Here is a 90807-nt window from a genome sequence, read left to right on the forward strand (position 1 = left end):
GATCTCCCTTCGAGCTTCCCTGATGGGCGCCAGCATAGCGTTCACAGTGGGTCCAATGCAACGAGTGGGACAACTGGCGTTGCGTTAGATTCAGGACTGTTGCAACGAAATTTCTACTCCGACCTGCGCTGATGCTGATTCCGTGCAACGAAGTGATTGCGTGATCCTTGAACGCAACGTAGCTTTTGCGATGTCGGAAACAACAAGTGCAGGAGAGCACGATGCAGAAGTTCCAGACCCCCGCCCCGATCACCGCCGTCCTCGACATCCCCGCGGGACGCATCCAGGTCATCGCCGCCGAGCGGCCCGACGCCATCGTCGAGATCCTGCCTGCCAACCCCTCCAAGAAGCGCGATGTCCAGGCCGCCGAGCAGACCACCGTCGCCTACGCCGACGGCGTCCTGCGGATCCTCACCCCGCCGGCCAAGAACCAGCTCCTCGGCCCCTCCGGATCGCTGGAGGTCACCGTCAAGCTGCCCGCCGGCTCCCGCATCGAGGCGAAGACGGCCTGCACCGAGTTCCGCGCCGTCGGACGGCTCGGTGACATCGGCTTCGAAGGCGCGTACCGCCAGATCAAGATCGACCAGGCCGCGGGACTGCGCCTCACCGCGGTCGACGGCGACGTCGAGGTCGGCCGGCTGGGCGGTCCCGCCGAGATCACCACCGCAAGGGGCAGCATCCGGATCGCGGAGGCCGCGAGCGGGACGGTCGTGCTCAGCACCCAGTCCGGCGACATCTCGGTCGGAGCCGCCGCCGGCGTCTCCGCCTCCCTGGACGCGGGCACCGGCTACGGCCGCATCACCAACGCCCTCAAGAACGACGGCACCCCCGGCCTGGACATCCGCGCCACCACGTCCTACGGCGACATCGACGCCCGCAGCCTCTGAACACCCTGAAGGAGCACCGATCATGACCAACCTGGCCATCGCGGCGAACGGGCTGCGCAAGTCCTACGGCGACAAGACCGTGCTCGACGGCGTCGACCTCGCCGTCCCCGAAGGGACGATCTTCTCCCTGCTCGGCCCGAACGGCGCCGGCAAGACCACCGCCGTGAAGATCCTCTCCACCCTCATCTCGGCCGGCCCCGGCTCCGGCGACATCCACATCGGCGGCCACAACGTGGCCACCAACCCCCAGGCGGTCCGCGCCGCGATCGGCGTCACCGGCCAGTTCTCCGCCGTCGACGGTCTGATCACCGGCGAGGAGAACATGCTCCTCATGGCGGACCTGCACCACCTCTCCCGCAGCGAGGGCCGCCGCACCGCCGCCGCCCTGCTGGAGCGCTTCGACCTCGTCGAGGCCGCGAAGAAGCCCGCCTCCACCTACTCCGGTGGCATGAAGCGCCGGCTGGACATCGCCATGACGCTGGTCGGCGGCCCGCGGATCATCTTCCTCGACGAGCCGACCACCGGCCTCGACCCGCGCAGCCGCCACAACATGTGGCAGATCATCCGCGAGCTCGTCTCCGACGGCGTCACCGTCTTCCTCACCACCCAGTACCTGGAGGAGGCCGACGAACTCGCCGACCGCATCGCGGTGCTGAACGACGGCAGGATCGCCGCCGAGGGCACCGCCGAGGAACTGAAGCGGCTCGTCCCCGGCGGACACGTCCGGCTCCGCTTCACCGACCCGGCCGCCTACCAGCGCGCCGCCCTCGCCCTGGACGGGGCCACCCGCAACGACGAGACGCTGTCGCTCCAGGCCGCCAGCGACGGCAGCCAGCGCGAGCTGCGCTCCATCCTCGACCGGCTGGACTCCGCCGGCGTCGAGGCGGACGAACTGACCGTGCACACCCCCGACCTCGACGACGTGTTCTTCGCCCTCACCGGCGGCGCCCGCATCCCCAGCCAGACCAAGGAGACCGTCCGATGAGCTCCCTCTCCCTCGCCCTGCGCGACTCGTCCACCATGCTGCGCCGCAACCTCCTGCACGCCCGGCGCTACCCGTCCCTCACCCTGAACCTGCTGCTCACCCCGGTGATGCTGCTGCTGCTCTTCGTCTACATCTTCGGCGACACGATGAGCGCGGGCATCGGCGGCGGCGCCCCGGACCGCGCCGCCTACATCGCCTACGTCGTCCCGGGCCTGCTGCTGATGACCGTCGGCAGCACCGTGATCGGGACGGCGGTGTCCGTCTCCAACGACATGAGCGAGGGCATCATCGCCCGCTTCCGCACGATGGCGATCCACCGCCCCTCGGTGCTGGTCGGGCACGTCGTCGGCAGCGTGCTGCAGTCGGTCATGAGCGTGGTCCTCGTGGGCGCCGTCGGCGTGGCCATCGGCTTCCGGTCCACGGACGCGACCGTCCTGGAGTGGCTGGCGGCGTTCGGGCTGCTCGTGCTCTTCGCCACGGCGCTCACCTGGATCGCGGTCGGCATGGGCCTGGTCAGCCCGAACGCCGAGGCCGCCAGCAACAACGCGATGCCGCTGATCCTGCTGCCGCTCCTGTCCAGCGCCTTCACCCCGGTCCACTCCATGCCCGGCTGGTTCCAGCCGATCGCCGAGTACCAGCCCTTCACGCCCGCCATCGAGACCCTCCGGGGCCTGCTGCTCGGCAGCGAGATCGGCAACAACGGCTGGCTCGCCGTCGCCTGGTGCGTGGGCCTCGCGGTCCTCGGCTACTTCTGGTCGACCTCGACCTTCAACCGCGACCCGAAGTAGCCGGCGTGACGGCACGGGCCGCATCCCGCAGATCGTCCAGCCTCCCGCAGCTCGTCCCGCCCGGGGCGGCGTACTCCGACACCACGTCGGTGCACGCCGCCCCGTCGGCGTTCCCGGCCGTCCGCCGCTCCGGCAGGACGGCCGGAAGTGCCGTGCGGGAGCCGGTGGGACGAGGGGGACCGGCCGTACAGGTGATCCAGTACGGCCGGTTTCCTGCGGCAGGTGTTCGAGTCAATGGGCCTATTTCATATGACTGTTCCTGTTCTCCGGTGTGGCCTTCCGGCAGGGGGTAATGCTGAGCCGACCGGGTGGCGGGTGGTGCAGGACCGAGGCCCGCCTCGTTGTGCCGGTCGGCCTCCTCGACACGTCCAGAAAGGCTCGCCCGGTGACTCAGCCGTTCGAACTGCCCTCCTTCTACGTGCCGCACCCGGCGCGCCTCAACCCCCATCTGGAAGAGGCCCGCACCCACTCCACCGCGTGGGCGCGGGAGATGGGGATGCTGGAGGGTTCGGGGATCTGGGACCAGGCCGACCTGGAGGCGCACGACTACGGCCTGCTCTGCGCCTACACGCACCCGGACGCCTCCGCCGAGGTGCTGTCGCTGGTCACCGACTGGTACGTGTGGGTGTTCTTCTTCGACGACCACTTCCTGGAGGTCTTCAAGCGCACCAACGACCGCGAGGGCGGCAAGGCCTACCTGGACCGGCTGCCGCTGTTCATGCCGGCCGACCCGTCCACGCCGATGCCCGAGCCCACCAACCCGGTCGAGGCGGGCCTGGCCGACCTCTGGCGGCGCACCGTGCCGGCGATGGGCGAGGACTGGCGGATCCGGTTCGCCGAGAGCACCCGGAACCTGCTCAACGAGTCGCTCTGGGAGCTCGCCAACATCAACGCGGGCCGGATCTCCAACCCGGTCGAGTACATCGAGATGCGCCGCAAGGTCGGCGGCGCGCCCTGGTCCGCCGGGCTGATCGAGTACGCGGCCAACGCCGAGGTGCCGCAGGAGGTTTCGGGATCACGGCCGCTGCGGGTGCTGATGGACGCCTTCTCGGACGGGGTCCACCTGCGCAACGACATCTTCTCCTACCAGCGCGAGGTCGAGGACGAGGGCGAGCTGAGCAACGGCATCCTCGTCCTGGAGACCTTCCTGGGCTGCTCGACGCAGGAGGCCGCGGAGGCCGTCAACGACCTGCTCACCTCGCGGCTCCAGCAGTTCGAGAACACCGTGTTCACCGAACTCCCGTCGCTGTTCGCCGAAACCGGGCTGGACCCGGTGGGCTGCGCCAAGGTGCTGGCGTACGTCAAGGGCCTCCAGGACTGGCAGTCCGGCGGCCACGAGTGGCACATGCGGTCCAGCCGGTACATGAACGACGGCGGCGCGGCGGCCGGGTCGGCCGGGGGCAACTGGTGGGACCAGTACGCGATCGGCGGGATCGGCACGTCCGCGCTGGACGTGCTGAGGACCGGCCCGGGTCGTGCGCTGCCCGGCGGGATGGGCGAGTTGGGCTCGCTGAGCGGCGCGCCGGGGATCAACGCGCCGGGGATCAACACGCTGGAGGGCACGCCCGGGTCGCCGGGCGGCGTCGACCCGGCGGTGCGGCGCGCCCGTTCGCACGCCCACGTGCCGTTCCAGCACGTGGGCCCGTCCCGACTGCCCGAGTTCAAGCTGCCGTTCAGTGTCGATCTGTGCAAGCACCTGGACACCTCGCGGCGCCACACCGTCGAGTGGGCCGGCCGGATGGGCATGCTGGAGGCACAGCCCGGCGTGCCCGGATCGGACGTCTGGAGTGCCGGGACGGCCTTCGACTACGACCTCCCGCTCTGCGCGGCCGGCATCCACCCGGACGCCACCGCCGAGCAACTCGACCTCACCTCCGACTGGTTGACCTGGGGCACGTACGGCGACGACTACTACCCGGCGGTGTTCGGGCGGACCCGCGACCTGGCGGGCGCCAGGCTGCTGACCGCGCGGTTCTCGGAGTTCATGCCCCTCGACGACGGCCCGGTGCCCGAGCCGGCCAACGCCCTGGAGCGCGGCCTCGCCGACCTCTGGGAGCGGACCGCCGGACCGATGGCCGCCGATGCCCGGCAGAAGTTCCGGGTGGCCGTCGAGTCCATGGTGCAGAGCTGGGTCTGGGAGCTCGACAACCAGGCGCAGAACCGGATCCCCGACCCCGTCGACTACATCGAGATGCGGCGCAGGACCTTCGGTTCCGACCTCACGATGAGCCTCTGCCGGCTGGCCCACGGGGAGTCCGTGCCGTCCGGGGTCTACGAGAGCGGGCCGATGCGCTCACTGGAGAACGCGGCCGCGGACTACGCGTGCATGATGAACGACCTGTTCTCGTACCAGAAGGAGGTGGAGTACGAGGGCGAGGTGCACAACGCGGTGCTGGTGGTGCAGAACTTCTTCAACTGCGACTACCCGGCCGCCGTCCGCATCGTCGACGACCTGATGCACTCGCGGGTGGAGCAGTTCCAGCACGTGGCGCGGAACGAGTTCCCGGTGCTCTACGACGACTTCGACCTGGGTCCGGAGGGCCGGGCGATGCTCGACGGGTACGTCAAGGAGTTGGAGAACTGGCTCGCGGGCATCCTGATCTGGCACCGGGGCTGCAAGCGGTACACGGAGGACGACCTGAAGCGGCACTTCGGGCGGGAGGAGCTCCCGGAGGCGCCGGCCGCGGTGGACGACGCGCTGCTCGGGCCGAAGGGGCTGGGGACGTCGGCGGCGCGGCTCGTGGTGGCGGCGGCGCCGGCGGGTGCGGCCGCCGGTGCGGCGGAGGGGGCGCCGCGCCCGGGGCTGGTGCCGTCCGGGCCGGCCGGCTTCGGGACGGCGGGGGCGCGGGCACCGTTCGCCGCGGCGCTGCCCGCTCCGGTGGGCGTGGCAGGCGTGGCCGGTTAGCGGCACGCCGCCGTTGCCGGGACGGCCCGCCGGGTGGGTGCACCGGCGGGCCGCCGCCGTTCGGGCGGTGGACGGGTACGGGTGGCCGGGGTGGCTCGGGGCGCGGCCGGGCGGGGGACTGGCTACTGTGGCGAATCGGGGCAAAACATCACAGATGTCCCACTTGTCACTTGTCACCTGTCACTGGAAGAGGGCAGACCCATGGCCGTGCTACCCGAGGGCACACCCTGTTGGGCCGACGCGATGTTCGCCGATTTGGACGGGGCGAAGGCGTTCTACGGCGACGTGCTCGGCTGGACCTTCGGCGAGAGCTCGTCGGAGTTCGGCAACTACACGACGGCGTACTCCGACGGCAAGGCGGTCGCCGCCATCGTGCCGCCGATGCCGGGAGCGGACGCGCCACCGTCCGCCTGGTGCCTGTACTTCGCCTCGCCGGACGCCGCCGCCACCGCCGAGGGCATCCGCGCCAACGGCGGCGAGGTACTGATGGGCCCGATGCAGGTCGGCGACTTCGGCACCATGGCGATCGCCAAGGACCCGGGCGGCGTCGCGTTCGGCGTCTGGCAGGCCGGCAGCCACGAGGGCTTCGAGAAGCAGGGCGCACCCGGCGCGTACACCTGGGCCGAGGTGCTCACCCGCGAGCCCGGAAAGGCGGACGGGTTCTTCCCCGCGGTCTTCCCGTTCACCACCAAGAAGATGGAGAGCGGGGAGATGGACTACAAGATCTTCCACGTCGAGGGCCAACCCGTTCTCGGCCGGATGAAGATGGGCCCGGAGGACCTCCCGCCCGAGGCGCCGTCCTACGTCAGCGTGTACTTCGCCGTGAACGACTGCGACGTGGCCATCGCCAGGATCACCGAGCGCGGCGGAAAGCTGTACGCCGGGCCGATGGACACCCCGTTCGGCCGGTTCGCGGCGGTCGGCGACCCGCAGGGCGCGGCCTTCGGCATCATCGACCTCGGCAGGACGTCGGGGGAGATGCCCGTGATGGCGGACGCGTGATGGGCGGACGCGTGACGGACGGGGTGCCCCGGTGAGCAGCGAGCGCGCCGACCTGCTGCAGACGCTGGACAAGCACCGCGGCTTCCTGCGCCACACCGTCCGCGACCTCACCGACGAACAGGCCGCCCGGCGCACCACCGTGAGTGAGCTGTGCCTGGGCGGCCTGATCAAGCACGTCATGGGCGTCGAAACGCGGTGGATGCGGTTCGCGGTCGGCGGCGCGGACGCGATGAACAGCGAGCCGGTCGACTGGGAGGGCCAGTTCCGGATGGCGGACGGCGAGACGCTGGAGTCGCTGCTGGCCGCGTACGAGCGGGTGGCGCACGAGACCGACGAGCTGGTCTCGACCCTGCCCGACCTGGACCGCACCCACCCGCTGCCGCAGGCGCCGTGGTTCGAACCGGGCGCCGGCTGGTCGGTGCGGCGGGTGCTGCTGCACGTCATCGCGGAGACCGCGCAGCACGCCGGGCACGCGGACATCATCCGGGAGTCGCTGGACGGGGCGAAGACGATGGGATGACGAAGACGGTGGGGATGAGGGGCGCGCTCAGGCGAGCCGGAGGCCGAGCAGCTCGCTCAGGGCCCGGTCGCCGTCGGCCGTCACCCGCAGGGCCCGGCCGGAGCCGATCCGCTCCACCCAGGCCCGGTCCAGCGCCGTCCGGCAGAGGGCGGCGCCCAGCACCCCGCCCAGATGGGTGCGGCGCTCCGTCCAGTCCAGGCAGCCGCGGACCAGCGGCCGGCCGCCGCCGCGCCCCGCCCGGGCCGGGAGTTCGATACCGGCGGCGGCCAGCCACTCCCGCCCGCTCCCGGTGACGGCGAGCCCGGCGTCGTCCGCCACCAGGCCGCGGGCCAGCACGGCATCGGTGACCGCCACGCCGAGGCGGCCGGCCAGGTGGTCGTAGCAGGTGCGGGCGCGGGCCTCGGCGCTCAGCCGGGTGGACTCGCGCAGATTGCGGGGGGCCTTGGCGGGCGCCTTCGCGGGTGCCGACTCCGCGAAGGAGGCGAGGTCCTCGATCAGCGCCGCCGCCTCCGGGCCGGCCAGCCGGACGTACCGGTGCCGCCCCTGCCGCTCCTCGGCCAGCAGGCCCCCGGCGATCAGCCGGGACAGGTGCTCGCTGGCCGTGGACGGCGCGACGCCGGCGTGGCGGGCCAGCTCGCCGCCGGTCCAGGCCCGGCCGTCCAGCAGGGCGGTGCAGAACGCGGCGCGGGTCGGGTCGGCGAGCAGTGCGGCGAGCTGGGCGAGTGGCATGGGTCCATGGTGCCCCGGGCACGGTTCGGCCGGGGCCGAAACGTTCCGCGCCTAGCGTGACGGGCATGAGCACCCCGAGCATCTTGAGCATCTCCGGGACGTCCGAACGGTCCCAGGAGCGTTCCCTGGAGCGGTCCTTCGAGCGGTACGACGATGTCGTGGACGCCCTCGCCCACCCCGACCTGGTGCCGCTGCCCGCCGCCTCCGGGCCGGCCGGGGGCGTGGCGTGGCTGCGGGCGGCCGTCGCCCGGTTCAGCGCGGGGGAGGAGCACGCGGCCCGGCGCGCCATGGTCGAGGCGGACCTCGCCCGGCTCGACCCGGCCGCCCTGCGGGTGGCCGCCGCGGCCGGGTTCGAGCCGGACGCGCGGCTGCGGGCCGTCCGCGCCCTCGCGCAGGGCCTCGGGCTGGCGGAGCCGGACGCCGTCGCGCAGGCGGTCTCCGTGGTGGCGCGGGCGTACTTCGCGGAGGCGCCGGACGACGCCGAGGCGGACGCGGCGGTGGCCTGGCTGCTGCCGCGGATGGCCGCGGGCGGCGGGGCGGAGGACGGGGCGAGCGTCGGGGTGGGCGTCGGGGGCCCGGTTCCGGAGGAGCTCGCCGCCAACCGGATCGGCCTGCTCGTCCAGGCCTGCGACGCCACCGCCACCCTGGTCGGGAACGCCCGGCGGGCCGGCTGCCGCAGCGCGGCGGGAGACGCGCCGGGCGGCGAGGGCCTGCTCGACCGGGGCCTGCTCGACCGGACGCTGCGCCACGACCCGTCGGTGCCGGTGATGCGGCGGCTGGCCGTGCGCGACGCGGTGGTGGGCGGGGTCCGACTGCCGGCCGGCACACGGGTCGTCCTGGACGTCGCCGCCGCCCAGCAGGGCGCCCCCGGCCGGCCGCCGCTCACCTTCGGGGGGCCGCCGCGGGTCTGCCCCGGCCGCACCCACGCGCTCGCCCTCGCCGCCGGCATCCTGCACGGCGCGTCCGACCCGGCGGGCCCGACGGCCGCCGACACCCCCGTGACCGACGGACGCGACCCGGGGGCGGTGGTGTCCGCGACGGTGGAGCACGTGCTGGCCCTCGCCGCGACGTGGACGGAGTGGGACGGGCGCCCGGTGGCCGCCGACGGCCGGACGTACACCCCGCACAAGGCGGTCCGCCGGGTTGCCGACCATCTCCTCGACCACCTCGCCGAGTTGGAGGCCCGGCTGGCCGGCGAGGCCACCGAACCCGACCACTGGCACGCCTCCGCCGCCACCACCCCGGCCGACCTCGCGCCGTTCACCCCGGCCGACCTGGACGAGGCCCGCAGCCGCCTCACCCGGCTCGCCCGGATCTGGGCCCGGCGCCTCGCCGCCCTCACCCCGGAGCAGCTCGACCACTCACCCGGTACGGGCTGGACGTTCCGGCAACTCGCCTTCCACGTCGCCGAGTCGGCGTACTACGCGGACGCGGTGGGCGACCTGCGCGCCGGTGCGGAAGGGGCCGCGTCGTGACTCCGTTCGCCGCACTCCACCACCGGCCCGGCGAGCCGCTGCTGCTCCCCAACGCCTGGGACCACGCCTCCGCCGCCGCCCTCGCCGGGCAGGGCTTCGCCGCGATCGGCACCACCAGTCTCGGCGTGGCCGCGGCCGCCGGTCTGCCCGACGGCGTGGCCGCCACCCGCCGGGAGACCCTCCGGCTCGCCCGCCGGCTCGGGCGGGGGCGGTTCCTGCTCTCGGTCGACGTCGAGTCCGGGTTCTCCGACGATCCGTCCGAAGTGGCCGATCTGGCGGTCGAGTTGGCTGGCCTCGGTGCGGTCGGCATCAATCTGGAGGACGGCCGGGGGGACGGCACGCTCGCGCCCGTCGCCGTGCACGCCGCGAAGATCGCGGCGGTGAAGGCGGCCGCCCCCGACCTCTTCGTCAACGCCCGGACGGACACCCACTGGCTGGGGACCGCCGACCCCGGGCCGGAGACCGACCGGCGCCTCGCCGCCTACCAACAGGCGGGCGCGGACGGCGTGTTCGTCCCCGGGCTGGCCGATCCGGCGGCCATCGAGGCCCTGGCCGGGCGGCTCGCCGTCCCGCTCAACATCCTGCACAGCCCGGCGGGCCCGCCGCTGGGGCGGCTCGCGGACCTCGGTGTCGCCCGGGTCAGCCTCGGCTCGCTGCTCTACCGGGCGGCGCTGGCGGCCGCCGTGCAGACGGCGGTCGCCGTCCGGGAGGGCGGGGCCGGGCCGATGGCGGGTGCGGTGCCCGCGTACGGGGAGGTCGCGGGGCTGCACCGGGACGGGGGTCAGGGGTAGTCCTCGGCGGGATGGCGTCGAAACGGGCGCAGGGGGCCGCGCCTGACGGGGCGGCAGCCGACGGAAGAGCCGATAGCTAAACCATCGACATATCCCAATGGCTGACCTATGCTCCCGATCATGGGAAACCGTCAACTACAGGAGCCGACCAGGCTCGTGCTCACCGCGCTGGCCGACGCCCCGCGGCACGGCTACGCGATCGTCCAGGAGGTCCTGGCCATCTCCGGCGGCCGGACCAAGCTCCTCACCGGCACCCTCTACACGGCGCTGGACCGCCTCCTCCAGCAGGGCCTGATCCGGATCGACCAGGAGGAGGTCGTGGGCGGACGGCTGCGCCGCACCTTCGCCCTCACCGAGGACGGCCGCGGCGTACTGGCCGAGGAGACGGAGCGCCTGCGCGCCGGGGTCGTCGAGGCGGAGCGCCGCCTCGCCCTCGGCCGCCGGCCCGGCCTCCAGGCGGGTTTCGTGCGGCTCGCGCCGGCCGGGGGTGCGGCATGAGCGCCTCGTCCCCGCAGTTCGGCCTGCCCACCCGCCTCCCGCTGCTCGGCCTCTACCCCGCCAAGTACCGGGCTGCGAACGGGGCGGAGATCGCCGCCGTCCTCTCCGAGAGCCTTGAGGGCGCCGACCGCCGCACCGTGCTGCGCGAGTGGGCCACCGTCGCCGCGCACGCCGTCCGGCTGCGCACCCGGCTCAGCTCCAGCGACCCGGCGGGCCGCTTCCTTGCCGGCGCCGCGCCGTACCTGCTGGCCGGCGGGGCGGGCCTGGCCGTGGTCCACCTGCTGCTCGGGCTCTTCCTGCCCGACCAGTTCGGCGACGAGGGCCACCCCGCCCTGCGGGTCGCCGTGGGCGCGGTGCAGACCGTCCCGTGGATCCTCGCCCTGCTCTGCGCGGCCGGCGGCCGCTGGGGGGCGGCCCGGCTCCTGGTCCTGGCGGGCACCCTGATGCGGACGGCGGCCGCCGCGGCCTTCTTCGCCCACGAGAGCCTGGCGCTGTTCCAGTACCTCCCCCTGGCCGGCTTCTGGCTCCTCCTCAGCGTCCTGCTCCTCGCCCCGCCGGACGGCGTCGACCACTCCCGGCGTGCCCGCACCGAGATGGTGGCCACCGCGCTCGCCCTCGCCCTGCCGATGGGTGCGCTCGCCATGATCTGGCCCTGGCCGGACGAGGGCCTGGCCGCCGACCACGTCTTCTCCGACGCCAACCGCACCCTGCTGGACGTCTCCACCGCCTGGCCGGCCGTCGTGATGAGCATCGCGCTGCTGCTCAACCTCGCCCGCCGGGGCGTCGACCGCGTCCGCGCCGCCGGGGTCGCGCTGGCCGTCCTGCCCTGGACGGCCATGCTGGCCCCGCCGTACTACTGGCGGCCGCCGTTCGACGGGCACGACCTGCTGCGCAACCTGCTCGTCGTGCTCGCGCTGCTGGCCTTCACCGCCACCGTGGCGGCCACCCGCCACCGGGTCCGCCCCTCGGTGGAGCCGGTCGAACCGGCCTGAGTCCGGCAGCGCGCCCCCCGGCCCGGAGCGCAGGCCCGGGCCGGCCGGTGCGCCCGGGTCGTCTTGCCCCGGGCCGCCCGCGCCGCCCGCGCCGCCGCGACCCCGGCGTCAGGCGGCCGAGCGCGGGTCGACCGGGGTGAACACGCCGAGCCGGTCCTCGACGGCCTGGGCCGCGTCGAGGCAGAGGTCCTCGCGGAACGGGCGCCCGACGAGTTGGACGCCGACCGGCAGCCCGTCGGTCACCCCGGTCGGGACGGCCACGCCGGGGACGCCGACGAAGCTGGTCACCGAGCAGAGGCGCATCGCCGAGGCGACCCGGTCCCGGCCGGCCCGGTCGCGCGACTCCAGGCCGGGCCCGACGGGCGGCTCGGTGAACACCGGTGCGAGCAGCAGCGGGTACTCGTCCAGGAATTCGGCCCAGGAGCGGCGGATGTTCAGCCAGGTCCCCATCAGCCTCACGAGCTCGTCGGAGGTGGCCGGCCGCACCCGCTCCATCATCATCCCGATGAAGCGGTCCCCGCCCTCGCCGAGCAGCCCGCGGACGGCCGGCCAGCTCGGGGCGAACTCGGTGACGGTGATCCGGTCGTACGCCTCCAGCGCCTCGTCCAGCCGCGGCACGTCCGGCACCTCGCGCACGTCGTAGCCCGCGTCGCGCAGCGCCTCGGCGGCGGTCCCGACGGCGGCGCGGACCGCCGGGTGGACGCCGTGGCCGCCGGGGTCGGCGACCACCGCGACCTTCACCGGCCCGGGGAGCCGTGCGCCGCGGACGGGCACCGGGACGGCCCACGGGTCACGCGGGTCGCTGCCCGCCAGCACCTCGTAGGCGAGCCGCAGATCGTCCACGCTCCGGGCCAACGGGCCGTCGGTGACCAGGAACTGGGTGGCCGGCCCGGGGTCGTCCGGGCCGAGGACACGGCGATCGGCCGGGAACCGCCCGGTGGAGGGCTTCAGCGCCGTCACGCCGCAGAACTGGGCCGGGATGCGGACCGATCCGCCGGAGTCGTTGCCCAGCCCGAGCGCGGCCATGCCGGTGGCGACGGCCACCGCGTCGCCCCCGCTCGTCCCGCCCGGGGTGCGGCCGGCGTCCCACGGGTTGGCGGTGTCGCCGAACAGCTCGCTGCGGGTGTGCATCCCGGACAGGATCAGGGTGGGCATGTTGCTGTGCCCGATCGGGACCGCCCCGGCCGCGCGGAGCCGGGCCACGGGGAGCGCGTCGGCCGGCGCCACCAGGTCGCGGAAGCGCTTGACGCCGAAGGTGGTCGGCACGCCCTCGACGGGGGTGCTCTCCTTCACCGTGAACGGTACGCCCGCGAGCGGCCCCAGCTGTCCGCCCGCCGCGCGGTGCCGGTCCGTCGCCGCCGCGGCCTCGCGGGCGCGGTCGGCGAGGAGCTGGGTGACCGCGTTCACCTGCGGGTTGACCACGGCGATGCGGGCCAGGTGGCTGTCGACCACTTCGACGGCGGAGACCTCGCCGCTGCGCACCGCCGCCGCCTGCTCGGCGGCCGTCATCGTCCAGATGGTGTCCTGCATCGCCCCTGCCGTCCTCTCGTCGTCCTCTTGCCGTACGTCGGGCACGTGTTGCCGCACTCGGGCACGTGTTGCCTACGCGGGCACGTACCGATGCGCTCGTATCGGAACGCGCTCACTGTAGCCTGTGAACCGATACGAGCGCATCGAATAAGGAGGCGGCCGATGCCCCGGCAGGTGGACCACGAGGAGCGGCGCCGCGTCATCGCCGAGGCGGTCTGCGCCCTCGCCGACGAGCGCGGGCTGGAGGGCGTCACCGTGCGCGACGTCGCCGACCGTGCGCAGATCTCGATGGGGGCCGTCCAGCGCTGCTTCCGCACCAAGGAGGAGATGCTCGTCTTCGCGCTCGCCCACGTCGGCGAGCGCATCGGTGAACGCGTCCGGGCCCGTCTGGTCCGCACCCCGGCCCAGTCCGCCGCGACCGCCCTCGGCCACGCGGCCGCCGAGGTCTCCCTGCTCGGCGAGGAGCACCGCGCCGAGGCCCGGGTCTGGCTCGCCTTCGTCGCCCAGGCCGTCGTCAGCGCGCCGCTCGCCGAGACCCTGCGGGCCGGCTACGCACCGCTGGAGGACGCGTTCGCCCGCCTGATCGAGGAAGGCGCGGTCCGGGGCGCCGGCGAACCCGCCGGGGAGGACGCGCCCCTGGACGCACGGCGAGAGGCCCGTACGGTCCTCGCCCTCGCCGACGGCCTCACCGTGCACGTCCTCGCCGGCCACCTCACGCCGCAGGAGGCCGGCGACGTCCTCCACGCCCATCTGGCCCGTCTCTGGGCGGGGCGGCAGCCCCCGCCGGCGTGACCGTCCGAGGCGCTCGACGGGGAAGACGATCGGACATCTTTCGAAGACTGAAGGATATTCAGCGGCTCGTCCGGCCTTCCTAGAGTTGAGGACATCAGAAGCCGCCCGGCAGCCGGGCGGACGAGCCGGAAGGAAGAACCCCCATGCGTGCAGTCATCCAGAAGTCCTTCGGCGGCCCCGAGGTCCTTGAGCTCGTCGAGGCCGAGCGTCCCGCCCCCCTCGGTGGCGAGGTCCTCGTCCGCGTGCACGCCAGCGGGGTCAACCCGGTTGACGTGGCAGTCCGTTCGGGCGCCTACCCGTTGCTCGGCGAGCCGCCCTACGGGGTCGGCTGGGACATCTCCGGCGTGGTCGAGGAGGCCGGCCCGGGGGCCAGGTTCAAGGTCGGCGACGAGGTGTTCGGCATGCCGTTCTTCCCGCGGGCCGCCACTGGCTACGCCGACTACGTCGCCGTGCCGTCCCGGCAGGTGGCCCGCAAGCCCGCGACGCTCGACCACGTGCAGGCCGCCGCCCTTCCGCTGTCCGCCCTCACCGCCTGGCAGGGCCTGGTCGATGCGGCGCAACTGTCCGAGGGGCAGCGGGTGCTGGTGCACCGCGCGGCCGGCGGCGTCGGCCACTACGCGGTCCAGATCGCGAAGGCCCGCGGTGCCCACGTGATCGCCCTCGCCAGCGAGTCCAAGCACGAGTTCGTGCGCGGCCTCGGCGCCGACGAGGTCATCGACTACCGGATCACCGACTACACCGAGGTGGTGCGCGACGTCGACGTCGTCTTCGACTCGTCCTCCGAGGGCACCCGTGCACTGTCGGTGCTGCGGCCCGGCGGCACCCTGGTCAGCATCATGGAGCACTGGAACCAGGAGCTGGCGGCCAAGATCGAGGCGGCCGGGCGGCGGTTCGCGGGCGTCTCGGTCGAGCCCGACTACGCGTCGCTGGAGGCGATCGCCGCCCTCGTCGACGCCGGCCGGATCCGCCCGCACGTCGCCGAGACCTTCCCGCTCGCCGACGCGGGCAAGGCCCACGAGCTGGTCGGCTCCGGCCGGGTCCAGGGCAAGGTCGTCCTCACCGTTGCCTGAGCGGGACGGTGACGGACGGGTGAGGGGGAGGGGGGAGGTGCCGGAGGGGCCCGACGGGGGTGGGCCCCTCCGGCACCGGACCAGGCGGGCGGAAGGGCGAAGTCCGGCCCTCAGGTCCGTCTTCAAACTCCCACCCTCCGGGCGGACGACGGGAGTTTGAAGACGGACCTTAGGGTGGGGACGGAACACGGCGAACGGGGGCGGACCATGGACATCCTGACCGAGGCACTGGGCTCGATGCGGACCGGGAACCCCACGTCCGTCCGCACCGAGGGCCGCGCCCCCTGGGGCCTGCGCCTGCCCCCGGTCGCCGGCGCCGGCTTCCACGTGGTGCTGCACGGCACCTGCTGGCTGATCCCGCTGGAGTGCGCCGGCAACGACGAGCCGATCGCCCTCAGCCCCGGCGACGTCGTCTTCCTGCGCGACGGCCGCGGCCACATCCTCGCCGACCACCCCAGCACCCCGGCCGCACCGGAACGGCCCGACCAGTACCGGCCGAGCACGCCGATCGGCACGGTCACCCTCGGCGGCGACGGCCCCCGGACCAGCCTCCTCTGCGGCAACTACCACCTGGACCAGGGCCGCCCGCACCCGATGCTCCGCCAACTGCCCGAGGTCGTCCACCTGTCCACCGGCCAGGGCCGTCACCCCGAGCTCACCGCGGCCGTCCAACTCCTCGGCGCCGAACTGGAGAACCCCCGGCTCGGCTCGACGGGCATCGTCCCCGCCCTGATCGACTCACTGCTCCTGTACATCCTGCGGGCCTGGTTCGAGGACCAGCCCGTCGTGGCCGCGGCCGGCTGGGCCGCCGCCCTCAGCGACTGCGCCGTCGCCCCGGCCCTCGCCGCCATCCACGAAACCCCCTCGACCCCGTGGACCGTCGAGTCACTGGCGAGCCGGGTCGGTCTCTCCCGGGCCGCCTTCGCCCGCCGCTTCACCGCCCTCGTCGGCGAACCGCCCATGGCCTACCTCACCCGCTGGCGCCTGACCACCGCCGCCCGGCTGCTCCGCGAGTCCGAGGCACCGCTCACCACCATCGCCACCCGGGCCGGCTACGGCTCCGAGTACGCCTTCGCCAAGGCCTTCAAGCGCGAGTTCGGCCAGGCCCCCGGCGGCTACCGACGCGACACCCGCGCCGCCCCGGCTGCCTGAGCCGCCTGAGCCGTCCGGGCAGCCTTCCCCCGCCGCGTCGGGCAGCCTTCCCCCGCCGCGTCGGGCAGCCTTCCCCCGCCGCGTCGGGGCGGCCGAGCCGGATCCTCCAATTGCTCTGTCCAGGAGGGGCGTTCGCCCCTACCTTGATCCCCGGCACAGGTCCGAACCTTCGAGCAACGGGGAGCGAACGAAGATGCGCAAGGCCTACAACGCGGCACACGTCTACATGATCCTGGGCGTGGTCTCCGGGCTGTACTACCGGGAACTCACCAAGGCGAACGACTTCCACGGGGAGACCCAACTCGGCGTCGTCCACACCCACCTGCTGGCCCTCGGCATGCTGGTCTTCCTCATCGTGCTGGCCCTCGACAAGCAGTTCGGACTCTCCGGGGAACGGCTGTTCACCCACTTCTTCCGCTTCTACAACGCGGGCCTCGCGATCACCGTCGCGGCGATGCTGTTCCGCGGCACCCAGACCGTCCTCGGTCACGACGTCCCCGAAGCCGTTTCCCTGATAGCCGGCCTCGGCCACATCGTGCTGACCGTCGGCCTCGTCCAGCTGTTCATCCTCCTCGGCAAGCGGCTGAAGGCCTCGGAGGCCGCGGACTCCGAGAAGGCCTGACGTCCGGCCGGTTGCCGGTTGCCGGTTGCCGGGTCAGCCGGCCAGGAAGCGGTGGAGGGAGTCCGTCATGGCGGCCACGAAGGCGTCGCGGGTGGGCTCGGGGACGAGGTCCAGCGACAGGTAGGGGTTGAGGTCCTCCAGCTCGACCAGGAGCAGCCCGCCCTCCCGCGTCCGGCAGGCGTCCACGCGCTGGATGCCGTGGTCGAGCGTGTTCCAGTCGATGAAGCGGCGGGCGAAGGCCAGGTCGTCCCCGCTCGGCTCGTAGGGTTCGAGGACCCAGCGCCGGGCGGGGTCGGGGGCGTGGAGGGCGTACTGGAAGGAGTCGTCGACGTAGTAGAACGACACCTCGTACCGGAAGTCGATCCGCGGCTGGACGAGGACGCCGTCGTGGACGAGGCCGCCGTCGTGCCCGAGGCCGCCGTCGTTGACGAGGCCGTCCAGCCCGCCCCGGGGCACGAAGGCGAGGCCGATGGAGTCCGCGCCCGCCCTGGGCTTGACCACGTACTCGGCGGCCTCGGGCAGCAGGTGCACGTCCTGCGGCCGGTCGACGGTGGGTATGACCGGGTACCCGGCGGCGGTCAGGTCCAGCAGGTACTGCTTGCCGGCCATGTCGCCGCGGCCCGAGAGCGGGTTGTAGACCCGGGTGCCGCGGGCCACGGCCCGGTCGCGGAAGGCGTCGTACTCCCGCTGGTAGTGCAGCACCGGGCCGCTGTTGCGGACCACGACCGCGTCGAAGCCGTCCATCAGCGCGGCGGCGTCCAGCGGGTGGCACAGCGCGAGGTCGAAGTCCTCGCGCAGCCGGGAGGTCAGGAAGACGTCCTCGTCGCAGTAGCGCCGCCCCCGGGCCTGGTAGCCGAGATCGGTCACGAACAGGAGGCTGGGGCGGACGGGCATGGCGCATCTCCTCGGGGCTCGCCGCCAGCCTACGCAACGGACGCCGCCCTGCCGCAGGTGGCCGCCGTACCGCGGTCACCCGCCGGCGCCGGCGGCCCGGGGTTCCTCGGGCGGGGCCAGGGGCATGCTCCTCAGCCGGCTCACCGGGGAGACGACCAGCCCGATCACGACGAGGGCGGAGCCGGCCGCCGCCACCCTCAGTGCGCCTTCGGCGCCGATCCGGCCGGCGAGCAGGCCGGCGGAGAGGCCGCCGAGGGCGCCGCCGCCGAACAGCAGCGTCCGGAAGGCCGCCGTCATCCGCCCCATCATCGACTGCGGGGTCAGCGCCTGGCGCAGGCTGACGATGACCACGCCCGCCACGCCCAGGCCCAGGTAGGTGGTGAAGAAGGACAGCACGAACATCGAGACCATCACCGGCCGGGGCCCGGCGGCCAGGGCGATGAGGGTGGGCCCGAGCAGCAGCGCCGACTGGGCCACCAGGTAGACGCGGCCGGTCGGGAAGCGCGCGATGACCCTGCGGGAGACCAGCGCGCCGATCAACCCGCCCACCGAGGCGGTCGCGAAGACCGCCCCGAGCGTGGTCGAGGTGAGGTGGAGGTCGTTGGTGCCGTGGAGGAGGAACATCGTCCACACGGTGACCATGGAGAAGTTGCAGCAGAAGCCGATGAGCGCCAGGGCCCGCAGCACCCCGCTGCCCATGACCCACCCCAGCCCGTCCCGGAGTTCGCGCAGCAGGTGCCGCTCGGCCGCGGGCTCGGGGCGCGGCTCGGGGGTGCGGATCAGCAGCAGCGAGACGACGGACACCGCGTACGAGCAGGCGTCCACGACCAGGGCCACCGGGGCGGAGAGCGCCGACACCAGGACGCCCGCGAGCCCGGGACCGGCCACGTCGGCGGCGGAGGAGCTGGTGCCCATCCTGGCGCTCGCCTCGACGTAGTGCCCGGGGTCGCGGACCAGCACCGGCACGTACGACATCCAGCTCACGTCGAACACCACGGACGCGACGCCGACGGCGCAGGCGATCACCAGCAGGACGGGCAGGTCGAGGGCGTCCCACCAGTAGAGCAGCGGGACCAGCGAGAGCAGCACCAGCCGGACGAGGTTGGCGCCCAGCATGACGGGCCGGCGCCGTACCCGGTCCGTCCAGACCCCGATCAGCAGGGCCAGCCCGAGGTACGGCACGAGCTGGAGGAAGCGGAGCAGGCCGACCTGCTCGTCGGTGGCGTGGAAGGCGCGGATCGCGGTCAGCGGCAGGGCGAGGTTGGTGATCTGGGTGCCGAGCAGCGACACCGTCTCGCCGAGCCAGAACGTCAGGAAGTCGCGGTTGCGCCAGAGGCTTTCAGGCTCCGCCGCCGCCGCGGCGGCGGGCGCCGACTGCGCGGTGCCGGCGGTTCCGGCGGCGCCGGACCCGGCCGGAGCGTCGGTCATCGGGCGCTCCCCGCCAGCTCGGCGACGGTCGCGGCGACGGCGTCGACCTCGTCCTCGGTGTTGTAGTAGTGCGGCGACAGCCGCAGGCACCACTCCACATCCTTGTCGGCGAAGTCGAAGTGCGCGAACTCCCGGAAGCTGAGTGCCGAGTTGATGCCGCGCGCGTCCATCGCGGCCTTGAACGGCTGCGGCCGCCACCCCTCGATCGCGAAGGTGACCAGGGCGGCCGGTGCCGGGCCGCCGTCGAGCAGCCGCACCCCGGGGACGCCGGCCAGCTGTTCGCGCAGCCGCGCCGCCAGCGCCGGGGTGCGCCGGGCGACGGGTCCGATGCCGACCCGCAGGGCGTAGCGGACGGCGGCGGCGCTGCCGAGGACGGTGGCGTACGGGAACTCCCACTCCTCGAAGCGGGCCGCCGTGTCCACCGGCCGGTAGCTGTCGGGCCCGGTCCAGCGGGCGCCGTACATGTCGATGAAGAGCGGCTCGTACCCGGCCGCGAGCGCCCGGTCCGAGACGTAGAGGAAGCCCGAACCGCGCGGCCCGCGAAGGAACTTGCGGCACGTGGCGGTGAGCAGGTCGCAGCCGATCCGCTCGACGTCGACGTCGAGCTGGCCGACCGACTGGCAGGCGTCGACGAGGTACAGCAGGTCGAGTTCACGGCAGTGGCGGCCGATCTCCGCCACCGGCTGGACCAGGCCGGAGTTGGTCGGCACGTGGGTGGCGGCGACCAGGCGCGGGCGGCGGGCGCGCATCAGCGCGGCCATCGCCCCGACGTCGACGCCGCTGCCGTCCGGGTGGTCGGGGGCGTGCACGATCTCGACGCCGTGACGCCGGCGGAGGGCGAGGAAGGCGATCTGGTTGGAGATGAAGTCGTTGCGGGTGGTGAGCACGACGTCGCCCGGCCGGAAGTCGATCGCGGACAGCGCCTTGGCGTAGGCGTGGGTGGCGCTGCCGGCGAAGGCGATGTTGCCGGGGCGGGTGTTGACGAGTTCGGCGGTCGCGGCGTGGAAGTCGGCCACCTCGGCGGTCCGGGCGGCGGAGGCCTCGTAGCCGCCGATGGCGGCCTCCAGGCGCAGGTGGTCGAGCATCGCGCCCAGCACCGGACGGGCCATCAGGCCACAGCCGGCATTGTTGAAGTGGATCACCGAGTCGCAGCCCGGGGTGTCGGCGCGGAGGGCGGCGGGGTCGAGAAGCGGTTCCGACGCTGGCTCAGAAGCGCTATCCTGTATCTTCATGTCTGACAGTAGCAGTATTGGCGCGCTGGTGACGATCCTCCGCACGGAGATCGCAGCGCTCGCTCCCGGCGACCGGCTGCCCAGCAGCCGCGACCTGATCACCCGTCACGGCGTCGGTCCGGTCACCGTGTCCCGTGCGATCGCCCTGCTGGCCGCCGAGGGCGCGGTGGTCACCCGGCCCGGCAGCGGCACCTACGTCGCCGCCCGCCGGGCCAGGCACGGCGGCGGCGCTCCGGACACCTCCTGGCAGGCGGTCGCGCTGGCCGGACGGGAGCACGACCCGGGCGCCGACCACGGCGCCGCGTCGGCCGAGACCGACGGACCGTCAGGACCCCTGCCCGCCGGAACCATCGCGCTCTCCGGCGGCTACCTGCACGAGAACCTCCAGCCCACCCGGGCGCTCGGTGCGGCCCTGGCCCGCGCCGCCCGCAGGCCCGACGCCTGGCACCGCGCGCCCGCCGCAGGCCTGGCGCCGCTGCGCGCGATCTTCGCCCGGCAGGCGGGCGGCGGCGTGGGCCCCGAGGACGTGCTCGTCACGGGCGGCGGCCAGGCGGCGCTGTCGATGCTGTTCCGCGCCATCGCCGCACCCGGCAGCCCGGTGCTCGTCGAGTCGCCCACCTACCCCGGGGCGCTCGCCGCCGCCCGCGCGGCAGGCCTGCGGCCGGTGCCCGTGCCGATCGACGACGACGGCATCCGCCCCGATCTGCTGGCCGACGCCTTCGCGATGACCGGGGCACGACTGCTCTACTGCCAGCCGACCTTCCACAACCCGACCGGCACCGTGCTCGCACCGGAGCGCCGCCGCCAGGTCGTCGACGTGACCCGCGCCGCCGGGGCGTTCCTGATCGAGGACGACTTCGCCCGCCACCTCGGCCACGGCCGCCCGGTGCCGCGCCCGCTGGTGGCCGACGACCGCGACGGCACGGTGGTCCACCTGACCTCGCTCACCAAACCGGCCTCGCCCAGCCTGCGGATCGGCGCGCTGATCGCCCGCGGCCCGGTCATGCGCCGGCTCCAGGCAATGCGGCGGGTGGACGACTTCTTCATCGCCCGCCCGCTCCAGGAGGCGGCCGTCGAACTGCTCAGCACGCCCGCCTGGGACCGTCACCTGCGGACACTGGCCACCGCCCTGCGCGACCGCCGCACCACCCTGGAGGACGCGCTGGCCCGCGAACTCGCCGACTGGCCGCTCGCCGACAGCCCGGCCGGCGGACTCCACCTGTGGCTGCGGCTGCCGCCGGCCCTCACCGACCGCGCCGTCACCGACACCGTGGTCGCCGATGCGGCCGGGGCGTACGGGGTGTCGGTCAACGCCGGCCACCGCTACTTCCCGGCCGAGCCGCCGAGCGCCCACCTGCGCCTCGGCTTCGCGGCGGCCGCCGACCCCGCGGAGCTCACCGAGGCCGCCCGCCGCCTGGCCGGCGCGGTCCGCTCGCTGGGGGGCTGACCGCCGGGGGCCGTGACCGCTGGGGGCTGTGACCGCTGGGGGCCGTGACCGTTGGGGGCCGTGACCGTTGGGGCCGGATCAGGCTGGGCGTGGGCGGGGCGGCGTGGGCGGGGTGGCCGGCCTGCGGGCCGGGTGGTCAGCTCGGGCCGGCCTTCGCCTGCACGGCGGCGACGTAGCGGACGGTGAACACCATCGGGAGGGCGAAGCCGGCGACCTGCGTGAGCGTCGCGGCCGTCGAGTGGCCCTGGCCGGCGTGGGCGAACACCGCGAGCACGGCGGCCGTGGCGGCGAAGGCCCCCGTCCAGACGGCGGTGATGACGACGTTGGTCCGGATGAACGGCTTGAGCCCCCAGACCTCCTGGGGCGTGGTGCGCTTGGCGATGCCCAGGGTGAACGGCTTGCCGATGAGCAGGGAGACCCCGGCGATCAGCGCCAGGGTGGCCGAGGACAGGGCCGCCGAGTAGTCGTGCACGCCCGACTGCGGGTCGGCGAAGGCGACCGCCGCCAGGGCCGCGAAGTAGGCCGCCGAGCCCAGCTCGATGATCAGGGCGTCGAAGCCGGCCCCGGCCCGGCGCTGCTGGGCGATCAGTGCCACCGCCACCACCAGCGCGGCCAGCGAGGCCCACTGCCACTGCCCGGACGGAAGCACCGCGAAGATGATCCACGGAAGGAAGGTGCGCACGTACGACATCCGGAAGTCCCCCTCAACATTCCATGTCTGACAGGTCTGAACTGTACATTGCACGAGTGACATGTCAATAGTGGAAGGTAAGATGGTCCGCATGAGCCTCCGATACGCCCTCCTCGGACTGCTGTCCGATCGCCCGGCCAGTGGGTACGACCTGCTCAAGAGCTTCGACACCTCGCTGGCCGACGTCTGGCCCGCCACCCAGAGCCAGATCTACACGGAGCTGTCCAGGCTCGCCGACGCCGGACTGATCAGCGTCACGGCGGAGGGCCCGCGCGGGCGGAAGGAGTACACCCTCACCGCCGAAGGGCTGGCCGACCTGCGGCACTGGCTGACCGAGACCACCCCGCAGCGCAACACCCGCAGCGACATCCTGCTGAGGGTCTTCTTCCTCGGCGTGCTCACCCCCGAGCAGGCGCGGGCCTACCTCACCGGACTGGTTGAGCTGTCCGACCGGGGGAACGAGGACCTGCGCGCACTGGCCGACTCCATCGACTGGGGCGGCGACCAGCTCTCCGTCTACGGCCGGATCGCCCTGGAGTACGGCCTCCGGTTCAACGCGATGCGCCGCGAGTGGGCCGAGTGGGCGGCCGGCCAGATCCGGTAGCCGCCGGGCGGTTGACGGCCGGAGTGGCCACGGACCGGCGCTCACCGCCCGGCCGGGACGAGGACGCCCCGGGGACCGGGCCGCCCCGCCGTCGCTGCGCGCGGGTCCGCGGGTCACGCGCCGCGGCGCGGGTGTCCGCCCTCTCCGCCGCCGGAGGACGAGAACTCCGCCCAGGCGCCGGCGAGCCGCCCGACCAGTTCGGCGGCGGTCCGCGGGGGGAACGAGCACGGGAGGCGGAGGTAGTGGTCGTGCGCGCCGGTCACGTCCAGCGCGGCGCCCGGGACGACCTCCGCGCCGTGGCGCAGCGCCACCTGGGTGAAGACCCGGGCGTCCGCACCGCCCGGCAGCTCGATCCACAGGACTGAGCCGCCGTCCGGCTGCCGCCAGCGCCATCCGGGCAGCTCCCGGGAGAGCAGGTCCCCCATGGTGGTGAGGTGTTGCCGCTGGAGTTCGGCGCGGGCGGGGGCGAGTCCGGGCAGCCGGGGGAGCAGCCTCGCGGCGAGGGCCTGGTCGAGCAGCGGGCTGCCGAGGTCGGCGAGGGCCTTCAGCCGGGCGGCGCGCTCGACGACGGGCCGCGGTGCACGGAGCCAGCCGATCCGCAGCCCACCCCAGACGGCCTTGGCCAGCGAACCGACGGTGAGCACCGCGGCCCCGGTGCCCCCGGCGCCCCCGGCGGCCGGGGCGGCGGCGATCGGCGCGGGCGTCCGTCCGGGGGCGAGGGCGGCTTCGTGGGCGCTGTCCTCCAGCACGGTGACACCGTGAGCGGCGGCCAGCTCGGCCACCCGGTGCCGACGCCCCTGCGACATGAGGACGCCGGTGGGGTTCTGGTACGTCGGCATCACGTACAGCAGGGCGGGCCGGTGCTCGGCCAGCGCGGCGGCCAGTCCGTCGATCCGGATGCCGTCGTCGTCGATCCCCACGCCGGCCAGGCGGGCGCCGGCGGCCCGGAACACGTCCAGGCAGCCCGCCCAGCCGGGGGACTCGACCAGGACGGTGGACCCCCTCCCGACGAACAGCTGGGCGGCCAGGCCGATCGCCTGCGTCGCCCCGCTCGTCACGAGCACCTGGTCGGGCGTGGTCGGCAGCCCGAACGCGGTGTGGTGAGCGGCGACGGCCGCGCGCAACACGGGCAGTCCGGCCGGGTGGTACCCCGCGTCGCCGAGCAGGCCGGGCAGGTCCTCGCGTACCAACTCGGCCAGCGCGGCGCCCAGATCGGGCCCGCCCGGCTCGGCGGCGCGACCCAGCGAGATGACGTCGTCCGGCCGGTCGAGGAGCCGCTGGACGATCGATCCGGCCCGGTTGCCGCGCAGTCGCCCGTCGGCGGGCGCCAGGGTGGGGCCGCCCGCCCGGACGACCCGCGTGCCGCTGCCGCGGCGGCTCTCCACCAGCCCCGAGACGCGCAGCGCGTCGTACGCGGCGACCACCGTGGCCCGGCTGACGGCGAGCGCGTCGGCGAGCCGTCGTTCGGCCGGGAGCCGCTCGCCGGGGCGGAGGTCCCCGGTGCCGATGGCGCGGGCGACCGCGGCGGCGAGGCTGCGGTACCGGGGTCCGGGGCCCGAGGTCCAGTCGCCGAGGAGTTCGATCAGCCCGGCCGGGTCCGACGGGTCCTCAATCCGGTCCACTTCCGCCCCCATTGGCTCGGGTGATCGATTTCGACAGCACCGAGGCTAGGCGAGGGCGCACCGCGAGACCGCAGCGCCCGTCCACCACGCCCGTCCACCACTGGAAGGCCTCCCTATGACGTTCCCCGACCCGTTCGACGCCCGGCTCCGGGCGATCTGCGACCTCCAGGTCCCGACCGCGCGCGAGGGCGCCGGGCGGCACGAGTACGACGGCGTCCTCCAGGACCTCTCGCCGGACGGCGTCCGCCGCGGCCTCGCCGCACTGGGTGGACCGGCGGACGCCCGGCCGTACCCGGACCCCCATGACGAGGCGCACGCGTCCGCCGTGGAGGACGCCCTCCGGGTGCGCTTCGGCGAGCTGGAACTGCACCGGGTCAACCCGCTCTGGCACATCGAGAACCTGGACCTCTCCGGCTACGACCGCGAGTACGCCCCGGACGCCGAGCGGGCCGCGGCGCGCCTGACCCACCTGCGTGGCTGGCCGTCCGCCGTGGACGCGGCCGTCGAGGCGCTGGACCGGGTGCCCGCGCCGCTGGCCGGGGCCACGCTGCCGCTCGCCCGCGGACTCGCGGCCTTCCTCGACCCGCGGGGCGGCCCGGTGCACGCCGCCGCCGGGCAGGCGCTGGACCGGCTGCTCGGCCACCTGGAGCAGGCCGCCGCATCGGGACCGGCGTCCGGCGCCCTCGGCGAGGGCGCACTCGCCCGCCTGCTCGGCTCGGCGGAGGCCTGCGAGGTGGACCTCGGCGGGCTGGCGGCCAGGGCCGCCGCGGAACGGGACCGGCTGGTGGTGCTGCGCGACGAGTCGCTGCGGCGCATCGACTCCCGCGCCGAGCCCTCCGAAACCCTGCGCAGGCTCCAGGCCGACCATCCGGCCGCCGACGAAGTCCTCGACTCCTTCGAGGAGTTGGTGAAGGAGGTGGTCGCCTGGGCCGCCGATCACCGGCTCACCCCGTACGACGACGTGGAGGTCCGGGTGCGGCCGATGCCGGCCTCCCAGCGCCGCGCGCTGGCCGGCCTCTCCGGTGCCGCGCCCTACGAGCCCGACGCACCGGGCCACTTCAACGTCTCGCTGCCCGACACCGGGTGGAGCGCGACGGAGGCGGAGCAGTGGCTGGCCACCGGGTTCAACCGGACCGCCATGCCGAACATGGCCATCCACGAGGTCGCGCCCGGACACGCGAGCCACTTCCGGGCCCTGCGGCGGGCCGGCAGCGACGTGCGCCGCACGCTCCACTCCGAGGCCTTCATCGAGGGCTGGGCCCACTACTGCGAGGAGTTGGCGCTGGAGGAGGGGTTCCGCGGCGGCGACGCGCGGGTGGCCGTGGCCGTGGCCGTCGACGCACTGCGGCGGGTGACCCGCTTCGCCTGCGCCATCGGGCTGCACAGCGGGGAGATGACCGTGGCGGACGCGGCCGCGCGCTTCACCGAGGACGTCTCGCTCGCCGGCCCCGCCGCGCAGCAGGAGGCCCGGCGCGGACTCTTCGACCCGACCTACGGGCGCTACACCTGGGGCAAGTTCGCCGTCGTAGACGCGCGCCGGCGGGCTCGCGAGCAGTGGGGCGGCGGCTTCTCGCTGCCCCGCTTCCACGCCGCCCTGCTCGGCCTCGGGGCCCCGCCGCTCGGGCTCCTGGACACCGCGCTGGAGCGCGGATGACCTCGCTGCCCGCCTTCGTGGCCGCGTCGCTCGTCCTGATCCTGCTTCCCGGCCCGAACCTCCTCTACATCGTCATGCGCAGCGTCCACGAGGGCCGGCGCGCGGGCGTCGTCTCCGCGCTGGGAGTGGAGACCGGCACGCTCGTCCACGTGCTGGCGGCCTCGCTCGGCCTGGCCTCGCTGGTGTCCCAGTCCCCGGCGGCCTTCGCCGTGCTGCGCTACGCGGGTGCCGGCTACCTCGCCTGGCTGGGCGTCCGGACCCTGACGAGCCGGACGGACGCCGCGGCCGCCGGCGCTGCGCCCGCCGCAGCGGGACCGGCCCGGATCTACCGCGACGGCGTACTGGTCAACCTCCTCAACCCCAAGGTGATCCTCTTCTTCGTGGCCTTCCTGCCCCAGTTCCTGCCGTCCGGCCTGGGCACGGGCGCGGCCCGGGCACGGATGCTCGGCCTCGGCACGGTCTTCCTGTTCATCGCCCTCGCCCTGGACCTCTGCTACGCCTTCGCCGGCGCGGCCCTGAGCGCTCGCCTCCGCAGCGCTGGCGTCCGCCTCAAGTACCCGGCGGCGGCCGTCTACCTTCTCCTCGCCACCGCGGCGGCCACCGGGGCCCTCTGACCCCCACGACCCGTCCCGAAGGCCCGGCCCGCGCGGGGGGCGGGCCGGCCCTTCGGGGCGGCGTCCTTCCCAGGGGTGCCCGCCACTCGTCCTGACCTGCGGTGTCCTGATGGTGTCCTGACGGCCCTCCGGGAGGATGGGCCGGCGTGGACAGCGACGAGCGAGACCGGGACCGAGATCGAGGCGGGTGGCCACAGGAGGTGCGGCACCTGCCCGGAGGGCCGACTGTGGCGCGCGTCACGGGAACCCGACCCGTGATGCCGGACAGCCGACAGGAGTGACCACAGAGATGCGATCCCGGGTGCGGGCCGGGAATCCCGACGCCTTCGCGGAGCTCTTCGACAGCTACGCCCGCACCGTCTACAACCACGCCTTCCGGCTGACCGGCGACTGGTCCGTCGCGGAGGACGTCATGTCGGCGACCTTCATGGAGGCGTGGCGGCTGCGCGGCACGGTGGAGCCCGAGGGTGGCTCGCTCCGGCCGTGGCTGCTGGGCGTCGCCACCAACCTCGCCCGCAACCACTGCCGCGGCAACCGGCGCTACCGGGCCGCGGCCGCAGCCGCCGCGGCGGCACCGGCAGCCGTTCCCGACCACGCCGACGAGGTGGCCGGCCGGCTCGACGACCGGCAGCGCATCGCGGTCACGCTGGCGCAGCTGAGCGCGCTGCGGCGCCCCGAGCGCGAAGTCCTCGTCCTGTGCCTGTGGGAGGGCCTGGAGTACGTCCAGGCCGCCCAGGTCCTCGGCGTTCCGGTCGGCACCGTCCGCTCCCGGTTGTCCCGCGCCCGCACGAAGCTGCGCAAGCTCGCCGACGCGGAACTGAAGAGGAACAGACGGGAACCCGCCGGTCGGCCCCGACAGACACATGGCGACCGTGCGAACGCGGTCCGGCCCGCACAGGGAGGAATCCGATGAACGCCAACCTTTCCCAGCCCCACCCGGCCGAGTGGGAGGAGACCGAGCACCTCCTGCCGTCCGTGGAGCGGGAACTGCCGGCGGGCCGCCACCAGTTCCACAAGGAGCGCCTCATGACCCGGATCCACGAAGACCTCCGGACCGCCGTCCCCGCGCGGCCGACCCGCACCACGAGGCCGCGCAGCCCGTTCCTGCGCCGCGCCGTCCTCCTGCCCGCGACCGCCTGTGTCCTGGCCGCCACGATCGGGACCGGCGTCCACTTCCTCGGCCCCGGGGACGCCACGGACCACGGCACCGGCCTCGCCACCGGCCCGCTGCTGACCACCCGGATCGGCGCCGCCGACCCCAAGGGCGCCCCGCAGCTCCTCGACCGCATCTCCCTGGCCAGCACGGCCGTCCCGGGCCCGTCGCCGGTGCGCGAGAACCAGTTCGTCTACATCGGCTCGAAGTCGGCCGGCACCCACGTGAGGACCGACCACGGCAAGAGCACCCTGGTCAGCGACGAACTGCACCAGCGCGAGACCTGGAGCTCCCCGGACGGCACCAAGGGCTGGCTGATCGAGCGCGGTGTCACCGGCCCCGAGGGCATCACCCTGGCGGGGCCCACCGAGACGGGCCAGGCCCCGACGGCGAACCTCAACGCGCCCACGTACGACTACCTCGCAACCCTGCCCACCGACCCGGACGCACTGCTGCGGAAGATCTACGAGGAGACCCGGGGCAAGGGCCGCACCCCCGACCAGGAGGCGTTCACCACCATCGGCGACCTCCTGGGCGGGAGCTACCCGCCGGCCGCTCTCACGGTCGCGCTCTACAAGGCCGCGGCGAAGATCCCCGGCGTGGTCACGGTCGACGACGCGGTCGACGCCGCCGGCCGGCACGGGGTCGCGGTCGCCCGCCTGGACGACACCTCCGGCCGGCGCACCGAATGGATCTTCGACAGCACGACCCTCGCGTTCCTCGGCGAGCGCACCGTCCAGGTCGAGGGGGAGTCCGGCGAGCACGGCCTGATCAAGCCCGGCACGGTGGTGTTCACCCAGGCCGTGATGACGCGTGCGGTCGTCGACCGGATCAAGGAAACGCCCACCCGGAGCTGAAGACGGCGAAGGCCCGGGCCGACGGAACGGTCCGGGCTCTGCACGGCGGTGGGCGGAGGCGGAGGCAACCGCAACCACCGCGGGGGCTGCGCCCGGTCCGGTCCGCACCCGGCGTGGTCGCGACGGCCGGGTCAGCTGCCCGGAGCTTCTGCCCGGGTCTTCTGCCCGGAGCTTCGGGCGGACACCGCGGAACCCGGACACCGCGGAACCCGGACACCGCGGAAGGGCGGGGGCTGCCCGTTCAGACGCGCCCGTAGCGGATCGCCTGGTCGGCGAACTCCTGGGCCATCTCCTCGGAAACGGTCGGACGGGTGCGGTGGATGGCGTCCAGATAGTCCCGGGTGCTGGGTTGGGTCCGCTCCCCCGTGTCCAGCGTGCGTTCGAACGTGCTCTGGGCGACCGCCATGGCGACCTGCCTGATGTCGGCCGGAGTGAAGCCCTCGCTGGCTTCGGCGAGGACCGCGGTGTCGGCGGCGGTACCCGATTTCGCCGTGTAGCCGGCCCACAGCGCGTCGCGGGCCACGGAGTCGGGTGGCCCGACCGGCAGGACGTAGTCGAACCGGCCGTGGCGCAGGAACGCCGGGTCCAGGGCGGCCACCGAGTTGGTGGCACAGACGAGGAGCCGGCCGTCGCGGTCGCGGAACCGCACGATCGACTTGAGGAGTTCGTTGACCACGCCGACCGACGCGGGGGCGGCGAGGCTGCGCGTACCGGCGACCTCCTCGACCTCGTCGATGAAGAGCAGAACGTGGTCGAGCCGCGCCACCTCCTCGAAGCGGCGGCCGAGTCCGGTGGCCAGCCCGTCCCCGGATGCGAGCCGGGAGGGGAAGATCTCGACGAACGGCCAGCCGAGCCGACCGGCCACGGCCTTGGCGAAACTGCTCTTGCCCGTGCCCGGCGGGCCGAACAGCACGACAGCGCGGGGCGGTTCCACTCCGTGGGCGTCCGCCAGCTCGGGGTTCGCCAGGGGCAGCACCAGGCGTCGTTCGATGAGCCGCTTCTCGTCGGCCATGCCCGTGAGCCGCTCCCAGAGACGGGCTTCGGGCATGACCGCGCCCAGCATCGCCAGGACCGTGGCGCCCTCGGCGCTGACGGTCTCGGACTTCTCGAAGTACGTGAGCCCCCGGTGGGGGCGGAATCCGGAGTTGACCAGTGCGGTGGCACCGGTCTCCCCATCGGGCAGCAGCGCTGCGACGATCCTGGCGCCGGCGTCCCGCAGACGATGCTCCAACGCGGACAGCAGGGCGGTGCCGATGCCGAGGTTCCGCCAGGCGGGGTGCAGGGCGATGCGCAGCACCCATGCCCGTTCCCCGTCCACCCGGCCCACCGCCGCGCCCACGAGATGCCCGTCGGCCACCACGACGACGCTCGGATCCCGCGCCTGCAACGCCGCGACCACGTCGGCGAGGCGGAAGACGGCGGCGCGATCCGTGGTGGCGCTCTCGGCATCGAGCCGGACCATCGCTTCGAGGTCGTCCGGCGTGAAGTCCCGCACATGCCAAACAGCCATACGCCGCTCTCGAACGTCGCGCACCCCTGGACTTCCATCATCGGTCGGTCCCGGTGCGGTCGCCCGCCCGGACGAGCGGCCATGGCCGGTTCGCGCCGGAGGTCCGGCAGGCGGTGCCGGGCCGCTCAGCCGAGCAGGAGTTCTGCCGCCGGGGTGTGGTTTCCGGTCGCGGAGGCGCCGGCCATCGCAGAGGCGGCCGTCGCCGGGGCGGTCCCGGGCGGTACCACCAGGAGCAGGAAGTGGTCCTGGAATCCCCGGGTGACGCTGATCGTCGCGTCGCTGCCGGTGAACCAGTTGATCCTGATCACCAGGCCGTTCGCCGCGACGGACCGGGGCACGACGTCCCAGGCCGAAGTGTCGAGGCCGACCCGGACGATGCGCCCGAAGTGGGCGCCGAGTGCGGTGATCAGGTCCGGCAGTTCGGCGAGGACGCGGTTCGAGCGGGGCCACCAGGCGCCGTCGAAGACGCCCTCCCGCGACATCGTCGGCTCCAGTTCCAGCCGCGGCAGCAACGGGCTGCCGGGCACCGACCACGGCCCGGAGGAGGAAGACACCGGGAAAGGAATCGGCATCATGCGAAGCCGCCCGTCCGGTCCGCGAGGGACCCGTCACGACCCAGGGCGACGTCGGCGCTGATGCCGGTGTGCGGAATGTCCTCGGTTGTCTCCCACGCTACTCCGCAGCGGTCTTCCGGCGGCGGCCCGCCACGGGAGTAGGCTCGAAGGGATCCAGGGCACCCCGCATCCCGGTACCTGTTCCGGCTTCGTTCTGGGTGGACAGTCCGGCAGTCCCCAGCGGGCGGCCGGAGACGGGAACGGTGACCACCGTGACCACTCACTCCCCGCAGTCGGCACGGCCCGGCCACGGCCTCACGGTCGCCGACGCCATGGACCCCTGCGGCTACGCGATAGCCGACGACAGCACCGTCGACCAGGCCAACGACATCTTCCGCGGCTCCGACGTCGAGTACCTGCTCGTCCGTGACCACGACGGCCGGTGCGAGGGGCTGGTCACCCGCATCGGGCTCCACCCGTCCCTGGACCGCCCCTTGTGCACCGAGCGCACCACGATCAGTGCCACCTCGCACCAGCGCGGTCCGTTCGCCTGGCCGACCATGGGTCTGGCCCTGGCCGCGATCGCGATGCGGATCAAGCACCTGGCGGTCTGGCCCGTCGTCGACGAGGACGGCTACCTTCTCGGCGTCATCACCGCGGACCGCGCCACCGGCCTGCTCGCCGTAGCGCCGACTCCGTGAAGCAGCCGGTGCACCCCGCTGCCCGGCCGGAGACCGGAGAGCGGTCGGAAAGCGGCCGGACCGACTGGGGCCAGAACCGGGGCCGCATACGACGAAGGCCCGGACCGCTGTGCGGTCCGGGCCTTCTGCCGGCGGAGGATACGAGATTCGAACTCGTGAGGGATTGCTCCCAACACGCTTTCCAAATGTTCGTCCGGCTGTCCGGGAGTATCCGTAGGTGTCCTGACCTGCGGCGGAGTGACCCGTCAGTGTGGCTGTGGACGGTGCCGGACGGGGGTGAATGCAACCAAGACTGCAACCAGGGTCAGAACGTCTTCCCTGGTAGGGGCACCGTGAAGGGACCGCACGAATAGAGTTGGTGGCGCCCGAGCCGGGGTGCAGGGCCAGTTCGGGTACGGGCGAGCCCGCTGTGCTGAGTCGTCGCCGGAGCCGGTCAGGCGTGCCGACCGCGAACCCGTCCCCGGCCTGCGCGAGGTCTGGCACGCCACGACGGCCTGATCCGGGCGGCGGCACGATCCGCCCGCGATGCGCCAAAAGATCTTTCCGTGAGGGCGACGGTTTTTTCGCCCGCCGCTGGTCTGGATAGGTACCGCATCCGACCAGCACTGTGGAGTCTCTGATGTCAGATCCCGTTCAGACCGCCGTCGTCACCGGTGCCAGCCGCGGATTCGGGCGTGCGATCGCCGCCGCGCTCGTCGCCCGGGGAACCCACGTCATCGGTATCGCCCGCGACGGGCAGGAGCTGCGCGGCGTCCACGACGACCTCGGCGAGTGCTTCACGCCCGTCGCCGCCGACGCCACCGACGAAGCGCTCGCCGCGGAGGTGATCCGCAGGCACCACCCGGGTCTGCTCGTCCTCAATGCCGGGGCCACGCCGCACATGGCGCCCGTGCAGGAGCAGACCTGGGAGACCTTCAGTCGCAACTGGGAGGTCGACACCCGACACGTGTTCACCTGGACCGGGGCGGCGCTGCGGGAGCCGTTGGCGCCGGGCAGCCTGGTCCTGTCGATGTCCAGCGGGGCCGCTCTGGCCGGCTCACCGCTCAGCGGCGGGTACGCCGGCGCCAAGGCTGCCATCCGGTACCTGCGCCAGTACGGTGCCGAGGAGTCGGGCCGGGCCGGGTTGGGGATCCGGTTCGTCACGGTGCTGCCGAACATGACCCCGGTCGGCGGGGTGGGCGACGTCGCGGTCACGGGCTACGCCGCGCGGGTGGGCGTCGACCGGGAGACCTTCGTAGCGGGGCGGCAGCCGATCCTCACCCTGGAGCAGGTCGGCCAGGCCGTGGTGGAGCTCGCCGGGAACCCGGACAGCGGTCCGGAGTACAAGCTCGGTGGCGAAGGTCTGAGCCCGATCGGCTGAGCCGCCGCCCCGCCCCGCCGCGCACCCCCGCCTACAGTTGGCCCGCCGCACTCCTAGGAGGATCCGCGATGCCGTCGAACAGCCAGTTCTCCGCTCTGACCGAGCCGTTCCGGCCGGAACTGCTCGCGTACTGCTACCGGATCCTCGGCTCGATCCATGACGCTGAGGACCTGGTACAGGAGACCTACCTTCGGGCGTGGCGTGGGTTCGACGGCTTCGAGGGCCGTTCCTCGGTGCGGCGGTGGCTGTATCGGATCGCCACCATGGCCTGCTTGACGGCACTGGAGACACGCAAGCGCAGGCCCCTGCCGTCAGGGCTGGGCGCGCCCTCGGACGACCACCGGGTAACGGTGGCTCCCCGCGAGCCGACGGTGGAGTGGCTTCAGCCGGCGCCGGACGCTCGCTTCGGCGCCGACGACCCGGCGACGGTCGTGGCCGCGCGGACGGGCGTTCGCCTCGCCTTCATCGCCGCACTGCAGTACCTGTCCGCCCGCCAGCGCGCCGTGCTGACCCTGCGCGACGTGCTCGGGTTCCGTACGGCCGAGGTGGCGGAGGTGTTGGACACGACCGTCGCGGCCGTGGACAGCGCGCTCCGCCGCGCCCGCGCCCGCCTGGCCGACGCCGGACCGGTCGCAGATGACCTGGTCGAGCCGGACGAGCAGATCTGGCGCGGGCTCCTTGACGGCTACGTCGACGCCTTCACTCGCGCCGACCCCGATGCCCTGGTGCACCTGCTCCGCGCCGATGTCGAGATGGAGATGCCGCCGACCCCGACCTGGTTCACCGGCCGCCAAGCCGTCCTCGGCTTCCTGTCCGTCCGCGTCCTGCGTCCGGACCGGTGGCGGATGACGCCCACCCGCGCCAACGGCCAGCCCGCCTTCATCGTCCACCATCACACGGGCGACGGCCGGTACGAGCCGTACGGCATCCAGGTCCTGACCCTGCGCGGGTGCCGCATCGCCCGGATCACCGCCTTCAACGACCCGGCCCTGGTGGCGACCTTCACTGCCCGCCCCCTCGAAGTCCGCTGACATGCGCTCTCCTGGGCCCGCCGGGGCCGGGGCCGGGTTCGCTTAATCGGCGCACCGGACGGGTACTCGCGGAGCAACGGGTCGCCGCACTCGGCTCAACTCAACCCGGGTCATCGTCGATACGACGAAGGCCCGGACCGCTGGTGCGGTCCGGGCCTTCTGCCGGCGGAGGATACGAGATTCGAACTCGTGAGGGATTGCTCCCAACACGCTTTCCAATTCTCCCGAACGCTGTCCGCCGGGGTTCACACCCGTCCTGACCTGCGCCGGAGCGATCCATGGGCGTAGCTCTGAACCCGGTTGGACGGGGCTGAATGAGACCAAAACTGAGACCAGGTGGTGCTCAGCTGCGACCCGCTGGAGTATCTTCCACCGTGCCGGTCCACGCGACTGAGGGGGCACGTACGCGAGTGCCGTGCCGGCTGAACGGGCTACGCCCAGCAATCCGGCGGTGCGTCGGATCCACCTCAACGGTGCCGAAGCCAGGCTGCCACAACGGTGCTGGTGCGGTGGACCAGTCGGGCGCCTCAGGGCGTGCGGTATGGATTGCAGCCCTACCGATGCCATGATTCTCGCCCCCGCAGACACAGTCGCAAGGGCTATCGGGTGAGGCGTCTGCGCAGGTAGCCGAGCCACAGATTGGCGGGCCATCGCCGTTTGGGTGGTGTGGGCAGAGCCTGGGGGAGCATGGTGTCTGGAGATACCAATCGAGGCACGCGATCGCGCCGGTCAGTTCGCGGTCTAGGACAGCGAGCATGACAGGTACGACGTCCTCCAGCGTGGTGATGACGCTCCAGTAGGACACCGGAGGCACGCTGCAAGAGACCATTTTCTGGTATCCGGAAGCGAAGGTTCGTCCCACCGCGTGATCGCTGACCGCGCATATGTCCGCACTCAGACCGAGTGGACGGTAGTCGCCGATGACCCATGAGTCGTCGGACAAGTGGGCCCACCTACCGCCAGTGATCTCACACCAGACCTTGCCGCCGCGGATCTCGCCCCATTCATGGACCATGCCGATGAGAACGGCCGCTGTATCTCGGCCATCGGCGAGCTTCCGCTGTTCGGCGGGTGCCTTCGAGAGCACAGCGCGGAGCATGTCCTCGCCACGTCGACTCGCGGGCTTCCTGGAACGTGACTCGCCGCGTAACGGCTTCAAACAGCACCTCTCAGGACGTAGCAGGGATCGCAGCGATCCTGCTCGCTACGTCACGGTTGCAAACTAGATGACTGAGTCCAAGGGTTCGCCTGCGGACATGGAGCGAGGGCGTCCATGGTCAGTTTGTGACGACCGACATAGACACCCTCGCAACTGCACTCTACGTCAAGGTAGATGACGCCCTGAAGGCTTCTCCGGAACTCGCTCCGTGGCGTCCGCGGTCGGGATCGCGCCTACGCTCAGTGGCGCCGAGCTGGTCACCCTGGCGGTCATGTCGGCGCTGCTCGGCTACACCTCCGAGCGGCGCTGGCTCCGCCGCGCGCACCGCGACTTCCGCCACCTGTTCCCCTACCTGCCTCAGCAGTCCGGCTACAACAAGCGCCTGAGGGCGGCATGCTCCCTGGCCAAGCACATGATCAGGATGCTGGCTCAGGACACCTCACTGTGGAGCGACGACGTGTGGGTGGTGGACTCCACCCCGGTCGGCTGCGGCTGCTCCCGCGAGACCGCCAAGCGCTCGGACCTGGCTGGCTGGGCCCAGTACGGCTACTGCGCGTCGCATTCGCGGTACTTCTGGGGCCTGCGGCTGCACTTGGTCTGCACCCTGGGCGGGCTGCCCGTCCTGTTCGCGCTCACCGGTGCAAAGGCCGACGAACGCGAAACGCTGCAGGACATGCTCGACGCCGCGCCTGACGTCGCCGCCACCCATCCGAGGCAGACGATCATCGGCGACAAGAACTATTACGGCCGCGACTTCGAGCACGACGTCACCGAGCGTCACCCGACGTTGTTGCGTCCGGCCCGCAAGGGCGAACCCGAACGGGCCGGAGCGCACCTGTTCAAGCCGCTGCGGCAGGTCATCGAGTCGATCAACCAGACCTTCAAAGGGCAGCTCAACCTGGAACAACACGGCGGGCACACTCCGGCCGGAGTGATGATCCGGGTCCTGTCCCGGATCCTGGCGCTGACCGCCGCGATCTGGCTGAACGACCAGACCGGCCAACCCGTCAAGCGATCCCTGGTCGCCTTCGATCACTGATCGCGACGACACCCCTTGGACTCATTCATCTAGTGCCGCGTCCTTACAGGTCGTCGCTGCACCAGGGAAGATGGCCGCTTGCGGCGCCTACCCGCCTGCCTCGCTGCGTCGTTGGCCGTACCTTATTCGCCTGGCTGGGGGTGAGCGCATGGCTGACAACGCTTGTCCACGGCAAGGTGGATCCTCGTGGTCGGTGGCCGCTGGCCGGATCTGGCGAGTACATCAAGGAGCAGCAATGTGACCCATGTCACCTTGAATGCCTGGAGATTCATTGCCGGTTCTGTCCTGTGCCGGGCCGAGAGGTAGCAAACGTCAGCGCACAATAGCTACAGGAGCATGCATGGCCCTCATGTTCTACTCTGACCTCGACATCGGTCGGACGGATGCCAGGACGCTTGACGCGCTCAACACCGTGCTGATGGAGGTTGTGCGCGAGTCTCTGGCTAGCGCTCAAGGCCGGTCGTCCCGCCCCGTCGAGTCTTTTAGGCCTTCTCTGGGTAGCCAGTGCGGTGCGGCCGAAGAGCTGGCCCTGCAGATGATCCAGCGCGTCCGGCATGCGCAAGTGCAGCTGCTGGACAGGAACGCCTACCTTCGCTACCTCTGCTCTAGTTGCCTCCTCCGCGGGCACTCGGCCTGTCGAGCTGGGAACCGTTCAGCTGTAAAGCGCGCGCGCCACCTGCTGCTGGAGCCCAAGGTGGCCCACAGCGGCCTGTGGGCCGCTCAGCCGCTGCCGACGGCCTCCAGGGTGGTCGAGCGGCTCCAGGCGATGGCGGCTGTCGTCGAGGACGCACCGGCCAGCGACGAGGAGGCGCGACGAAGGCGAGGTGCTTTCGTTGACGATCTCCGCTCTGCGGCTAACTCCTGGAGGAAGCGGGGTCTCGCAGATAGTGCTGTGGACGTCGATGCGGAAGAGCCCATGCAGTTCTATTGGGCAGTCACAATTGCTCTCTGCAAGGCGATTGGGGAAGAGGAAGAGCGGACTGACATTCGACATTCACCTGTGAACTTCATTGCCGAAGTACTGCTCACACTCGCCGAGCAGATTCAAAGCCCGCTTGCTCCTCCGGCTCGCGAGGCTCTCATGGCAGCACTTGTTGCCCGCAACGCCGCCATTGAGGGTGACTCGGTAGCAGTGGACGATTTCAGTCGGTCCTGGCTTGGCTTGAGTAAGCCGGAACAATGGCGTGAGTCTGTCGAGATGGCACTACTTGGTAACTGGGTCGACGCTCTGGGAGCGCACTTGGGTGATGACTCAGAGGTCATGGACCTACTTCTGCGCCACTCACACTCAGAGCATCGACATCTACAGCCGCTCTGGGAGCGTAAAGTTCGTGGCAGGAGGCTGCGCTTGCTGGATGACCCAGTGGCGGAGGGGGTTGCACTGCGGGACATCATCACTGATCACTGCCGTCCCGAGGATGAGTTGTTCTTCAGTGAGTTGGAGGACGCCCGGGTCCTTGCTGTCCTGCGGTCACTGAAGCCATCCGAAGCTGCTGTAGCTGCCGTCTACGGTTCGAGTCGCGTGACCTGGACTCAAGCGGCGGAGCAGGCTGGTGAGGGCGATCCGGCCGCGTTCGGCGAGCGTGTTCGGAAAAAGCTCAAGAGGTTGGGGAGTCGCCACCTGGTCCGTTCAGCACCCGCTGTGGGTACGGACACAGGGGTGGCGAGGTGAATATCCTAAGGAGTGCGCTGCCTGAATTCCTCGGAGGTCTAATGGTGGCAACCGTTTTGGGAGTCGGGCGCTTTTTCGTGCGGGTGGTGAGGCGGCGGAACGTGATCGTCGATGTGCGTGACTCTCCTTCCGATGCCCCTGTCGTGCCACAGGAATTCGAAGCCTCAACGACCGGGCTGACCTGCTCCTGTGGCGGGAATTGGCTGGATCGCGGATGCCCCGAAGAACAGGCGGAACGTCGCAGTCCATAGAATCCTTCGAATGAAGGTGAAAATATGCCCCATCTAGTGGCTGGCGTCAGACTGGCGCTAGTAACCTCGGTCTGGCGGCAGTGTGCAACTCAACTCTCGCCGAGAGAATATTAAGGGGTTCCAACCGGAATCCTCATGCCCAGTCGCCGACCAACATCGGCTCGGGTCGGAGGGAGACCCCGGTCGCGATCTCGACCTGGGCCGAGAGTTTGGTGAGGGCCTGGGCGAAGCCCGTTGAGGTGGCGCCGTCGTGGGCGGTGAGGGTGAGGGTGCGGCGTTCCGAGCAGCGGATGCCGGAGGCGATCTTGTAGCCGGGGCGGTAGCCGATGTGCTCCAGGAGCCAGCCGGCGCTGGCCCGGAGTTGCCCGTCGTTGTCGGTGTGGACGGGGCAGCCGGTGGCGGACAGGCGGGTGGCCTGGGTGGCGGTGACGGGCGGGTTGAGGAAGACCGATCCGGCCTGGCGGGCGGCGGGGCCGTGGGGGTCGAGGAGGAGTCCGCGGCGGTGGCGGTTGGCGAGGACGGCTGCCGTCACCTCGGCGACGGGAGGGCGGGCGCCGAGGGAGGCGCCGAGTTCGTCGGCGAGCGGCTGGTAGGTGATGGGGGAGGCCGGTGAGCGGGTGAGGCGGAACGTCGCCGTGAGGATGGTCCAGCGGCTGGGGTCGTTCTTGAAGCGGCTGTCGCGGTGGCGGAGGCGGCATGCCTGGGCGGGCAGGGTCCGCAGGCGGCCCATGTCCCAGTCCCAGGCGGTGAGGTGGTCGAGCGTGTCGGAGACCTGTTGGCCATAGGCGCCGGTGTTCTGGACGGGGGCGGCGCCGGTGGTGCCGGGTATCCCGGCCAGGCACTCGATCCCGGCCAGGTGTTCGGTGGCGGCCCAGGCGATGAGGTCGCTGAGCGGGTGTCCGGCCTGGACGGTGACGTCGACCGTGGTGTCGTCCGAGCGGGTGGCGGTGATGCCCCGGGTGTTCATCACCACGACGGTGCCGGGGTGGCCGGAGTCGGAGGCGATGACGTTGCTGCCGTGGCCCAGCACCACGGGGGCTTGTTCGTGGCGCTGCCCGATCGTTCTGACGGCGTCGGCCCAGTTGGCGGGGGTGGAGATCGTCAGGAAGTGTTCGGCAGGGCCGCCGAGCCGCAGGGTGGTGAGGGACGCGAACGTGGTGCTGGGCATGGTAGGCCCTCCTAGGGTTCGTCGGTGATCGCCTTGAGGGCGAGGGTCCGCAGCGGGGCGAGGCGGGTGCGGTTGTCCTGGTGGTGGTAGACGGCGTTGGTGCAGATGGCCAGGTAGCGGCCGGTGGCCGGGGCGAGGTAGAGGCTGGTCCCGGTGAAGCCGTGGTGGTAGGCAACCCTGCCCTCGTCGGCGAGGATCCAGGCCAGGCCCCGGTCGAGGCCCGGCTCGATCTCGGCCTGCGGCTGCATGCTGTAGGCGAGCCAGCGGCCCAGGGGCCCATCGGTGGCGTGCGAGGTCAGCAGGTGTGTGGCAAAGGTGGCGAGGTCGGCCGGGGTGGTGAACACCCCGGCGTGGCCGGCGACGCCGCCGAGCAGGGCGGCGTTGTCGTCGTGCGGCATCCCCCACAGTCGGGGCCCGCCGGTCAACCGCTGCTCGGTCGGGGCGACCTGGGCGGAGCGGGGCACCGGTCCGTAGGTCGTGCTTGTCATGCCAAGGTGCTGCCAGAGTTCGGCCGCCAGCTCGTCCAGGCGCTGGCAGCGGTAGTGGGCCAGGGCCAGGCCGAGGAGGATGAAGCCGCGGTTGATGTAGCGGTGACCGGCCCCGGGGTCGGCGATCAGCGGCTCTCCGCAGATCAGGTCGGCCAGCGGCTCGGGGCGGTTGCGGTACTGGTCGAGGCGGGTGTCGGCTCGCAGGCCGGAGGTGTGAGCCAATACCTGGCGGACCGTCACCTGGCCCCCGGGCGCCTCGGTCGGGATGCCGGTCAGCAGTTCGCGGATAGGGGTGTCCAGGGTGAAGCCATCCATGAGGGAGGTGCCGACCAGCGGCCAGGTGGCCAGGACCTTGGTCAGCGAGGCCACGTCGTACACCGTGTCCGGCCCCGGCCGGGCGTCGCCGCACTCGGGGGCGACGATGCCGGAGGCCAGGTAGCCGGGCTCGGTGTCGAAGGTGCCGTGGGCGATGACTCCGCCGGGCACGGTGCCGTCAGCGGTCATCAGGTCCAGGCACTCGCGCAGGTCGGCGATCGCGTTCGGCTTCCACGGCACGGTGTTGGTCACGGCTACTCCTGGTCGATCGTCAGGTCGGCACCGAGCGCGGCCAACTTCGGCAGCAGGCTGCCGTATCCGCGCCGCAGGTGATACATCCCTCGGATCGTAGAGGTGCCCTCGGCGGCGAGGGCGGCGATCACGAGAGCGGTCACCGCCCGGATGTCCTCCCCGGCCACGCCGGCGCCGGTGAGGGCGGACCGGCCTCGGACGGTGATGACCGAGCCGGTCGCGTTGACGGCCGCGCCGAACGCGGCCAAGGCCGGCAGGTGGGTGTCGCGCTGGGTGTAGATCCGCTCGTCGATGCGGGAGATGCCCTCGGCCTGGGTGAGGAAGGCGGTCAGCTGCGGCTGCACGTCGGTCGGGAACCCCGGGTGCGGACCGGTGGCCATCTGCACCGGCCGAGGCCCGGCCGGGGTGCTGGCGGCCGTGCCGCCGTCCAGCGGGTCGAGCTGGATTCCGGCGTCGGCGAACACCGACACCAGCCCGTCCGGGAACGCGGCCGGCGGGAAGCCGTCCAGGTGGACGGTGCCGCCGGTGACGGCGGCGGCCAGCGCGAGGGTGGCGGCCTCCAGCCGGTCCGGCGGCACGGTGAACACCCCGCCCCGGATGCGGTCGGTGCCGGTGACGTTCAGGGCTGTCCTGCCCCGCCACTCGATGCCGACGCCGGCCTGCGAGAGCAGGGCGGCGGTGTGGGTGACCTCGGGCTCCACGCTGGGGTTGAGGATCGCGGAGGTGCCCGGGGTGCGGGCGGCCAGCAGCATCGCGGTGACCGTCGCACCCAGGCTCGGCCCCCACGAGCGGGTCTCGGCGTCGGTGATGAACGGCAGCCGCTTGCCCGTGAAACGGGCCCGCACCCGGCCCCGGCTCACCTCCACCTCGGCCCCAGCGGCTTCCATCGCGGCCAGGTGCCGGTCGATGTAGCGGGCGCAGAAGGCGTCCCCGCCGGGGGTGGGGAAGGTGACCTTGCCGGCGCGGGCCAGCAGAGCTCCGCCCATCACCGCGGTGGTGCGGATGCGCCGTCCGAGGTCGTCCGGGATAACGGGGAAGTAGGAGTCGGCCGGTCGGGTGGCGAACTCGTCGCCGGTCACGGTGGCGCGGGTGCCGGTGCGGTGCAGGATGTCGGCGACTACCAGGGTGTCCAGGATCTCGGGTGCACCGGCCAGGGTGAGCGGGTCGTCGGCGAGGAGCGCGGCGGCGTACAGGTGCAGAGCGATGTTCTTGCTGCCCTGGACGGTGGCGGTCCCGGCGAGGCGGCGGCCTCCGGTGATCCGCACGGCCCGCTGGTCGGTCGTCGTGGTGGTGTCGGTGGTGGGCATGGTCACCTTCCCTGGCTTCCGGCCGGGAAGAAGCCCCCGACCTGGGTCTTCGGGTAGAGCAGGGTGTGCGCGCCGATCAGGGTGGCGGGCTGGAGCACGGTGCCGGCGGGAACGATCACGCCGTCGCCGACCACCGCGCCGAACTTCGTCTGGCCGGTGGGGATGCGGCGGCCGTCGAGGTGGGCGCAGACCTCTTCGGTGGCCGGTTCGGTGACCGGCCCGGAGGTGACCCGCAGGCCGGTGGTGGATACGAACGCGCCGATGTTGACGCCGAGGCCGAGCACGGAGTCCCCGACGAAACTGGTGTGCTTCATGAAGACGCCACCGGTCAGCAAGGAGCGGGTGACCTCGGCGCCGAAGCCGATGCGGCAGCCGGGGCCGACGACGGTGTTGTCGCGCACCCGGGCGCCGGCCTCGATCACCGCGCCGGGGCAGACCAGCACCGGGCCGGTGACGAACGCGCCTTCGGCGATGACGGCCCCGGCCGCCACGATCACGTGGCCCCGAACGGTGGCGCCGGGCTCGATGGCCCCGGTGGCCTCCGGCAGTGGGACGTCCAGGTTGCCGGCCAGCAGGTCGGTGATGGCCTTCTTGAGGCCGAACACGGTGGGGCAGCAGTTCAGCAGCTCCAGCACGACCGGGTCGGTGACGTGCTCGATGTCGAAGTAGTACGCGGGGGTGGTGCGGTAGTCGATGCGCTCCAACTCGGTGTGCAGCGCGGGCGCGTCGGTCAGCCGGTGCATGGCTGGGTCTCCTCTCGGGCGAGCGAGTGGAAGAAGGAGAGCGGGGTCGTCGCGACGGCCCCTGGGGGCCTCAGGAGGCAGGTGCATCGGGTGCGGTCGCCGCGCTCTGGGGGCTGGCCTCGTCCGGGTGGTTGTGAACAGCCAGGCCGAGGAGGGTGAGCACGGGCAGGTGCAGGGCGGCCCAGGAGGCGGTGAGGAAGGTGCCGAGCCGGTCGCGGTCCGCCGGGGCGGCGTGACGCCGGCTGGCGGGCGGCGGGGAGGTGCTGGGCGTTGGCATGGGAGGGCCTTCGGCAGCGGGGGAGGGGTGGACGCTCCCCAGTGAACTGCCGGGCGAAAGGCCGGATCCGTAGCCGGACTACGGCCCGTAGTCCGGCTACGGGTCAGATGATTTGCACGCCCGCGCGGGTGGCGAAGTCCCGGACTCCGGGCAGCTTGCGGTCGTGCCGCAGCAGGGTGCTGGCGAGGTCGCGGACGGCACCCCGGCGGACTTCCTGCGGGGCTGCTTCCTCGGCGGCCAACAGAGCCCGGTAGCACTGTTCGGGCTTGCCCCACTGGTCGAACGCGCGGGCCACGTCGGTGAAGAAGCGGGCCTGCCGCTCGGCGGTCGGCAGCGCGGTGGGGTCGATCGTGGAGGCCAGCTCGATTGCCCGGCCGGCGTCGCCGAGCTCGTAGTGCACCGACAACTCGTGCAGGGCGACGCCTTGGATGCCGTCCATCAGGCCGGAGGCTCGACCGGCAACTGCGGCGCTGTCCGCGGCCTCGCGGATCAGCGAGTGCGCGTATGCCCGGTCTCCGGTCTTCGCGGCGGTGTAGGCCGCGGTGGCGTAAAGGTCGCCGCGGGCGGCCAGCCGGGTGGACTCGGGCACCGTGGTGTCCGCGAGGAGGTCTTCGGCGGCGACCACCACGATGTCGGTTGCTCGGGCCAGGCTGCCCTGCCGACGCCAGGCGCTGGACACCATCCGCTGTGCCTCGGCGACCACCAGCGGGTCGCCGCCGTCTCGGGCGGCGGTGAGCGCGCGGTCGGCGGTGATGGCCACCAGGTTGTTGTCGCCGATCTTGATACACAGCCGGACCGCGAGATTGTAGAGCTGGGCGACGTTCCGAGCCCGCTCCTCGGTGCTACCGACCATCTGAGCGGCGGTGATCCGGCTCGGCAGGGCCTCAGCGAGTGCGTCGTACTTCGCTGCCTTGAACTCGCGACGAGAGGTCAGGAGAGAAGCAGCGACGGACTCGTGTGTCGGCTTGCTGCGGGGCGCCGGAATCCGCCCCGCCCCGTAGAGCAGCAGGTTCTCCAGGCCGGCCAGCGGTGAGGTCGTCTCGGCGTGCGCGGCCTGCTGGCCTGCGACCGGGGTGAACAGGGCGGCAGCCGCCAGGGTCAGGAACGGGCGGCGTCGCACATCGTCCTCCTCGGCAGCGGAACTGCTCGTCAGCGTAACGGAGGTGGACTTGCGAGGGCGGGACCTTGGCTGGTCGGAGGCCGGTTGCGGTAAGGCCATCAGCTCGTTGAGCTCGCAGCGCAGTACCTCCGCGAGGCGTCGGAGCAGGGTCAGGTCCTTTACCTGCTGCAAGTCCCGTTCGACCAGCGACATCCAGACCTCGCTGCGGTCGAGTTCAGCAGCGAGGCGGAGCTGGGTCCATTCCATCTCGGCGCGACGGAGCGCGATGAACTTGCCGAACGTGATGCCACTGCCCCTCACGCTGGCCCCCATGCTGTGTTGAAGCCGCTACGGATCGCTACCGTACCGGTGGTCGGGGGCCACGGTGTGGGGCTTTCAGTACCGTGCCAGCGTTCACCGCACTGTCCGGCGGGCTTGGGTCGGGCTGCGTTGCTGGTCCCTGAAGATCTTGCCCTGAAGGTTATTCGCGTTGTCCTCGCACCCCTGGGCGAGGGCAACTCCATCCGCTGCGAGGTGCAGGCGAGGTAAGGACTCCTTGCCTCACAACTTGCTCCGCCTTGGCGGTGCCGGGGGTAAGCATCGCCTATCCCACAACTTGCTCCGGCTTCCGCTGGTCTGACGTCAGTTCGGAATGTGGGTGAGCCTTGCAGGCCGGGCCAGTGGACGTTACGGCGTGCGGTGGAAGCTCGGCCATCTCCTCGGTGGCAGGGCGTTCACGGCGGGGCGTACACGCGAGCCCCCTATTAGAGGGGGGCTCGCGCGTGAACGCTGGGTCGCGTGGACGGCGTGTGCGCCTCCGTGATCGCTCTACCTGCGGTTTCTTTGCCGAGCGTGGACGGTGTGAACGGCTTTCGCAGGGCCCTCTGCGGAAGGCGCGCGTGGACGGTCCCGTGTGCGGTCCACGCCCGGAAGGTGCCCCGTGGTGGCGATGATCCGCCCGTTCACCGGCGGGGCGGTTGCGATGGTCGGCGCTGCCCGCTGGCCGAGGCGGTCACCCCGGTCAGTCCGGTCGGTCGCCAGCCACCGGGCTGACCGGAACTCTGGTCAGTACCACGGACTGACCGGAGACTCGGTCACTGTGCTGTCCCCGGTCACTCCTGTCACCGCGGTGGCAGTCAGGAGACGGCGGTGATGTGTCGGGCGGAGGGGCGGTAACGCGCCTGCTGGCCGCCCCCGGGGCCACCGGCGGTGCCTTCGGCCTTGACCGCCAACCCGCTCTTGACCAGGCGGTCAAGGTGGCGGCAGGCCTTCTCGATGTCGGCGCGGTCGGGGTTGGCGTCGCCGGTCAGGGCGGTCGCCAGGTCACGGGCGGTCAGGCCGTCTGTGGTGGCGCGCAGGAGGGTGACCGGGTCCAGGGTCGGCTCGACGTAGGTGGTTCCGCGCTGGTGGTCGTGGACAACCGGCAGCGGGCCGATCTCGCCGGTCACGGTCTTGAGGTGGTGAATGGTGACCGCCGGGTCGCCGGCCTCTCCGGCGATGAACAAGACACTGCCCGCTCCGGCGGTCAGCCAGGTCGAGCCGTACACCCGGTCCAGGGTGGAGCGCTGGCCGCGTGGCGCGTCGGCGGTGGCCTTGCGCTGGTGGTGGAGCTCCATGATCTGGACGCCTGCGCGTAGGGCCCGCATGCGGGCGTTGTTGAAGGCGACGGCCAGGGAGTCGTCCACGAGGGTGCTGACCGCGTCCTTGAGGCTGTCGATGACGATGGTGTCGGCGCGGTGGGCGGCGGCCAGTTCGGCGAGGAGGTCGGGTTCCTTGTCGAGGGTGGCGGGGAGTGGTCCCTGCCACACGGCGAGGCGGTCGCGCAGGTGAGCCTCGTCGGCAGGCAGGATGCGGCGGGCCATGGCGCGGGCGATCTGCTGGGGGCGGTCCATCGCGAGGTAGAGGACGCGTTCTCCCTCGGCCACGGGGAGATCGAGGACGGCGGCCTGGAGGCCGAGGCGGGCGAGGACGACCTGGTGGGCGAGGGTGGTCTTGCCGACGCCCGGCGCGCCGACGATCATCAGGCTTTCGCCGGAGGCCCAGGCAGTCTGTTCGCGGGTGCCCCACAACGGTTCCTTGTCCGCGCCGGTCTTGGTGACGAAGTCCCAGCCGTTGACGATGTAGCGGGACAGGCGGCTGCTGCCGGAGGCCAGGGCGCGTTCGCGCTCGACACGGATCTCGGTCTCGACAGCCGTACGGATCTCGTCCGGGTCGGCGCCCGGAGTCAGCGCATGCTGGACCGTGCGGATGCCGGTGGCATGCAGGGTCCGCAGCTGGGCGTCCCGGCGCACGATCTGAGCGTAGTAGTCGGCGTTGTCGGCAGAGGGCGGCGCGGCGGCGACCAGCGTGTGGAGGTAGGACGAGCCCCCGACGCGGGAGAGATCGCCCGCACCCTGCAGGTGGTCGGTGAGGGCGATGGGGTCGGTGGGCGCGTCCTCGGCGCGCAGGGCCAGGATCGCGCGCCAGATGGTCTCGTGGGCAGGCCGGTAGAAGTCGCCTGCGTCCAAAGTGCCGCGGACCTTCTCCACCGCCTGGTGGTTCAGCATGCAGGCGCCGAGGACCGCCTGTTCGGCGTCGACGTTGTGCGGCGGCTCTCCGGAGGTGGGGCCGACGTGAGCGTTCGACGCGTCGCCTCGTCGCCCGTCGGTGGATGACGGCTTTGACGGCGGGGCCGTAGGCTTGTCCACAGCGGTGTCCTCACTCGGAGGTGCTGGGCGGCTACCCGGTTCCTCCGTTGTCGACTGTTCCAGGGATGGGCGGTTTCGAGGTTCTGCTTCGGCCCTCGGCGTTCGTAGCGCCGGGGGCCTTTGTGTTGTCGCGATGCCGGGTGACTGGCCCGGCTCGCCGATGCGGTTCGGATTAGTTGCGTTTCGCTTTGCATCACGTTAACGTCGTGCTCCGCGCATTGCAAATGGGCTTAACGACGATGCATGGAGGGTTGACCGTGGCTGGTGCGGATCCGAGACGGCGACTGGAAGGGGAGGAGAACGTCGCCCAACGCATCAAGATGGAGCGCGAGGCGCGCGGGTGGAGTACTGCCACGCTCGCGGAGCGCCTGACCGAGGCCGGCTACCCGCTCAACCAGTCGGCGGTGTGGCGCATCGAGAGCGGCGAACCACGTCGCAGGGTGAACCTGGACGAGGCCATCGGCTTCGCCAAGGTCTTCGACATCTCCCTGGACAACCTGGTCGGGCCGCCCGAGATCGCTGCCAACGACCACGTGAAGCGGTTGCTGGCGGAGTTTGCCGAGAGCTGGCAGAAGTCCGTCGCCGCTCGCAAAGAGATGGATCGCGCCCGTGACGCGCTCGATGCCTACGGCGCAGCCCACCCGAACGTCGCCGAACTCATCAGCGCGATGATCACCCGGGTCGCGGCTGACGAGGCTGGTGACGACTACCGCTCGCCGAGCTTTCCGCCTGGCTTGTCCGACGCCTAGGGTCTCGCCGACCCGGGAGTCGCGACGTAGCCCGTCGCCCCCAACGGCGGGCCTGGCCACTTGAAGGCGCCTGCGGCGCTGCCGAGTCCGCACGTCACTCCTGCCGCTGATCCAATGAGGACCGGATCATGCTGGACGTTCGGTGGTTTGGTGCGGCCGTAATCAACCGCTAACGTCCCCTCCCGTCGGTCCGACCATGGGCTTTGCCCGCCCGTGGAGCCTCGACCCGTCATGCCTTCCGCGACCCCTCGGTGCTACGAACGCCGGGGTCATAACGCGGGCCCATACAACCGATTCGCCCATCCCTGGAACACCGACAACGGCGGCGCATAGCCGAAAGCCCCGCCGGGATAGGACACCCATGCCCGAAACACCGTTGGAGCTTGCCCGGGTGGCCCGCGCTCTCGGCACCACCGAGCGCATCCTCCTCCGCCTGATCGCAGATCAGGACGGTGGTGTAGCCGACCCGACGCTCGTCGCCCTCACCGTCGAGGAGGCCGCCCGCCGTCTCGGCGTCGGCCTGACGACCATGTACGCCCTGGTCGCCTCCGGCGAAGTCTCGTCCGTGACGATCGGCCGCCTCCACGACGCCCGCCACACAGCCTCGACCGTCCTCCTGCTGCTCGGTGTCCCCGAGCGGATCGTGATGGCGATCATGGGCTGGTCCTCGGCCTCGATGACCAAGCGTTACCAGCACGTCACCGACCCGATGCTGCATGACGTCGGCCAGAAGATCGGCGGCCTGCTCTGGGGTGACTGTCAGGCACGACCCAGGGGGTGAATCAGGATGAGAGCAGCGCGACGCGGCCTGGCAACCGCCACCGGTTGCCAGGCCGCCGCGTGCTCGTCAATTGAGGAGGTAACGGGGTCTACCTCTTCTCCTTGCATGCCAACAAGACCGGCCCCAGGCTCTACCGAGCCGGGGCCGGGACTGGAAGTTTCAGCAGACTGCTAGTGCGTCAATTCGTCGAACACATCGTCCGGCAGCGACTTGATGTACGCGATGCGTGCACGGATGGCTGCCTCGAGATTAGCCAACGACAAGCTTACCGACGGCTCGATGAAGTATTCGCTGCCCGCCTCGGCGGTGAGTAGAGCGACAGCGTCGTAGTTGCCCTCCTTGACCATGCGTTCGAAGAAGATCTTGTAGCGCCCTATGTACGATGCCCCCTCGAAGATCGGGTCGGCAGGGAACGGCATGTTCTTGGGCACCTTGACCGCGCTCAACGATCCCGGCGCGCGTTCCACGAGCATGATGAAACCGAACCAGGGCTTCAACTCGCCAAACAGGCCGCGCTCCGCGGCCATCTGGGAGTCGGCCGCGAGCCCGAGGGCTTCCTCTGTCCGGTTGTTGAAGTTGTTGCCGAACGAGGGGCCTCGCTGGGACTTGAACTCCATCGCCGCGATCAGGGAGCCGCGGTAGAGCACCAGAAGGTCCCAGTTCTTCGCCGGGCGAAAGTACGCCGGGAGATTGTTGTGACCCGTCGTGCGTACCTCAAGCGTGATATCCGGATCGCCGCGCCATAGTTTCGCCACGACTTCCTGTATCGCGTCCATCTGCTTGCCGCCGGTCACGGCTGCACGGTTGCCGGTGTCCTTGACCCCGGTCGCCTGCCCCTGCTTCGCAGCCTGTAGGTCCAGGCCCTCCCAGTAGCCGAGAACAGCGGCGCGCCAGGTCTCGACAGGTGTCAGGTTGCTCATGACCCCCCTCTTCTTCTAATCGGATACTCAGATGCTGCCGGCAGGTAGCCCGTACGCTTCTTCGGCGGCACGCGTCGCAGCCGCCCTGTCGCTGGCGCGAAACGCGTCACGGAGCCTGGAGGCGATGTCGTCGGGGATCGCTTCGGGGCGCGGAACGGCGATCTTCCGCAGGTACTGCGCCTGGAATCGCAGCGTGCCGCCACGCATCTTCACGCCGTAGGCACTCACGAAGGCTTCTGCGATCCGGGACAGCAGCAACCCGCCAAGCACTTCCATGTCCCACGACGACGAGACGATGTAGTACAGGTTGTGGTGCGGGTAGTAGCCACCCGGCTCCAGCACCGGCGTGATCTGGGCTTTCATGTCCTGAAGAAGTAGCTTCGGCCGTTCAGCGAGGCCCGGGTAGACCTTGTCGATCGTGCGGTGCCAGGTGTTCGGGTTCTTCCTTGCGACGAAGCGCTTCTTGACGTTCGGGTGCGACGCAAGCGCGTCCGCGAACTTCGGGTAGTCCGCCAGGTCCACGAGCCTGCCTTCGTCGTCCCATGGGTTCAGCAGCATCTTCGAGGGCGTCGTAAGACGACCTGCACGAATGTCGTCGGCCATGACGATGGGTGTCAGCCGATCTGGTTCGACGTCGATGCCGGCGTCTGGGCCGACGATGTAGGCCCTGTCAGCTCCGGTCGCGACCCCAATGCTGATCTTCGTCGTGCCGTCGGCTTCCAGCGTCGGGAAATTCTCCTGCAGGTGCTCCAGCAGCTTGATGGTGTGAGGGGATCCCGCAGGCCAGAAGTCGTCGGTCTCGAACCAGTTGGGCAGGCGGGCACCCTCCCATCCCAGGCCTGAAGCCTCCTCCGCCGTGCCCCGCACGAACGCCAGGGCCTCACTCGCGGAGGCCACACCGAATGCGGCAGTAGTGTCGATGAACGTGGAGCTGCCCTGCCCCGAGTTGGCCAGTACCGTGATCGCCGGATAGGCCGAGACCTCGGCTTCAAATGCGTCCACGTCATGCATCTGCCACACGGACTCGACCGCGTAGCGTGATGTCACGAGACCCCGCAGGTGCTTCCCGTAGGCGTTCCGCATCCACCGGTCCGCGCAGATGAATCCAACCTTCCCGCCGCTTGCGAGCATGGACAGCGAACGCTCATAGAAGCCGACGTAGATGTCCGCCCGTCCACGCATTGTCCGCCATGTCTTGCGGTAGGCAGCCTCGGTCTCATCATCGAGATCCTCGGTGCGGATGTACGGCGGGTTGCCGATCACGAAATCGACATCCGTCGGTACCTCGTCGAGAAGGAAGTCGCCGTGACGCAGCCAGCCTGCACACAGGGCTCGGGCCTCTGTGGGAGTTGCCCCAGCGGCTTGGAGCATGTCTGCCGCCTTTCTCCGGCAGGTCGCGACATGCTCGTGCTGGAGATCGAGACCGTACAGACAGTCAGCCAGTGCCGACAGCTCCGTGCCATGGACCCTTGCAGACTCGAGCAGTCGCTCCAGTACGGGGACGAAAAACGCTCCGGACCCGATTGACGGCTCAACGAGCTTCATCTGAGTGAGGTCCCTGTTCGCCGTATAGCCGACCAGATCAAGAATCGTCTCGACGATCCATCGACGGGTGAAGACCTCGCCGTACTCGACCTTGTCGGGGGCAGTTGCAGCCATGGGTGCCTCTCGTCATGGCTCACTGCACGAGCCTCACCTCAAGGCTATCGGTGGGCGCGACCACCAGAGGACTTCCCGCAACTACCCGGATTCGTGGCTCTACGGCGGCTCGTTGAAGCTCTGCTTCGTGATCGGCGGAGTCCAGCCTTCTGTGTGCCTCCGGCAGCAGGCACGTGACGCAGCAGGGCAGCCGCCGACTGATCAACTTCGGACTCACCTGCGCCACCGGCACGGTCGCGCAGGTTCATGACCGTCTGCTCGCGTCAACTGAGACCAGAACTGAGACCACGCGACGACGAAGGGCCCGACCGCTGCGCGGTCGGGCCCTTCGTTTGCCCTGGCGGGCAAAGGCGGAGGATACGAGATTCGAACTCGTGAGGGATTGCTCCCAACACGCTTTCCAAGCGTGCGCCCTAGGCCTCTAGGCGAATCCTCCGTGGGAGAGCTTAGTACATGTTCAGGGGTGCTCGCGACCACGTATCTCGTAGGTGGGGGAGGGGCGTGACCTGCGGATCGGGGTGGTGGAGGTGGAGGGCGGGGATCGGGTACTGTTGGGGGCAGCCCCTCGTGTGGCGTTATCTCTCTGAACCCCCCCAGGGCCGGAAGGCAGCAAGGGTAGGAGGGCTCTGGCGGGTGCGCGGGGGGTCTTTGCGTTCCCGGGGGCGGGACGGCCCGGTCGAAGGGGGACCGAGGGGCGACGCGTTTGTCCGTCCGTCCCGATATCGTCGGTGGTGTGTCCCTAGCCCTGTACCGCCGCTATCGCCCCGAGACTTTCGCCGAGGTCATCGGGCAGGAGCACGTGACCGCTCCGCTTCAGCAGGCCCTGCGCAACAACAGGGTCAACCACGCGTACCTGTTCAGCGGCCCGCGCGGCTGCGGTAAGACGACGAGCGCGCGCATCCTGGCCCGTTGCCTGAACTGTGAGCAGGGGCCGACGCCGACGCCGTGCGGGGAGTGCCAGTCCTGCCGGGACCTGGCGACGGGCGGGCCCGGGTCGATCGACGTGATCGAGATCGACGCGGCGTCGCACGGTGGTGTGGACGACGCGCGTGAGCTGCGCGAACGGGCGTTCTTCGCGCCGGTGCACAGCCGGTACAAGATCTTCATCCTGGACGAGGCGCACATGGTGACCTCGGCCGGCTTCAACGCGCTGCTCAAGGTGGTGGAGGAGCCGCCGGAGCACCTCAAGTTCATCTTCGCGACCACGGAGCCGGAGAAGGTGATCGGGACGATCCGCTCCCGCACGCACCACTACCCGTTCCGGCTGGTGCCGCCGGGCACGCTGCGCGACTACCTGACCGAGGTCTGCGGGCGCGAGCAGATCCAGGTGGAGGAGTCCGTATTCCCACTGGTGGTGCGGGCCGGTGCCGGGTCGGTGCGTGACTCGATGTCGGTGATGGACCAGTTGCTCGCCGGCGCCGGCGAGGGCGGCGTGACGTACCAGATGGCGACCGCGCTGCTCGGGTACACGGACTCGGCGCTGCTGGACGAGGTGGTGGACGCCTTCGCCGCGCACGACGGGGCGACGGTGTTCCAGGTGATCGACCGGGTGGTCGAGGGCGGGCACGATCCGCGCCGGTTCGTGACGGACCTGCTGGAGCGCCTGCGGGACTTGGTGATCCTGGCCACCGTGCCGGACGCCGGTGAGAAGGGGCTGATCGACGCCCCGGCGGACCGGGTCTCGATCATGCAGGCCCAGGCGGACGCCTTCGGGGCGGCCGAGCTGAGCCGCGCGGCGGACATCGTCAACACCGGGCTGACCGAGATGCGGGGGAACGCGGCGCCGCGTCTCCAGCTGGAGCTGATCTGCGCCCGGGTGATGCTGCCGGGCGCGTACAGCGACGAGCTGTCGTTGCAGGCGCGGCTGGACAAGCTGGAGCGGCGGGCGTCGGCCGGGGGCTTCGCGGCTCCGGTGGCCGGGCAGATGGCGCCGCCCTTGGCTGCGGTGGCCCCCGTGGCGGCCGTGCCCGCCGCGGCGCCCGGGCAGGGCGTCCCGGTGCCGGTGGAGGCCGTGCAGGCGCCGCCGGTGCAGGTCGCGCCGGTGCAGCCGGCCCCCGTCCAGGCGGCGCCCGCCCCGGCGCCGGCCGGGCCCGCGCCCGGGGCGTGGCCGATCCCGCGCAGCTTCCCGTCGGCCGGCGGCGCGCCCGCGCCCGTCCAGCCCTCGCCCGTGCAGCAGGCTCCGGCCCAGCCCGCCCCCGTCCAGGCCGCGCCGCAGCCGGCACAGGTCCCCGCGCCCGCGGCGGCCCAGGCCGGCGGGCAGCCGTCGGGTGCCGCGCAGCAGGGTGCCGCGCAGGTCCGCCAGATGTGGCCGCAGATCCTGGAGGCGGTGAAGAACCGCCGCCGCTTCACCTGGATCCTGCTCAGCCAGAACGGCCAGGTGGCCGGGTTCGACGGCAGCGTGCTCCAGGTGTCGTTCATCAACGCGGGCGCCCGGGACAGCTTCGTCGGCAGCAACAGCGACGACGTGCTGCGCCAGGCGCTGTCGGACGCGCTCGGCGTGGACTGGCGGATCGAGTGCATCGTCGACCCCTCGGGCGGCTCGTCCGGCGGGGTCGCTGCCGGAGCGGGCGGAGGTGCGGCACCCGCCGGCGGCGGCTTCGGCAACAGCGGCGGCAACAGCGGCGGCTGGGGTGCACCTCCGGCGCGTCCGGCGGCGTTCGCGCCCCCGGCGCAGCCTGCTGCGCCCGCGCCGGTCCCGCCGCCCGCGCCCGCGGCCGCACCCCCGTCGGTACAGGCCGCCCCGGCCGCCCCGGCCGCGTCGATGGCACCGGCCGCCCAGGTGGCGCCGGCCCAGCCCGTGCAGGCCCGGCCGGCCGCGCCCGCCGGTCCGGGGGTCGCCCTGGAGGACGACATTCCGGAGGAGGACGACCCGGACCTCAAGGAGGAGACGTTCTCCGGTCAGGAGCTGATCATCCGGGAGCTGGGCGCGACGGTCCTGGAGGAGATCCGCCACGGCGGCGGCTGACCGACGAGCACCACGTAGGCTCGGGGTGACGACGCGCGACGACGCCACGCCGCGACGACGCGTGACAACGCGCGAGCCGCGGCCGCCACGGCTGCCGCGGACGGCGCGAGCCGAGCAAGACGTATCCGTAAGACGCATCCGCAAGACGAACCCGAACGCAAGGGAGTGAGCCGTGTTCCCCGGTGGTGGCCAGCCCAACATGCAGCAGCTGCTCAAGCAGGCGCAGAAGATGCAGCAGGACCTCGCCAAGGCCCAGCAGGAGCTGGCCGAGGCGAAGGTGAACGGTTCGGCGGGCGGCGGCCTGGTCGAGGCCACGGTGACCGGTGCCGGTGAGCTGGTGGCGCTGACCATCGCCCCGGCCGCCGTCGACCCGGAGGACACCGAGACCCTGGCCGACCTGATCCTGGCGGCGGTCCGGGACGCGAACCAGACCGCGCAGAAGATGCAGGCCGAGCGGATGGGCCCGCTGACCCAGGGCCTGGGCGGCGGCATCCCGGGTCTGCCGTTCTGACCTGCGGACCTTCCCCGATCGGTGGGGAGGATCCGAGGCCGTGACGGTCTGAAGTTCAGGCGACGGACCTGTGTGATTTATGCGGGAGTAGGGCGTCGGGCGGTGCGCCCGGCGCCCTGTTCGTTGGATGATGGCACCGGAGTACCCCGAGCGGGTGCCCCACCGACCGGCCGGCACCGGCCACCTAGGGAAGGCGCGACGTGTACGAGGGCGTGGTTCAGGACCTCATCGACGAACTGGGCAGGCTGCCCGGCGTCGGGCCCAAGAGCGCGCAGCGGATCGCCTTCCACGTCCTGCAGGCCGACCCCACCGACGTCCGCCGGCTGGCGCACGCGTTGCTGGAGGTCAAGGACAAGGTCAGGTTCTGCGCGGTCTGCGGGAACGTTGCGGAGGCCGAGCAGTGCCGGGTCTGCCTCGACCCGCGTCGCGACCTCGCGGTGATCTGCGTGGTCGAGGAGTCCAAGGACGTCGTCGCGATCGAGCGCACCCGCGAGTTCCGAGGCCGCTACCACGTGCTGGGCGGCGCGATCAGCCCGATCGAGGGTGTCGGCCCGGACGACCTGCGGATCCGCGAGCTGCTCGCGCGCCTCGCGGACGGCACGGTCACCGAGCTGATCCTGGCCACCGACCCCAACCTGGAGGGGGAGGCGACCGCCACCTACCTGGCCCGGCTCTGCAAGCCGATGGGCCTGAAGGTGACCCGGCTGGCGAGCGGCCTGCCCGTCGGCGGGGATCTGGAGTACGCGGACGAGGTCACCCTCGGTCGCGCCTTCGAAGGGAGACGACTGCTCGATGTCTGACCGGACGATCAACCAGCAGCCCCACACGCCCCACCAGGCCGGCCCCCACCCGGCCGGCCCGGCTCCGGACCAGCACGCCCTGCACGCCCCGCACACCCACGCACACGGCTCGGAGCCCGACGACTTCGCGGTGCAGATCGCGGACTCGGTGGAGAGCTTCGTGCTCGCCGTCACCGAGGTCGCCAAGGGCGACGAGCCCGGCAGCGCGGTCTCGCTGCTCCTCCTGGAGGTGTCGCAGCTGCTGCTGGCCGGCGGCCGGCTGGGCGCGATCGAGGACGTCGTCCCCGAGGACCGCTTCGAGCCCGACGCCGGGCCGGAGCCGGACGGCGAGCAGCTGCGCGAGCGGCTGGCCGAGCTGCTCGCGCCGATCGACGTCTACCACGAGGTCTTCGACCCGTACGGGCCGCCGGAGAAGCCGAACGCCTTCCGGATCTCGGACGACCTGGCCGGCGTGGTCAGCGAGCTCCAGCACGGGCTCACCCACTACCGCGAGGGGCGGGTCAGCGAGGCGCTCTGGTGGTGGCAGTTCTCCTACCTCTCCAACTGGGGCACGACCTGCTCGGCGGTGCTGCGGGCGCTGCAGTCGCTGATCGCCCACGTCCGGCTGGACAGCCCGCTCGGGGCGGTCCCGGACGGTGCGGACACCGACGACGACGGCCTCACCGACGAGCAGCTGGAGCAGCAGGCCGGCGACCTGATGGCAGCCGAGCTGGGGCTCGGACGGTAGACCGCCGGGGCGGAGGGCGGACTGTGACGCAAGCCTCAGGCTCCGCCGCCGCGAAGGAAATCCCCGGGGCCGCCGTCCGTTCGTCCGCCGATTCTTCGGGACCTTCCCGGATGCCCCGCAGACCTGCCGGTGGCCACCCCGGCTACGGCGCTCACCTGCTGAAACAGGCGTCTCATCATATGGAAAGCGGCGGTCGCGGCACCCCTGCTCGGTAGACTGACGCCGACCGCACTACCTCCGCCACCCGGGGGTACGGGGGCCCCGGGCCCCCGAAACGACACAAGTCGAGGAGCGCACGTGGGCCTTGTCGTGCAGAAGTACGGCGGCTCATCCGTTGCGGATGCCGAGGGCATCAAGCGCGTGGCCCGTCGAATCGTCGACACCAAGAAGGCCGGCCATGAGGTCGTCGTCGTGGTGTCCGCGATGGGCGACACGACGGACGAGCTCATCGAACTCGCGGAGCAGGTGTCACCCATCCCTGCCGGCCGTGAGTTCGACATGCTGCTGACCGCTGGAGAGCGCATCTCCATGGCCCTGCTGGCCATGGCGATCAAATCCCTGGGTCACGAGGCCCAGTCCTTCACGGGCAGCCAGGCCGGTGTCATCACCGACTCCGTCCACAACAAGGCGCGCATCATCGACGTGACGCCGGGCCGCATCCGCACCGCCCTGGACGAGGGCAACATCGCGATCGTGGCCGGCTTCCAGGGCGTCTCGCAGACGAGCAAGGACATCACCACGCTCGGCCGCGGCGGCTCGGACACCACCGCCGTCGCCCTCGCCGCGGCCCTCAAGGCCGAGGTGTGCGAGATCTACACCGACGTGGACGGCGTGTTCACCGCCGACCCGCGCGTGGTGAAGAAGGCCCGCAAGATCGACTGGATCGCCTACGAGGACATGCTGGAGCTGGCCTCGTCCGGTTCCAAGGTCCTGCTCGACCGCTGTGTGGAGTACGCGCGGCGCTACAACATCCCGATTCACGTACGCTCGTCCTTCTCGGGCCTTCCCGGGACGATCGTCAGCAACGACAACCCGAACCAGCCCGAAGGGGGCGAGATGGAGCAGGCCATCATCTCCGGAGTCGCCCACGACACTTCCGAGGCCAAGGTCACGGTCGTCGGCGTGCCGGACAAGCCGGGCGAGGCGGCGCGCATCTTCCGCGCCATCGCCGACGCCGAGGTCAACATCGACATGGTGGTGCAGAACGTCTCCGCCGCGTCGACCGGACTGACCGACATCTCCTTCACCCTGCCGAAGACCGAGGGCCAGAAGGCCATCGACGCGCTCGGCCGGGTCAAGGAGGGCATCGGCTACGAGTCGCTGCGCTACGACGACGCGATCGGCAAGATCTCCCTGGTCGGCGCGGGCATGCGCTCCAACCCGGGCGTCACCGCGACCTTCTTCGAGGCGCTCTCCGAGGCCGGCGTCAACATCGAGCTGATCTCCACCTCGGAGATCCGGATCTCGGTCGTCACCCGCGCCGACGACGTCAACGAGGCCGTGCGCGCCGTCCACACCGCCTTCGGGCTGGACAGCGAGTCGGACGAGGCGGTCGTCTACGGAGGCACCGGGCGATGACCCGGAGGCCGAACCTCGCCGTCGTCGGCGCCACCGGCGCGGTCGGCGAGGTGCTCCTCGGCCTGCTCCCCCTCCGTCAGGACATCTGGGGCGAGGTGCGCCTCGTCGCCTCCCCGCGCTCGGCCGGCCGCAAGCCGGTCGTGCACGGGGAGCTCGTCGAGGTGCTCCCGCTCACCGAGGAGGTCTTCGACGGGATCGACGTCGCGCTGTTCGACGTGCCCGACGAGGTCTCCGCCCGCTGGGCGCCGGTCGCCGCGGCCAAGGGCGTCGTGGTGGTCGACAACTCCGCGGCGTTCCGGATGGACGACGCCGTCCCGCTGGTCGTCCCCGAGGTCAACGCGGCGGCGGCCCGGATGCGCCCGCGCGGCATCATCGCCGGGCCCAACTGCACCACGCTCACGATGATCGCGGCGCTCGGCGCGCTGCACGCCGAGTACGGGCTCAGCGAACTGGTCGTCGCCTCCTACCAGGCCGCCTCCGGCGAGGGCCGGGCCGGCGTGGACGCGCTGCGCGAGCAGGTCGCGCTGGTCGCCGGCACCGAGGTCGGCGAGCAGACCGGCGACCTGCGCGCGGTGATCGCCGACCACGGGCCGTTCGCCGCCCCGCTGGCGCTCAACGCGGTGCCGTGGAGCGGCGCGCTGATGGACGGCGGCTGGGCGTCCGACGAGCTGAAGCTCCGTGACGAGTCGCGCAAGATCCTCGGCCTGGCCGGCCTCAAGGTCTCCGCGACCTGCGTCCGCATCCCGGTGGTGCGCACCCACGCGCTGGCCGTGCACGCCGTCTTCGAACGCGAGGTCACCCAGGAGCACGCCCAGGAGATCCTGCGCGACGCCCCCGGCGTGGTGCTCTACGACGACCCGGCGTCGGGTGAGTTCCCCACCCCGAACGACGTCGTCGGGACGGACCCGGTCTGGGTCGGGCGGGTCCGCCGGGCGCTGGACGACCCGGCCGCGCTGGACCTCTTCCTCTGCGGTGACAACCTGCGCAAGGGGGCGGCGCTCAACGCTCTGCAGATCGCCGAACTGGTCGCGGGCGAGCTCTCCGGCTGACGCCCCGTCCGCGTCCCGGCTCCCGCGCCGCACGGGCCGGGGGTGACGTCCCGTCCGCTTCCCGGCTCCCGCGCCGCATCGGGCCGGGGGTGACGTCCCGTCCGTTGTCCGGGCCTCACGTCTCACGGGCCGGGCCTCACGTCTCACGGAACGGGCTTCACGTCTCACGGAACGGGCTTCACTCGCCGTCCACATTCCGGGCGCCGTGCTCCACGTTCCGGGCACACGGATCCGGATCCCTCCGTCGGGCCGATCGCGGAATCGGCCGTATCCCCTGGAGGCCGCTCCGGCCCATGCGCGAGAATGTCCCCCGGGCTGGGCAACCATGACAGGGGATCGAGTGTCCAACGGGCGTGGCGAACGTGATGGTGAGGGCAGGGGCGGGCATCTCGGCAACGGCCGCGGTGACGTTCCCGCTGCGCGCCCATTGGCCTGCGGATAGGCCGGAAGACAGTCAGATGAAGGCGGTCCCACCCGGCCCGGCGGACTCCGGTGCCGGTACCAGCGCGGGCACCAGCGAGGACCTGCTCACCGAGACCTACCAGGCCCACTACCGCTCCCTGCTGCGGCTGGCGGCGTTGCTCCTGGACGACCTCTCGACCTGCGAGGACGTGGTCCAGGAGGCGTTCATCCGGGTGCACGCGGCCCGGCGCCGGGTCCGCGAGCCCGAGAAGACGCTCGCCTACCTGCGGCAGACCGTGGTCAACCTGTCCCGCTCCACGCTGCGTCGCCGGATCCTCGGCCTGCGGCTGCTGCCGAAGCCCATGCCTGACATGGCCAGTGCAGAAGAAGGAGCCTACGATGCGCTGGAGCGCGATCAGTTGAAGGCCGCGTTGCGGGGTCTGCAACGCCGTCAGCGGGAGGTTCTGGTGCTGCGTTACTTCGTGGACATGACGGAGGCGCAGGTCGCGGAGACCCTGGGCATCTCGCTCGGTTCGGTGAAGGCGTACGGCTCGCGTGGGCTCGCCGCGCTGCGGGTCCAGATGGAGGCCGGGCATGGCTGACGACAGGGGCGGCCCCGGCAGTACGAACGGGCCGAGGCCGGGCGGGCCGCCCCGGGACGGGCTCAAGCCGGGCGGGCCGCACCCGGGAGGCCCGAACAGGGACGGACTGACCCGGGACGGACTGACCAGGGACGGGCTGACCCGGGACGGACTGAACGCGGAGGAACGGCGGATCCGCGAGCTGATGCAGCGCGCGGTCTCCGAGGTCCAGCCCGACCCCGCGGGCCTGCACCGCATCCGCCACGCGGTACCCCGACGGCGCGCCGCCGTGCGCGGGGCCTGGACCGGAGCCGCCGCGCTGGCGCTCGCCGTGGCCATCGCGCTGCCCGCCCTGCACGACGACGACCACCTGGGCCTGTCCGGCGGCCCCGGCTCGCCCGGCGCCCACGGCGGGACGGCCTCCGCCCCCGTCGGCGGAACCAAGTCCGGCGACGACCCCATCGGCCCCAACCAGTCTCCGCACTCCGGCACCAGCGGCACCGGCACGGGCGGCGGCCCGTCCGGCTCCGCCGGCGCCTCGCCCAGCCCCGGGGCGACCACAACCGGCACGGGGCCGGGCCTGCCCGCCCCCGCCACCGCGTCCAGCAGCGGCGGCGAGGTGCTGGTGCCGCTCTGCACCCGCAGCGACCTCGGTCAAGGAACCGCGCAGGTCGGCAGGGCCGACGCCGACGGGCGGATCTACGGGTACTTCACGGTGCTCAACGTCTCCGCGCACGCGTGCAGGCTCGGCGGGCCGGGAGCGGTCTCGGTCGTCGCCGTCACCGGGACGGACGCCGGCCGGATCCGGGTGACCGACCACACGGCCGGCGACCCGGCGACCGGCCTGCCCGCCCCGGGCCCGGGCCCGGGTGCCGCGGCGGGCGGGTCCGCGGGCGGACTCCTCGGTGGGGCGGTCGGCGGGGACGGGGCCGGGCAGGGCCTGCTGCTCGTGCCGCGGGCCGGGTACCGGGTGGACTACGGCTGGGTACCGGACGCCGTCGGGTGCTCCGCCCCGGGCGGCCCGACCCCCAGCGCCACGGCCGGGCCGGGCGGGCCGGCCATCGCCGCCGCCCCCGCCCCGGGCGGCACCTCGGGGGCCCAGGCCGCCGCCACCGGAGGCTCCGGCGGCGCGGCACCGGCGGCCGCGTCCTCGGAGGCACCCAGCGCGGCGCCCCCGGCGTCCGCCACGCCGACGACCGTCCCGACCACGGTCCCGAGCCCCACGGCGACCCCGAGCACCGGCCCCAGCTCGCCGCCACCCGCCGTCACCCTCGCCCACACCCCCGCCCCGGGCAGCCCCTTCACCGCGACGGCCGTCCTGCCCGGCGCCTGTGCGGGCACCGTCTACCGCACCGCACCCCAGCCCCTCACGCCTCCTCCCGCGCCGACCCCGACCACGGCGCCGTCGGCCGGCTGAGCCCGCCCGCGCAGGCGCGCGCCCGCGCGGGCCCGGAGGCCGGGACGGCCGATCTCCCGCGCGGTGGGCGGACCCCTGTGGTCAGGAGGGGCGTGAGGAGTGGTTACCGTGGGGGTGTGTACCGGTTTCTCCTCACTCCGCGCTGGCTGAGCGGCACCGCGCTGGCCGTTGCGGCCGTGGCGGTGTGCGTCTGGCTCGGCACCTGGCAGCTCGGCCGGTTCGAGGACAAGGTCTCCTCGCACCAGGAGATCAGCAAGACGGTGGACGACGCCGGCTCGGCCAGGCCGCTCGGGGAACTGCTCGGCGCCGACCGGCCGCAGGTCACCACCGACACCGTCGGCCGGGCCGTGACGGTGTCCGGCACCTTCGACCAGGAACACCAACTGCTCGTCCCCAACCGGGTCCTGGACGGCAAGCAGGGCTACTACGTGCTCACCCCGCTGCGCACCGGCGACGGCCGGACCGTCGCCGTCGTGCGCGGCTGGGCGCCGGGCGCACCCGCTGAGGGTGCAGCCGCCGCGGCACCCGCCGGCGAGGTCACGGTGACCGGGCGGCTCCAGGCCGGCGAGAGCAGCGGCAGCAACGGCGCGGTGGCCGGCGGCCTCCCGGCCGGGCAGCTCGGCACGATCAACCAGGCCGCGCTGGTCAACAAGCTGTCCTACGACGGCTGGTACGACGGCTGGGTGTCCGCGGACGCGGCTCCGGCCGGGCTGACCCCGGTACCGACCGTGCAGCCGCAGGGCGGCGACGGGCTCACCCTGCGCGCGTTCCAGAACCTGGGCTACACGCTGGAGTGGTTCGTCTTCGGCGGCTTCGTCGTCTTCATGTGGTTCCGCCTGGTGCGCCGCGAGGCGGAGGCCGAACAGGACCGGGCCCTCGGGCTGGACCCGGTCCTGGAGTAGCCCTCGCGGGGGCTCAGCGCGTCGGCTTCGCCGTCGGTACGACCGGCCGGGACGGTACGGCCGGGGTGCCCGGCACGTGCGCGGTCGGCGGCGGGGTCGAGGCCGGTGACGGAGCCGAGGCCGAGGGGGTCGGGGCAGGCGTGGTCGAGGCCGTCGGGCTCGGCGGCGGGTTGCTGCACCGGCTCCCGTTCCCGTTGCCGTTCCCGCTCCCGTAGTCGTCGTCGTCCGAGTCGTAGTCGGTGTGGTGGCGCGTCTTGCGTCCGCTCTTGGAACCCTTGGAGCCGGACGACTTCGACCCGGACGACTTCGACCCGGACTTGGCGAGCACGACCACCCCGTCGTCCCCCTCGCCGGTCTCCGCCGTGCGGAAGGCGGCCTGGACGGCGAGGCTCCCCGCCGAGGCACTCGCCTTCCCGGAAGCAGCGGCGGAGGCCGAGGCAGCGGCCGAAGCAGGGGCCGACGGCGAAGCAGGGGCCGAGGACGTCGGCCGGGTGGACGGCGAGGCGGTCGGCGGGCAGGCCGCTCCGCTGCTGCTGTCCTGATCCGAGCAGCCGGTGAGCACCAGGGCCCCGGCCACCCCGACCCCCACGATCGCCAGCAGACGTCTCACCCGGTCCCCCCGTCGGTCGCGCCGTCCGTGGTCGCGGCTCCCGCCGCCACCCCGGCCCGATTCTCCCCGGCGCCCTGTGAGCCCTCTCCGGCGGCCGCTCCGACGCTCTGTGCGGCGCCCGCTCCGACGGCCTGCGCGGCGCCGCTCGCGGCGGCCTTCGCACCGAGGTGGCGGCGGACGAAGTCGATCTCCAGTCGCAGCTGCTTGATCCGCTCCTCGACGACGAGCGAGCCGTGTCCGGCGTCGTACCGGTACACCTCGTGCGGCGTGCCGAGCTGCTCCAGCCGTTCGACGTAGTTCTCGATCTGCCGGATCGGGCAGCGCGGGTCGTTGACCCCGGCGCTGATGTAGACCGGCACCCGCACCCGGTCGACGTAGGTGAGCGGCGAGGAGGCCGTCCAGCGCTCGGGCACCTCCTGCGGCGTGCCGCCGAAGAGCGTGCGGTCGAGCGACTTCAGCGCCTCCATCTCGTCCTCGTACGCGGTCAGGTAGTCCGCGACCGGGACGGCGGCGACGCCGAGCGCCCAGTTCTCCGGCTGCACGCCGAGACCGAGCAGGGTGAGGTAACCGCCCCAGGAGCCGCCGCTGAGGACGAGCCGGTCGGGATCGGCGAGTCCCTCGGCCACCGCCCACGCGCGGACCGCGTCGATGTCCTCCAGCTCGATCAGGCCGACCCGCTCGCGCAGCGCGTCCGTCCAGGCCTGGCCGTAGCCGGTGGAACCGCGGTAGTTGACCCGGACCACCGCGAAGCCGTGGTCCAGCCAGGCGGCCGGGCCGGCGGCGAAGGAGTCGCTGTCGTGGTGGGTCGGCCCGCCGTGGATCTCGAAGACGGTCGGGAACGGACCGTCGCCGGCCCCGGCCGGCCGCTGGACCAGTGCGTGCACCCGCCCGCCGGGCCCGTCGACCCAGACGTCCTCGACCGGCACCGAGCGGGGCGGGACCGTGCCCGGGGCCCGCAGCACCACCGTGCCGGCGGTGGAGCGGACGGCCGACGGCTCGGCGGCCGAGGACCAGAGGTACTCCACCGTGCCGTCCGGGCGGGGGGTGGCACCGCTGACGGTGCCGCGCGGGGTCTCCAGGCGGGTCAGGCGGCCGCCGTCGCCCGGGGCCTCGTCCAGCGAGTACGAGAACAGCTCGCTGCGCGCCTCGTACTCGTGCTCGACCAGCAGCGCGCGGGCCCCCGGGCGCCACTGCGCGGAGACGTCGCCGGGCAGCTCGCGGCCCTGCTCGTCGCGGAGCGGCAGCGCGGTCTCGGCGCCGGTGGCGACGTCCCAGATCACCGGTTCCCAGCGGCCGCTGCGCTGGTGGGCCACCAGCAGCCGGGTGTCGCCCTCGACGGGGGCGAAGCCGAGGCAGGCGACCCCGCGCGGCTCGTCGTGGCCGGTGACCTCGTCCAGCTCGGCGACGGTCGCGCCGTCCGCGAGCCGGACGACCCGGATCGCCGAGTGCATCGCGTCGCCGTGCTCGGTGTGGTCGATGGCCAGCAGCGTGCTGTCGTGGCTGAGGTCGCCGACGCCGCCGTACTCCTCGTGCCGGTAGATCTCCACCGCCTCCGCCGCGCCGGGGCGGCGCAGGTGCAGGGTGGTGCCGTGCTCGTCGGTGGAGCGGCCGACCACCACCGTGCCGTCCCGGCCGAGGGCGAGGCCCGCCGAGTAGGAGGCGGCCAGGCCGGGGACGGCCTCCTCGTTGGGGCCGGCCGCTCCGTCGGCGCCGTCGGCACCCCCGGGGCCGTCCGCCCGGCCGGCGAAGGGCTGGCGGCGCCAGATGCCGAACTCGTCGCCGTCGTTGTCGTCGAACCACCAGACCCAGGCGCCGTCGGGGGACAGCTCGGCGTCGGTGGTGCCGTTCGGGCGGTCGGTCACCCGGCGGTGGGTGTCGCCGGCGCGGTCCCAGGCGTACACCTCGTAGGTGCCGGTCGCGTTGGACACGTACAACGCCCGGTCGGGGGCGTCCTCCGCCCAGTCCGGGAGGGAAACCCGGGCCGCCCTGAACCGCTGCTCCCACGCCGGTACGGCGCTCTTCTCCTCGCTCATCCACCCATCCAACCCGATCGGGGGGACGGAACGGAACGGGCGGGTGGGCCCTGGAGGCCCACCCGCCCACGTCTTCCCCGTCCTTCCCGGGCCCCGTGCTCCCGGCTGGCACCCTTCGGCGCTCAGGCCGCCCGGCGGGGCAGCAGCTGCACCAGGCCCACCAGTAGCAGCTCCAGCACCGCCAGTACCGCGACGCTCCGGCCGAAGGCGGCGGCCGGGTCGGCGGCGCCGTAGTAGACGATGCCGATCAGCGCGATCCCGAGCGAGCCGGCGACCTGCTGGACGGTGGCCACCACCCCCGCCGCCGAACCGGCCAGCTGCGGCTCCACCCCGGCCAGCACCACGGAGGTGACCGGTGCGATCACCAGGCCCATGCCGAGGCCGTCCACGAACAGGCCCGGCGCCAGCCACCAGACGCTGCCGGTCGCCCCGGCGGCGTGCACGGCGAGGCCGAGCAGCCCCAGCCCGGCGGCCATCAGCAGCCCGCCGAGCGCGACCGCCTGGCGGCCGAGGCGGGCGGCGACGCGGTGCGCGGTGGTCGAGGTGATCAGGTAGCCGACACCGATCGCGGTGAAGACCAGGCCCGCTCCGAGCGCGTCCAGGCCACGGCCCGGCTGCAGGTACAGGGCGAGCACCAGGAAGAACGACGACTGGCCGAGCCAGAAGGCGAGTTGGGCGAGCAGTCCGGCGGCGAACGAGCGGGTCCGGAACAGCCGGGTGTCGACCAGCGGCGAGCCGGTGGCGCTGGTCCGGTGCTGGTGCACGGCGAAGGCGGCGAGCAGCGCGACGGAGCCCGCCAGGCAGAGCCAGGTCCAGAGTGGCCAGCCCTGCTCGCGGCCCTGGATCAGCGGCAGCACCAGGCCGGTCAGCGCGACGGTGACCAGCAGCACGCCCACCGGGTCCAGGCCGGGACGCTGCGGCGCGCGGGACTCCGGCAGGCAGCGGCGGACCATCGCGAGGGCGGCCAGGCCGACCGGCAGGTTGATCAGGAAGCAGCTGCGCCAGTCCAGCCCGAAGAGGTCGGCCCGGATCAGCACCCCGCCGATCAGCTGGCCGAACACCGCGCCGACGCCCATCGTCAGCCCGTACATCGCGAACGCCCGGGCCTGCGCCGCACCGCTGAACGCCGTCCGCAGGATCGCCAGCACCTGCGGCCCCATCAGCGCCGCCGCCAGGCCCTGCGCGACCCGTGCGCCGACCAGCGCGGCTGCGGTGGGGGCCAGGCCGCAGCCGGCCGAGGCGAGCGTGAACAGGGCCAGACCGAGGGCGAACACCCGGCGCCGGCCGTACCGGTCGCCGAGCCGCCCGGCGGTGACCAGGCCGGCCGCGAGGGCCAGGCTGAAGCCGGCGATCACCCACTGGACGGCCGCGGGGCCGGCGCCCAGGTCGGCCTGGACGGAGGGGACGGCGACGTTGACGACGAAGACGTCGAGGGCGGTCATGAAGGTGGCGGTCAGGACGACCGGCAGCAGGCCCCGGGTGGAGGAACCGGCCCCGGTGGGGGCCTGCCGGGCCTCGGGGGCGGCCGTGCGGGTGGGCAGGGCGGTGCTCATCGCGGGTGCTCCTCGCGGGGTCGGCGGGGTCGGCGGGGCGGGCCCGGTCGCGGGCCCGCCCGTGCGGTTCGGTGGTGCGGGGTGGGGCGGTCGGTCGCTCCGGCGGCGCCGGGCGCGGCGGCTCAGGCGCCCGGGACGCGGTCCAGGAAGCCGTACACCGAGGCGATCCGGCCGTCCGGGCCGGCCACCAGCACGTCGAACCCGATCACCAGCGGCTCCTCGCCGGCCGGCCCGAGGTTCCAGGTGAACCGGGCGATGTCGTGGTGCGCGTCGACCGCACCCAGGGTGAACTCCAGGCCCGGGAACTGCGCCTGGGCCGCGCCGATCAGCGCGTCCACGCCGTCCCGGCCGGTGACCGCGGCCAGCGGGTCGGTGTAGCTGCCGTCCTCGGCCCACGCCTGGTCGATCAGCTTGCGGCGGGCGGCCGGGTCGGTCTCGTTCCAGACGGCGAGGTAGCGCTCGGCGAGCTGCTGGAGGTCGGCGGGCTGCCGGAGGTCGGCGGGCCGGGCGTCGGCCGCCTGGGTGCCGGCCTGTCGGGCGTCGGTCTGCTGGAGGTTCGTCATGCTCTTCTCCCGTGTGCCGCTTGGCTGTTTGGCGGGTCGTTCCCGCTGGTCATGAAGGTACGGGCGGCGCGCGGCGGGCGAATCTGTCACGGATAGGTAGGGGCGGGTACGTCACTCGGTGCGGGGTGGGCGGGCCGCGCCAGTAGGGTCGGGGGATGGGGATGCTCTACGGGCGGGAACAGGAGCAGGCCGTCGTCGACGCGCTGCTCGACGGGGCGAGGGCGGGCCGCAGCGGGGTGCTGGTGCTGCGCGGCGAGCCCGGGATCGGCAAGACGGCGCTGCTGGAGTACGCGGTGGCGGCGGCCGGCGAGGCGTTCCGGGTGGTCCGGGCGACGGGGGTCGAGTACGAGGCCGAACTCCCGTTCGCCGGGCTGAGTCTGCTGCTCGCACCCGGCCTGGACCGGCTCTCCGCGCTGCCCGGCCCGCAACGGCGCTCCCTGGAAGGCGCGTTCGGACTCGGTGAGGACGCGGCGCCGGCCGGCGCGCCCGGCGACCGGCTGCTGACCGGGCTGGCCACTCTCGGACTTCTCGCCGAACTCGCCGCTGAACAACCGTTGTTGTGCCTCGTCGACGATGTCCAGTGGCTGGACCGGGCCTCGCTGGACGCACTGCTGCTCGCCGCCCGCCGGCTCCAGGCGGAGGGTGTCGCCCTGGTGCTCGCCGTCCGGGATGCGGGCGCGGGGGGTGCCGGGGCGGCCGGTGGTGCTGCGGACGGCCTGCCGCTGGCGGGTCTTCCCGAGCTCCGGCTGGCCGGTCTGCCCGAGTCGGCCGCCGCCCGACTCCTGGATGCCCGAACGGCGGTGGAGCTCACCGGCGGAGTCCGCCGCCGGCTGCTCGCCGAGGCCGCCGGCAACCCGCTGGCGCTCACCGAACTGCCCGTCGCTGCGGGGGAGTCCGCCGTCGGGGACGCCGCCGCCGCGCCCGGTGTACTGCCGCTCACCAGTCGTCTGCAGATCGCCTTCCATGGCCAGGTCACCGGCCTTCCGCCGGCCACCCAGAACCTGCTGCTGGTCGCCGCGGCCGAGGAGAACGGGGACCTCGCCGTCGTCCTCGCGGCCGCCGCCGCCCTCGGCGTGACCGCCGAACACCTCGCCCCGGCCGAAGAGTCGGGCCTGGTCCACGTCGACGCGGACCGTCGGCTCGTCTTCCGGCACCCCCTGCTGCGGGCCGCCATCCTCCAACGTGCACCGCTACAGCAGAAACTGACGGTTCATCGGGTCATCGGCGAGGCGCTGGAGGACGGCGACCGCCGCACCTGGCACCTGGCCCTCGCCGCCACCGCCCCCGATGCCGAACTCGCCGACGCGCTGGAACGCACCGCCGTCCGCGCCGAGGCCCGCGGCGGCCACGGCGGCGCCGCCGCCGCGTACGAACGCGCCGCGCGCCTCACCCCCGACCGCGACGGCGCCACCCGCCGCCTCGTTCTGGCCGCCGAAGCCGCCACTGAGGAAGGCAAGTTGGAACAGGCCGAGGCGCTCGCCGAACGGGCCGGCGCGCGCACCGACGACGCCCTGGCCCATGCGCTGCTCGACCACGTCCGGGCCACCGCACACTTCTGGCGTGGCTCCTACCCCACCGCCTACCGGCTGCTGCTCGATGCGGCCGGCACCGGCATCGAGCCGTCGCACGCCGCCCGGATGCTCTTCCAGGCGTTCCACGCCGCCTGGTACGCGGGCGAGGAGCCGGTGGTCGCCGTCCTCGACCGGCTGGCCGCGGTCCTGGCCGAACTGCCGGAGGACGACCCGCTCACCCCGCTGGCCCGGCACCTTCCCGCCGCCGTGCTGCCCGCCCTCGGCCGCCCCGCCGGGCCGCTGCCGGCCGCCCGGGACACGGCGGCGGCGGCCCGCCGGGCGGGCGCCGAAACCCCGGGCGACCTGGTCCAGCTGTGCGGGGCGACGCTGATCCTCGGCCGGGACGCCGAGACCGCCGAACTCGCCGCCGAACTCGTCGCCGAGGCCCGCGCCAAGGGCGTCGTCGGCGTGCTGCCCACGCTCCAGTTCTTCGCCGCCGAGGCGGAGCTGTTCCACGGACGCCACCGCGACGCCGAGGTCACCGCCACCGAGGCGCTCGCCCTCGCCCGCGACACCGGGCAGCACCAGTGGGTCAGCCAGCTCAGCGCCCTGCTCGCCTGCCTGGCCGCGCTCGCCGGCGACGCGGACCAGGTCGCGGCGCTCACCGCGACGGCCCGGACGGCGACGGCGCTGACCACGAGCACGCCGGGCGGCGGTACGGCCGGCTCCGCGGCCGCGGCCCCCGGCGAACCGTGGGCCCAGTGGGCGCTCGCCCTGCTCGACCTCGGCCACGGCCGGGCCGGCGACGCCGCCGACCGGCTCCAGGGCCTCACCACCGGTCCCTACCGGCACCACGTCAGCGGCACCCGGGCCGTCCCCGACCTGGTCGAGGCCGCCGTCCGCCTCGGCGCCCCCGAGTGCGCCGCCGAACCGTACGAGCGGTTCGCCCGCTGGGCCGGCGCCGCCGCCGTGCCGTGGGCCGAGGCGCTGAGGCTGCGCTGCCAGGCCCTGCTCGGCTCGGACGAACTCGCCGAGTCCGCCTACCGCGCCGCCCTCGGCCTCCACGACGGCACCCACCGCCCCTTCGAGCAGGCCCGCACCGGGCTGCTCTACGGCGAGTGGCTGCGCCGCGAACGCCGCCGCACCGACGCCCGCCCCCACCTGCGCGCCGCCCTGGAGACCTTCGAACGCCTCGGCGCCCGCCCCTGGGCCGACCGCGCCCGTACCGAACTCACTGCCACCGGCGCCAGCGCCCCCGCCCCGGCCGACGCCCCCGCGGGCGCGCTCACGGCGCTCACCCCGCAGGAGCTCCAGATCGCCCGGCTCGCCGCCCAGGGCCTCACCAACCGCGACATCGCCGCCCAGCTCTTCCTCAGCCCCCGCACCGTCGGCCACCACCTCTACAAGGCCTACCCGAAGCTCGGAATCGCCTCCCGGACGGACCTCCCGGCGCTGTTCTGACCTCCGCCGGGCCGGTCCGGCCAGGGCGTCGGGTCGCTCGCCGGCCGCCGCCGCGATGCCGTCGGCGCGGGCGTACTGCCCGTCCGTCAGGCTGATCCCCGAAGTGCCCACGTTCTCCGCCAGGCGCCTGCCGAGCCGGTCCCCGGGAGGGGCAGGACGTCGGGCGAGCGGTGCAGCAGCCACACCTGCGCCGTCCGGGCCGGGGTGGCGCCGATCACACGGGCGACCTCGGCGACCGGGCCGTCCGCGCCGGCGTGACCACCGACGGCGATCGGGAGGAACGGCAGGAAGGCGATGCCCCGCTCGGCGGTGAAACCGGCCACCTCGTCGCCGGCCGTTTCGACGGGGGAACCCGCGGGCACATCCGCAGGGTGGCCCCGCTCACACGCCATCGGCGGCCCCGCCCTGCCCGCCCTGGCGGGCCGTCAGCCCGGCCCCGGGGGCCGAGGCCACGGCAACGGGCTTTCGCGTTTGCGCATACGTCAGAGGCCCTACCGGATCTCTCCGATAGGGCCTCTGTACTACTGGGTCGGGGTGGCGGGATTTGAACCCACGGCCTCTTCGTCCCGAATGAGGGCCGGGGCGGCGGCCAACCTGCGCAGATGTGCGAACGTGCAGGTCAAAGCGTCGGGTTCCGTTGGTCGCCCTGGGCTTTGCGCGGGATGAATCTCAAGATCTTCTCCCAGGCTTCTCCCAGCGGCTCCCAGTGCGCGGCCGAGAGCGGAGTCAGTTGTTGACTCGCCACCCTTCGAGCGCGGACAGTGCCCGTGCCCGTGCCTCGACGACGGCCATGCGCGCCGACCGCTCACCCTCGTGCACGTGCGCGGCCTGGCTGGTGCTCTGTCCGGGCCACTTGCGGTACAGAAGGCCTGTCTCGGCGCTGAACCACCCCCGGCTCACCGCGTTCAGGGCGAGCAGAAGGCCCGTGTCCTCGGATGCGGGGAGTGCCATCCAACCGCCGAGTGCCAGAAGCAGGTCCCGCCGGACGCACAGCGTTGCGGGGTGCACCTGGGCGCGGAAGTCATGGGCCTTCCAGTGCTCCAGCACGGCGCCGCGCTCAATCGAGCCTTCCGGCGGGTCCTGGTCGAACCCGACGGTGGAGCCGTCCGGCAGAAGGTCGAGCACGCGGGACGTGCTCCAGCAGATGCCTGGCTTGTTCAGTGCGGCCAGATCGCGGGCCAGGGTGCCCGGGGTCAGCATGTCGTCGGCGTCCAGGACTTTGACGAAGTCGCCTTCGGCCCGCGACAGCGCGAGAGTTCGGGCCACGCCGGCGCGCCCGTGGCGGCCCTGGCCGAAGCTGATCCGAGAGTCGTCGGGGACGTGCGGTGCCACCGCGTCCGTCTCCCCGTCCTCCTGGATCACCCACTGCCAGCCCCATCCGTCGGGAAGCTGCTGGTCGACAAGCGACTTGTAGGCATCGGTCAGGAACGGCGCCGACGGTCCATGCACCGCCGTAATGACGGTCACGATGTTGGTCATGCTCACCACCTTGTCAGCTTGCTCGTGAAGGTCAGCTCGGTTCGATCGCCCGGAAGGACGACGTCGGACACCTCGACTACCCGGTCGTTGATGTCGACGCTGACCTTTCGGCAGATGATCACCGACACGCCAACCGGCAGGCCCAGATCCTCGGCCTCCTCCGGCGTGGGCGGCCGGGCCCGGAACGTCTCCACGATCCGATCCAGCTCGATTCCCACCGTCCAAAGCTGGTTTTGGGTCCCTCCGGGCCACGGCTCCTGATCGTCACGCAGCAGGTCAGGGTTGCCGGCGACCATGTCGAGTACCAGGTAGGACTCCGCGCGGTTGAGTGGCGTTCGTTCCTCCCGGTTCCGGGTTCGGTACGTCCTGCGAAGCAGCATCGTGCCCTCGGGCACGCCGAACTCGTTCGCAAGCTCCTCTGTTGCCGGCACTTGCGCGTACTTGGCCTCGAAGACCAAGTCGTCAATGGTCAGACCGGTGTCGCGCTCGGTCGCTCCCGTCTTGACCCGCACGGATTCGGGCTGGCGCGCCCGGTCCTTCTCCCACTGGTGACGCGCCCCGTCCCGGACGACCTTGGTCGGCTCCTTCCGGACGAACGTCCCCCGACCGTGCTGCTTCTCGACCAGGCCTTCAGCCTCCAGGACGCCGACCGCCTGCCGCACTGTTGGCACGCTCGTTCCGTACTGATCGGCTAGCGCCGTCTCGGCCGGAAGCCTCTCGCCAGGCTTGCGCTGACCTGCGCGGATCTCTTCCCGCAGCGCGTCTGCGATGCGCTCGTACACCTTCGCCATGGTGGCCTCCGCCGTCCCTCGGTGTGTGACTCGCCCAGGATAAGTCCTCAAGAGGAGTTGACGACTTCCTGAGAACCCGTCATAGTCATTCGCAGCTCCTAAAGAGGAGTTGAGGACAAGACCTCAACATGACTTTAGGGCTTGCTTGACCTGCACAGATGCACCTGAAGGGCGCCGTAGCAGCGCCCCAAGGGTCATCTGTGAGCTGAGGCGGAGGACGCTGCAATCTCCGCAAAGGCCAGGGGACAGGGGCTTCGGCCCTGACTGGCGAGGTGGCCCGGTGACCGCGAGCAACGGCCGGAGAGTGGGGGCGTGGCCCCCCTTGCAGTGCGAATCCCTTGCCCGCCCGACCGAAGGAGGTGTCCCGATGAAGCCGATCGACCGCAAGAGACATAGGTCGCCTTGCCGGGCCATTGCCGGCCGGTGAGGCTGCTCCACCAGCGTTCACGACTTCCGACGTGCCGTTCCGCCCGCTTGTGGTGGTGCGGCACGTCGGGTTTCGCGGCCGCTCGTCGAGCGTCCGATCCGCCATTACGGCTGCGGCTCCGGTGCTGCAACACCGGAGCCGCTCAGGGCCGTCCGAGTGAAGGACACCGACCCATGAAACTGATTGTCGCAGGCCAGGACGCCGCGACGCCGGACGAGTTCGCGGAACTCGCCTTCGGCTTCGGCATCGACGCCGAGCTGTTCACCGGCACCGAGACGGAGACCACCGAGGAGCGGCGGGCCCGGCTCGACGCCGCGCGGGACATCCTGCGGGACCTGGACCCGCCGGCCGCCCGCTTCGCCTCCGCGCTGATGCGCACGGCCGAGCGCCGCCGGGTGCAGACCTGGAGGGCCGCCGCATGACCGGCCGCCGCACGCTCCACCTGACCGGCACTCGTGCCCCGCACCGGGCCGCCCGCCCGGCCGCCGCGGTGCTCGCCGAGTTCGTCCCGGCGCCGGACGGTGGCCTGCCCGGCGCCGCGTGCGTCGGTGCCGACACCGAGCTGTTCTTCCCGGACCCCGACGAGATCGGGACCGATGCCGCGGAGTGGGCCGAGCGGCGGGCGCGGATGATCTGCGCCGGGTGCCCGGTCCGGCTGATGTGCCTGGCCCAGGCGCTGGAGCGGAACGAGCCGCACGGCATCTTCGGCGGCCTGAACGCCGACGACCGGCGCCGGCTCGGCCGCCGCATGAGCCGCCTGCGGGCCCGGGTGAACGCCGGGGGTGCCGGGTGAGCGCTCACCGCTCCGGCGAGGGTGAACACCGGGTGTTCACCGAGGTGCCCACCCCGGCCCAGATCCGCCGCACGTCGGCCGTCATCTCCCTCGGGACGTGGGTGCTGACGGGGGCGGTGGTCGCGGTGAGCATGTCCACCGCCGCACCGTTCATCGACGCCCATTCACCGGGGTTCGGCACCGGCCCGGTGATGGCCATGGCCACCGACGGCTGCTTCATCCTCAGCCTTCAGTCGGACAGCACCCTCGCCCGCTACGGCGTGAGCGGCGGACGCTGGCCGGCCGCCTTCCGCTGGGTCACCGGCCTGGCCACGGTCTGGCTCAACATCGGAGCCGCCGCCCTGGCAAAAGACCTGGTCGGGGTAGTGGTCCACCTGATCCCGCCGCTGCTGTTGCTGCTGGTCGCGGAGGCCGGACCGGCCTACCGCCGGGCCCTGGCCCGCCTCGCCCGCCGGACCCGGCCGCCGCTGCGCAACCGGCCCGCACCCATCCCGCGGGCCGCCCGGGAAGCGGTGAACACCCCGCTGTTCACCCTCCCGCCGACCCCGTTCACCCCCGCCCCGCAGTCCGCCCCGGGCATCCCGTCGGTACCGGTCCCGGCTGCTGCGGCAGCGGTCCTGGCGCCGCCGGAGGGTCCGGTGAACACGCCACCCGCCGGGGCGGTGCTCACCCCCGCTCGCCCGGTGAACACCTCATCTCCTGAGGAGCCGGCCGCAGCCCCCCTCGACGTCACCCCGGACGCCTTCGGCGGTGCCGACGCCGGGCCGGTGTACACCGACGCGCTCACCGGGTTGCCCGCGGTGAACACGTCCGACACCCCGGTGAACACCGCCGACCACGACGCATCTGCCGGCCCGTTCACCGGCCCGCCCGGCGCCGAGAACGAGGAGGAGCCGGAGGCGGTGCGGCTGGACGAGACGGCCGCCGCCGCTGTGATCGAGCAGTGCTGGCGCGACGGGATCTCCCAGCGCGAAGCGGCCCGGCGTTCCACCCGCGCACCGTCCTACGTCAGCCGCGTCTACAAGCGGCTGGCCGAGGACCACGCCGCCGACGGTGAGTGGGTGGCCGCGTGAGCGGGCCCCGGCACTGGGACCCGGAGGGCCGCCACCACGGCGGCACCCCCACCTATCCGTGGCGCATGGCGCCGTGTGGTCTCTTCACCCGCCGCCAGCTCCGTGCCCGCGGTCTGCGTCCCGGCGGGCAGCCTGTCGCCGGGCAGGTCATGTGGCGCTCCCGCTTCGGCGGCACCCGCCCCGCCTACCTGTACCGGCTCGACCACGCCAAGCCCGTCCGGCCCATGACCGAGGCGAGGGCCGCCGCCCTCGCCAAGGCCAACGCCGCCCGCCGCACCTGCCGCGCCTGCGGCCGGGTCGCCGGCTACGTGCTGCCCGCGCACCTCGGCACCTGCCTTCCCTGCGCGGACGGCGCCGCCCTCGCGGCCTGAACCCCTCCCGACCTGCACCGCTACCCCTTCCGCAAGGGAGACCATGTCATGGCCCTGACCGAGATCAACGTCGTCTCGTTCGGCTACCTGCACGGCGCCCCGCCCGCGGGCGCGCACCTCGTGCTCGACCTGCGCCGGCACTTCCTGGACCCGCACGTCCGCCCGGCCCTGCGCTACATGAACGCCCACGACCTGCCCGTGCGCCAGGCGGTGATGGCCACCCCGGGCATCCGGGAGCTGATCACCTCCACCGCGCTGCTGGTCGACGCGTTCGACGCCGGCCCCACCGAGGCACCGCTGACCGTCGCCGTCGGGTGCGCGGGCGGCCGCCACCGCGCCGCCACGGTCGCCCAGGTGCTGGCCCGGCGCCTGGGCAAGACCGGCACCCGGGTCACCCTCACCCACCGCGACCTGGCCAAGCCCGTGGTCGAGCGCACCGCCACCGGCGATGCCGTCGCCCCGGCCCGGCAGTGAAGACGGGAGGCACCGTCGTGTCCGAATCCCCTGCCCCGGCCCTGGTCGAGGTCGTTCCCGCTCCCCAGACCCAACCGCCCGCCACGGCCACCGCCCCGGCGGCGCCCGCGGCCCCGCCGGCCGGGGCGGTGCCCGGTGTGCCGCTGGCGGTGGCCGTGGCGAACGCGCTCGGCGGCCTCGGCGCCGGGGCCCTGTCCCTCGGTGGCCCGGCCACCCTGGCCGTGGCCGGTACGGCGGCGGGTGTTGTCGCGGTCGGCGGTCTGGCCCGCCGGGTCCGCACCGCCCGCCAGCGCACCCCGAACGCCGCGGTACGACGGGCCGTCACCGCCCAGCGTGCGGGGGCGGGTGGTGTCTTCACCCCGGCTGCCGGCCGCCGCACCACGCCGCAGGCCGGTGGCTCCACCTCCGGCTCCGCGCAGGGCCGCTACGGGGCTGCGGGCGCCCGCGGCGGCGGCACGCTCCATCGGTCCGCGTCCGTCCCCGCCCAGTCCGCCGCGCCTCGGAAAGGACCGTCCTCCATGGGCCGACCGGCCACCACACCGTCCCCGACCACTCACCGCAGTGCCGCCGGAGCGTCCGGCGGCACTTCCGCCCCCGGAACGCCGAACAGCCGCCCCGGGAATGCCGGCCGGTCCGGGAACGGGCTGCGACACCGGGTGGCGTCCGGCGCCGCCCACACCCTGGCCAAGGCCGCTGGCGCGCACCGCTCCGGCGCGGCCGGGGCCGCCGCCGATCCGGTGGGCGCCGGCCGGGCCGCGCGCAGGGACGAGCGGTTGGCGAAGGTCGCCGAGCGTACGGCCCGGCGGGTCGCGAAGGGCCAGGCCAAGGCCGAACGAGCGGCCGGGATCGACCCCGCCACCGGCGCCGGGGCCGTCTCCAAGAGCCCCGCCGCGGCGTCCCTGGGCCGTGGGGGCGTGTCGCCGGTGCAGGCGAAGGCCCTGCGCCGCTCCGCGATGCGCCACCGGGCCCGGATGGCCGGCGCCGTGGCCGCGACCGGCCTGGTCGGTCTCGCGTCGGCGGCGGTAGGCAACTGGCGCCACAAGGGCAAAGTCGCCGGCCACATGCGCCGCACCTGGACCCGGATGGCCGCCCGCGCCCGCGCCGTGCGGGCCGCGAGGGACGCCGCGATCCGCGGCACCACCACCCCCGCCACGACCGCACCGACCGCCGGCCAGGCCGGGGGCCCGCTGCCCGCGGTGCCGGTCCCCGCGCAGAGCGTCAACGTCCCCGGCCGCCCCAGCCCGACCCCGGCAGCCGTCGGCGGTGTCGGTGCGTGGACCGTCGACACGGCCAGCCTCTTCGCCCGCATCGGCACCGCCCCGGGCCGCACCCGCACCGCCGACCCGATCACCCTCGGCAAGCCCACCGTGAAGGAGCCCACCACCGTGACCGACCTCGACGGCACCGCCGCCACCTTCAGCCTCTCCTCCGCCGCCGACGTCCTCTTGCAGGCCGCGACCACCTTCGACCCCGAGAACATGATCGAGTTCCAGGCCCTCGCCGACGACCTCCCCGTCGCCTTCGCCACCATCCAGGACGTGCTGCGCGTGCTCGCGGAGAAGGGCGCCGAGCAGCTGCCGCTGGACCCGGTCGTCCCGGAGGAGATCGCCGAGGGCTACCGCGCCATGGGCAAGGTCGTCCAGGCCCTGGAAGAGGTCGGCGCCACCTTCCGCAAGGCCCACGCCGAGGACCTGGAGCGCCACGAAAACCCGCGCAACGGCCTGGAGGCCGAGCGGAAGTGGAACGTCTGACCCACCGCCAACCCACCCCAGCACCAACGACGTCCCGCCGGGCCGCCCACACCACGTGGGCGGCCCGGCCCGCACTCCGGCTGGAGCCGCCCGTCATGACCGACACCCCGAAGTCCCCGAAGAAGAAGAACCCCGCGCCGTCCCGGTCCCGGGTGGACTGGAAGGCCGGACACGGCCCGCTGTCCGGCACCCTCAACGCCACCGCCGGCGCCCTGACCACCACCGCCCTCGGCCACGCCGGCGGCATGCCCGCCGGCTGGGCGCTCGCGGCCGGGGCCGCCGGGGCGCTCGGCACCCTCGGCGCCGGCCTGCGCAAGCGTCTGACCAGCGCGACGCTGGCGTTCAGGGGCGCGTGCTGGATGACCGCCGGCGGCTGGTCGTCGTGGGCCCTCGCCCACGGCGGCCCCTGGCAGTGGCCCGAGATCGGATCGCTGGCCGTCGCCGGGATCGCCGCCGGCACCCTGAGCGTCGCGTTCGCCGCCCACGAGGAGGTCGAGCAGGCCAAGCGCCACCACCTGCTGCTGATCGGCGCCCGCCGCCAGCTCGCCGCCGAATGGACCGACCGCATCAAGCGCGTCTGCCACGTCGACGTCACCGTGCTCGGCATCAAGCACTGGCCCTCCGGCGCCGGCTACACCCTGGAGATCGAGCTTCCCGAGGGCGGCACCACCCGGCGGGCCATCACCGACCGCACCGAGGCCCTCGGCTCCGACCTCGACCTCCCCGACGGCTGCGGCCTCCAGACCATGCCCGGCATCTCCCGGCGCCGCGTGCTCATCCAGGTCACCACCCGCAACCTCACCGGCGAGGAACTCCCCTTCCCCATGGGCGAGATGGCCGAGACCACCACCGTTAACAACCCGATCCCCCTCGCCCTGCTGTCCGACGGGGCGCGGGCGGAGATGGACCTGCGGCAGGCGTCCACCATCGTCACCGGCCCCACCGGGACCGGCAAGACGAACTGGCTCCACACCCTGATCGCCCGCCTCGACCAGACGAACGACGTGCTCGTGTGGGTGATCGACCTCAACGGCGGGAGCATCGGCCTGCCCTGGCTCAACGCCTGGCGCGACGCCCAACTCCGCCGTCCCGGCTCCCGCTGGGCCGACGCCACCATCCCGGTGCCGGGCGTGGACTGGGTCGCCTCCACCCCCGAAGAGGCCAAGCGCATGCTCGCCGCCGCCGTCCGCATCGCCAAGCGTCGCAAGGCCGCCTACCAGGACGCCATGCGCGACGCCAACGACGACAAGCTGCCCGTCTCCCCGGCAGTGCCGGAGATCGTCATCGTCATGGACGAGGGCGCCGAGGCCGCCGCCACCCGCGAGGCCCGCGCCGTCCTCGCCGGCGTCTCCGAGGTCGTCCGCATCGCCCGCGCCATGGCAATCCGCGCCGTCATCTCCGTCCTGCGCGTCACCCAGGACGTCATGCCCGACCCACTGGTCCGCAAAATGGCCTCCAACCGCCTCGCCACCGGCGCCCTGGAGGACTCCGAGCTGGGCCACCTCTTCGGCTGGCGCGCCCTGCGCGCCGAGGACAGCTTCTCGGGGCCGGGGTCAGTGTTGGTCGGAACCGAGGGCAAGCAGCCCGCCAAGGGCCGGCAGTGGCGCATCACGCCCGACATGATCGAGGAGATCAGCGCGCTCACCTCCCACCGGCGCCCGGGCCTGGACGCCCCGTCGCTGGAGGCTGCCGGCGCCGACTACACCGACCGCTGGCTGATCGAGCGCTGCGGCCACCTGTGGGCCAGCGCCGACACCGCCCCCGTCGCGGCCGCGGCTACACCCTCGCCCGCCGCCGGTCCGGCGGGCGGGCCGGGGCGGGGTGAGGCCGCCGTCGGCGGGTGGAAGGCCACCGCCCACTGGGACCAGCCCGCCACCACCCCGGCCGCCGGCCCCGACGACCTCGAATCCATCTGGCTCCTGCCCGACGCCGTCAAGCCCGACCCCACCCCGCCCGGCGTCGACTGGTCGAACCCCTCCACCTGGACCACCGGCCGCGAGACCACCACGCCCGAGACACCCGCCGCGAAGGACGCCGCGCTCCAACTGCTGCTCGACGCCGGCCCCGACGGCACTGGCGCCTCCGCCATGGAACGGGTCCTGAAGCCCGACTTCGGGACCACCCGGCAGACCATCAACGGCTGGCTCAAGGAGTGGGCCGAGACCGGTGAGGCCGTCCGCGTCGGTGAGGGAAACAAGACCCGCTACGTCCACCGCCGGTTCGCGCAGAACCCCCCGGCCGAGGACTGACCACTTCGCTGTCGCCCGAGCTGTCGCCCCGCCCGGGCAGGAAGGGGAAACCAGGCCCAGAGGCCCCGAAACCCCCCTCTGACCTGCGGGGCGACAGTCGTCACGACAGTCGCGCGACAGCTCACACGACAGCACGGGCGACAGCCCTAGGCGACAGCTCCACGGCCTGCCCGGGCGGGCCGCTCCACACCCGAACCGCTCACCGAAAAGAGCCCCGCCGTGATCGTTGCGCTCAGCACCACCATCCTGTTCGCGATCATCTCCGCCGTCCTCATCCGGGGCCGGCGCGTGGCCCTGCCCACCGCGCTCGTGCTCTGGCTGTCCGGTTTCACCGCCGCCTCCACCGGCGTCGCCGGACCCGTCAACGACTTCCTCGCCTCGCTCGTCCGACTCGTCTCCGGCCACTGACCCCACCGCGACCCGACCACCACCCCGCCGACAGGAGAGCACCGTGCACCACACCCCGCACGCCTCGCAGCCGTTCGCCGCCCCGGTGCTCTACACCCAGGACGGCACCCCCTACTACACCCACCCCACTCCGCTCGCCGCCCCGCCCGCGCTCTACCCGAGCGCCGCAGCGCTGCCGGTGCCCCTGGCCTACACGCAGATGCCGATACCGCAGCAGCCGGCCGTCATCACCGCCCCCGCCCCGACGCGCGACCCGTGGCCCGCCCGCCTGCTCGCCGGCGGCTTCGCCCTCGGCGCCGGCGGACTCGGCATCGGCTACGCCGTCCAGGCCGTCGCGGCCGCCGCCGGGAGCGTCGGCGGCCTCGCCGCGATCGGAGTCGGCGCCTACGCCCTCGCCAAGACCACCGGCGGCGGGGGCGGCCGGGGCGGCGGGCAGGGCGCCGTGAACGTCAACGTCACCGTCTCCAACCGCAACCGCTGACCAGGAGAAACGCCATGTCCCGCATGCGTCTGCGCTTCAACGTCTGGCCCAAGCCCGCGATCGAGCTGACCGACACCCCCGACCCACACTGCCCCGACTGCCAGGGCGAGGGCGGCTGGACCGAGGACTACGGCGACTACGACACCGGCGAGTACGCCGGCACCGAGGACGTCTGGTGCACCTGCTGGAACCCCGACCAGGTCCGCCGCCTGCTCCCCATCCCGCGCTGGATCGTCCGCCACTGGCTCAGCCGGACCATGCCCGTCTACTCCGACGAGCCCCTGTTCTAGCCGACCGGCCTGCCCGACCGGCCGTTCCACCCGGACCACGCCGCAGCCGGCGGCGGGGCCCGGGCGGTGCGGGGGACCGGGCAGACCCCGCTCCCGGACCACCCCAACGCCTTCTGGAGGCACCCGTGTCCGTGGGAGAGACCCCGATCACCGTCGTCGGCAACCTGACCGACGACCCCGAACTCCGGTTCACCCCGGCCGGGGTGGCGATGGCCCGCTTCACCATCGCCTCCACCCCCCGCGCCTACGACAAGACCAGCGGCCAGTGGAAGGACGGCACCGCGCTGTTCCTGCGCGCCACCGCCTGGCGCGAGATCGCCGAGCACACCGCCGAGTCCCTCACCAAGGGCATGCGCGTGATCGTCACCGGCCGTCTCGTCCAGCACAACTGGCAGACCGACCAGGGCGAGAACCGCTCCATGCTCGGCCTCGACGTCGAGGACATCGGCCCCTCGCTGCGGTTCGCCACCGCCACGGTCACCAAGGCCCAGCGCACCGGCAACGCGCCCGCGCGGCCCGCCGACCAGTGGTCCACCGCCACCCCGCCCGCACCCGGCGGCGGCTGGAACGGCACCCCGGCCGACGGCCCCACCGAGCCGCCGTTCTAGCCCCACCACGCCCCGGACAGCACGAAACCCCGCAGCAGCCGGCCATCCCGGCAAGGTCGTCCGGCTGCTGCGGGGCCGATCCGATCCCCTCGCAGAGACCAGAGGACTCCAGCATGCCCCAGTACAACCCCTCCGCGCTCGTCGTCACCGACGACACCGCCGACCGGGAGCGCGCCGGCGACGGCCACTCCCGCTACGGCGCCTACCTCGCCCAGCACGCCGGCGACTTCCACGACGACGGCGAGCCGCTCCGCCCGGTGGACTTCGCCGCCGCCGCGTGGCGCACGGCCACCACCCCGGTCATGTCGCCGGGCTACGCGGCCGTGCGCCCCGACATCCACCCGCTCGACGTCTACCGCGACCACCACGGCGGCGCGCAGTTCTGCGCGAAGGTCGGCCTGCGCCACGCCGCGCTCACGAGCCGCCCCGCCGGACGCCCGCTGGACTGGCAGCTCGACTCGTGGACGCACGCCGGCGAGTCCTGGACCTGCCTGGCCGGCCCCGAGCGCACCGACCGCCCGGCCGTGCTGGTCGCCGCCACCGTGCTCCTCCCCATCCCCGACGGCATCCTGATCCGGCCCACCGCCGTCCGGCCCGGGCGCACGCTCACCCACGAGGCCAAGACCGTGGTCGCCGCCCTCGCCCAGTACGCCAACCAGCACCTCACCCCGCTGGTCAACGGCCTCACCGGGGGTGCCCTGTGAGCGCCGTCGCCCTGTCCCTGGCCGCCCGTCCGCGGGCCGGCTGGCTCCCGGGCCGCCCGTGGAACGGCATGACCGTCCTGGACACCTACGGGTGCCAGGGCGGTGCCGGCATGGGCTACTGGCTCGCCGGATACGACGTCTTCAGCGTCGACAACGCCCCGCAGCCGAGGAACCCCTTCGCGTTCATCCAGGCCGACGCCGTGGCCTTCATCGCCGAGCACGGGCACCTCTTCGACTTCATCCACGCCTCCCCGCCGTGCCAGCGCTACACCCGCTGCCAGAAGATCCGGGGCCGCGAGCACCCCGACCTCATCGGCCCCACCCGCGCTGCCCTGGAGGGCACCGGGCGGCCGTGGGTGATCGAGAACGTCGAAGAGGCCCGGCCCGAACTGCGGGACCCGGTGATGCTCTGCGGCGCGGCGTTCGGCCTGCGCACCTACCGGCACCGCCTGTTCGAGCCTGGCGGCGGCCTCACCGTCGTCCCGCCGCCGCACCCGGACCACGTGGCGCCGCTGGCGAAGATGGGCCGCCCCGTCGCCGGCCACGAGTTCATGCACGTCGTCGGCAACTTCTCCGACGTCCCCCTCGCCCGCAGCGAGGCTGTGATGGGCATGCCGTGGGCCAGCCGCGACGGCCTGCGCGAAGCCATCCCGCCCGCCTACACCGAACTGATCGGCCGGCAGGCCGCCGCCCAGATCCGGACCGGCTCCGGGGAGGCGGCCGCATGACCGGCCGCGTCCCGCCGCTGGGCGGCAACGGCCTGTGGCAGGCCGTCATCGCGGCCGCCGCCGGCCGCTGCCAGTGCCGCGGCACCTGCGGCACCAGCCACGACAAGGACGGCGGCCGCTGCAAGACCGTCCACGGCGGATACGGCCCCCGCCACGGCACCGGCGCCGCCCGGCTCCTGGCCGCACCCGCCGACCCGGACAGCCTGCTCCTGCCCCCGCATCACATCGCCACCCTGCCCAAGCAGGCCCTCGCCGCATGGTGCCCGGCCTGCCACGACGCCACCCGCCGCAACGCCCACAAGGCCCGGCAGGCCGCCGCCGCGGCCGACGGCCCCGACGGCCTGTTCTGACCACCCCTCACCTCGCCCGGGGCCGACCCTGCCCGTCGGCCCCGGGCCCGTCCACCGAAGGGACTCGCCGCATGACCGGCAACCCCCTGCTCGCCGCCGCGCTCACCGCCGCCGAACGCGGCTGGCGCGTCTTCCCGCTGCTGCCCGGCAGCAAGAAGCCCGCACTCCACTCCTCCGCCCGCTGCCCCCGCACCGCCGCCTGCACCACCGGCCACCAGGGCTGGGAGCAGCGGGCCACCTGCGACCCCGCTGTCATCTGGCGGACGTGGTCGCACGGCCCGTACGGGATCGGCCTGGCCACCGGCCCGTCCCACCTGGTCGTGGTCGACCTCGACACCCCCAAGCCCGGCACCCCGCTGCCCGTCGGCCCGGCCGGGCCGCGGGACGGGGCCGGCGTGCTGGCCGCGCTGTGCGAGCGTTACGGCCGGGCGTACCCGTCCGGGACCTACACCGTCCGCACCCCGAGCGGCGGCACCCACCTGTACTTCGCCGCCCCGGCCGGGTCGGGCCTGCGCAACACGGCGGGCGAGCGTGGCACCGGGCTGGGCCGGTGGATCGACACCCGGGCCGGCGGCGGCTACGTCGTCGCCGCGGGCAGCACCGTCGCCGGACACCGCTACGAGGCCGTCCTCGACACCGGCCCCGTGCCGCTGCCCGCCTGGCTCCACACCCTGCTCGCCCCGCCGCCCCGGCCGGCCACCCCGGTCGTCCCGCTGAGCAGCCGGGCGGGCCGCCGGCCCGGGTACGCCGACGCCGCCCTGCGCAACGAGAGCGCCAACGTCGCCAACGCCGCCGAGGGCAACCGGAACTGGACGCTCACCCGGGCCGCCCGCGCCCTGGGCCGCTTCGTCGCCGACGGCCGGCTCAGCCGTGGTGAGGTCGAAGACGCTCTTAAGGGGGCGGCGGAGCAGGCCGGCCTGCCCGCGCGCGACGCCGCCGCGACCATCACCAGCGCCCTCGACTGGTCCATCGCCCACAACCCCGCCGGAGACGCCGCATGAGCACGCCCGCCCGCTCCCCCCTTAAGAGCCCTCAGAACCCCGGCGGGAGCGGGCCCGAGGACGGCGCGGCCCTGCTCGACGCCGTCGAATCCCATCACCGGCGCTTCAACGTCTTCCCCAGCGAGGCCGCCTACGTCGCCGTAGTCCTGTGGGACGCCCACACCCACCTGCTCGACTGCTTCGAGTCCACCCCGCGGATCGCGTTCCTCTCCCCGGAGCCCGGCTCCGGCAAGACCCGGGCGCTGGAGATCATCGAAACCGTCGCCCCCAGGCCGATCCTGACCACCGACGTGAGCCCGGCCGCGCTGTTCCGCTCCGTGTCCGACACCGAGGCCCGCCCGACCGTCCTGTTCGACGAGGTCGACGCCACCTTCGGCCCCAAGGCCGCCGGGAACGAGGACCTGCGCGGCCTCATCAACTCCGGCCACCGCCGCAGCGGCGTCGTGCTGCGCTGCGTCGGCGACGGTTCCACCCAGACCGTCCAGCCCTTCCCCGTCTACTCGGCCCTCGCGATGGGCGGGCTCGGCGACCTGCCCGACACCATCATGAGCCGCTCGATCATCATCCGGATGCGTCGCCGCGCCCCCAACGAGAAGGTCGAGCCCTTCCGCGAGCGCATCCACAAGGCCGAGGGGCACGCGCTGCGCGACCGCCTCGCCGCCTGGGCCGACGGCGTCCGCGACCAGCTCCACGAGGCGTGGCCGGAGCTTCCCGACGGCATCAGCGACCGCCCCGCCGACGTGTGGGAACCCCTGATCGCCGTCGCCGATGCCGCCGGCGGCCACTGGCCCGCCCGGGCCCGAGCCGCCTGCGTCCAGCTCGTCACCGCTGCCAAGGCCAACGACAAGGGCTCCGTCGGCATCCGCCTGCTCGCCGACCTGCGCGACATCTTCAACGGCGCCGAACGGATGCTCAGCGCCGACCTGGTCGACCAGCTCACCGCCATGGACGACGCCCCGTGGGCCGACCTCGACGGCAAACCGCTCACCACCCGCGCCCTCGCCCGGATGCTCGGCGACTACGTCACCGCCGACAACGACCCCATCAAGCCCCGCAACATCAAGACCGGCCCCCGCACGGTCGCCAAGGGCTACTACGCCGCCGACCTCGCCGACGCCTGGCTGCGGTACTGCCCGCTCCGCTCCCAGGAATCCGCTACCAGCGCTACCGCCGCTACCGCGCAGGTCAGGCCCCTGTTCCCGGTAGCGGAACCGGTAGCGGTAGCGGATACGAACCCGCTGCCCGCCCCGGAGCACGCCACCGCCGAAGCCGCGCTCCCGTAGCCCGCACCGCCGCTCCCGCCACCCGGCGGGAGTGGCACCAATCCGCTACCGCTACCAAATCCGCTACCAGAAACATGCCCCTGACCAGGGAGGTAGCGGCAGTAGCGCTGGTAGCGGATCCCAGAGAAGGAAAGGGGCGAAGCCCCGCCGCCGATGATCTGGAGGGTCTTCATGCGCAAGGGCAGGGGGCAACTGCCGCCGCTCTACTACCCGGCCGACATCGCCACAGCCATCGGCATGTCTGAGTGGTGGGTGAAGGAACAGGCCCGTCGCGGGCGGATCCCCTTCACCAAGCCTGGACGTGCCTACCGATTCACGGCTGACCAGTTCGCCGAGATCGTCCGCATGTACGAGGTGCGGCCGGCCACTGTGGCTGCGCCGCAGATAAAGATCGCTGCCGCCGCCGTCCCGAAGGAGCCGGCTCGTGACGCGCAGCAGACCCGGCCCGTTGTCCGACTTCGTGCGCGGATGCCGCGCAGGGCTCTGCTTCAGCAGCAGGACGCTGCCTGACCACACTCAAAAGCCCGCCCGGTGGCTCCGCCGGGCGGGCTCCTGCTTTGGAGAGATCACATTGGGATACGGCGAGAACCGCGGCGACTACTGGCGCGCCCGGTACAAGATCGCACCCGGCAAATACGGGACCGTCCTCGACGCCAACGGGAAGGCGGTCCGCTACAAGACCAAGCGCGCGGCCGAAAAGGCCGCCGCGATTGCCGAGGAGGAGGTTGCCAAGGAAGCCGCTCAGCAGCCCGCCGCTTCGGAGCCTGAGCGAATGACGTTCGGCGAGTACGCCAGCGCCTGGTACGAGGACCAGGACCTCGCTGCGTCGACCATGCAAAACTACCGCCGCCACATCGAAGAACACCTGCTCCCGGAGTTCGAGGGTGCCTACCTCGACGAGATCACCAAGGGCGCGGTCGACGGGTGGGAGCGCACTGAGCGCGAGCGCGGCTACGCGCCGAGCAGCATCAAGACGTGGCGCGGCACGCTGCACCTGGTCCTCGCCGACGCTGTCGACGCTGGACTGCGCGACTCCAACCCGGCGACCCGGCGGCGCGGCCGGGGCAAGCGTGCTGGGCGCTCGCGCAACCGCAGCCGCGAGAAGGTGATCACCACGGCGCTCGGCATCCTGCTGATCGCCGAACGGACCGCGCTGCTGTCGGGCCGGGACGACGAGTTCGTCGGGGTCGTGACCAAGGGCTACACCGGCATGCGCTGGGGAGAGATCGTCGGGTTGGAGACCGGGTTCATCCGCCCGGCGGCCGTGCGCGTCGAATGGCAGTTGTACGAGCTGGACTCCGGTGAGCTGCACCGCTGCCCGCCCAAGGACGACTCCTACCGGACGATCGATGCCCCGCCCTTCCTGTCCGGCCTGCTCACCGGGCAGGTTGGCCGCGTCGGCACGAAGCCGTGCGAGTGCCATGGCCTGCGGTACCTCTTCAGCGGGCACGGCGCCGCCAACGGAGCCGCCCGTCGGCCTGGCGCGAAGCTGGTGGACGTGGCCCGCGCCGCCGGCGTCTCCACCGGGACCGTCTCCAATGTGCTCAACCGCCCGCACGCGGTGGCCCTCGACACCCGGTCCCGGGTCGAGAAGGCGATCGCCGATCTCGGCTTCATCCGGTTCTGGTCGTCGGGCGAGAACGCCGCGCACTGGCGCCGGAACGGCTTCGCCACGTGGCTGTTCCACCCGGCGGCCACCGGCTGGTACCCGAAGAAGGCTCCGGAAGAGGCCCGTCCGGTGCCGCTGATCGCCGAGCCGTGGCCGGGCATCCCGGCGCGCGGCCGAGGCGCCGCTGGCCGGGCGGAGGCGTGCTGGCTGCCGATCCAGCGCGGTCTCACGCCGCACGGTCTGCGGCACACGCACAAGACGATGATGGACGAGTTCGGCACACCTCCGAAGCTCAAGGACGAGCGGATGGGGCACGAGGACGGGTCGGTCCAGGCTCGCTACTCGCACATCACGCCCGAGATGCGGAGCAAGCTCATGGACGACCTCACCGCAGTGTGGGACGCGTCACTCGAAGCCCGCCGGCGGATGTCGCCGGGATCGCCCGTGAAGGTGCTCGACACGTTGCTGAGGATCGGTCAGTAGGAGAGCCGCCGGGAGGTCATCCGAGCGGTTTTCTCCCAGGATTCTCCCGAGAGTCCCCGGAAAGCCAGTCAGGGCCGGTCTCCCTTGCGGGAGACCGGCCCTGAGCTGGTCTTACTGGGTCGGGGTGGCGGGATTTGAACCCACGGCCTCTTCGTCCCGAACGAAGCGCGCTACCAAGCTGCGCCACACCCCGGTCTTTCTGTTTGTCGCTCCGTCTCCTTCGCGACGAGTAGAACTCTACCGGACGCTCGCCGAGAGACGAAATCCGATTCCCGGCGGGCGTCCGGCGCAGGTCAGGGGGCCGGGGTGAGGGTGAGGAGGGTGGCCTCGGGGGGGCAGGCGAAACGGACCGGGGTGTAGCGGTTGGTGCCGCAGCCCGCGGAGACGTGGAGGTAGGAGCGGCGGCCGCCGGCCTGGTGGGTGGAGAGGCCCTTGACCCGCTTGGCGTCGAGGTCGCAGTTGGTGACCAGGGCGCCGTAGAAGGGGATGCAGAGCTGGCCGCCGTGGGTGTGTCCGGCGAGGATCAGCGGGTAGCGGTCGGCGGTGAAGGCGTCCAGGACGCGGAGGTAGGGCGCGTGGACGACGGCGAGCGAGAGGTCGGCGTCGGCGGAGGGGCCGCCGGCGACCTCGCTGTAGCGGTCGCGGCGGATGTGCGGGTCGTCGAGGCCGGTGAACTCCAGGTCGAGGCCGCCGATGTTCAGCCGGCCGCGGGCGTTGGTGAGGTCGAGCCACCCGGCCGAGTCGAAGCCGTCGCGCAGCTTCTCCCACGGGTTGTGGACGGCGCCGCTGATGCCGCGGCTCGCGGTGCCGTCGGGGTTGTTCATGCCGTGGATGCCGCTGCGCATCGCCTGGAGGTAGCGGGCCGGGTTCTTGCGGGCCGGACCGTAGTAGTCGTTGGACCCGAAGACGTAGACGCCGGGGAACTCCATCAGCGGTCCGAGCGCGTCGAGCGTGGCCGGGACGCCGAGCGGGTCGGAGAGGTTGTCGCCGGTGTTGACCACCAGGTCGGGGCGCAGACCCGCGAGGCTCTGCAGCCAGCGCTGCTTCTTGCCCTGCCCGCTCACCATGTGGATGTCGGAGACCTGTAGGACCCGGATGGGGCGGGCGCCCCGGGGCAGGACGGGGATCTCGACCCGGCGGAGCCGGAAGGAACGGACCTCGTACCCGACGGAGTAGGCGAGGCAGGCGGCGCCGGTGGCGGCGATTCCGAGGGGGACGGAGTACAGCGGTCGCATCGCTCCATGCTCTCAGACGGCGGATCAGCTGGTGAACGTCCGGGCGGCAGGTGGGGACACGCCGTCCTGCTCCGTACGCCCCCGGTGCGGTGCCGGCTCGGCGGCGAAGGCGTCGATCACGGGATCGCCAGTGCTCGCGCTGCCGGGCGCGTTCGGCGGGGTCGTCGAGCCGCTCCTGGTGGAAGCGGAGCACAGTGCCGCCGCCGACGGGTGTGACGGTCAGCTGCACGGTGGTGCTCCCGGCCCGGCCGGCGGGCTGCCGGGTGAGCCGGATCCGGGAGCCGGGGTGCAGGCTGCGGAGCTCGCAGCCGTCGGCGGCGGTGACCGGTGCGCCGACCCGGTCGCCGAGGCGGGCGCCGGGGCCGAGCCAGAGCGCGGCGCCCGCGTCCCGCGGCGACCGGACCGCGTCCCGCGGGGCCCGTGCGGTGGCAGGCTCCCCGGCGGCGGTCGGGCAACCGGTATGAGGAGTCGCGGGAGGCGGGAGTCTGCGCGTTGCGGAGGGGCCTTGCGTTAATGGCGGGCAGCCGAACGCCGCAGGTGGGAGACTCGGGGCCATGACCACGCTCAAGGAGCAGCTGCAGGAGGACCTCACGGCTGCCATCAAGGACCGGGACGAGCTGCGCTCGTCCACCATTCGGCTCACGCTCTCCGCCGTCACCAGCGAGGAGGTGGCGGGCAAGGAGAAGCGCGAGCTGTCGGACGCCGAGGTGCTGAAGGTGCTCGCGCGTGAGGCGAAGAAGCGCCGGGAGGCCGCCGAGGCGTTCGACGGTGCGGGCCGGGTCGACCAGGCCGCCCGGGAGCGGGCGGAGGGCGAGGTGCTGGCCGGCTACCTGCCCAAGCAGCTCTCCGACGAGGAGCTGACGGCGATCGTGGCCGCCGCCGTCGCCGAGAGCGGGGCGACCGGTCCGCAGGGCATGGGCGCCGTGATGAAGCTGGTGAAGCCGAAGGTGGACGGTCTGGCCGAGGGCGGCCGGGTGGCCGCCGCCGTGAAGGCCGCGCTCACCGGCTGACGCGCAGCACGAGCGCCGCCCGCAGCGCCGGCACAAGCACCGGCAACAGCAGCGGCACAAGCACCGGTACCGGTACCAGCACCCCCCGACGCGCCCGAACCGGCGCGCAGACACGAGGGCGCCCCCCGAGCGATCGCTCGGAGGGCGCCCTTTCGCGTGCCGGTCCCGGCTAGTGCCGGCCGCCGTTGCCGTTGCCGTTCCCGTTGCCGTTCCCGCCGATGACGCCCGGCGGGAAGGTGAACCCGCCGCCGATCATCCCGCCGGGGTTGCCACCACCCGGGTTGCCGCCGCCGGGGTTGCCGCCGCCGGGGTTGCCGCCACCCGGGTTCCCGCCGGGGTTGCCGCCGCCCGTGGCCGTGGCCGCGGCCGCGTCGCCGTTCGGCGGGGTGGCGGGCGGGGTGGGATCGGCCTTGACCGGGTCCGGGATGTTGACGGTGGGCAGCGTCTCCAGGGGGGCGCCGCGCAGGGCCTGGTTCATCGCCATCTGCCAGATCGGGCCCGGGCCGGTGGCGCCGAAGACGCCGTCGCTGCCGTAGTAGGTGTCGCCGATCTTGATGTTCTTCATCTTCACACCGCCGGCCGGGCCGCCGAGCCAGACGGAGGTGGCGAGCTGCGGGGTGTAGCCGCTGAACCAGGCGGCCTTCTTCTCGTCGGTGGTACCGGTCTTACCGGCGATCTGCCGGCCGCCCTCCAGCCCGAGGGAGGCACCGGTGCCCTTCTCGGTCACGTTGAGCAGGACGGCGTTGAGGTTGTCCGCGGTGCTCTCGGAGTAGGCCTGGTTGCAGGTCGACTGCGGGACCTTGACGTCCTTGCCGTCCACCGTGGTGATCTTGTTGATGGCGATCGGGGTGCAGTACTTGCCGCGGGCGGCGAAGGTCGCGTAGACGTTCGCCATGGTCAGCGGGGAGAGCTCCAGGGTGCCGAGGACCATCGAGGGCACCTCGACGAACGGGTCGCCCTTGGCGGTCTGGCTGATGCCGAGCTTGTTGGCCATCTGCTTCATGGCGCAGAGGCCGACCTGCGCCTCCATCTGTACGAAGTAGGTGTTGACCGAGCGGGCCATGGCCTCCTTCAGCTCGTACGGGCCGACCTCGCTCTCCGACTCGTTGCCGACGCTGCGGTCCTTGCCCTTGGCGGTGTTCTTCCAGGTGCCCGAGCAGGTGGACATCGTGGGGTAGTCGATCCGGTTCTGGGACGGGAACGGCTGGGTGGCGGACATCCCCGACTCCAGCGCGGCCGCGGCCAGCACCGGCTTGAACGTCGAACCGGTCTGGAAGCCGTTGCCGCCGCCCATCGCCGCGTCGACGTTGAGGTTGACGACGGTCTGGTTCTTGTTCTGGTCCAGGCCGTACGGGCGGGTCTGGGCCATCGCGAGGATCTTGCCGCTGCCGGGCTCCATCATGGTGGCGGCGGCCGACACCGGGTCGGTCACCTTCACCTTGGTGGTCACGGCGTTCTGCGCGGCGGCCTGCTTGTCCGGGTCGAGGGTGGTGTAGATGTTCAGGCCGCCCTGGTCCCAGAACTTCTTCCGCTCGGCGGCGGACTTGCCGAAGACCGGGTCCTACCACGTGGCGCACGTAGTCGCAGAAGAAGCCCATGCCCGCGTTGGCGGTGATGCAGCCGTTCTGCGGGTCCTTGAACTTCAGGCCCAGCGGGGCGGCCTTGGCCTCCTTGGCCTGGTCCGCGGTGATGTGCTTGTTCTCGACCATCTTGTCGATGACGACGTTGCGGCGCTTGACCGTGTTCTCCGGGTAGCGCACCGGGTCGAACGACGAGGGGTTCTGCACCATGCCGGCCAGGGTGGCGGCCTCGGCGACGGTGAGGTCCTTGTTGCTCTTGCTGAAGTACCGCTGGGAGGCGGCCTCGACCCCGTAGGCCTGGTGGCCGTAG

General features: G+C 72.7%; 81 protein-coding genes, 2 tRNA genes, 1 other RNA gene and 3 pseudogenes. 58 read left to right on the forward strand and 29 right to left on the reverse strand.

Annotated elements, in window-relative coordinates:
• The first annotated feature begins 221 nt into the window (after positions 1–221).
• From C2142_RS20445 to C2142_RS20470, 6 genes are all read left to right on the forward strand, one after another.
• Entirely contained in the window at positions 222–887 is a 666-nt protein-coding gene (locus C2142_RS20445; RefSeq protein WP_148643995.1) for a DUF4097 family beta strand repeat-containing protein, read from the forward strand.
• Positions 888–909: 22 nt separating this feature from the next.
• Entirely contained in the window at positions 910–1872 is a 963-nt protein-coding gene (locus C2142_RS20450) for an ATP-binding cassette domain-containing protein (protein ID WP_148643996.1), read from the forward strand.
• Entirely contained in the window at positions 1869–2660 is a 792-nt protein-coding gene (locus tag C2142_RS20455) for an ABC transporter permease (protein WP_148643997.1), read from the forward strand. Before C2142_RS20450 ends, C2142_RS20455 begins: the two co-directional genes overlap by 4 nt.
• Before the next feature lie 385 nt (positions 2661–3045).
• Positions 3046–5565: a germacradienol/geosmin synthase gene (locus tag C2142_RS40110; RefSeq protein WP_241002691.1), complete on the forward strand. Its 2520-nt coding sequence runs from the start codon at positions 3046–3048 to the stop codon at positions 5563–5565.
• Positions 5566–5766: 201 nt separating this feature from the next.
• The gene (locus C2142_RS20465; RefSeq protein ID WP_148643998.1) at positions 5767–6567 is read left to right on the forward strand and encodes a VOC family protein; all 801 of its coding nucleotides are present in this window, start codon (positions 5767–5769) and stop codon (positions 6565–6567) included.
• A 31-nt stretch (positions 6568–6598) separates the two neighbouring features.
• A complete protein-coding gene (locus C2142_RS20470; RefSeq protein WP_148643999.1) occupies positions 6599–7087 on the forward strand; it encodes a DinB family protein in 489 nt (162 codons plus the stop codon).
• A 27-nt stretch (positions 7088–7114) separates the two neighbouring features.
• On the opposite strand, the gene C2142_RS20475 is transcribed toward C2142_RS20470, so the two are convergent.
• Positions 7115–7816, reverse strand: coding sequence for a winged helix-turn-helix domain-containing protein (locus tag C2142_RS20475; protein ID WP_148644000.1), 702 nt, complete (start codon positions 7814–7816; stop codon positions 7115–7117).
• A gap of 65 nt (positions 7817–7881) precedes the next feature.
• On the opposite strand from C2142_RS20475, the gene C2142_RS41995 reads away from it, so the two are divergent.
• The 4 genes from C2142_RS41995 to C2142_RS20495 all read left to right on the forward strand — a co-directional run bounded on the left by C2142_RS41995 (position 7882) and on the right by C2142_RS20495 (position 11572).
• Positions 7882–9291 (forward strand): hypothetical protein, encoded by a 1410-nt coding sequence (locus C2142_RS41995; protein ID WP_346766387.1) that lies wholly within the window; start codon positions 7882–7884, stop codon positions 9289–9291.
• Positions 9288–10082 carry an isocitrate lyase/phosphoenolpyruvate mutase family protein gene (locus C2142_RS20485; RefSeq protein WP_148644001.1) on the forward strand — a complete coding sequence of 265 codons (795 nt, stop codon included), beginning with the start codon at positions 9288–9290 and terminating at the stop codon, positions 10080–10082. The genes C2142_RS41995 and C2142_RS20485 overlap by 4 nt, the downstream gene beginning before the upstream one ends.
• A gap of 120 nt (positions 10083–10202) precedes the next feature.
• Entirely contained in the window at positions 10203–10580 is a 378-nt protein-coding gene (locus tag C2142_RS20490) for a PadR family transcriptional regulator (RefSeq protein ID WP_148644002.1), read from the forward strand.
• A complete protein-coding gene (locus C2142_RS20495) occupies positions 10577–11572 on the forward strand; it encodes a hypothetical protein (RefSeq protein ID WP_148644003.1) in 996 nt (331 codons plus the stop codon). Before C2142_RS20490 ends, C2142_RS20495 begins: the two co-directional genes overlap by 4 nt.
• A gap of 108 nt (positions 11573–11680) precedes the next feature.
• On the opposite strand, the gene C2142_RS20500 is transcribed toward C2142_RS20495, so the two are convergent.
• On the reverse strand, positions 11681–13102 hold the full coding sequence (locus tag C2142_RS20500; RefSeq protein ID WP_148644004.1) for an amidase: 1422 nt from the start codon (positions 13100–13102) through the stop codon (positions 11681–11683).
• A gap of 162 nt (positions 13103–13264) precedes the next feature.
• On the opposite strand from C2142_RS20500, the gene C2142_RS20505 reads away from it, so the two are divergent.
• The 4 genes from C2142_RS20505 (at position 13265) to C2142_RS20520 (ending at position 16738) form a co-directional block, all read left to right on the forward strand.
• Positions 13265–13894: a TetR family transcriptional regulator C-terminal domain-containing protein gene (locus tag C2142_RS20505; RefSeq protein WP_148644005.1), complete on the forward strand. Its 630-nt coding sequence runs from the start codon at positions 13265–13267 to the stop codon at positions 13892–13894.
• Between the two features lie 143 nt (positions 13895–14037).
• Positions 14038–14964: an NADP-dependent oxidoreductase gene (locus tag C2142_RS20510; RefSeq protein ID WP_148644006.1), complete on the forward strand. Its 927-nt coding sequence runs from the start codon at positions 14038–14040 to the stop codon at positions 14962–14964.
• A 207-nt stretch (positions 14965–15171) separates the two neighbouring features.
• Positions 15172–16116, forward strand: coding sequence for an AraC family transcriptional regulator (locus C2142_RS20515; protein WP_148644007.1), 945 nt, complete (start codon positions 15172–15174; stop codon positions 16114–16116).
• Between the two features lie 193 nt (positions 16117–16309).
• A complete protein-coding gene (locus C2142_RS20520; RefSeq protein ID WP_148644008.1) occupies positions 16310–16738 on the forward strand; it encodes a DUF2871 domain-containing protein in 429 nt (142 codons plus the stop codon).
• Between the two features lie 33 nt (positions 16739–16771).
• On the opposite strand, the gene C2142_RS20525 is transcribed toward C2142_RS20520, so the two are convergent.
• From C2142_RS20525 to C2142_RS20535, 3 genes are all read right to left on the reverse strand, one after another.
• The gene (locus tag C2142_RS20525; RefSeq protein WP_148644009.1) at positions 16772–17632 is read right to left on the reverse strand and encodes a hypothetical protein; all 861 of its coding nucleotides are present in this window, start codon (positions 17630–17632) and stop codon (positions 16772–16774) included.
• Positions 17633–17707: 75 nt separating this feature from the next.
• Complete coding sequence (locus C2142_RS20530) at positions 17708–19060, reverse strand: MFS transporter (RefSeq protein ID WP_148644010.1); 1353 nt, start codon at positions 19058–19060, stop codon at positions 17708–17710.
• Entirely contained in the window at positions 19057–20292 is a 1236-nt protein-coding gene (locus C2142_RS20535) for an aminotransferase class V-fold PLP-dependent enzyme (protein WP_148644011.1), read from the reverse strand. The genes C2142_RS20530 and C2142_RS20535 overlap by 4 nt, the downstream gene beginning before the upstream one ends.
• On the opposite strand from C2142_RS20535, the gene C2142_RS20540 reads away from it, so the two are divergent.
• The gene (locus C2142_RS20540; RefSeq protein WP_148644012.1) at positions 20291–21739 is read left to right on the forward strand and encodes a PLP-dependent aminotransferase family protein; all 1449 of its coding nucleotides are present in this window, start codon (positions 20291–20293) and stop codon (positions 21737–21739) included. The two genes, C2142_RS20535 and C2142_RS20540, sit on opposite strands and share 2 nt — an antisense overlap.
• A gap of 136 nt (positions 21740–21875) precedes the next feature.
• On the opposite strand, the gene C2142_RS20545 is transcribed toward C2142_RS20540, so the two are convergent.
• Complete coding sequence (locus tag C2142_RS20545) at positions 21876–22430, reverse strand: hypothetical protein (protein WP_148644013.1); 555 nt, start codon at positions 22428–22430, stop codon at positions 21876–21878.
• Between the two features lie 91 nt (positions 22431–22521).
• On the opposite strand from C2142_RS20545, the gene C2142_RS20550 reads away from it, so the two are divergent.
• A complete protein-coding gene (locus tag C2142_RS20550; RefSeq protein ID WP_148644014.1) occupies positions 22522–23034 on the forward strand; it encodes a PadR family transcriptional regulator in 513 nt (170 codons plus the stop codon).
• Positions 23035–23147: 113 nt separating this feature from the next.
• Here the strand turns inward: C2142_RS20550 and C2142_RS20555 are convergent, their stop codons facing one another.
• Positions 23148–24656: a PLP-dependent aminotransferase family protein gene (locus tag C2142_RS20555; RefSeq protein ID WP_206670992.1), complete on the reverse strand. Its 1509-nt coding sequence runs from the start codon at positions 24654–24656 to the stop codon at positions 23148–23150.
• A gap of 115 nt (positions 24657–24771) precedes the next feature.
• Between C2142_RS20555 and C2142_RS20560 the strand changes: the two genes are divergently transcribed.
• From C2142_RS20560 to C2142_RS20575, 4 genes are all read left to right on the forward strand, one after another.
• Entirely contained in the window at positions 24772–26310 is a 1539-nt protein-coding gene (locus tag C2142_RS20560; protein WP_148644016.1) for a DUF885 family protein, read from the forward strand.
• Positions 26307–26924, forward strand: a complete 618-nt coding sequence (locus tag C2142_RS20565) for a LysE family translocator (protein WP_148644017.1) — start codon at positions 26307–26309, stop codon at positions 26922–26924. The genes C2142_RS20560 and C2142_RS20565 overlap by 4 nt, the downstream gene beginning before the upstream one ends.
• A gap of 277 nt (positions 26925–27201) precedes the next feature.
• The gene (locus C2142_RS20570; RefSeq protein WP_148644018.1) at positions 27202–27837 is read left to right on the forward strand and encodes an RNA polymerase sigma factor; all 636 of its coding nucleotides are present in this window, start codon (positions 27202–27204) and stop codon (positions 27835–27837) included.
• Complete coding sequence (locus C2142_RS20575) at positions 27834–28934, forward strand: CU044_5270 family protein (RefSeq protein ID WP_148644019.1); 1101 nt, start codon at positions 27834–27836, stop codon at positions 28932–28934. Before C2142_RS20570 ends, C2142_RS20575 begins: the two co-directional genes overlap by 4 nt.
• Before the next feature lie 241 nt (positions 28935–29175).
• On the opposite strand, the gene C2142_RS20580 is transcribed toward C2142_RS20575, so the two are convergent.
• Both C2142_RS20580 and C2142_RS20585 read right to left on the reverse strand, forming a co-directional pair.
• Positions 29176–30444 carry a GNAT family N-acetyltransferase gene (locus tag C2142_RS20580; RefSeq protein ID WP_148644020.1) on the reverse strand — a complete coding sequence of 423 codons (1269 nt, stop codon included), beginning with the start codon at positions 30442–30444 and terminating at the stop codon, positions 29176–29178.
• Between the two features lie 125 nt (positions 30445–30569).
• The gene (locus tag C2142_RS20585) at positions 30570–30998 is read right to left on the reverse strand and encodes a DUF5994 family protein (protein ID WP_148644021.1); all 429 of its coding nucleotides are present in this window, start codon (positions 30996–30998) and stop codon (positions 30570–30572) included.
• 272 nt (positions 30999–31270) lie between these two features.
• Here C2142_RS20585 and C2142_RS20590 point away from each other — a divergent pair, with 272 nt between their 5' ends.
• The 5 genes and pseudogenes from C2142_RS20590 (at position 31271) to C2142_RS20610 (ending at position 37960) form a co-directional block, all read left to right on the forward strand.
• Positions 31271–31699 carry a CBS domain-containing protein gene (locus C2142_RS20590; protein ID WP_148644022.1) on the forward strand — a complete coding sequence of 143 codons (429 nt, stop codon included), beginning with the start codon at positions 31271–31273 and terminating at the stop codon, positions 31697–31699.
• A gap of 619 nt (positions 31700–32318) precedes the next feature.
• Positions 32319–33059 carry an SDR family oxidoreductase gene (locus C2142_RS20595; protein ID WP_148644023.1) on the forward strand — a complete coding sequence of 247 codons (741 nt, stop codon included), beginning with the start codon at positions 32319–32321 and terminating at the stop codon, positions 33057–33059.
• Between the two features lie 68 nt (positions 33060–33127).
• The gene (locus tag C2142_RS20600) at positions 33128–34090 is read left to right on the forward strand and encodes an RNA polymerase subunit sigma-70 (protein ID WP_148644024.1); all 963 of its coding nucleotides are present in this window, start codon (positions 33128–33130) and stop codon (positions 34088–34090) included.
• A gap of 1284 nt (positions 34091–35374) precedes the next feature.
• Positions 35375–36288 (forward strand): annotated as a pseudogene (locus C2142_RS20605) (IS982 family transposase).
• A gap of 340 nt (positions 36289–36628) precedes the next feature.
• A complete protein-coding gene (locus C2142_RS20610; RefSeq protein ID WP_148644025.1) occupies positions 36629–37960 on the forward strand; it encodes a hypothetical protein in 1332 nt (443 codons plus the stop codon).
• Between the two features lie 384 nt (positions 37961–38344).
• Here the strand turns inward: C2142_RS20610 and C2142_RS20615 are convergent, their stop codons facing one another.
• The 7 genes from C2142_RS20615 to C2142_RS20645 form a co-directional block, all read right to left on the reverse strand.
• Positions 38345–39379, reverse strand: coding sequence for a UDP-N-acetylmuramate dehydrogenase (locus C2142_RS20615; protein WP_148644026.1), 1035 nt, complete (start codon positions 39377–39379; stop codon positions 38345–38347).
• Between the two features lie 11 nt (positions 39380–39390).
• Positions 39391–40434: a beta-lactamase family protein gene (locus C2142_RS20620; RefSeq protein WP_241002692.1), complete on the reverse strand. Its 1044-nt coding sequence runs from the start codon at positions 40432–40434 to the stop codon at positions 39391–39393.
• A 2-nt stretch (positions 40435–40436) separates the two neighbouring features.
• The gene (locus C2142_RS20625; RefSeq protein WP_148644027.1) at positions 40437–41741 is read right to left on the reverse strand and encodes a UDP-N-acetylglucosamine 1-carboxyvinyltransferase; all 1305 of its coding nucleotides are present in this window, start codon (positions 41739–41741) and stop codon (positions 40437–40439) included.
• 2 nt (positions 41742–41743) lie between these two features.
• On the reverse strand, positions 41744–42484 hold the full coding sequence (locus C2142_RS20630; RefSeq protein WP_162002513.1) for a hypothetical protein: 741 nt from the start codon (positions 42482–42484) through the stop codon (positions 41744–41746).
• A gap of 70 nt (positions 42485–42554) precedes the next feature.
• On the reverse strand, positions 42555–42761 hold the full coding sequence (locus tag C2142_RS20635) for a hypothetical protein (RefSeq protein WP_148644029.1): 207 nt from the start codon (positions 42759–42761) through the stop codon (positions 42555–42557).
• Positions 42762–42864: 103 nt separating this feature from the next.
• Positions 42865–44181 carry a helix-turn-helix domain-containing protein gene (locus C2142_RS20640; RefSeq protein WP_241002693.1) on the reverse strand — a complete coding sequence of 439 codons (1317 nt, stop codon included), beginning with the start codon at positions 44179–44181 and terminating at the stop codon, positions 42865–42867.
• Positions 44182–44996: 815 nt separating this feature from the next.
• Positions 44997–46547: a DnaB-like helicase N-terminal domain-containing protein gene (locus tag C2142_RS20645; protein ID WP_277347264.1), complete on the reverse strand. Its 1551-nt coding sequence runs from the start codon at positions 46545–46547 to the stop codon at positions 44997–44999.
• Positions 46548–46753: 206 nt separating this feature from the next.
• On the opposite strand from C2142_RS20645, the gene C2142_RS20650 reads away from it, so the two are divergent.
• Both C2142_RS20650 and C2142_RS40115 read left to right on the forward strand, forming a co-directional pair.
• Positions 46754–47296 carry a transcriptional regulator gene (locus C2142_RS20650; RefSeq protein WP_148644031.1) on the forward strand — a complete coding sequence of 181 codons (543 nt, stop codon included), beginning with the start codon at positions 46754–46756 and terminating at the stop codon, positions 47294–47296.
• A 463-nt stretch (positions 47297–47759) separates the two neighbouring features.
• Positions 47760–48077: pseudogene (locus C2142_RS40115) on the forward strand (tyrosine-type recombinase/integrase); the annotation flags it as partial.
• A 170-nt stretch (positions 48078–48247) separates the two neighbouring features.
• Here C2142_RS40115 and C2142_RS20660 read toward each other — a convergent pair.
• From C2142_RS20660 to C2142_RS20670, 3 genes are all read right to left on the reverse strand, one after another.
• Positions 48248–48997 carry a PaeR7I family type II restriction endonuclease gene (locus C2142_RS20660; protein WP_148644033.1) on the reverse strand — a complete coding sequence of 250 codons (750 nt, stop codon included), beginning with the start codon at positions 48995–48997 and terminating at the stop codon, positions 48248–48250.
• A gap of 27 nt (positions 48998–49024) precedes the next feature.
• Positions 49025–50656, reverse strand: coding sequence for an Eco57I restriction-modification methylase domain-containing protein (locus C2142_RS20665; RefSeq protein ID WP_148644034.1), 1632 nt, complete (start codon positions 50654–50656; stop codon positions 49025–49027).
• Positions 50657–51007: 351 nt separating this feature from the next.
• Positions 51008–51092, reverse strand: a tRNA-Ser gene (locus C2142_RS20670).
• Between the two features lie 123 nt (positions 51093–51215).
• Here C2142_RS20670 and ffs point away from each other — a divergent pair.
• The 11 genes from ffs to C2142_RS20725 all read left to right on the forward strand — a co-directional run bounded on the left by ffs (position 51216) and on the right by C2142_RS20725 (position 62130).
• Positions 51216–51306: signal recognition particle sRNA small type (gene ffs / locus C2142_RS20675), an RNA gene on the forward strand.
• Positions 51307–51389: 83 nt separating this feature from the next.
• Entirely contained in the window at positions 51390–53621 is a 2232-nt protein-coding gene (locus tag C2142_RS20680; RefSeq protein ID WP_148644035.1) for a DNA polymerase III subunit gamma and tau, read from the forward strand.
• Positions 53622–53793: 172 nt separating this feature from the next.
• Positions 53794–54132 (forward strand): YbaB/EbfC family nucleoid-associated protein, encoded by a 339-nt coding sequence (locus C2142_RS20685; RefSeq protein ID WP_148644036.1) that lies wholly within the window; start codon positions 53794–53796, stop codon positions 54130–54132.
• A gap of 200 nt (positions 54133–54332) precedes the next feature.
• Positions 54333–54932: a recombination mediator RecR gene (recR, locus tag C2142_RS20690; protein ID WP_148644037.1), complete on the forward strand. Its 600-nt coding sequence runs from the start codon at positions 54333–54335 to the stop codon at positions 54930–54932.
• Positions 54925–55659, forward strand: coding sequence for a DUF5063 domain-containing protein (locus tag C2142_RS20695; protein WP_241002694.1), 735 nt, complete (start codon positions 54925–54927; stop codon positions 55657–55659). Before recR ends, C2142_RS20695 begins: the two co-directional genes overlap by 8 nt.
• 297 nt (positions 55660–55956) lie before the next feature.
• Positions 55957–57237, forward strand: coding sequence for an aspartate kinase (locus C2142_RS20700; RefSeq protein WP_148644038.1), 1281 nt, complete (start codon positions 55957–55959; stop codon positions 57235–57237).
• Positions 57234–58286, forward strand: a complete 1053-nt coding sequence (locus C2142_RS20705) for an aspartate-semialdehyde dehydrogenase (protein ID WP_148644039.1) — start codon at positions 57234–57236, stop codon at positions 58284–58286. The genes C2142_RS20700 and C2142_RS20705 overlap by 4 nt, the downstream gene beginning before the upstream one ends.
• 458 nt (positions 58287–58744) lie before the next feature.
• Positions 58745–59290: a SigE family RNA polymerase sigma factor gene (locus tag C2142_RS20710; protein ID WP_148644040.1), complete on the forward strand. Its 546-nt coding sequence runs from the start codon at positions 58745–58747 to the stop codon at positions 59288–59290.
• Complete coding sequence (locus C2142_RS20715) at positions 59283–60686, forward strand: hypothetical protein (protein ID WP_148644041.1); 1404 nt, start codon at positions 59283–59285, stop codon at positions 60684–60686. Before C2142_RS20710 ends, C2142_RS20715 begins: the two co-directional genes overlap by 8 nt.
• Positions 60687–60802: 116 nt before the next feature.
• Complete coding sequence (locus C2142_RS20720; RefSeq protein ID WP_148644042.1) at positions 60803–61588, forward strand: SURF1 family protein; 786 nt, start codon at positions 60803–60805, stop codon at positions 61586–61588.
• Between the two features lie 266 nt (positions 61589–61854).
• Positions 61855–62130: a hypothetical protein gene (locus tag C2142_RS20725; protein ID WP_148644043.1), complete on the forward strand. Its 276-nt coding sequence runs from the start codon at positions 61855–61857 to the stop codon at positions 62128–62130.
• Positions 62131–62194: 64 nt separating this feature from the next.
• Here C2142_RS20725 and C2142_RS20730 read toward each other — a convergent pair whose 3' ends face one another.
• From C2142_RS20730 to C2142_RS20740, 3 genes are all read right to left on the reverse strand, one after another.
• A complete protein-coding gene (locus C2142_RS20730; RefSeq protein ID WP_241002695.1) occupies positions 62195–64231 on the reverse strand; it encodes a prolyl oligopeptidase family serine peptidase in 2037 nt (678 codons plus the stop codon).
• Between the two features lie 122 nt (positions 64232–64353).
• A complete protein-coding gene (locus C2142_RS20735; RefSeq protein ID WP_148644044.1) occupies positions 64354–65784 on the reverse strand; it encodes an MFS transporter in 1431 nt (476 codons plus the stop codon).
• A gap of 122 nt (positions 65785–65906) precedes the next feature.
• Positions 65907–66347: a nuclear transport factor 2 family protein gene (locus C2142_RS20740; RefSeq protein ID WP_148644045.1), complete on the reverse strand. Its 441-nt coding sequence runs from the start codon at positions 66345–66347 to the stop codon at positions 65907–65909.
• A gap of 155 nt (positions 66348–66502) precedes the next feature.
• Here C2142_RS20740 and C2142_RS41650 point away from each other — a divergent pair, with 155 nt between their 5' ends.
• Positions 66503–69319 (forward strand): LuxR family transcriptional regulator, encoded by a 2817-nt coding sequence (locus C2142_RS41650; RefSeq protein WP_277347265.1) that lies wholly within the window; start codon positions 66503–66505, stop codon positions 69317–69319.
• An 86-nt stretch (positions 69320–69405) separates the two neighbouring features.
• Here C2142_RS41650 and C2142_RS20750 read toward each other — a convergent pair whose 3' ends face one another.
• The 3 genes from C2142_RS20750 to C2142_RS20760 all read right to left on the reverse strand — a co-directional run bounded on the left by C2142_RS20750 (position 69406) and on the right by C2142_RS20760 (position 71589).
• Entirely contained in the window at positions 69406–69681 is a 276-nt protein-coding gene (locus C2142_RS20750) for a hypothetical protein (protein WP_148644046.1), read from the reverse strand.
• A 364-nt stretch (positions 69682–70045) separates the two neighbouring features.
• On the reverse strand, positions 70046–70798 hold the full coding sequence (locus C2142_RS20755; protein WP_148644047.1) for a glycosyltransferase: 753 nt from the start codon (positions 70796–70798) through the stop codon (positions 70046–70048).
• Positions 70799–70800: 2 nt separating this feature from the next.
• Positions 70801–71589 carry a GntR family transcriptional regulator gene (locus C2142_RS20760; protein WP_148644048.1) on the reverse strand — a complete coding sequence of 263 codons (789 nt, stop codon included), beginning with the start codon at positions 71587–71589 and terminating at the stop codon, positions 70801–70803.
• Positions 71590–72189: 600 nt separating this feature from the next.
• On the opposite strand from C2142_RS20760, the gene C2142_RS20765 reads away from it, so the two are divergent.
• The 18 genes from C2142_RS20765 (at position 72190) to C2142_RS20850 (ending at position 86672) form a co-directional block, all read left to right on the forward strand.
• Positions 72190–72438, forward strand: a complete 249-nt coding sequence (locus tag C2142_RS20765) for a hypothetical protein (RefSeq protein ID WP_148644049.1) — start codon at positions 72190–72192, stop codon at positions 72436–72438.
• On the forward strand, positions 72435–72809 hold the full coding sequence (locus C2142_RS20770) for a WhiB family transcriptional regulator (RefSeq protein WP_148644050.1): 375 nt from the start codon (positions 72435–72437) through the stop codon (positions 72807–72809). Before C2142_RS20765 ends, C2142_RS20770 begins: the two co-directional genes overlap by 4 nt.
• Positions 72806–73882, forward strand: coding sequence for a hypothetical protein (locus C2142_RS40130; RefSeq protein ID WP_241002696.1), 1077 nt, complete (start codon positions 72806–72808; stop codon positions 73880–73882). The genes C2142_RS20770 and C2142_RS40130 overlap by 4 nt, the downstream gene beginning before the upstream one ends.
• The gene (locus tag C2142_RS20780) at positions 73879–74253 is read left to right on the forward strand and encodes an RRQRL motif-containing zinc-binding protein (protein WP_148644051.1); all 375 of its coding nucleotides are present in this window, start codon (positions 73879–73881) and stop codon (positions 74251–74253) included. Before C2142_RS40130 ends, C2142_RS20780 begins: the two co-directional genes overlap by 4 nt.
• Before the next feature lie 48 nt (positions 74254–74301).
• Positions 74302–74727, forward strand: a complete 426-nt coding sequence (locus C2142_RS20785; protein WP_148644052.1) for an RNase adapter RapZ — start codon at positions 74302–74304, stop codon at positions 74725–74727.
• A 17-nt stretch (positions 74728–74744) separates the two neighbouring features.
• Positions 74745–76478, forward strand: a complete 1734-nt coding sequence (locus C2142_RS20790) for a hypothetical protein (protein WP_148644053.1) — start codon at positions 74745–74747, stop codon at positions 76476–76478.
• A 95-nt stretch (positions 76479–76573) separates the two neighbouring features.
• Positions 76574–78727: a hypothetical protein gene (locus C2142_RS20795; protein WP_148644054.1), complete on the forward strand. Its 2154-nt coding sequence runs from the start codon at positions 76574–76576 to the stop codon at positions 78725–78727.
• 219 nt (positions 78728–78946) lie between these two features.
• Positions 78947–79135 (forward strand): hypothetical protein, encoded by a 189-nt coding sequence (locus C2142_RS20800; protein WP_148644055.1) that lies wholly within the window; start codon positions 78947–78949, stop codon positions 79133–79135.
• Between the two features lie 43 nt (positions 79136–79178).
• Positions 79179–79616: a hypothetical protein gene (locus C2142_RS20805; protein ID WP_148644056.1), complete on the forward strand. Its 438-nt coding sequence runs from the start codon at positions 79179–79181 to the stop codon at positions 79614–79616.
• A gap of 14 nt (positions 79617–79630) precedes the next feature.
• Complete coding sequence (locus C2142_RS20810; protein WP_148644057.1) at positions 79631–79906, forward strand: hypothetical protein; 276 nt, start codon at positions 79631–79633, stop codon at positions 79904–79906.
• A 125-nt stretch (positions 79907–80031) separates the two neighbouring features.
• The gene (ssb, locus tag C2142_RS20815) at positions 80032–80514 is read left to right on the forward strand and encodes a single-stranded DNA-binding protein (protein ID WP_148644058.1); all 483 of its coding nucleotides are present in this window, start codon (positions 80032–80034) and stop codon (positions 80512–80514) included.
• A gap of 113 nt (positions 80515–80627) precedes the next feature.
• Positions 80628–81218 (forward strand): hypothetical protein, encoded by a 591-nt coding sequence (locus C2142_RS20820; protein ID WP_148644059.1) that lies wholly within the window; start codon positions 80628–80630, stop codon positions 81216–81218.
• Positions 81219–81286: 68 nt separating this feature from the next.
• Positions 81287–81946 carry a DNA cytosine methyltransferase gene (locus tag C2142_RS20825; protein WP_148644909.1) on the forward strand — a complete coding sequence of 220 codons (660 nt, stop codon included), beginning with the start codon at positions 81287–81289 and terminating at the stop codon, positions 81944–81946.
• A complete protein-coding gene (locus tag C2142_RS20830) occupies positions 81943–82296 on the forward strand; it encodes a hypothetical protein (protein ID WP_148644060.1) in 354 nt (117 codons plus the stop codon). The genes C2142_RS20825 and C2142_RS20830 overlap by 4 nt, the downstream gene beginning before the upstream one ends.
• 71 nt (positions 82297–82367) lie before the next feature.
• Entirely contained in the window at positions 82368–83297 is a 930-nt protein-coding gene (locus C2142_RS20835; protein ID WP_148644061.1) for a bifunctional DNA primase/polymerase, read from the forward strand.
• Positions 83294–84580 carry a DUF3631 domain-containing protein gene (locus tag C2142_RS20840; protein ID WP_148644062.1) on the forward strand — a complete coding sequence of 429 codons (1287 nt, stop codon included), beginning with the start codon at positions 83294–83296 and terminating at the stop codon, positions 84578–84580. The genes C2142_RS20835 and C2142_RS20840 overlap by 4 nt, the downstream gene beginning before the upstream one ends.
• Positions 84581–84751: 171 nt before the next feature.
• Positions 84752–85090, forward strand: coding sequence for a DNA-binding protein (locus C2142_RS20845; RefSeq protein ID WP_148644063.1), 339 nt, complete (start codon positions 84752–84754; stop codon positions 85088–85090).
• A gap of 61 nt (positions 85091–85151) precedes the next feature.
• Positions 85152–86672 (forward strand): LacI family DNA-binding transcriptional regulator, encoded by a 1521-nt coding sequence (locus C2142_RS20850; RefSeq protein WP_148644910.1) that lies wholly within the window; start codon positions 85152–85154, stop codon positions 86670–86672.
• 119 nt (positions 86673–86791) lie between these two features.
• On the opposite strand, the gene C2142_RS20855 is transcribed toward C2142_RS20850, so the two are convergent.
• Both C2142_RS20855 and C2142_RS20860 read right to left on the reverse strand, forming a co-directional pair.
• Positions 86792–86865: transfer RNA gene (locus tag C2142_RS20855), tRNA-Pro, on the reverse strand.
• A 100-nt stretch (positions 86866–86965) separates the two neighbouring features.
• Positions 86966–87907, reverse strand: a complete 942-nt coding sequence (locus C2142_RS20860) for a metallophosphoesterase (protein WP_148644064.1) — start codon at positions 87905–87907, stop codon at positions 86966–86968.
• Positions 87908–88461: 554 nt separating this feature from the next.
• Between C2142_RS20860 and C2142_RS20865 the strand changes: the two genes are divergently transcribed.
• Entirely contained in the window at positions 88462–88917 is a 456-nt protein-coding gene (locus C2142_RS20865; RefSeq protein WP_148644065.1) for a GatB/YqeY domain-containing protein, read from the forward strand.
• A gap of 169 nt (positions 88918–89086) precedes the next feature.
• Here C2142_RS20865 and C2142_RS20870 read toward each other — a convergent pair whose 3' ends face one another.
• Both C2142_RS20870 and C2142_RS20875 read right to left on the reverse strand, forming a co-directional pair.
• The gene (locus tag C2142_RS20870; RefSeq protein ID WP_148644066.1) at positions 89087–90367 is read right to left on the reverse strand and encodes a penicillin-binding transpeptidase domain-containing protein; all 1281 of its coding nucleotides are present in this window, start codon (positions 90365–90367) and stop codon (positions 89087–89089) included.
• Between the two features lie 316 nt (positions 90368–90683).
• A pseudogene (locus C2142_RS20875) lies at positions 90684–90807 on the reverse strand (transglycosylase domain-containing protein); the annotation flags it as partial.

The organism is Streptomyces sp. CB01881 (genome assembly GCF_002953255.1).
Lineage (GTDB): Bacteria > Actinomycetota > Actinomycetes > Streptomycetales > Streptomycetaceae > Kitasatospora.

Excerpts from the sequence above, each read along its gene's own strand:
- C2142_RS20445 (WP_148643995.1), top strand. The coding sequence starts at position 222 with ATGCAGAAGTTCCAGACCCCCGCCCCGATCACCGCCGTCCTCGACATC.
- C2142_RS20450 (WP_148643996.1), top strand. The coding sequence starts at position 910 with ATGACCAACCTGGCCATCGCGGCGAACGGGCTGCGCAAGTCCTACGGC.
- C2142_RS20455 (WP_148643997.1), top strand. The coding sequence starts at position 1,869 with ATGAGCTCCCTCTCCCTCGCCCTGCGCGACTCGTCCACCATGCTGCGC.
- C2142_RS20465 (WP_148643998.1), top strand. The coding sequence starts at position 5,767 with ATGGCCGTGCTACCCGAGGGCACACCCTGTTGGGCCGACGCGATGTTC.
- C2142_RS20475 (WP_148644000.1), bottom strand. The coding sequence starts at position 7,816 with ATGCCACTCGCCCAGCTCGCCGCACTGCTCGCCGACCCGACCCGCGCC.
- C2142_RS41995 (WP_346766387.1), top strand. The coding sequence starts at position 7,882 with ATGAGCACCCCGAGCATCTTGAGCATCTCCGGGACGTCCGAACGGTCC.
- C2142_RS20490 (WP_148644002.1), top strand. The coding sequence starts at position 10,203 with ATGGGAAACCGTCAACTACAGGAGCCGACCAGGCTCGTGCTCACCGCG.
- C2142_RS20495 (WP_148644003.1), top strand. The coding sequence starts at position 10,577 with ATGAGCGCCTCGTCCCCGCAGTTCGGCCTGCCCACCCGCCTCCCGCTG.
- C2142_RS20500 (WP_148644004.1), bottom strand. The coding sequence starts at position 13,102 with ATGCAGGACACCATCTGGACGATGACGGCCGCCGAGCAGGCGGCGGCG.
- C2142_RS20505 (WP_148644005.1), top strand. The coding sequence starts at position 13,265 with ATGCCCCGGCAGGTGGACCACGAGGAGCGGCGCCGCGTCATCGCCGAG.
- C2142_RS20510 (WP_148644006.1), top strand. The coding sequence starts at position 14,038 with ATGCGTGCAGTCATCCAGAAGTCCTTCGGCGGCCCCGAGGTCCTTGAG.
- C2142_RS20515 (WP_148644007.1), top strand. The coding sequence starts at position 15,172 with ATGGACATCCTGACCGAGGCACTGGGCTCGATGCGGACCGGGAACCCC.
- C2142_RS20520 (WP_148644008.1), top strand. The coding sequence starts at position 16,310 with ATGCGCAAGGCCTACAACGCGGCACACGTCTACATGATCCTGGGCGTG.
- C2142_RS20525 (WP_148644009.1), bottom strand. The coding sequence starts at position 17,632 with ATGCCCGTCCGCCCCAGCCTCCTGTTCGTGACCGATCTCGGCTACCAG.
- C2142_RS20530 (WP_148644010.1), bottom strand. The coding sequence starts at position 19,060 with ATGACCGACGCTCCGGCCGGGTCCGGCGCCGCCGGAACCGCCGGCACC.
- C2142_RS20540 (WP_148644012.1), top strand. The coding sequence starts at position 20,291 with ATGTCTGACAGTAGCAGTATTGGCGCGCTGGTGACGATCCTCCGCACG.
- C2142_RS20535 (WP_148644011.1), bottom strand. The coding sequence starts at position 20,292 with ATGAAGATACAGGATAGCGCTTCTGAGCCAGCGTCGGAACCGCTTCTC.
- C2142_RS20545 (WP_148644013.1), bottom strand. The coding sequence starts at position 22,430 with ATGTCGTACGTGCGCACCTTCCTTCCGTGGATCATCTTCGCGGTGCTT.
- C2142_RS20550 (WP_148644014.1), top strand. The coding sequence starts at position 22,522 with ATGAGCCTCCGATACGCCCTCCTCGGACTGCTGTCCGATCGCCCGGCC.
- C2142_RS20560 (WP_148644016.1), top strand. The coding sequence starts at position 24,772 with ATGACGTTCCCCGACCCGTTCGACGCCCGGCTCCGGGCGATCTGCGAC.
- C2142_RS20565 (WP_148644017.1), top strand. The coding sequence starts at position 26,307 with ATGACCTCGCTGCCCGCCTTCGTGGCCGCGTCGCTCGTCCTGATCCTG.
- C2142_RS20575 (WP_148644019.1), top strand. The coding sequence starts at position 27,834 with ATGAACGCCAACCTTTCCCAGCCCCACCCGGCCGAGTGGGAGGAGACC.
- C2142_RS20580 (WP_148644020.1), bottom strand. The coding sequence starts at position 30,444 with ATGGCTGTTTGGCATGTGCGGGACTTCACGCCGGACGACCTCGAAGCG.
- C2142_RS20595 (WP_148644023.1), top strand. The coding sequence starts at position 32,319 with ATGTCAGATCCCGTTCAGACCGCCGTCGTCACCGGTGCCAGCCGCGGA.
- C2142_RS20600 (WP_148644024.1), top strand. The coding sequence starts at position 33,128 with ATGCCGTCGAACAGCCAGTTCTCCGCTCTGACCGAGCCGTTCCGGCCG.
- C2142_RS20610 (WP_148644025.1), top strand. The coding sequence starts at position 36,629 with ATGGCCCTCATGTTCTACTCTGACCTCGACATCGGTCGGACGGATGCC.
- C2142_RS20615 (WP_148644026.1), bottom strand. The coding sequence starts at position 39,379 with ATGCCCAGCACCACGTTCGCGTCCCTCACCACCCTGCGGCTCGGCGGC.
- C2142_RS20625 (WP_148644027.1), bottom strand. The coding sequence starts at position 41,741 with ATGCCCACCACCGACACCACCACGACGACCGACCAGCGGGCCGTGCGG.
- C2142_RS20630 (WP_162002513.1), bottom strand. The coding sequence starts at position 42,484 with ATGCACCGGCTGACCGACGCGCCCGCGCTGCACACCGAGTTGGAGCGC.
- C2142_RS20635 (WP_148644029.1), bottom strand. The coding sequence starts at position 42,761 with ATGCCAACGCCCAGCACCTCCCCGCCGCCCGCCAGCCGGCGTCACGCC.
- C2142_RS20660 (WP_148644033.1), bottom strand. The coding sequence starts at position 48,997 with ATGAGCAACCTGACACCTGTCGAGACCTGGCGCGCCGCTGTTCTCGGC.
- C2142_RS20665 (WP_148644034.1), bottom strand. The coding sequence starts at position 50,656 with ATGGCTGCAACTGCCCCCGACAAGGTCGAGTACGGCGAGGTCTTCACC.
- C2142_RS20695 (WP_241002694.1), top strand. The coding sequence starts at position 54,925 with ATGTCTGACCGGACGATCAACCAGCAGCCCCACACGCCCCACCAGGCC.
- C2142_RS20705 (WP_148644039.1), top strand. The coding sequence starts at position 57,234 with ATGACCCGGAGGCCGAACCTCGCCGTCGTCGGCGCCACCGGCGCGGTC.
- C2142_RS20710 (WP_148644040.1), top strand. The coding sequence starts at position 58,745 with ATGAAGGCGGTCCCACCCGGCCCGGCGGACTCCGGTGCCGGTACCAGC.
- C2142_RS20715 (WP_148644041.1), top strand. The coding sequence starts at position 59,283 with ATGGCTGACGACAGGGGCGGCCCCGGCAGTACGAACGGGCCGAGGCCG.
- C2142_RS20730 (WP_241002695.1), bottom strand. The coding sequence starts at position 64,231 with ATGAGCGAGGAGAAGAGCGCCGTACCGGCGTGGGAGCAGCGGTTCAGG.
- C2142_RS20735 (WP_148644044.1), bottom strand. The coding sequence starts at position 65,784 with ATGAGCACCGCCCTGCCCACCCGCACGGCCGCCCCCGAGGCCCGGCAG.
- C2142_RS20740 (WP_148644045.1), bottom strand. The coding sequence starts at position 66,347 with ATGACGAACCTCCAGCAGACCGACGCCCGACAGGCCGGCACCCAGGCG.
- C2142_RS41650 (WP_277347265.1), top strand. The coding sequence starts at position 66,503 with ATGGGGATGCTCTACGGGCGGGAACAGGAGCAGGCCGTCGTCGACGCG.
- C2142_RS20755 (WP_148644047.1), bottom strand. The coding sequence starts at position 70,798 with ATGACCAACATCGTGACCGTCATTACGGCGGTGCATGGACCGTCGGCG.
- C2142_RS20760 (WP_148644048.1), bottom strand. The coding sequence starts at position 71,589 with ATGGCGAAGGTGTACGAGCGCATCGCAGACGCGCTGCGGGAAGAGATC.
- C2142_RS20765 (WP_148644049.1), top strand. The coding sequence starts at position 72,190 with ATGAAACTGATTGTCGCAGGCCAGGACGCCGCGACGCCGGACGAGTTC.
- C2142_RS20770 (WP_148644050.1), top strand. The coding sequence starts at position 72,435 with ATGACCGGCCGCCGCACGCTCCACCTGACCGGCACTCGTGCCCCGCAC.
- C2142_RS20785 (WP_148644052.1), top strand. The coding sequence starts at position 74,302 with ATGGCCCTGACCGAGATCAACGTCGTCTCGTTCGGCTACCTGCACGGC.
- C2142_RS20795 (WP_148644054.1), top strand. The coding sequence starts at position 76,574 with ATGACCGACACCCCGAAGTCCCCGAAGAAGAAGAACCCCGCGCCGTCC.
- C2142_RS20810 (WP_148644057.1), top strand. The coding sequence starts at position 79,631 with ATGTCCCGCATGCGTCTGCGCTTCAACGTCTGGCCCAAGCCCGCGATC.
- C2142_RS20820 (WP_148644059.1), top strand. The coding sequence starts at position 80,628 with ATGCCCCAGTACAACCCCTCCGCGCTCGTCGTCACCGACGACACCGCC.
- C2142_RS20825 (WP_148644909.1), top strand. The coding sequence starts at position 81,287 with ATGACCGTCCTGGACACCTACGGGTGCCAGGGCGGTGCCGGCATGGGC.
- C2142_RS20830 (WP_148644060.1), top strand. The coding sequence starts at position 81,943 with ATGACCGGCCGCGTCCCGCCGCTGGGCGGCAACGGCCTGTGGCAGGCC.
- C2142_RS20835 (WP_148644061.1), top strand. The coding sequence starts at position 82,368 with ATGACCGGCAACCCCCTGCTCGCCGCCGCGCTCACCGCCGCCGAACGC.
- C2142_RS20840 (WP_148644062.1), top strand. The coding sequence starts at position 83,294 with ATGAGCACGCCCGCCCGCTCCCCCCTTAAGAGCCCTCAGAACCCCGGC.
- C2142_RS20845 (WP_148644063.1), top strand. The coding sequence starts at position 84,752 with ATGCGCAAGGGCAGGGGGCAACTGCCGCCGCTCTACTACCCGGCCGAC.
- C2142_RS20860 (WP_148644064.1), bottom strand. The coding sequence starts at position 87,907 with ATGCGACCGCTGTACTCCGTCCCCCTCGGAATCGCCGCCACCGGCGCC.
- C2142_RS20865 (WP_148644065.1), top strand. The coding sequence starts at position 88,462 with ATGACCACGCTCAAGGAGCAGCTGCAGGAGGACCTCACGGCTGCCATC.